This is a genomic window from Rudanella lutea DSM 19387 (genome assembly GCF_000383955.1).
In the GTDB taxonomy this organism is placed as follows: domain Bacteria; phylum Bacteroidota; class Bacteroidia; order Cytophagales; family Spirosomataceae; genus Rudanella; species Rudanella lutea.
In genome coordinates this window covers 159,037-274,379 of sequence record NZ_KB913013.1, presented here as the reverse complement: position 1 = coordinate 274,379, position 115,343 = coordinate 159,037, and the positions used below count along the sequence as shown (strand labels likewise).

Below are 115,343 nucleotides of genomic sequence, written 5' to 3'. Positions count from 1 at the left end.
TTGGTCACCTCAATGACCATTTGCTCGGCATCGATCCGGTAGCAGTTCCGACGACGCTTGGCCGGTACCAGCACCGGAAAACGGGAGTGTTCGAACCCTTCGCGTGAGGCCAGTGTGATTACCCGGCAGGCTTCGATCCCTTTGGGCAACCGATCCATTACGTACACCAGACCATCGAGTTCGACCCGTTGCGCATCGCCTACCGAGCCGTAAATCTCGGGGCGGAGCGTAAGCAGCGCTTGCCGGATTTCTTCGCCCGATACGCCCGACGGTTTGTAAAAACCCCGGTTAAACAGGTGGCGCATAGTGATGTACAGTCGTTCGATGGCTACCCGCGACTCCTGTGCGCGGGTCAGAGGTGGAGAGGGTTCAAGATTCATTCTTTCGATACTAAACGTGGTTTTTGTGGTGGTAAAGCCCCCTTCGGAGCGAAAATATTTTAGCTACTACAACAGTAACCCGCCATTTAGTTCATCCTGTTTGTTAATTTCCTGTTACGCCCATGCCGGTCAACGGCCCGATACCTGTTCAATTCACCACGATCTCAGCCCCAACCCGAAGCTATCCGGGCAATTATTGTGGGCGTTGTTATGCCCGGCGAATCGGAATTTTGACAATTTGGTCTCATTTCAACGTACTTTTACCAGACCAATCCAAATCACTGTGTCGGTAAAATCTTTTTTGACCCCCTCACTCCTTTCAGGCCGTTGGCCGTTCGCCTTTCTGGTAATCAGTTTTTTAGCTGGCAATTCATGGGTACGGGCCCAACAACCGTTTCAGGTTACTACCGAAGCAGGGCAGTATATGTCGTCGGGCACGCAGACTCCTTTCTGGCTTCGTACCAACCAATTTGGCATTGTGCCGCTGCAATCGCCTAACACGACCCTCCGGGCGGGGGCTCACCTGGATTACGACACAACTCGCCTGAACGAACGGCGCATTAGTTTTGGGGGCGGAGTACAGGTTGTGGGCAATACGGCCGCCAACGGCCAGGTGATGCTGCCCGAAGCATTCGTGAAAGCCCGCTTGAGGATTTTCGAACTCTACGCCGGCCGTCGGCGCGAAATTGTGGGTCTGCTCGACTCCACCCTGTCATCCGGCTCTTATTCCTGGTCGGGCAACGCCTTGCCGATTCCTAAAATTCAACTGGAAATCCGCGATTACACCCCGATCAAATTCACCAAGGGCTGGCTCTCGATCAAAGGTAGCTATGCCCACGGCTGGATGGGTGGCCGGTACGTGCGGCACACCATGCTGCACCAGAAAACATTGTACGGCCGACTCGGTAAAGCCGAAAACCGGTTTCATGTGTACGGGGGCGTCAACCACCAGGTAGTCTGGGGTGGCTACAGCGACGAGCTGGTTGGATCGGGGTTGGTAACAAGTCCGTATTTGCCAAACAGTTTCCGGGATTACCTCAGCCTCATTAGTGGATTCCGGGCGGTTAATACCGGCATCATCGACCAAAGCCTCTACACGGATTTCGACCTGACCAACCGGGTAGGTAATCACTTGGGGTCCATCGACATAGCCTTCGATTACACGGGCAACACGCACTCGTTTTACCTGTACCGGCAAAGTGCTTACGAAACGGGCTCGCTCTTTTACGGTACCAGTATTGCCGACGGGCTACTGGGGCTACGGATTCGGGCCAACGACGAGTTAGCCCTCGTGCGGCAGGTGCTGATCGAGTTTTTGAATACCACGAGCCAGGGCGGCCCTGAGTTCGTGATCGACGATCCACAGCGCCGGGGCAAGGTCGACTATTTTAACCATGCCCAATTCCGCGATGGCTGGTCGTATATGTACCGGGCGGTTGGTACGCCATTTATCTCACCTGCTTTAGGGCCCAACGGCGAGTTTCCGTATGGAGGCTTTACCAACAATAACCGGGTTCGGGTCTTTCATTTAGGTCTGGCGGGTTCACTGCCATTTGGTGGTGCAGCCCTCAGCAGCCCCATCACCTACGAGACAAAACTATCCATGAGCCGTAACCTTGGCCGGTACGACGAACCATTCCGCCCGATTCGCAATCAGTTTTCGGGTATTCTGACTATTGCCGCGCCATTGGCTATTCTGGGTGGTATTCAGCTCACAGGCTCGGTAGCACTCGACCGGGGTGCGCTGTACACCAACGCGGTGGGTGGATATTTGGGCATCCGGAAAACCTGGACCAACTCGGTTCGGCGCTCGCAATCGGCATCCAGTACCAACCCGAGCCGTAGCGGTTTTCGGGAGTAAGCCGGCCTACCCGCATGAAGCGTTTCCTGCTTTTACTGCTGTGTTTTGGGGTGCTACAGGGAGCGGTTGGCCAACCGCTCCCTGTAGCACCGGCCGTCTCCGGCGCGCCCGAGCTGAAGCAGGGGCGTCTGGTTGGTGTGGCCATTGGCTCGGCCGTATTTTATACCGCCACCATGATTCTTTTACGAAAAGCGTGGTATAAGAAGCGTGTTCCTTTCCATGCATTCAACGACAACGGCGAATGGCTTCAGATGGACAAGGTGGGCCATGCGGCTACAGCCTACCTCATGAGCCGGGGTGGCTATGAGCTATTTCGCTGGACGGGCCTCAACGACCGGGCCGCGACCCTTACCGGCGGAGCACTCGCCTTATTGTTCCAGACTACCTTAGAGGTTTTTGATGGAACAGCCGAAGGGTGGGGTTTCTCGCGGGGCGATATGGTTGCCAATGTAGCAGGCACCGCTCTGTTCATGAGCCAACAATACGCCTTTGGCAATCAACCCGTTCAGTTAAAATACGGCTGGCGAAAAAGTATTTATGCCCCCTACCGTCCGAATTTACTGGGCAAAACCACGGGCATTCAACTGCTGAAAGATTACAATGCGCAACAGTACTGGCTGTCGCTGAATATTACGAGCGCGTTTCCGGTGGGGCCGCAGTTTCCGCGTTGGCTCAACCTGGCTGTCGGCTACAGCGGCAGTGGTATGACCGGCGGACACACTAACCCGCCTTACACGGGCCCTGATGGCCGGGAGGTAGTTTTTGAGCGCCGACGCCAGTTTTACCTCTCTCCCGACGCTGACCTGTCACGAATTCAGCAGTTCTCCCCCACTGCCCAGCGCTTCATCGGGATGGCCCAATTCTTTAAAATTGCGGCCCCCTCGCTCGAATACAACCGGGTCAATGGGGTCCGGTTCCACCCGTTTTTAGTCAAAAAGGATTAAGCGCTCAGACAAATTGAAACGCTTAATCCTTTTCTGATTGCCTTTCCAGATTGTAAAGATTTAGGCGGCTCGCCAATCAAATTCCTGGTAAAAATCTACCAACAACCCATTGACAACAAATAAGTCATAAGTCAGCGTGAGTCGAAGCCCTATGTGCCAGCAATTATTTAAAGACCAATCACTTGCAAACCCTTTTCCATAACCCACGCTAAATAACAAGCCTACTTAGACCAACCAAAAGTCAAACTACCAAAACGAAAAACCCCTTATTACGGCTGGTTGATCGACGCGGCCGCTGCGGTATCCAAAAACCAATAGAGCTTACCCGCTGGCTTAATTACCTGCGATGGGTACTTGTCCGGGTTGAATTCACCATAGAGAACTTCGCGCAGGGGCTCTGCCTTTTTCTCGCCCGCCACCAGAAACGCCACCGCAGCCGCTTCGTTCACAATGGGGGCCGTCAGCGTCAGTCGGTACATATCCTGAGCCTCCAGAAAGTACGCCCGTGTCCAGTTCGTTTGATCATGCACCACCTCCGTACCCGGAAACAACGACAGGGTATGCCCATCGTCGCCCATGCCCAGCAGCACCAGGTCGAAGGTGTGCGGCCGATTATCAAAGTACCCGTGAAGCAACTGCTCGTAGGCCATCATCGACTGGGCTGGTTCCAGATCAGTCTGCATCACATGAATCTGCTCTGCCGGAATGGGTACATGGTTGAGCAGGGTATCGTAAGCCATGCGGGCATTGTTCCGGTCGTCTTGCAACGAGACATAGCGCTCATCGCCCCAGAACACGTGCCATTTCGACCACGTCAGCGCATCACGATATGGTGCCTGCGCCAGCAGTTGATGCAGGGCCTTGGGGGTGCTTCCACCCGATAGAGCAATACAAAAGCGGTCGGCGTGCCGGAGCACTTCATGTTCATACCGTACGAGCCAGTCGGCCACATCGCGGGCCAATTGCCCGGCATCGGGCGAAATACCTATCTCCATATCTATCGGGTTGTCCAGGTAAAACCATCGTTAGCAAGTAGTTCCCCGGCTGCTTCGGGGCCCCAGGAGCCCGGCGTGTAGGTAGGTAACTCAGCAGTCCGGTTACTTTCCCAATGTTCCAGAATCGGGGTTACGGCCTTCCAGGCAGCCTCTACCTGATCGGCCCGCATAAACAGGGTAGCGTCGCCCGTCATCACATCGAGCAGGAGGGTTTCGTAAGCTTCGGGCTCCTGTCCCTCGTAGGCACTTTTGAAGCTGAACACCATCTCGACCGGATCCAGATCAAGTACCTGACCGGGCTTTTTGGCCTGGAACCGCAACCGAATGTCCATGCAGGGCTGGATGTTTATCATCAGTCGGTTCGATTCCCAACTTTGGGTTACCTCGGCCGGGAACGCCAGCTTGGGTGCCGCTTTGAACTGCACCGTGATTACGGTCATTTTCTCGGCCAGTGCCTTGCCTGTTCGCAGGTAAAACGGCACTCCATACCACCGCCAGTTGTCCACAAAAAACTTCACTGCGGCAAAGGTTTCAGTTTGCGAATCGGGAGCAACGCCTTCCTCCTGTCGGTAGGCCGGCATCGATTTTCCCTTAACTTCACCCGCCCCATATTGCCCACGCACCACCATCTGTGGCACTTCGTCGGGTTTCATCGGGCGAATGGCGTCCAGCACATCGACTTTCTTATTACGTACTTCGTTGGCATCAAACGAGGTAGGCGCTTCCATGGCCACCATGCAGAGCAATTGCAACAGGTGGTTCTGAATCATGTCGCGCAAGGCACCGGAACCCTCGTAGTAACCGCCCCTCCCCTCCAGACCGACCGTTTCGGCGGCTGTAATTTGTATTTCCTCGACGTAGTTCCGGTTAAAAAGCGGTTCAAACAAGGCATTTGCAAAGCGAAGGGCCAGAATATTCTGTACCGTTTCTTTGCCCAGATAATGGTCAATCCGGTAGATCTGCTCTTCGGCAAACAGGCCACCCAGCAGTACATTCAGCTCGTGCGCACTGGCCAGATCGTGCCCAAACGGTTTTTCGACCACCAGTCTCACCCGACCTGATTCATTTGCGAATGGCAATTTGCTCAGATTCGTGGCAATACCGGGCACCAGCTGCGGGGCTACCGCCAGGTAAAACAACACATGCGGAGCCACGCCCCATTCGGCTTGTTTCTGCTCAACAATCTGGGCTATTGATTCGTACGCTTCGGCTTTGCCAGCATCCATTTTGAGGTAGCCGACACGGGCCGAAAACTCATCCCAGGGTCCCTCCCGCCGACGCGAAAACTCTTCTACGCCGGCCAGCAATCGCTCCCGAAAACTGGCATCGGAATACTCGCTGCGGCCAATACCCACCACAGCAAACTGTTCGGGCATGAATCCGTCGATGTACAAATTGAATAGCGCGGGCGTGAGCTTTCGATAGTTGAGATCGCCACTACCGCCGAAAATAAAGACGACCGTAGATGGCGTCCGGTCTTTAGCCGAAGGGAGCATACTAAAAAGACGTTTTTTTGCAAACGGCGCAAGTTAGGCCCGTCTGCATAGAGGAACAACTTTGGTATAGCATTGTTAAACACTGTAAGCGCAGTGGGCAGGCTGTAAACACAAACTACCCACGCGACTTTAGCTTTCTAACCGCTTCGATACCACTCGTTTCCTCTATCACATGACCATCGCCATCGGCTCCGACCACGCCGGCTTCCGCTACAAGGAAGCCATTAAGAATCTTCTTACCGAGTTGGGACATACGCCTATCGACAAGGGCACCTTTTCCGAAGAAACCGTCGATTACCCCCGTTTTATCCGACCCGTTGCCGAGGCCGTTGCCTCAGGTGAAACAGAGCGGGGTATTGTGTTGGGGGGCTCGGGCAATGGCGAAGCCATGATGGCCAACCGAATCAAAGGTGTGCGCTGCGCTCTGTGCTGGAACGAGGAATCGGCACGGCTCGGCCGTCAGCACAACAATGCCAACGTGATTTCGCTGGGGCAGCGAATGATGAGCGAGGAAACGGCTCTCCGAATTGTCCGGGTCTGGCTCGATACCCCCTTTGAGGGTGGGCGGCATCAGGCCCGAATCGATCAGCTGGATGCCTGACAACCGCACGCCCATAGCAAAACAAAACCGGCTCCCCATGATACATAGGGAGCCGGCTAGCAATGAGCGTAGAGCGCTACTTAATTTTTTATCAGGAACGGTGTAATACCGGTCAGCTTCTTGAGGCTATCGGTGCTGGCTACGGCCTCTTCCCGAACAGGCGAGCCGATAGCCGCAACTTTGAACAATTGCCCCCGGCGCGTGGGCTGAATCACATAGGCATCGGCATAGCCTGCCTTTTGGAGCGTTTTCTGGAAACGCACGGCATTTTGCTTGCTCGCAAAACTACCGGCAATCACCGTAAACAATGGCGCTGTTCGTTTTTCCTCAGCTTTGGGAGCCGCCGGTTCGGGTGCACTCTCGGGCAAGGCCTCGGCTACGAATGGATTGGCTTTCTCAACTTCCTTCACCGCTACCGGCTGAACCACCTTTTTAACCTTTGCGGCTACCGGCTTGGCAACAACCGCCGGGGCAGCCGGTTCGGGAGTAACAACCTCGGCAGCAACGGGAGTAGGCGTAGGAGCTGGCGTTGGTTCGGGCAGTGCGGGCGCCGGGGTAGCCATTGCAATGGGGCTCGGCTCTTTGGCAGTCTGCACCATAACCGGTGTTGCTGTTTCGGCTTTCACCTCACGGTGCAGGTTGGCTTTCAGCCACGACGGAATCCGGAACCAATTAGCGGGGTTAAGGCTACTTTCCATCGCCTGCCCTGGCTCAACTACTGTGAGGTAGCTAAGTGCCCCAAAGGTGCATACCAAAGCGGCTGCCGCCACCCAACGCAATAGCGGCCGCGGCCGACTGACGCGCACAAAGGGCGTTTGCTCCAGAACTTCCTCCCGCAACACAGGACCCAACGCCATAGTTTGGGCCACTTCCTCAGCCTCGACTTCCTCGATTTTCAGTACCGATACACGCTCAGCCTGAACGGCCGACATACCGAACGATTCGCCAAAGAAATTGTGCCGTAACTCAGGGTCGAACTGCAACTTGCCCTCCACGTTGGGCGTGAAGAGACCAATGCCTTCGACAGAAAAGCTACCGGCCAACTGCACATGCTGCCGAAGTTCATTTACAAAATCACCGATACGCCGAAGGGCTTCTTCGCGCGTCAGTGATTCGTGCAGCATAATGTAATTGGTCAGAATACCGTCGTCGAGCCGGAGGGCTTCGTTAAATGCCAGACGTTTGCGGGGCGGCAAAAACTGCCCCGTCTCAGCCACGTACGTGGCCCGCTGGTAGTGGGTTAAGAAACCCCCTAACTCCGGCACGACCACACAGTCGTACTGATACAGCAGCTTCTTGAGGTAAGCGCCGACGGACACCATAGTCAGATTCGATTAGGGATACAATCAGAAGGAATATGTAATTCCTCCGAGAAAGTTAAGGCCCTGAACCGGATAATACAAATAGCGCTGGTAATTCTGGCCGACGATGTTATTTAACGAGACAAACGCAGCAAACTGACGACCTAAGAAATAGTCAATTTTTACGTTGGCATCCCAGATGGCTGGAAGCTTGTAGGTGGTGTTTGACACAAAATTGCGTGCCTGTAGCCCCTCGTAAAAGTACAAATCGGCCGTGACGAATAATTTTTTGTTCAGGATATACGAATTCGTCCAGCGACCCGCAATCCGGGGGCGGTGCCAAGCGGCTTCGAGCAGGTCAAGGTCGTAGCGGTAAAAATCGACACGCAAGTTCGAGCGGAACTTGTCGCGCTGACTATACCCAACCTCACCCGTCAGGTTGAGTACCCGAGCTGTACCGGCGTCGTAAAGGGCAAAAAACTTGGTTGTGTCCGGAAAGGTATTGTTGAACGTGTAGAAGTTCCGATACCGGGCATACGACACCTTGCCCTCAAACGAGAACCCTCCGCCTGCCTGCCCTTTTACCCCACCGTAATAATCGCCCAGCTTGATCGTATTCGCCAACGGGATTTGCGGTGATAACCAGCGATTTTCGTTCAGCAACGTGCGCAGCGTATTCCGCTGAATGTCGCCATCGATCCCCGCAAAAAAATGCACATTCCCCACGGGTGCTACGTCAATATCGACAATCGGGAACGCCCGGGTATTGTTAATTTCCAGCCGCCGGTCGGTTTCATTCACGGCATTGACACCGGCCGTAATGGTCAACAGGGGCGTTGCGTATTTAAACGTCGGCTTTACCCGATACAGGTTCCGGTTGTCAACAAACTGATCCGTGCGCTGGGTCACGTAGGCATCGGCCGCCACGAGTGCGAAAACCTTATCTGTGATGCCGAGCGAGCCCTTAAAGTTGGTTCCCCAGTCAAACTCGGCCGCATCGTAGCGGTCGTTGAGCAGGGTGATACCGGTCCGAAGCGAGTAGTCGATCGTGTTGTCAGTATTGGCATTCTCCAGTCCAACCCGGAAGTTGTAGGTATTCAGGCGCTGCCGAATATCGTCGCGGTTGGGCACTTCGGGCCGCCGGCCGTACCCGTAGAAAAAGAAGCCTTCGCGCTGATAGCCCGCATCGGCCTGAAGCTTGATGGCATCGGTCAGGTACTTCCCCGTGATGTTGAAACGAGTGTCGCTCTGCCCCGAGTTCTTCCCATCGACCGGACCAATGCCCGACGACAGGTGCTTCAGCGAGCCTTCGAGCACTACATTCTGAGGGCCCGTGGTCCCGACGAACGCTTCGCCCAGAAACGACCCGTAGTTACCAGCGCCCAACTTTACGTAATTGTTGTATGTGGGCTGTGCCTCGGCCTGTGTGCGCGAAGGCGGTAGCACACCCGGCGTGGTTTTGGGGTCGCCGAGTGTAAGCGGCCGGTCCTGAAAATTATAATTCACCTTCCGCTCCTCAGCCGATTGCTTCAGCGACGGAATCTTGTTGAAGATCCGGTTGGCTGGGGGTAGCTCAATCCGGCGGCTTTTTTCAACCGTGATTTCCTGATTTTCTACTTCGCCCTCCCGCTTGGGCGGATTGGGTCGGGGATTCTGAGCCGAAGCCGCCAACGAAAAACCCAGCAGGGCGAGTGTTAGTATGTAGGGTGAATGCGAGGTCATAAGGTAATGGAAGTAGCCCGGCCTGATGGTTGCTGAGGCATTCGGAGAGGGTCAGGATGTTACCCCGACCCCACTCCTAAACCTATATGGCAAGCCGCACCGGCGGGCGATAAATCAGTTTTTAGACTCCAGAGCGGCCAGTTTTTGCTTGGCCTCAGCCACCACCCGGTCGTCGGATGCGTTTTCGATGATTGAATTGAGCACGGCGCGGGCCTGAGCCAGTTCGTTTAGGCCTACGTTGTTGTCGGCCACCAGAATAAACGCACGGCCTTTCCAATACTCAAACTCGCCAAACGTCTCGTTGAATTTGAGCAGGGTCGCAATGGATTCTTTGTATTTTTTCTGCCGATACAAGGCTTCACCAATAAGGTAATTCGCTTCGGCTCCGTACACGTCTTTAGCCAGGGCAATGGTCTTTTCAAACTCAGCGGTGGCCGCTTTGTAGTCGTTACGGCTCAGGGCAATCTTACCCAGCATAAGCTGAGCCCGGTTCTGAGCACCCGGCAGCACGTTGCCTGCTTCTACCACCTCACGAGCGTAATAGGCCGCCGAGTCGAGCTTAGGCGCAACAAAGTAGGTTTCCATCAGACCAAGCTTGGCCGCCACCTCCTCGTTTTTACCATTGGCCCGATTCAGCACAAACTGGTAGTTGCGTACGGCACGGGCGTAGTTTTTCTGGCTTGTTTCGAGTTCGGCCGCGCGCGTTGCCGCTCGGGTCGCAAACTCCGATTTGCCATCGGTCAGAATGAGGTTATAATACCGTAGTGCATTGGCTACGTCTTTGGTCTGCCGGTACGACTCCCCCACGTAATACCGGGCCTCATTCAGGTTTGGGCTTGCCGGATACTCCTGCATAAAGGCCAGCAACGACTGGATAGCCTGCGCGTATTTTTCGTTGAAATAGATATTTTTGGCGTTGTCGAACTCCACTTTCTCCACGTCGGAGCTACCGGGGTTCGACTTCTTGTACTGACCCAGCACTCCCGAAAACTCCTCGGGCCGACCGGCATCGTTCAAGGCATTTTGCAAGCCCAGCAAAGCCCCCTGCGCCTGATCGGAGCTTCCGTACTCGTTCAGGATTCGCCGGTAATCAGCAATGGCCTGATCGTACGTTTGCAGGTTACTGTAAGCCGTAGCCCGCTTGAGCAGGGCTGAGGGGATCAAATAGCTCTGCGGCCGGTCCTGAATGAGCTTGCTAAAACCGCGAATAGCCACCTGATAGGCACCCTTTTCAAAATCGACATTGGCGGCCTGAAAGAGGGCATCGTCGAGATACCGCGATCCGGGATACTGCCGCTGCAACTTATCAAACTCGGCTTTAGCTTCGGTATCACGGCCTACATAACTCAAAATCAAGCCTTTTTGATACGTAGCATAATCACGATCGCCACGGCCGCGGGCAATCACTTCATCGTACGCCCGCATGGCTTCGTTGTATTGCTTGGTAGCAAAATACCCATCGGCAATACGCACCCGCGCGTCTTCCACTAAGCCTGCATCACCCGCCTGCGCACCCTTGCCAACAAAGTCGCGGAAATAGGTCAATGCTCGGCTGTAATCTTTCTTGTTGTAGTAGGCGTAGCCCAGTGCGTACAGGCTTTTGGCACCCAGTTCGCCCGGTGTGCGCGATAACGACGCGTACATCGGAATAGCCGTATCGTATTGTTTCTGCGCCGAGAACGTTTCGGCTTTCCAGAATTGTGCCGATTGTCGCAACTCGGCATCGGCCTGTACACTCAGTGATTTATCGAAGTTCTGCAAGGCCTGGGCATAGCGTTCGGCATTGTAATCGTTTACGGCCTGATTGTAAGTCAGGCGCTGGTACGTAGCGTTGATTTTGGGCGTCCGGCGCTTCAGCTTTTCGATGTACGCAATGGCAGCCGGGTAGTTGTTGGAAGCAAAATACGCTTCACCCAGCAACTCGTTGGCTTCGTTTTCAAACGGACTGTCGGGGTAACGCTGCAAAAAGGCATTCAGCTCTTTTACGGCATCGGTCCCGTTGTTCAGGTCGAGCTGCACCTTGGCGTGATTAAACTGAGCCTCTTCCTGAATGGGCTTACTGAAAGCCAGCCGCCCGGCCTGATCAAACGCGGTGAGTGCGTAACTCGGATTCTGCGTTTGTAAGTAGCTAATGCCGAGCGTAAAAGCAGCGTACTGCGACACGGTATCTTTACCGGTAGATAAGGGTTTCAGCTGCGTAATGGCTTCGTCATACTTGCCGGTTCGGAACAACGACTGCCCATACCGAAACTTCACCGGACCGGGCACTTTGGCCCCTTTAGCAGCCAGATACTGCTTATAATATGGAATAGCCCGGTCAAACTTACCCTGTTGGTAATATACCTCGGCCGTTACAAGCCCGACATCGCTCAGGTTGGTCCCCCCCCGCCGGAGCAATGGCTCCGTGTACGCCAGCAACTGATCGAACTGCCGTTCGCGGTAGAGCGACTGAGCAATCCAGTTCGGAACTTCGTTCTGATACGTCGGATTCTGCGCAATGCGTTTGAAATCGGCAACAGCCTCGCTGAAGTTATTATTGCGGTAGTTAATCACCCCGGCATAGTACGAAGCCGCCGGAGCATCTTCGGCATCAGGGTCGAGCTTGATCTGGTTCAGCAGCGGCAAGGCCCGATTGACATCCTGCGTATTGAAGTAGGATACGGCCAGCCGGTACTTGTTCTTCGCCATTTGGGGGCCTGAGGCATTCTGCCCAACCGCCTTCTCCAAAAAGTCAATGGCTTTGGTGTAATCTTCACGCTCGTAGTAGTACTGACCCAAGTCACCGTAGAGCTGCCCAGCCTTGGGGTGCTGACTATGATTTTTCACAAACCGGTCTACCAGCACTTCAGAACCCGGCTCGTCGAGATAAAGACTCGACAAAGCAATGTGGTATTCAGCATCCACTACGTTCTGGTCAGCCGCAATGGCTTCCGACGCGTTTTCGCTTACCTTTCGGCGGTCGAGATATTGCCGGAATTCGTAGCGGGCAGCACCGTAATTGCTCTTCTCGAACAACTCGATGCCGTTACGGAAATGATAATCAGATTCAGTATAGCTCAGGGTGCGCTGGCCGGCGGCAGGAAGCGCCAAACCGATCCCCGCGAATACCGTGAGCGCGAGAACACCCGCACGGGGTTGGGAGTAGGACATAGATACCGGAATGGTTGCGTAGGGAGGCAAAGCGTTGTACTTTCGCCAACCATTTTTTGCAAAAAACGAAAGTAGTGCCAAAATCCGTATGAAAAATAATTTGCGGTATTCCTTTTTACTCATGGTATGGGCGGTTTTAGGCTACGGCCCCACCCAGGCCAGCACTTCACCTTCAGACAACGAAGCTCCGCCTTCCCCCCAAATCACCTACACACTTTCAATGCCGCAGCCGGCCAATCACTACTTCGAAGTAGAGATGAAGCTGAGTCAGATTGCCGGCCCTGCTAACCTGAAAAAGAACGGGTACATCGACCTGAAAATGCCCGTCTGGACCCCCGGTTCGTACCTGATTCGCGAATACGCCAAAAACGTGGAAGACTTCCGGGCTACCGTTGGCGGTAAACCTGCGCCCGTTGAAAAAATCCGCAAGAACACCTGGCGTATAAGCACCCGTGATGCGGTTGGCGACGATATAACGGTTCGCTACCGGGTGTACGCCTACGAACTTACCGTCCGAACCAGTTTCCTCGACGACACGCACGGCTACGTGAACGGCGCGAGTATGTTTCTGTTTAACGATGCCCTGAAAGACCAGCCTTCCCGCCTGGTCATTCAGCCCGCCAAGGGGTGGAACAAGGTATCCGTAGCCCTCAAACAGGCGCCCGGTGCGCCGTTTACGTATGAGGTTCCCAACTTCGACCTGCTGGTTGATTCGCCCATCGAAATCGGAAACCACCGCACTTTTACCTTTACAGCCGCGGGCGTACCGCACACCGTCGCTCAGTTTGGCGAGGTCGAGTACAATGAGCAGAAATTAGCCGCCGACTACAAGCGGGTTTGCGAAACAGCTACCTCAATATTCGGCGAGCATCCCTGCACTGATTACACGTTTATTGTTCACCACACCAACGTGGGGGGCGGTGGCCTGGAGCATCAGAATTCAACCAGCCTCCAGACTACCCGCGCGGCCTACGCCACCGAAGCCAGTTACAAGGGGTTTCTGACGTTGGTAGCCCACGAGTACTTCCACCTCTGGAACGTGAAACGGCTGCGGCCTATCGCCCTCGGACCGTTTGATTATGAAAACGAAAACTACACCCGCGCCCTCTGGGAAGCTGAAGGGTTCACGTCGTTTTACGAAGACTATATTCTCCGAATGGCCGGCTTCCATACACCAGAGCAATACCTGTCGGTGGTAGCAGGCGATATCACCGGTATTGAAAATCAACCGGGCAACCGGGTACAGTCGGTAGCTGATGCCAGCTTCGATGCCTGGATTAAGCACTACCGGCCAAATGAAAACTCAAGCAACAGCACCATTTCGTACTACAGCAAAGGCAGCGTACTGGCTTCGCTGCTGAACCTGTCGATTTTGGCAAGCACCAATGGTCAGAAAAGCCTTACAGATGTGATGCGCCTGCTTTACAACCGCTACTACAAGGAACTCAAGCGTGGTTTCCGCGATGAAGAACTGAAGCAGGCGCTGGAGCAGGTAGGCGGCAAAAATCTGGACAGCTTTTTCCAGAAATACGTGTACGGCACCGACGCTATCGATTATGTTCCTTTCTTCGAACCGGTTGGCCTTCGACTGGTTAATGGGTATGCCAATGCACAGGATGCCTATTTGGGCGTAGCTACCGGCCTGAACCCAACCAACGGCCGCCAAACGATTACTTCGGTACGGCGCGGCTCCTCAGCCGAAACCGCCGGTCTGAATGTGGGCGATGAGATTCTGGCTATTGATAGTATTCGGGTCAATGAAGACGTAAACAAACTGATGGCGAGTTACCGACCCGGCAACACGTTTAAAATGATCGTAAACCGGGGGGGAATTCTAAAAGAACTCAGCGTCACGCTTACCCGGCTTCCACTCGTCACGTATCGGCTGGAACCCCTACCCAACCGAACCGAAACGCAGAAATCATTATACAACAAATGGTTACATATTAACTAATCCGAAGCGGGCCGCCTAACCATTGTTAGGCGGCCCGCTTTCTTTGAAAAAGACTATATCAATCTAATCATATTTCATATTAAACCAGTTGAGTATTACTGACATTTTTAATTAAGTATTAATAAATAAGTAATAAAGTCTACTTACTTGCAAACCTGTACCTTACCTGTATTAAAATATCCTCCGAATATCAGAAATTGGGGTTTACACCGTTCTCCTGCTTTGCAAAGACCTTAATGTTTCCATAGATTGCCTCTAAGTAAGTGGATTAAAGTCCTTTTAATACTTTAACCGCATTTTAAGTAATTTTCAATAACCTTAAATGGTATAATATTATTTTTGTACCATTAGTGTAAGTAACCTACCCCATAAAAGAAGTATTTCATGAAACACTCTGTCAAAGACGAGGAGCTGGTACGGCTGTACCTGCACACTCGCCAAAATGCCTATTTTGAGCAGCTCTACAAGCGGTACGTTGGCAAGGTTTACCGTCGCTGTTTTTCCCTCACCAAAAACCCTACTCAAGCCGAAGATTTCACGCACGACATCTTCCTCCGCATCCACTCAGGCCTCAGTCGATTTCAGGAACGTTCGGCATTTGCCACCTGGCTCTACGCCATCTCGTACAACTACTGTATGGATCAGCTTCGGCTCACTAACCGGGCCAACCTGATTGAACTCGACGAATCAGCGCACAACCTGCCCGATACCAACGATACCGAACACCTTGAGCAGCGGCTGCGTCATTTGTCGGTGGTGATGGAAAACATGAGTCTGGAAGAAACGATGCTCATCCGGCTCAAGTACGAAGACGACCTCGATATTAAGGAGATAGCCCGTCAGTACAACCTGAAAGATAGCGCGATCAAAATGCGTCTGAAACGCACCCGCGACAAGATTCGTCGCATGTACTTCGAGTATCACGATTAACCTTATTTTCTCTTTCCATTTGATCTATACCGTTTACATTTCCCTACCGACGCGTTGGTGACCGGACCAACTCGCCAGTTAACAGAACGTCCGTTTACAGAAACCACCTGAGGTCATGTAAACGGACGTTTTTATATGGAAACACCTTCTGTACGACAGGGTCACCCAACACGCCATCATCTGGCTTTAGCTGACACCCTGAGCCAAACGAATTGACGGCGAACGAGTTAAAAATATTCCAGTTCCATTCAGGAGTTTTTGACTGTTTTTTTGCCCAAATGTGTTGTTAAGTTAGTTGCTGCGTTTAAATTTATTGGCAGAATACCCTTTACTCACAACAAAATCATTCTATTCGTTTGGTCGAAAAAGTAATCACCTTAGACAACGTACCACTAATCGAATTTTTGGGCGTTGAGAACACCAATATCAAGCAGGTAGCTGCTGCCTTTCCGATGAGCCGCATTATTTCGCGGGGCAACGAAATTCGGATCAAAGGCACTACGCCCGAAATTACCCGCATTTCCGACGTATTGAACTCACTGCTGGAGCATTTTCAGAAATACGGCAAACTCACGCACGAAAACGTTGAAACGTACCTCAACGGAGCCAATGCCAAGGGCGAAGGCATCTTACCCGTAGATGTTGGCAATGATGAAGACGTGCTGGTGTATGGTACCCGAGGTATTGTGGTGCGAGCGAAAACCGCCAACCAGAAACGACTGGTCGAAGCGGCCAATCACCACGACCTTGTTTTTGCCATTGGGCCAGCCGGTACCGGGAAAACCTATACAGCGGTAGCGATTGCTGTACGGGCGCTGAAAAACAAAGAGGTAAAAAAAATCATCATCACGCGCCCGGCCGTGGAGGCAGGCGAGAACCTCGGTTTTTTGCCCGGCGACCTGAAGGAGAAAATCGACCCGTATCTTCGGCCTATTTACGACGCCCTCGACGATATGATTCCGGCCGAGAAGCTGAAGTATTATACCGAAAACCGGATTATCGAGATTGCTCCCCTCGCTTATATGCGCGGCCGGACGCTCAATAATGCGTTTATTTTGCTCGATGAAGCCCAGAATACGACCCCGATGCAGATGAAAATGTTTCTGACGCGGATGGGCCCTACCTCGAAGGCAATCATCACCGGCGACCGCTCACAGATCGACTTGCCCCAAAAACAGAAGTCAGGTCTGATTGAATCCGTCGATTTACTCCGTAAAATCAAAGGCATTGCATTTGTCGATCTGGATGGTCGGGATGTGGTGCGCCACCGTTTAGTGAAAGAGATTATTGCCGCGTATGAAGAAGCCGGTCAATAGCGTTTTTTTCCGGGTAACAGCCGGCCTGCTTATGCTGGTCGGCTTTGTTATATCCGCACAGGCCCAAACCACCCCCCATGTGCATACCGATCGGTGTGCCACTCCGGCTGTTGAACAACTGCTCCGGTTGCGCAACCCGGCTCGTCAGAAACAGGCCGAAGCCCTCGAGCGGCTCATTCAGCAACAGCAACTTACAAGCAAGGCACGCCAGGCCGACGACAATACGGTGTATCGGATTCCGGTAGTAGTACACGTGATTCACAACAACTCGTCGAATTTTGTGGGCGGTACCAACAACCCGAATATTTCCGACGAGCAGATCCAATCGCAGATTCGGGTACTGAACGAAGACTATCGCCGACAGGCCGGAACAAACGGCTTCAATACCAGCCCCATCGGGTCGGATACCGGCGTTGAGTTTTATCTCGCTACCACCGACCCGCAAGGGCAGCCCTCCAAGGGCATAACCCGGACGTATTACGACAAACAGACTGAGTTCGACGCCTTTTCGTACAGCGATCTCGTCAAGCTCTCCAACATTGTCTATTGGCCCTCCGACCGGTACCTGAATATCTGGGTGACCCGCCTGTCGGGCCTGACGCTGGGGTACGCTCAAATGCCTATGGCTGCCGACACCCTGCAAGGGCTCCCTACCGGTGCCGACGTACCCGACGAGAAAATTGATGGCGTGGTGATTTCGTACGTTGTTTTTGGGGCCAATGCCTGCAATGCTCAGTACCGCTCCTACTGCCAGGGCCGCACCACCACGCACGAGGTAGGTCATTGGCTTGGCCTGTTGCATACCAATGGCGATGTATCCTGTGGTACAGATCATGTCGCTGATACGCCCCCGGTCGAACAGCTTAACCGAGGCACCACCTGCACATCGATGTTTTCGGAGTGCGTGCGCGGTCAGCGAACGCGCAATCTGACCGAAAATTACATGGATTACTCGCCTGATGCGTGCATGAATATGTTCACACTCGGTCAGCGTGCTCGTATGCGAGCCGTGTTGGCGGTTAGTCCCCGTCGGCAGAAACTTATTCAGTCGGTAAACAATCCGTTAGGTGAAAGCGATCAGCTAAGCATAGCAATGGTTCCTAACCCGGCCCAGTTCGAAGCAACCGCCGAAGTGCGTTTCCGGGGGGCCAAATCGCTTACTGTCGAGCTACTCGACCTGAATGGTCGCCTTATTCAAACCCGCAACTATTCCACGACAACAAGCACCCGAGTTTCGCTCACAGTTACAAATCTGCCCAAAGGCATGTATATTGTTCGGGCAACGGCGGGCGACGAAACAACGGCTACCCGATTGCTTGTCCATTGATCGATTATTTTATGATTACTGTCCGTCATATTTCAACCCCTGCCGACCTTGACCAGGCTTTTGCCATTCGTCGGGAGGTATTTGTGGAAGAACAAAATGTACCAACCGAAGAAGAGTATGATGAGTTTGAGACGATAAGCCGCCATTTTCTGGCCAGCTACCAGACTCCGGAAGGGACATTGCTCCCCTGCGGAACCGCCCGTTGGCGCCGTACGGGTAAAGGCATCAAACTCGAGCGTTTCGCCGTTCGTAAAGCGTTTCGCGGAAAAGGCGTTGGCAAGGCCCTTGTCAAAGCTGTGCTGGACGATGTGTTTGGCCTGCAACCCGAGCCCATCGAGTCGATTTACCTGCACGCTCAGGTAACCGCCATGCCGCTTTATGCGGGTTTCGGGTTCAAACCCGTTGGACCAATGTTTGAGGAATGTAATATCCAACATTACCGAATGGTACTCCCCAGCTCTGCGTATTCGCACGAATGAAAAGCGCTCCGTTTCTCCGGTACGCGCTGGCACTGATAGCCGGCATTCTGTGGTACAATTTTTTTCCTGACGCCCACTATTTCGCTATAGCAACCGGATTAGTGGGCGTTTTTTTATACGCGGGTGGCTGGTGGTGGCAAGCCCGGCAGCAGCCTGGTTACCGAAGTATGCTACTCTCGGCCGGCGCGTTGATGCTTGTGATGGTGCTGGGTTGGTTCGTTACCCAACGGCACACGCCCCGCACCAACGCAAACAATCTCGTTCACCTGGCCGATACGCTCCGGGCCTACGAGGGCGTGGTGGACAATCTGCCCGAAGAACGTGCCAAAACCTACCGGGTGGAGTTGTCGGTTCGGCGCGGGCGTACCGACAACACAGGCTGGCAACCGTTGAACGGCCGGGTCATTGTGTACCTTGACAAAACAGACACGCCCCTGCCCCGCTACGGCGAGGTCTGGCTGGTATCGGGCGCACCCCGCCCCATTGATCCGCCCCTCAACCCCGCCGAATTTGATTATAAGACGTACCTCAGCCACAAGGGAATTTACCACCAACAGTACCTTCGCCCTTATCAGCGGCAGCTTCTGGGCTATGCACCAGGCAACCCGATTACGCAACTGGCTACGCGGGTAAACCAGTTTGCTGATAGCGTATTTACGGCCCAAATCGGCTCCAAAACAGAGTACGGCATTGTAAACGCCATGATTCTGGGGGTTCGTGATGACATTGACCCCGACTTATACAAATCATATGCAGCCGCCGGAGCCGTACACGTACTGTCGGTGTCGGGCCTGCATGTAGGTATTCTGTTTGGCCTGATGGTGTATGTACTCGGCTTTTTGCGCAAGAGTCGCCGGGCCAAACTGGTGCTGGGTATCGTGCAGCTGCTGGTGTTGTGGTTTTACGCCCTGGTAACGGGTATGTCGCCCGCAGTGCTCCGGTCGGCGGGTATGTTTTCGGTGCTCATTGTTGCCAATGCCACCGGACGGCAGGCATACATGCCTAATGTACTCGGAGCCTCCGCATTTTTTATTCTTCTGTTCGACCCATACGCTCTGTTTTCCGCAGGGTTTCAATTGTCGTACGTTGCCGTGGCAGGTATCGGAGCCTGGCAAAAGCCGGTTTACGAACTGTTTACCATAAAAAATAGGTTTCTGGATCATATCTGGGAGCTGACGTCTGTGGCGCTGGTGGCGCAGATGGCTACGTTTCCACTGGGGGTGTATTACTTTCATCAGTTCCCAACGTATTTTCTGCTGGCCAACCCCATTGTAATGGATCTGGTAGCGTGTTTGTTACCGTTGGCCATGTTTAGCCTGGCTGTTTGCTGGATTCCTTACCTCCGCGATCTGAGCAGCTACCTCCTCCAAAAACTAACGGGGTTGCTCAATCAGAGCGTTAGCCAAACGAGTCAGTTGCCAGGTGGCCTGTGGGATGGGCTTTGGCTCGACCCGTTCGAACTGATTGTACTCTACGCCCTGCTGATTGCCGGTATCTATGCCTGGCTGCACCGAAAACCACAGTTTGGTCTGACAGCTACCGGGCTCGCTCTCCTGCTGATGAGTCTGTTACTGAACGACGAACTGAACCGGCGCCATCAGCAACGATTAGCGGTTCACTTTTTACCCCACAAAACGGCAGTCAGCCTCACGTCAGGCGGGGAGTCGATATTACTGACCGACCTCGACGTTCAAAACGACCCGCGCTCGTTTGATTTTTACCTTAAAAACACCTTCGGCCAATGGGGTGTACGTAAGCTAAGCGTGACCAATCCGAAGCCGGATAGCACGGCAACGGGGATACCACCCGGCTTTCAGGCTACCAACGATTACGCCCTCTGGGTTTGGCAGGGCAAAACCATTTTGCTCGTCAATCGGCTGCGGGGACGGTCGTACTGGCAATTGCCGGCCGTGGTCGATTACGCCATCATTCGCCGGAATGCCGTACAGCAGTGGTCTGATCTGGATGGGCGGGTAGTGGCTCGTCAGCTCATTTTCGACGACTCCAACAAAACGCCCCTCACCGACCGGTTACTGGCCGAAGCCCGCCCCCGCAACATCCGCTGCTACTCCGTACGGCAACAGGGTGCTTACGTGACCGAATGGTAAACCGACCGGTTGGCCCCAACACTCAATTTTTTGGGCATTTGCCCCGGTTTAGCGGTTAAGTACGAAACACCGCATGACGCTCTGGCCCATGCGTACTCAACTCAACGCTATGAAACTGTTATTTTCGTTACTCTTTCTGGGCTTTTTGCACGGGCCACCCGCTCAGGCACAGGCCAACGCGCCGGCCGACGCCTTACTTGGGCGCTGGTACGTCCCCTCCCGGCAGTCGACGGTCGAATTTTTCAAAAAAGACAATCGGTACTTTGCCCGAATCAGCGAGCTGGGTGGCGGCTGGGAAAAAAACTATGCGCACACCAAAGGCAAAATTCTGCTCACGAACCTACAATTTACCGGCGACGAATGGGCCGGTGGCGAAGTGATTCACCCAGCTTCGGGCCTGCGCTTCGATGCCGCCCTGACGCTCAAAAACCCGAATACCATTCGGGCTATTGCTTACAAAGGGGCTCGTTTTCTGCACCGGGAGTTTATCATGGTTCGGCAAGCTCCGCCATCCGAAAGCCTGACAGGCAAATAGCCTGACTGTATAGTGCACCCAACATGAGCACAGTGTGACAGCTGTGCTCATGTTTTATTCATACCCATCGATAGACCGATCTGAAAAGAGTCTATTAAAAAGTCTCTCCGCCAATTTTCGTTACTCCAGATGACCCTCAACCGGAGCAAGGTCGGAGCGGGTAGTCTGAAGTTCACGCAAACTTATGTTCTCGTAGACGCTTAGGTTGGCATCGCGCACCTGTACCATAATGGGCCGGATTGTGCAGGTTTCTTCATCTTCACAATCGTCGCAGCGGACATAAAAATTTTTAGAAACACAGGGCGTCGGGGCAATCGGCCCGTCGATGATGCGTAAAACCTGGGCCAGATTGATCCGCTCGGGCTCCAGCCGTAACATATACCCTCCCCCCTTTCCTTTCTGACTTTGCAATAATCCATGGTTTCGCAAGTCCAGTAAAATAGATTCCAGAAACCGCTTCGGAATATTCTCCTGTTCCGATAACCAACTGATCATCACCGGACCACGGCCATATTGTTCGGCCAGTTTCCGCAGGGCCTTGAAGGCATATTTCGCTCGTTTTGATATCATAACGCAAAAAAAATTATGGGTGAATGTTTGGAAGCAAGCGCAAAGTAACACTTAATTTGCAAAACCTACTAAATCAATAGATTATAAGTACTAAAAGTCTATCTAACACCGGGAGTATTGGTGCTAAACGATTTGGGAAGGTCAAAACAGACGCAATAGCACACGCAACTAACACCGCATATGACACTCGAACTCGTGGATGAATGGGGCGACATCAGCTCAACAACGGTTAAAGATCGTCGACCAGTTGAACGCGTACAGCCTCTACGCACCGGGGACAAAGCCCCTTTCTTTTCGATTGCTAACCGGGCCGGGTACTGGACAACCCCCGTGCTCCCGTCGACTCCGGCCGAACATATTCTGACGCTGCCCCACCTGCTCGAAGCCGGCACACTGGTAGTTGGGTTTTACTGCCCTTGCTGGGGCCGTTACGCCGAGCCGTTTCTGGACACGCTCATCCGGCTTGCCGAAGCTGTGCATGCCCACGGAGCGCAGTTGGTTGTGTTTTCAAACGAGCATCCACGCTACATGCCCAACAAAGCACAGGAAGCGCCCATGACCATTGTGTTCGACGCTGATAAGTCGGTGGCGCAGCAGTTTGGGGTTTACTCCGAAGCCGACCCTATCTGGGACCGTATTTCGGGCATCTCCGAAGAAGTGTACATCCCGGCCCTGTACGTTGTTGATGCGGGCCGTCAGATCCGGTACCAGTTTCTCGACGAGAATTTTGAGTCGCTCACCCATCAGGCCCAACCGGTAATTGAGGCCATAACGCATACTATCGTCTCATGATCACTACAGCTTCATCGTCGCCCCGCTGGCAAACCGTGTTTCAGGTGGTCGGTTTCGACCGGGTTAGCTTCGTGAGCGATGTGATGGCGGCCCTTCCTGAGGAAAGTCATTATCACATTGCGGGGGTGTCGTTTGAAGCAGATGGCATCCGGGCTACGGGTCGGCTGACCATTCAAACCAGTAACGAGCAGGCACTTACCCAAATCGACAATCGACTTCGGGTGGTGCGGGGGCTGGTCAGTGTCAGTCAGACCACCCACCAAATCCAATAATCGAATACAACCACTAGAGAAAAACACATGAAATCAGGTTTAGCCTCTCTTTTAGTTCTACTTATCCTATTGAGTCAATCCAATAGTTTTGGCCAGAATGCCCCTGTCATAAACGCAACGGTGACCGGCAAAGTCGTTGACAGCCGCACCGGCAAACACCTGATTGGGGCCACGGTATTGATCAAAGGCACCACCAACGGGTCAGCCACCAACCAAAACGGTCAGTTTACACTCATTACGGGTCAGAAGCCCCCCTTCACGGTGGTGGTTTCGTACGTAGGGTACCAAACCCAGGAGTTGATTCTGAACGAAGATACTGGCGAGATTCAATTGACACAGGCCGATAATCAGCTTGCCGACGTGACCATCACCTCACGCCGACGCCAGGAGTCGTCGCAGGAAGTACCCATTCCGATTTCGGTGGTACGGGGGGCTTTGGTCGAAGATGCCGGGGCGTTTAACGTAAACCGACTGAAAGAACTGGTCCCATCGGTTCAACTCTACTCATCAAACCCGCGCAATACTACCCTGAACATCCGGGGCTTAGGCTCTACATTTGGGCTGACCAACGACGGAATTGATCCGGGTGTCGGGTTTTACGTCGATGGTGTGTACTACGCCCGGCCGGCCGTCACGGCCCTCGACTTTGTCGATGTGGAGCAAATTGAAGTATTGCGCGGACCACAGGGTACCCTGTTCGGCAAAAACACAACAGCCGGTGCGTTTAACATTACGACCCGGGCCGCCAGCTTTGTACCGGGTGCCACGTTTGAACTGAGCTATGGCAACTACAATTTTGTGCAGGCCAAAGCCTCGCTGACGGGTCCACTGGGCAAAAAACTGGCCGCTAGGGCCTCGTTTACCGGTACACAGCGGAACGGACTGCTCACCAACATTCGCACCAACCAGTCGGTCAATACGCTCAACAACCTTGGTTTCCGGGGGCAATTACTGTACACGCCCTCCGACAACGTAAAATTGACCCTCATCGGGGATTACACCGACCAGCAACCAAACGGCTATGCGCAGGTGGTAGCGGGCGTGGTTACCACCAAACGCCCGGCTTACCGGCAGTTTAACAACATCATTGCCGATCTGGGCTACAAGCTACCCAGCACCAACCCCTTCGACCGGATTATTGACCACGACACCCCCTCGAAAGCCGACAACCAGATGGGCGGTGTTTCGCTCAATGCCGATATTAAACTGGGCGGTGGTACCCTGACGGCCACCTCGGCCTGGCGGTACTGGATTTGGGGGCCACTCAACGACCGCGACTACATTGGTTTACCTGTGTTCTCGATTTCGGCGGCCAACTCAAAGCACGATCAATGGTCGCAGGAGATTCGGTACGCCGGCGCCCTGTCGAGCCGACTCAACGGGGTATTGGGTATATTTGCCCTGTATCAGGACCTGCAATCGGATCCCGTGCAAACCGAAGAGGCCGGGGCGGCTCAGTGGCGATTTGCCCAAAGCTCAACCAGCCCACTCTGGCGGACACCCGGTTTGTTCGACGGGTTTGGGATTCGGACAACGAACCGACTCCGCAGCACCAGCGCGGCCGTGTTTGGTCAACTCGACTGGGCCATCAACGACCGACTCCACGTATTGCCAGGTATTCGGTACAATTATGACAAGAAGATAGCCAACTACAAACGCGAAACTTACGGCGGCCTGCAAACCACCGACCCGGCCCTGCTCGCCCTCAAAAATGCGGTGTACACCAATCAGGCGTTTGATACCGATGTTGACGAAACAAACATCTCGGGGCAGGCCACAGTCCAGTACAAAGCCAGCCAGCGAATCAATGCTTTTGGCACGTACTCGCTTAGCTATAAGCCGGTGGGTATCAACATTGCGGGTTTACCCACCTCAGGAGGCCGCGTGCTGCTGGAGCTTGCCCGGGTGAAACCTGAGTTTGTGACCCACTATGAACTGGGCCTGAAAACCCGACCAACGCCCAACTCGGTACTGAACGTGGTATTGCACAACTCCGATATCAAAGACTACCAAACACAGGTACAAACCCCCGAGCCGGGCGTAAACCGCGGGTATCTGGCCAATGCCGAACGGGTACGGGTTTGGGGTGTGGAGGTGGATGGAAACCTGCGCCTGGGTAATACTCTGTCGGTGTACGGGTCTGTTGCTTACACCAATGGCAAGTATGTTTCGTTTAAAAACGCGCCTGTGCCGCTCGAAGAAACCGGCGGAGAAGCTGCTTTCAAGGATATATCGGGGGGCGACCTGCCGGGTATTTCGAAATGGGCGGGTTCGCTCGGGGGCGAGGTGAGTGGCAACGGGAAGTTTCTGGCGCAGGACGGCCGCTTCTTTTTTGCCCTCGACAACTACTACCGGTCAGGGTTCTCATCGAGCCCGTCGCCCTCCCAGTTCCTGAACATCGACGGGTACGCTCTGGTCAACGCGCGGGTAGGCTTTCGGGCTTCGAACGGCACATCGGTGTTTATCTGGAGCCGTAACCTACTGAATCAAAACTATTTCGAGCAACTCCTCCCCGCTCCCGGTAACGCCGGCCAGTACGGGGGTGTGCTGGGCGACCCGCGTACATACGGCGTTACGCTACGATACTCGTTTTAAATTGATCCGCCCATAAACAAGCAGCGCCGGCTTCTCAGAAGCCGGCGCTTGCCTATTATTTGTTACACCAAATCGCGCAATACCCTTACTGGTTAAGCGGGGAATCGTCGGGATTTGTCAGGCCGGTGGGGCTGGCAGCCCCGGTTTGGGGGCCAGCTCCCGTTTGTGGGTCGGGCGTGTGCAGCGACGGTGAATCATCGGCGCTATCATCGCCCCCTTCGTTGACCATACGAGTCAGGTTTTCCGTGGCTTCATTGCCCATCATAGTCCGATCGTCCGGAATCTGAAGCGGGCCGCCCGTACTGGCACCCGAGGTTGTCTGACGCCCATTCATCATGGCATCCTGATTGATATTTTCCATACGTTGTTGTTGCGTAAAGTTGGCACCGCCTGGAGCTACCCGACTATCGAATCCTCTAAAAGCGATGGAAGAAAGACACTACCCCCGACAAAATGCCTCCCAAAGGCGGTTGTACAGCATTCGGGCATAAGCACGGATATCAGCCGGGGTTCCGTTGATGGCAAACGGCACAAACATCCGGGCGGCATTGCGGAGCGGTTCCACCCGAATCAGTCGAGCTTCGGCAAGGCGGTTGCCCGACCGCGTAGCGAGTCCAGTGAGTCGTAAACCCGCTTCGGGTAACTCCACCTGATACGATTCGGTCCCGGTAGCCGTGGCCAATCTCCCGGTGAAAGCCTGTAGCTGGTATGCTTCGAACCACGACAAGGGCGGTAAACTCATGCGGGCATCCTGCCGCCGGGCCGATGCTCCTTTCGGACGGCACAAAAACTGAACCGACAGCGGTGGCCGGCCCTGACCCGGCCGGTGCAGCACCAACGTATCCAAGAGTTCGGCCGTTGTTTCTTCAGACGAGAGAAGAAGTTCGATATTCATACCTGTGCGTTCGTTGTTGAGTGTACGTTTATTCTGTTAACCGCCACTAACAACCTTTGTTCATAGAGTTAGTGTACGTAAATCATCTTACGGGTCATCCCTCCGTCGACAATAAAATTCTGACCCGTAACGAAATCATTCTGCGAATCGGTCAGGAACAAAACCATACGGGCAACATCGTCGGGAGTACCTACGCGACCGGCCGGATGCTGGGCATGGTCTTTCTTGCGCAACGTCTGAGACCCGTCCGACACGTCGATCCAGCCGGGGCTGATTGAGTTGACCCGCACGTTGGGGCCGAGCGAAATGGCTAGCGCGTGCGTCAGTGCCACCAGAGCACCCTTGGTAGCCGAGTAGGCAAAGGTATCCGGCTCCGACTGGAAGGCCCGCGTTGAGGCTATGTTGATGATGCTTCCCCGGTGTTTAGCCAGCTCGGCAGCGGCATATTTCGCCCCCAGAAACGCCCCGGTCAGGTTGGTTCCGAGCACGCGGTTCCAGTCGGCAAGTGTCACATCTTCAAGCGGTTTTTCGTCCATCACGCCCGCATTGTTCACCAGCACATCAATCCGCCCAAACCGTTCGAGGGTCTGGGCAATTCCGCGCTGCACATCGGTCTCCGCCGACACATCACACGGATACATCAGATACCGGTCGGCGTCGGCCTTAAGCTGTCGGGGAAGTTTGTCGAGTTCATCGGGGTTTACGTCCCAAATAGCTACCCGGTACTTGTTTTCCAGCAGGATGCGGGCTGTTGCCAGACCAATGCCGTGGGCAGCACCGGTCACAATCGCAACTTTTTCGGTCGATCGGGCCATTTTTAGTTTTTAGTTTGCAGTTTTCGGTCAGGGGCAGCTTACAGGCTTTGCTTTTGGGTGAAATTGCCCCGTTATGCCAACACCAACCCAAATTAGATGGTTAAGTAGGCAGCATCTTTATCCTACGGGAAGCCTTTCGATTCATGGTTTCAATTGCCTACGCTCCACTGTACAAACTTCCTCTTCCTACCGGCCCCCATGGCGAACCCCACCGCTTCCCCATGCTGAAATACGAGCTGATTCCGGAGCAGTTGCTGTACGAGGGAACCTGTACACCCGAACACTTTTTTGTGCCCGGCCCGGTTGACGACCGTTGGGTGCTGGGCGTACACACGCCTGCTTACGTTACCCAACTGAAAACCCTGACAGTGCCCCCCGCTATGGTTCGGCGGATTGGGTTTCCGCTCACGCCTGAATTGATCGAACGGGAGTGGATCATTACGCAGGGCACCATCGACTGTGCGTTGTGGGCGAAGCAACACGGGTGCGCCCTCAATGTAGCCGGTGGTACGCACCATGCCTTTCCGGACAAAGGCGAGGGGTTCTGCCTGCTCAACGATGTGGGCGTAGCCGCTCATTACCTGTTAGAAACCGGACAGGCTCGCCGGATTCTGGTTATCGACCTCGACGTACATCAGGGCAATGGAACAGCCGTGATGTTTGCGCATGAGGAGCGGGTGTTTACGTTCAGCATGCACGGCAAAGACAATTATCCGCTCAAGAAAGAACAGTCGGATCTGGACATTGCGTTGCCCACCGGCACCGGCGACGAGGTGTACCTGAACACCCTGTACGATGCCCTCCCCCGCCTGATTGACCAGCACCAACCCGATTTTCTGTTCTACGTGGCGGGTGTGGATATTATCGGCACCGACCGGCTCGGTAAACTCGCCGTGAGCCGCGAAGGATGCCGTCAGCGCGATGTATTTGTGTTCGACACGGCTATGGGCCGGGGACTACCGATTGTGGTCTCGATGGGGGGCGGCTATTCACCCCGCATCGCCGATATTGTGGAGGCCCACTGCAATACATTTCGGGTAGCCGTGGGGAAGTTTTCGTAACTTTGACCGACGCAAACCGGACGCCCGGTTCGGGGATCTGACCCCCAACTTGTTAGCCCCGACCGCAGCCATCCAGCGCCAACAGTTTTCACAAACAACGTCATCGTACTATGCCAACCTGGTTCCAAGGCACCATCAAATACCAGAAAGAAGAAATCGTAACCGACCGTCAGGGCGATCAGGTTCGGTTAAAAACCATCACGGAAGCCTACCTCGTCGATGCCGTTTCGTACACCGATGCCGAAGCGCGGCTCTATGGGGAGATTCCGGCCAATACACCTGATTTCCAGATTGCCCGCATCTCAAAAATGAAGCTCTCCGATGTGTTTCATATCGAAGACGGGGGCGACACCTGGTACAAGGCAAAAGTGATTTTCTCAACCGAAGACGACAAAGGCCGGGAGAAGAAAATCGTGAACAGTATGCTCATCAACGCCAACACAGTAAAGCAGGCCTACGAGCAACTCGAAGACAGCCTCAAAACGATTTTGATGCCCTACGAGATTACGGACATCAACCGGACGCCGTTGCTCGACATTTTCCCGTACAACGACGAAAACAAAATCCCGGCTAATTTGAAGCCCCTGCACGAGGCCGTCAGAACCGAAGAAGTTTAATCCCCAGCCCCGCCCTGTCGGGGCTTTTTTGTAGTCTATTTACATCGGCCGAAACCCGCTCGGCTACTCATGCGGCCGTCCGGTTGTTCAGGATACCGACTTCCCAACCGGCCGGGCCATTTGCCGGTCCAGATACTTCATAACCGGCGTTGCCAATGCACCGTGTATGCAAATCGACAAGAGCACAATCCAGCCAGTGAGTGCCCAAATGCGTTCGGGGTTGGCAAACGGAGCTTGCTGCAAGGCGTAGGCCACATAGAAAAACGACCCTATCCCCCGGATTCCAAAACTGGCTACCACCCAGCGTTCGAGGCCGTAGGCACCAGCTCGGTGCAGGGTAAGCCACCCGCCCAAGGGCCGAATAACAAACACCAGCAGCACGCCCATCAGCGCATCAATCCACTGCAAACTGTCGAGCAGCCCCAAAGCCAGCGACCCTCCGAACAGCAGGAGTAACAGGGCAATCAGAATCCGCTCGATCTGATCTGAAAAAGCGTGCATGTACTCGTGGTACTCGTGCGTACGTTCATAACTGCGAATGGTGATAGCCGCCACAAAAACAGCCAGAAAGCCGTATCCGTGAAGCATTTCGGTGATGCCGTAGCTGAACAAGGTCACGGCCAGGGCCACAAATCCGTAGGCCGACGTTTTGATGCTTATCCGCTGCGGTAGCCCAAAAATCAGGTACGACAACAGCCGACCCGACAGCCAGCCACCCAGCACACCCATGCCCACCCGATACAACAGATCGTTCCATACCCAGGTGGTTAGTGTCGTAGGCAAGGTGGCCGAGGTAGCCGTAGCCAATCCGATGGCCAGATACACGAACGGAAACGCCAGCCCGTCGTTCAGGCCGGCCTCGGCGGTGAGTGCAAACCGAACGGTATCCTCTTTGCCCTCATTAGGGTCACCAACCTGCACATCGCCCGCTAGTACCGGGTCAGTGGGCGCCAAAGCCGCCCCCAACAAAAGGGCCGTAGCCAATGGCCAGCCGCCCCACCACCAGTTGAGCCCAGCAAATACCAGAATGGTAACGGTCATGGTCAGCCAGACCAGACGAAGCGGTAGTTTCCAGGTTCGCCAGCGGAATCGCCGGTCAATTTTAAGACCAGTACCCATCAGCGCCACAATCACGCAGAGTTCGGTCAGGTGCGTAGCGAGTTCAGGATGGCTTGTGGGCCGGGGGTCGGGCAAGCCAAGCGGAAACTGATAAAATGCCCAGCCCCCAATGATAAACACAATAGGATACGAGAGCGGATAATGTTCCAGTACTGAGGGCAGCCAGGCTACCGCCAGAATAGCGACGCCGAACACCACCAGCACCAAAGTGTATGGTTCCATAACGTTGTAGTATGGCAATGCCGCTTGTTCGGGGAAACAAGCGGCATTGCGTGGGTCAATCGATCACCGTTTACCTACCTACCCGGTATCCCTTCGGTCCGGTCAGGTCGCGAAACGGTGTCCATGCGGCAGTGAATCGGATTACGGCAATTGCCTTTGTGGGTGAGTACGGCATACCCGTGGGTCACCTCCATCCGTAGGTATTCACAGCCTTCAATTGTCACCACCCGGTACGCAGGTGGGTTGCTTCGTTCTTCCTCAATTTGCCGGGCGTGGTTCTCGCCGTACTCCCGGCAGGCTATTGCGCTTAACACAAGCAACAGCCCTACCAAAGGCAGCGCTCCAAACGCGGGTTGTCTGTTTAATTGACTCATACAACGGCCGTTTTGTTTGGTTAATGGAGCGGGCGGCCCTTCACCATCCCTCCTTTGGCATCGTCGATCCCGTGATTAACGATAAACGCCTGACTGTCGATCTGTTCGATCTTGTCTTTCAGGCGAGTCAGCTCCAGACGAGTCACCACCACGTATAGGATATTCGTATCGTTGTGCCGCATACCCCGTTTTCCGTAGCCTTTTTCACCTTTCAGTACCGAAACACCCCGCCCCATTTGTTCGGTAATCATCTGTCGGATGGCCTCGTGTTGGTCCGAAATAATGATAACAGCGGTGTATTCTTCGATACCGTGGAGCAGGAAGTCGATTGTTTTCGACGCGGCCAGGTACGTCAGCATGGCGTACAGGGCGGTTTCGATATTGAGCAACAGGGCAGCTGCGCCAAATACGAGCACGTTGATCACCATAATCACGTCGCCCACCGTGAGCGGAGAGCGTCGGCTAATCCAGATGGCCAACACCTCGGTACCGTCGAGGACGCCCCCACCCCGAATGGCCAGCCCAATGCCCGCACCCAGAAAAAAACCACCAAAAACCGATATTAGCAGCTTATCGGACGTAACGAGCGGATAAGGCACCACCACCAGACAGATGGCCAGCAGCCCAATGGCAATAATAGTTCGAATAGCGAACCCAAGAGAAATCTGCCGGTAGCCCATCCAGATGAAGGGAAGGTTCACCAGCACCACCAACAGGGCCAGTTCTACCCCGGTTGTCACTTCAAGCAGCAGGGCAATTCCCATAGCGCCCCCATCCAGAAAGTCGTTTGGAAGCAGAAACCCTTTGAGCCCCATACCCGCGCAGAGAACGCCGGCACACAGAAAACCCAGATCCTTAAGCAGGCGGAGCCGGGCTTGAGTCGTTGTTTCGATTACGGTTGATGTCATTGTGGACAGTTATAGCTGTTGTGTTCATGTTACACTCGATAGCGTTTGAGGGTCAACAATAAAGCGGGCAACAACACCAGGTTTGTCAGACAAGCCATTAATACCGTTGTAGCAACCAGCACGCCCAAAGCAGCCGTACCACCAAAACTTGAAGCGGCAAACACGGCGAAACCGACGGCCAGAATCAACGCTGTATAAATGAGGCTGATGCCTGTTTCACTAATGGCTGCGCTAATAGCCGCCGGGGGCTCCAGCCCAAGCTGTAACTGCCGCCGGTAGCTCGTCAGGAAGTACACCGTTCCGTCGGAAGCCAACCCAAACGCTATACTAAAAATCAAAATCGTAGATGGTTTGAACGGAATCCCCGCATAGCCCATAATACCGGCCGTCACGACCAGAGGAATCAGGCAGGGTAATTTCGATAAGAGAATAATCGGAACAGACCGGAACAACACCATCCCAACCAGTGCGATCAGAATAATGGCAATCAGCAGGCTCTCGTACAGATTACCCAGCAGGTAGTCATTGCTCTGCAAAAAAACCAGACTGTGGCCCGTCAGGCTCACTTTATAGCCCGTACCGGCAAACACCGAATCGAGCCGGGGGCGCAGGCTACTCAGCACTTCCTGCATCCGGATAGACCCGACATCGGCCATTTGATAACTCACCCGCGTGATTTGCCGCGACGAATCCAGAAACGACTGAGCCAGCGACGAGGTAGCCGAGGCTTTCCCCGTCAGCGGGGCATCGCCGACCATCTTTTTCAGTTCCATAGCCGGAGGCAACACATAGTATTTGGGGTTGCCGCCCCGGTAAGTCTGGTACCCGAACCGGATCGCATCGACCAATGAGCGGGGTTTCGAAAATTCAGGGTAATCGTCCATCACCCGTTCCAGAGCCCGCACTTTGTACAAGGCCCGGCCCGCTTCGGCAAACACCCCGTTGGGCTCACCGGTGTCGATCATCACCTCCAGTGGCAAAGCCCCTTTAAACTGCTGTTCGATAAAGCGCAGGTCGGTGTAGACCGGGTCGTTTTTGGGTAAGTCGTCGACAACGTATCCCTCCACCCGAATCAAAAACATCCCCAGTGAACTGAGTACCGTGATAACCGTAACGAGTCCATATACCAGCCCCCGCCGATTATGCACCCAGTAGTCGACCCGGTTGAGCACCCCACGCCAACGGCCACCTTGCAAGGTTTGCAGCTGACCCGCTTTCGGTACGGGCAGGTAACTGAGCAGAATAGGCACCATGAGCAGGCATACCACGTACACGGCCATCACACAGATAGCCGCCACCACGCCAAACTCCATGAGCAACCGGCTATTGGTGAAGTAAAATACCCCGAACCCGATCGCCGTAGTCACATTGGCCAGTAAAGACGACAAGCCAATCTGCCGGATCATGACTTCCAGAGCCCGCTGCTTATCACTGTGTTCGGCCAGTTCCTCGTGGTATTTGTTAATCAGAAATACGCAGTTCGGCACGCCAATCACAATGAGCAGGGGCGGAATCAGGCCTGTGAGCAAGGTAATTTCATACCCCAGCAACGACAGTGTACCTATGGCCACACATACCCCGATAGCCACCACAGTCATCGACAGCCAGACCACCCGGCCCGACCGGAACAGCAACCAGACCATCAGGCCCGTAAAGACGGCCGCCAGCCCCATAAAGAGTTTCATCTCACCCGACACCTTCTTCATGACTTCGGTCCGAATGGAAGGAAGCCCCGAATAGTGCAGCTCGATGTTATTTTTCTCGGCAAAGGCCTTGCCGTATTCCCGGATGGTCTGCACCAGCTCGATTCGGGCGCGTGAGTTTAGCTTCTGCTCATCAAACGTGATGGCCATCAATGTGGCTTTCGTAGCCGGGTTAATCAGCAGCCCCTCGTAAAAAGGAAGGCTCAGTACCTGCGTTTTCAGACTATCGACTTCGGCTTGTGTCTGCGGCATTCGGGTTACCACCGGCCGGATTCCCCAGGTGCTATCATTGCGCTGCAGGTTAAACATCCGGGCCGAGGACAGCACCTGCCGCACGCCCTGTAGTTTTCCAACCTGCTCGGTCATCTGGTACCAGCCCTGATAGACCGGCAGGTCAAACCAGCGGTCACTTTGCCAGCCAATGACCATCAGGGTGCCATCGGCCCCAAAACGCTCCTTGAAGCGTTCGTACTGATACTGAGTCGAATCAGACAAAGGCAGCACCCGCGCAATTTGATACGACAATTGGAGCCGGGTGCCGAAATAGGCCATTACCCCGGTCAGGACTACCAGAAAACCGAGCCAAACCAGCCGGTACGAAAGAATAGTGCGGGCTATCGCAGACCACATAAACAAACCAGAAAGATAAAGTAAAACACAGGCCCGCCCGGCGGTAGCACCAGCCTCGGCAGGCGATTAAAACGAAGAGAGCGCCTTTCAGGCTGGTGGCTGATTCACACCTGAACCTCCACGCCAAAAACAGGCTATCTTGAGCCAGTCTTTGTCGGTAGGTAGCTACGTGTGCGAACAGAAAACCCGTTGGCAACCCCAAACCCAGAAGACGCTATGGGGCATTGATGGCGATTTGATGCTCGAAGATAAACCGCATGGCCGCCCGGTATCCATAATTCGGCCGGGGCGCATAGGCCCAGTAGAGCAACCGGATAGCGAACGAGACAAAACCAGATGGGGCTGGTAGGGCCAACGGCTCCATCGTACCGGCATATCCCCGAACCGGGAAAACCGGTTGCCCCAGATGCAAGGTGAAGTAGGCGCCGAAATGCTTAAACTCGTCGTCGGGCGAGTCGGGGGCGCAAGCAATGGTAGGCGGCTGAAACGGGCGGGGCTTCACTGACGCGGATTCACCGGCCCACAGCATCGGGTACAAGGTCATGCTCAGACCCAATACCCAACCCATAACCAGTGTTCCAAACCAACGATGGCCCATAAAGTCTTGTCAAAACGGTTCCAGCCAGTAGCAAACGGGACGCGGGGCAGCGCTCCGAACGATATAGAATCCGTTTATTTCGACGGAAAATTTCCGACCAAACAGACCGTCTGCTCCGGTTGCCACCTGCAAAAGTAACGCAAATCGTTCGGGAAACCGGCATTTACCAGCAGATTAGCCGAATTCGGCCCGTGTGTCGCTACCGGATACGTACGCAGCCGTTTTGGGTGGCTGCTGATCCCAACAAAAAGTCCGGCCTGTTGCACGTATGCATGCAACAGGCCGGACTTTCATTTGTATCAAATCGACTATACCGAAAGAATATCTTTCTCTTTAGCCACAAACACATCATCCACGCGGGCTATAAAGGCGTCGGTCAGTTTCTGAACCCTCTCTTCGCCCTGTTTCACGGCATCCTCCGATACGCCTTCTTTCGTCAGCTTTCGGATCGAGTCGTTGGTGTCTTTACGGATGTTCCGCACGTTTACCTTGGCCACCTCAATCTCCTGCTTCACTTTTTTTACCAGGTCACGCCGACGTTCTTCCGTCAGGGGTGGAATACTCAGCCGGATCAGTTCACCATCGTTGGAGGGAGCCAGACCGATGTTTGAGTTGCGAATGGCCTTCTCTACCTCACCGATCATTTTTTTCTCGAACGGCTTAATCACGATCGAGCGCGCATCGGGTGTAGTAATCGAAGCCACGTTGCCAATAGGCGACATAACACCGTAGTATTCCACCTGAATGCCGTCGAGCATGGTTGGACTCGCTTTGCCGGCCCGGATTTTTGTCAATTCAATGGAAAGGTGCTTCAACGCCTTCTCCATTGTGTCTTTGGCATCTTCTAAGAATAGTTCAATCTCTTCCATTGTCAAACATTTACAGTCTCCGATTGGCTGCGTACCGTTTAGCGGGCTCAGTTTTTTTGTCAACGTAGGCCCGGCCCAAACGCCAGCTTTCCGAAACTAAATACCTAAAATCATGCAAACCGCCTTAAAGCTAGTCATTCGAAATAAGCGTTCCTACGTCTTCACCCGACACCAATCGGTTGAGGTTGCCCGGCTTATTCATATCAAAAACGATAATGGGCAGGTTGTTTTCCCGGCACAACGTAAACGCCGTGAGGTCCATGACGTTGAGCTCTTTCTCGTACACATCGCGGAAACTGATGTGGTTGTATCGGGTGGCAGTGGGGTCTTTCACGGGGTCAGCCGTGTACACGCCATCTACTTTGGTGCCTTTGAGCAGCACGTCGGCTTCGATCTCATTGCCCCGCAAAGCGGCCGTTGAGTCGGTGGTGAAGTAAGGGTTACCCGTTCCGGCCCCAAAAATCACGACGCGTTTCTTTTCGAGGTGGCGGATCGCCCGGCGACGAACGTAGGGTTCGCACACCTGTTCCATCTTAATCGCCGACATCACGCGGGTGTACATGCCGTGCTTTTCGAGCGAACTCTGAATGGCCATCGCGTTGATTACCGTGGCGAGCATGCCCATGTAATCGCCCTGCACTCGGTCGATACCAGACCGTTGGCCCGACACCCCCCGGAAAATATTGCCCCCGCCGATCACGATGGCAACCTCGACACCCATTTCGACGACCGAGAGGATTTCCTGACTGTACTGTTCGAGAACAGCCGGATCGATATTGTAACCATTGGGGCCAGCAAGTGCCTCTCCGCTTAGCTTAAGCAGAATTCGTTTGTACTTGAGTTGAGAAGACATGGCCGCAAAAATACGTTAAAATTCAATTAGCACTTGATTCTTTTCGACCCGATCGCCTTTCGCGACCCGAATAGCCCGGATGGTTCCTTCGCCCGGAGACTTAATCAGGTTCTCCATTTTCATGGCCTCCAGAATCAAAACGGCATCGCCCTTTTTTACTACATCGCCCGGTTGCACACTCACGCCCACAATGAGGCCCGGCATAGGCGCTTTAATATCGTTGATTTTGGCTGAGGCCGCCCCGCTCATACCCATCTGTTCGAGCAACTGATCGAACCGGTCTTTGAGCTGCACGGTGTACAGGTGCCCATTGAGGCTCAATTTGACCGTTTTGGCTTCGCTATCCAGCTCAATCAGTTCGGCGGTGTACGACCGGTTCTGGTGCAGAATATGAAACGTGTTGTCGTTGAGCCGGGCCAGATCCCAGGCAAAGGGTTCGTCGTTGACCAGAGGGCCATTGGCCGTAAATTGAATCGAGAAGGGAGCCTCGGCTGCGTCGTTGACGGTGGCTGTAAACATTGGTTCAGGATTTATTCGTCAAATATATACCAAGCAGGCAAACGGCCATACCTGCATATTGCACGGCGTAAATCTGTTCGCCATCCAAAATTCCCCATAGCAAGGCTACAATCGGAATCAGGTATGTAACCGACGCGGCAAATAAAGGCGAGGCCAGTTGCACCACCCGGTTGAACAGAATCGACATGAGCCCTGAACCCAGCACACCCAACGTGGCTAAGGCCAGCAGGGCCAGGCTGTTTTCGGGCCGGCCCGCCCGCGCCCACACGTCGGTAAACAAAAGCGCACCGAGGGCAATGAGCCCGATAAAAAAGAAAATCCAGGCCGTTGAAACTAAAGCAGGCATGTGCCGGATATACCGGCCAATGAGGTTGGTATTGATGCCGTAGCAAACCGTGGCACCGACCACCAGCAAGGCGTAGGCATTGACCGAAAACTCGCCCGTAGCGCTAAAAAAGACGAGGAGTATGGACCCGGCCAGGCCGAGCAAAATACCAACCGTTTGGCGCATCGGCACCCGATTGCCGAAAAACAACGCGCCAATCAGCAGTGTAAACAGCGGGCTGAGGGAGTTCAGCGCCCCCGACAATGAGCTGTTGATATGCGCCCCGGCAATGGCGAACAAATAGGCCGGTAACAAAAACCCTGTGAGCCCAACGGCCAACAGATATGGTCCCTGCCGACGTACTGACGTGCGCACATCGGGTTGCCGAATCTGGTACGCCTGAAACGGCACAAAGAACAGGAACGCCAGAAAAATACGCCCGGCGGCTACCTGTTGCGGGGTGAAGGCATCGAGGCTACGTTTGATAAGGATAAACGAGCTCCCCCAAACCAGGGCCATTGTACACAGGTACACCCAGGCTATGAGGGGGCGCTTTTCGGTCAGTTCGGATACAGGTTTTGCAAGCATGGGGTTGTCAGCGTACGGTTGGGTATGGGGTTTGGAGTTACCCTACCAACTCGCCCAGATAATGCTCCTGCACCTCGCTGAGGATACTGAGCAGTTCATCGTGCGATTCGGCCACAACCAACCGCGACCGGAATGGCTTGAAATTTTCCAACCCTTTGAAGTAACTCGTGTAATGCCGACGCATCTCGAAAATACCCACCTTTTCGCCTTTCCAGCGAATCGAGAAGTCCAGATGCTGCCGGCAAACGGCAACCCGGTCGGCCACGGTTGGCGCGGGCAGATGCTCACCCGTTTGGAGAAAATGCTTTATTTCGTTGAAAATCCACGGGTACCCGATGCTGGCCCGGCCAATCATGATCCCATCCACGCCGTAGCGGTTCCGGTATTCGAGGGCTTTCTCAGGGCTGTCGATATCGCCATTGCCGAAGATCGGAATCTGAATCCGGGGATTTTCCTTGATTTTACCGATGAGTGTCCAGTCGGCTTCTCCCTTGTACATCTGCACGCGGGTACGCCCGTGTACAGTGAGGGCTTTAATGCCAATATCCTGCAAACGTTCGGCCACTTCCTGAATATTCTTGGTCGAATCGTCCCAACCAAGTCGGGTTTTCACCGTAACGGGCAAGTGCGTAGCTTTAACCACCGCTTCGGTCATGCGCACCATCTTCGGAATATCCTGCAACAAAGCCGCCCCGGCACCCCGGCAGGCTACATTCTTCACGGGACAACCGTAATTAATATCGATCAGATCGGGATTGACCCGGGTGGCAATACGGGCACACTCGCCCATGGTTTCCACGTCAGAACCAAAGAGCTGAATCCCCACCGGGCGCTCGTATTCAAAAATATCCAGTTTCTGAACACTCTTGGCGGCATCGCGAATAAGCCCCTCCGACGAAATAAACTCGGTGTACATCAGGTCGGCACCGTTGGCCTTACAAACCGCCCGGAACGGCGGATCGCTGACGTCCTCCATCGGGGCCAACAGCAACGGAAACTCACCCAGCTCTATATTTGCAATCTTTACCATGTCGTTGTTGAAGCTCGTTTCGACCTCGGCCACCAAACGTCCGCCGGTCCTTTGTCCTGTATCTAAGGTCCAGTATCCAACATCCTGTCCAATTTATAAGTTTAGGCAGGAAGCGGAAAGCCCCGTAAATTTACGACGATTATGCTAACAGATTCTACCCCCACGTCGCATTCGGCCGATTGGTCGCCGGGTCGTCGTCCCGAACGGTCGGCTTTATCCAGCCTGTTGTTACTGGTTGGCACCATTCTGCTCGGTTCCACCGTAGGGGCCCTGCTGGCTACGGGTGCCGCTTTTCTGGTCGGTTTGCTATCGGGCCATACGACCACGCCCGACCTGACAGCCCTGCTCACCAGCCCGACTCGTTACCCCGGTGCCTGGAACACCATTATGCTGATTCAGGCCATCAGCCACGTATTTACGTTTCTGGTGCCCGCACTGGTGTACTGGACCCTGTTTGAACACCGGCGCATTGCCGACTTTCAGCTGCGTCCGCTTCACGCCGTGGGTGGGCTTAGCCTCGTAGCTGTTCTGGTGATTGCCTTTATGCCACTCAATGGCCTCATTATCGAATGGAACCAGGCCCTTCAACTACCCGAAACCCTGGCCCCTCTGGAACGCTGGATGCGCGCTAAAGAAGACGAACTGGGGGAACTGACCAAATACCTGACCCGGTTTGATACGCCCGCCCAACTGATTATTGCCCTGCTGGTGATTGCCGTGCTGCCTGCCATCGGCGAAGAGGTTTTGTTTCGGGGGGTGCTGCAACGGCGCTTTATCGACTGGCTGGGGGGCAATCCGCACGTGGGCATCTGGCTGGCGGCTGCTGTGTTCAGCGCCATTCACATGCAGTTTTATGGTTTCTTTCCGCGGTTGCTGCTGGGTGCATTGTTTGGGTATCTGTACGTTTGGTCGGGCAATCTATGGGTCCCTATTTTGGCCCATTTCGTCAATAATGGCTTTACGGTCGTGATGGTGTATCTGCGCCAGCGTCAGGTGGTTTCCCTCGATATTGAAGACACTCAGTCGGTTCCGGTATCAGCGGCCCTGTTTTCCCTGGCACTTTGTCTGGGATTAATGTATTATTTTCGTCAATCCAACCAGTCGGAGATGTTGGATAGTAGACGTTAGATGGTAGCTTCTTCTATTATTTTTTGTCCACCCTTACCTCTGACGCCCCCCAACAATCCATGATCGAAAACTGGGAAAAAGTCCTCAACACGCCCCTGCCCTACCGTGCAGAACTGGCCAAAGCCCTGCTGGCGGAGCACGACATTGAGGCCGTGGTAGTAAATAAAAAGAGTAGTAGTTACCCACCTTTCGGCAGTGTAGATGTGTATGTTCCGACAGAACACGCTATCATTGCCAAATTGTTAGTTTCTGCTGAATTTAACGATTCTCCGCCCGAAGATCTCGAATAAATCCGCTGTGGAGCCGTTTATCACCGTTTTTCTTTTCCGGTATTTGTCGGACATTTCACCCATTTCCGAACAAATAGTTTCAGTAATTTTTCAGTAGGTCGTATCTTGCTATCTGAAGAGGATAGCGATGAAGAAGACCACGTTCGATGTCGAGTTGGCCGACGCCCCTGGCCGTGACGGGCTGTACCGGGTACGAATTCGTATCTACCAGCCCGGCGAAGCGATGGGCCGTACAACCACGGCAATTGCGTTGCCTAAACGGGACTGGAATACGAAGAAGAAATACGGGTTCTGGGTACGTACGTCTCATCCTGATCATGCCAGTCTCAACAGCGACATTGAAGTGGCCCTCAAACGCGTGCGTGAGCAGGTCGAGAGCTGGCAGAGTGAAAACCCAGCCATTACGCCCCGGCAATGCACAGACCGGTTTCGGCAACTGGCGAAACTCCCCGCCGATCAACGGGCAGCCGGGGGCGCTCCCCTACTCGATCTGATGCGACAGGCTGTCCGTAGCCGAGGCACCCAGATTTCCCCCGCTACCCGGCAGAACCGGCTTGACCACATTCGCAACTTCGAAGGGTATCTGAAAACCCGGCCCGAGGGCGTGCAGATGCCCCAGGCGGCTTTGACCCCTGAACTTATACGAGGCTTTCAACGGCATATGACGGCGAGCGGCAACAAACCTTCGTCAGTCAATAATGCTCTGTTTGCCTTTCGGGCTGCCTATCACGATCTACTGGGAGAGCAGGGCGTTGCCAAAAAAGCCCGCATGACGGTCAGCCCCTTCGTCCACGTCGACGCTCTGACGGAGGAAAAACGCACGATCCAGCGACTTCGGGAGAAAGACCTCGACGCCCTGCGCCCCGACGAATGGGTACTCTGGGAGAAAGGAGCCGCCCGCCGGGGCCGTTATCCAGTCGGGCCGGGGCTGATTCCGGCCGTGGAGGGCTGGGCCCGTTGGTGCTATCTGGCCTGTTACTATCAAGCCGGCATGCGGATCGGCGACCTGATCCGGTCGCGGTACGAGTGGTACGAGTGCGACGAAGGCGGCCTCCCCGTTCGGCTGGCATACCAAATGCTTAAAAACGGGAAGTGGATTCGGATTCCGCTATCAAAAACCGCGCAGGCTCACCTGGCTGTTATCTGGCGCAAAGGAGCAAACCCTACCGAGTACCTGTTGCCCTTTCTCGACCCGCAAGCCCCCTACGCCAAGGCCCGCACCCGCCAGCAGATCCGGGCCCTGCCCGAAGCCTTGGCCGACCAGTTGACCAACACCGTCCGGACCATTGCCAGCAACCTCAACCAGAAGCTACACGACATCGGCTGGAAGGAGCTGGGCTTACCCGAAGACGTGCGGCTGAAGATGCACTCCGCCCGGCACTCACTGGCCGATAAGGTACGCCGGGCCATGAAAGTCGACAAACGCATCGGACCCACCGACGCCCGCGACCTGCTGGGCCACTCGACGTTTAAAACGACCGAGGGCTATTTCGACGATCTGGATCAGGAGAGTCTGGACAGCGCAGCGTCGGCCGTGTATGAAGATTGATCAGGCTATCTGTAGTGGCATCTCATCGTATGTCCGCCCATTCAACAAACGTCCGCTGGCTTTTTTATTCGTCCCTCCCCACTGCTTAAAGAAAAAGGCTACTCCTGCAACTTCGCACTGCTGTTGAATGTCTTCCACCCATTCTGTTTGCATAAGTCGAGGTTTACGTCCAGACTCTCCTCCTACAATTACCCAATCAATACCCTCTAAATTCAGGTTTGGTAATGGACCAATTAACGGCTCTAAGGAGAGGAACTTAATCTCAGCACCAGAATTTCGTAGATGGTCAATACGGTGAATAACGCGCTCATCCTCTACTGAAACCCCCATCCAAATATTAGGTGTCCAACTTAACAGTGTAGAATATTCTTCAAGTTGCTCGGCTCGTTTTGTTAATACTTGAAAAGTATGCTGGGGGCACTCATTCATGGTTTTAAACACCCGCTGGATGAACGTTAGTGGAACGTCAATGTGGAACAGATCACTCATCGAATTAACGAAAACCGTCTTTGGAGACTTCCACTTGAACGGAGTTTCTAACTCGCTTTCGTGTGTAACTACCTCCTTAAACCCACGGGAGTATTTAAGCTGCCCCATGGCTTTAAGCCGACGAGTCATTACCTCAGCGTAACAGAACTTACACCCTGCTGAAACCTTATCGCAACCCGTCGTCGGGTTCCATGTCATTTCAGTCCACTCTATACTTGATTGTGCCATAGTTATGGGAAAGACAATAGGCAGTCGTCTGTAATTAATACGCTGACTTTGTGTTGTTTACCATCAGTAAAGATAGCTGTTACCTTCTTTTCTTCCTCCATTTTCCTTAGAGTTTTTGCGTAATGCGAGGCACAAAATTTTTTACCCGGATGGTGTTCATCAAATAATCTTCGAGCTGTTATTGTACGCCCTTTGTATGCCCTCTCTAGTTGTTGTGATAATGCCAATACATTTAAATCTCCAAAAAGGGATAGAGAAGCAGAGCTTCCTTGAACTTTAGCGTCAAAGGTGTAAACCCCATCTTTTTCGAGACAGGCACCTATGTTATCAAAATCGTAAAAGATTTGCTTAACTAGCTCATAGCCTCGCTTATGCTTACAAAAGTGAATGATAAAATGGCTTGTGGCTTCGCTATCTTCCTCCCTAAACTTAAAGGCACAATGATAGAGATTGGGAGTTACACGTTTAAATTCATCAGCTAGGTTATCCATGATCAGATTTAACCGATCATAAACAGTCGCTTTGTATTTTTTATCTTTTCGAAGGTAGTCAATTGTCGTCGGGAAAATACTTTCCATCAACTCGTCAAACTTATCGTTTTCTATAGCAGCGTTTATCCGTTTAATATTAACGAATAGAAATATCTCGTTACCCCAATTCTCAAGAAATGTCGCAAGTGTTTTAGTGTCGATTCCTTTATAACCCCAAGGATCAAAAAAGAGCAACGTTGGTGAATAATTGATTTTTTCAGGCTTACGAGATAAATACTTTTGGATTGCTTCATCTTCCCCAACGGTTCGACTAGCAAAGCGTGGCTTATGCCTAAACGAACCCTCTGGAAATTGTGCTAAAAAATTTTTTTTCAGCTCTTCTGCATACGTTTTATCATTGAAAGCCAAAAGCACATTATCCCGTAACCTTACATCTTCATAGCAAGCCTTAGCTATAAGTAATGGAGTAGAAGGATTATCGTCTCCATATTTCCCCGGCCCTGAAAATAAGTCCAAATAAACAATTCGTCGATGTTCCTTGGGACTCTTCATCAGAATACGACAGTACTGAGGAAAATACTCTGCTACAATTTTTGCTTTGATTCTTGAGGATGCACTCTGGATTTTGAAGAAATCGTCGTTATTTTTCATTCGATCTAAAAGAGGAGTTCTTATCAATGGAATTGAGAGCTTTCAGGATAGATGTATAAACTCAAGGTGCCATTCGTTTGAAATGGTAAACATGATAAACGCGCCGACCAGCAGGCCCACCGGGCTGTTCTTCATTGATAAAGTTTACCATCTCCCAGCCCTGTTGGCCCAAGCGGTTAAGCTCATATTCTTCCTGTGAGGGCCCGTGACCAGCCCGTAATTCATAGCCCCAGATCTTGTATTGCCACCGAACGGCCGGAGCAGCCTGGGGCTCAACCTTTGCGTATGCATAGAAAGCCAGACCAGCGATCAGTATAAGCGCGAGAACAATCTTCGTGTTCATGTGTTTTTGGGCACAAAAACGCGAATAAACAAAACGGTTACAACGGGAAAATTCCCGTATTTATCACCGGAAAATCACGGAGTGTACATATCACTTTTAGTCCAGAAACCACTAATTCGCTTATATTGCTTCGTCGCAACACTCCCTTCTACTATGAATGAGTCACTACCTTTTGAAAAAGCTTACAACTTCAATCATATCATCCAGTACTCAATACACGATCAAGTCGGTAAACACATCGGGAACGGTACATACTTTCAAAGAACCGGCAAAGTTGAAGTGTACGATCTAAACGATGCGCTCATTGGTACAGGAGAAAAAATTGGCGAGGGGCCGGGCGCGAGTATTCGGATATTTGATCGAGACAACAAGCTAATTCAAGTCTGCGGTGATGCAAGTAGATCCCCCTTGCACTTTGTCAGTTGGGATGATGAAAGCGATAACTCCCTTGCGATCTGGCATGAAAAGTAGAGGTTACTTTCACCTGAGGTAACAGTGTATGCGCTGCACTTACAGCTGGAAATGGTGGCCCACCATTTCCAGTGACCCAATGACTTTGTAATCTATTCAATCTGGGCAGGATAACGTAATGAAAACAAAGCCCTTCCGAGACCTCTCGATCTGGGGTCAGCTCTGGCGCACCCTGCAATGGCTAATCCTGTTAGGAGCCCTGCTGTACCTCAATATCTATGTTTGGTACCGGTGGCTTACCGAACCGAATACGTAAGCTTTTGTGCAGCTACCGCATCAGCTATCAAACGAGCTACACGGTCTAACTCAAGGAACACGATACGATGAACCGTCATATTGGTATTCCGGTATTCGGCTGGAATAGGAGTCCCAGAGGTCGTTACCCCAGCGTACGAAAAGGACATATGTGGCTGAATAGTAGCGCTCATTCGGATGGTATTATTCTTCACAAAAGCCTTAATTACCATACCATGCTGGGGGTTATTTGGAGCTGACCGCTCATCGGTAACAATTGAGCCAAATTCACGATCAGCTTTTACGGTGTACCCTTCTTCGGTCAGAATCTGACCTACAGTCGTAAATAGATTGTCGGCACCACTAATCAAGGTAATTGTATTAGCACCCTTAAATGGCTCAGAGTCGCCCGCAGGCCGAACCCGCTCACGGCTTTGATTTGGATCAGGGTAGGTCGGATCTTGTGCAACCGACGCGTCGATGATACCAAAAACCAGAAAGAGAATGAGTAGCTCTTTTAACATAGAGATCAATCAAGTATTTTAAAATCTACATTACGCTTTCCATTTACGCTCCACAGATACGATATTATAAATCTCATATACCTCTGACAAGCGAACTTCAAAATCAGGGTAGGCCTCTTTATCAGGGTTGGTTGAAGCACAGGTAATGATTCCCTCTTCTACGTTGTGGGCCGTGATACGCTTAATGATTACCCCGTCTTGATGCACGATCAGGTAATCCTTGAAGCGGTGCAAATGAAACTTCGTGTTCCAAAGGGTTTTGTCTATACTCCGCCCCACCACAATATCTCCAGCACAAATCGCATCGCGTCGGTCGCTATCCATACTGTCGCCCACCACCTCAAAAGCCCGGTATTTACCAGTATGGCGTTTGGCAACTACAATTGAATGTTTCGGCAATTCTTCAATAAATTCTGGGTCTTTCCAACCAGCCAGATAGCCAGCCTGGGCAAACTCGTCAACGAGGGGTATGGTCATTAACACCCGGCCATCGCTCAGGTCTCTGAATTCACTTCCAGCCCAATTGTAAAACACGTCATCCTCATTGACGACTTCCAGTGGCTTTGCCTCCCCTTTCAGAAGTTGTGAAGTAGTCAGGGTCTCAGCGTCAAAGCCTTCTCCGTCTTTAAGCAGCTCAAACGGCACCTTAAGTACTTTTGCCATTTTAAACAGCGACCCATCCGTGAGAGTCCGGGTCCCATTAAGCATTTTAGACACACTTTGCTCAGCAATATCCAGCTGCTTTGAAAACTCCCGGTTCGTAAAGCCATTTTTTGACATTAATAGCCTTACCCTTTCTCTTGCTTCCACCTGATCTTCAATAATTTCCATAATGTTAAGCATATTAGTCAAAAAATATCAATCAAAATGATTGACAATGTTAGACATATTTGCTTAACTTTGTCATACAATTTTAGACGAACGACCAACGCACTCCATAAACGGTCAAAAACGAACGCCTAACGAACGCAAAATAAGCAATTCCTATGATTCTCACACAGGACCAGCAGAAGAAATTGAGTAACCGTATTACGGCCTTATCTGACTTTGGCGGGCTCCAGAAGGTCGCGGAGGTGGCTGGCTGCTCCAAGCGAACCATACAAAAAGCCATGTGGGGCGGAAATGTCAAACTCGAAACAGCCGAGGCTATTGAGAAAGCTCTGAAAGAAGTCGAGTCCGAGTACACCAAACGGAAGCGTCAACTCGAAAAAGCCCTCGCCTGATGAGCCAGCCATCTCCCAACCCCTTCGATGCCCTCACGCAGCTACCGCAGCTGGTAGCCACGCTGGCGGGCCTGATCGACACCTACGCCGGGCGGCTGACCGAGGCCGAGGCCCGCAGGCCGATGAACCGCCAGGAGGTTCTCCAGTACCTGCGCGTGTCTGACCGCCAGCTGCTCGAATACCGCCGTCGGGGTCTGCCCTGCTACGGCTCCGGTAAGAGCATTCTGTTTCTCAAAAATGAAGTCGATGCGTGGCTGGCCCAGCGCCGGGTCAATCGCCACACCCGATAAAAGAAAACCCCGGCTATTGCAGTAGCCAGGGCCTATAGTTCACTCAAAAACCATTTTAACACCGCAAAGCTATGGAAGCCAATCCAACCAAGCAAGTACCCGCCACGCTGCCCCTCAGCATGCCTATCGGCGAGATGACACCCGAACAAGCCGGTTACACGGCCCTGCACCTGCTGGCCTACATGAACAAAAGCGGGCTCACGGCCGCAGCCGGGTTTCTGCCCGAATACGCCGATGCCGAGGGCTACGACACGGCCGCCCTGACCGCGATGGCCGCTAAACTCCGCTACTTCGCCGAAACGCTCGAAAAGAGTGCCAAGGGCAAAGCCACCGCTGAGGTGATGATCTACGGCCGCGATGGTGTCACCCGCCACGGGGTAAAGCTGGTCGCGTCCGAGTACGTCCGCTACGACTATGCCAACAACGCCCACTGGAATGAATTGAACGAGGTTGTTGGCAATGCCACCGCAGCCCGCAAAGTTCATGAACGCTACCTCGACACCTGCCCTCATGAAGGCCGGGTACGGGTAGACGAACAAACCGGGGAGGCCGTACGCGATTACCCACCCGTGCGCATCGCTCAGGACATCATCAAAGCCACCATCCTGTAAGACCTGTAAGATGTTCACGCCCACCCCGTTCGCCATCGCACACGCCCCGGAGCCCGGCCTGATGCTCGTAGAAGCGGCCCCTCAGCACGAGGGGCCCGCTCTCCCCCTCGACTGTCGGCAGACCTACAAAGCCCTGCTCGACAAGCTGACCCGCACCCAGACCCAGATCGACAGTGTCGACTACAGCGAATTCACAGGCCTGATGATTCAATTCTCAATATACGGTGATTGGTGGGGTGCGTTCCCCTGTACACTACTTAGCATTGACCAAAGTAGCGGCCGGGTTCGCCTGTTTGTAACAGTCCAAGACCTGATGAAACATCACGCATTCTGGAACGAGATGGGACTATGAACTACCACCAGCCCGGTCAGGACCGCCCCCAAGGCTGGGGCGCCGACCTGCTTCACCTGCTTATTCTGCTCATTCTGCTGGTTGCGCTGGGCTACACCGTCAAACGGTATCAGGCCGTTGTCGGCGACCCCAACCAGCTGCGTACCCCTACCCTCATGCACCCCGTTAAAAACCCCAGCCATGCCCGACCGTAACGATCTGCTCGACCTCATCGGCACCAACGTCGAGATAACCCTTCAGGTCACCAACAAAAACATCATGGCCCCGACCGACTGCGATCTGACGGGTCGTCAGGCTCCCCTCTTTCAGCCGTGGCATACCCAGCCCTTTCGGCGGCAGGTATCGGGCCGTCTGGCCGGGCTCACCGAACGCTACGCGCTGCTGGAGCATGCCGGCGAGCGGGCCATCCTCACCGAGCCGACCGCCAAACAGACCACCCGGTTGAAGGGGTTTCGGCCCGCGACCGATGCCGTCCAGTACATTCCGCTCACCGCTATTCTCTCAGCTCAGAAATGGAACTCACAATAGATTTCGCGTCCGAGCAGGACAAAAAGCAGCTCTGGCGGGTACTGAAAACCCGCAAGCCCCGGCGCTACCGCATCCAGATTGTCGAAGAGCGGGCCCGCCGGTCTAACCCGCAAAACGCCTACTACTGGGGCGTGGTACTGGCCACCCTGGCAACGCATACGGGCTTTACGGATGACGAGCTGCACGAATACTTCAAAGTGAAGTTTCTGGCGTGCGAAAAAACGCTGACCCACACGGGCGAGGTAGTCAGGCTGCCCGGCTCTACGGCCACCCTCGACACAGCGGGCTTTAGCACCTACCTCGATCAGATCATTGATTTCGCCATCGCCGAACTGGACTGCTTCATCCCATTGCCCGATCAAACCATTGTCCAATCACTTTAATCCCCCCTAATCGCTTATGACAAAAGACTTTCTGGAGCGTCGCACGCTCCCCATCCCCCTCACCGAGGAACAGATTGAGGCCTACCGCGCCCGCAACGCCGAGATCGACATTCTCCAGCAGGAAGCCGCCGAACGGCTCGACCGGGCCAAAGCCGCTCACAAAGCTGACACCGAACCGCTAAAGGCAGAGAAGAAAGTGAAGCTGGCTGCCCTGCGCTCAGGCACCGAGTACCGCGAGGTCGAGTGCTGGGAGAACGTCAACGAAGAAGAGGGCACACTCGAATACCTCGACGCCGAGGGTGTGCTGATCTACAGCCGGAAGCTCACCCCGACCGAGCGAATCCAGTACAAAATTCAGTTTCAACGCGATTCCCAGTTCCGATAAACCATGTACAACGACCAAACGACCATCCGCGTCGAATCCTGCGAGGGCAACGAACTAATTATCCGCCACGGCGAGGCCGAAACCATCCACGAGCCCAAGCCGATGGGTTTGTCGGGTAACTTCAACGCCCCGGCCGAGTTTGTCCGCAAACGCTCCATCCCTGATGGGGTTGTGCTCGACATCTACCCCAATTCAGCCTGTCATGTGCTGTTCAACAAGAAGGCCCTCAGCATTACGCTGGTGGCCGGTGAGCAGAACCGCGACACAATCACCATTACCGGTAGGCTCAAGAAGCACCCGTTCCTCGATTCGCTGGGCCTCAACGAAAAGGCCTGGAACAAAGACGCCCTGCTCAAAACCATCCGGTTTAAGGGTAATTTCTTTGCCGACCGGGGCGTACATCGCGAGCTGGTGACCCGCTTGCAACGCTTCGAGGTAAAGACCAGCTCCGAGCATCAGGACGTCAACGACCGCCTTGGCAACATCGAAAAGCGTAATGCCGCCAAAGCCAGCTCCGAACTGGCCGGGATGACTATCGCCTTGTACTGCCCGCTTTTTGAGGGTGGCCAACCTGCCAGCATCACCTTTACGATTGAGCTGGAACCCAACAACGGTACCGTAACCCTCTACCTCATCGCCGAGGAGTTTGAGGAGCTGTGGGATACAGCCGTAGCAGCGCAGTTCGACGCCCAGCGGCCCGTTTTCGAGCCCTTCGTGATCATCGATCAGGATTAAGGATAGTGTCTTCGTTTGGGGGCATTAGCCTGAGCGGAACGGGCGGAGGTTACTCGACGAAAAGCCCCTCGTGGTCGTGAGCCGGTGTAGTGCCAATTCCGCAAAGTGGTCATCACCCAAGCCTACCGTAGAGCGCATACTACGTCTTAGCTCAATCCCCAAACGAAGACACCATTACCGCACATTTACCTTCTGACAACTCCCATGAATCTACAATTGCAAACATTCGCCTTAGCCGATCTTCTGCACTTTGAAAACCATCAGGAAAACAAGCAACAGTCGGTTTACTACGAAGGCGTTACCGAAGCGTTCGGCGACGCTGTCATGGCCATTCTCTACGCCTGCCATGATGCAGCCCCGGACGACTCGGAAACGATTGACTTTCTACTGAACGTGCGCAACCGCATCGATGCCGAACTCGGCCCTTTCACCCTGCCCCAAACCATGTACGTAGCCCATCTGATTGCGGGGTTCATAGCCTTTGGTGTAGGTCTGGATTCTGGCCGCCAAGAGGGCTTTGCGAAAGGATTCGAAGCGGGCGCGGCTAAGGTGGTTAACCTCATCAATGCCGGGCGTGCACCCCTGGCCGTCAAGTCTGGCAAAGCCAAGCCTGTTGCCGAGGCATAAGCGGCTACGCACGCAACACAACTCTTCAATCCAATGAACCTCTTCGACCTGTCAAAACACTACTGGAAACTGCACGAGCAGCAGGCGTTTATGCCCACCGATACGCATCTGTATTGGTGCCTGATCAACGTCTTCAATGCCCGTGGCAATAAAGGCACGTGGCCTGAATCCGTGACGCTCACCGACGGCATGTTTTCAGGCATGGCAGGTCTGAATCGCAAAACGCTTTGGGCATCGCGGGAGCGGCTCGAAGCGCGTGGCCTGATCGTCGTTTCGAGTTGCGGAATGGGTAAGCGAAACGGGGTTGAATACCGCTTAACCTGTCCGAAAGCCTGTCCAAAAAACGGACAAGTAAACGGACAGGTTTACGCCCAACCTGTCCAACAACCTGTCCAAAAAACGGACAAGTTATCGGACAACTCGCTTATATATATAGAATCCAGACTAGAGACTCCAGACGAAGGGAACGACGTCGACGACGCGCACGAAGCCGACGTCTTCATTCCGGCTGCTGTTCTTGCCCACCGGCAAACCGCTTTCGAGGAAAGAAAAAAAACAAAAGCCCCCCCCGATTCCGCGCGCCCCCCCCAACCCGATCCGGCCGAGGGGCTTGCGGGCTACCGGGCCCGCATCACCGCCGACCGCACCTGGCTCGAAGCCGCCCAACTGGGATTCAAGATTTCGTCCGAACGTCTGAGCGAACTACTGGACGGATTCACCATCGAGCAGATGGGCTTCGAGAAAATCCATGCCGACTACGCCGATTACCGCAAACACGCCCATTTCTGGATTCGCAAAAAACTCGACCATGCGACACACCCCCAGCCTAACACCCGCCGAAACGGCCGCCAGCAACGCCCCGGCGAAAACCTCGGAGAGTTCAGCCGTGAAGTTGATGAACTCCTTGCAAACTGGGACAATTGACGCCATGTCCCTCTGCAAAGACCTGCCCGAACCCCTTCACCTGATGGTGATGAAAGTACAGCAGGATGCCACCATCGCCGTGGCCGCCACGGCCCCCCACACCCGCGATCTGATCCGCAAAGTGGGACGCCCGACGGCCATGAAGCTCGTTTGTGCCGTGCTCAAAATGGCCAGCCTGAGCATGAACCTCTCGCAGCCCATCACCCCCTATCAGGTGTTTGAGCTGGCGCAACTGTTTCTCGACAAGTACCCCACCGATAGCGTGATGGACCTCATCATGTGCCTCAAGCTCCTCAAATCCGGTTCGCTCTGCAACGAAGACGGGGAGGTCGTTCGGGTGTACAACCGCTTCGATGTGCAGACCGTCATGGAGTGGATGGCCGCCTACGGACTGCAAAAGGCCCAATGGCTCGAAGAGCAGCACCGCCGGGAAGCGGGTGCTCACAAAGAAGCCGCCAAAGGGCTCTTTCTGAACGCCGATCAACTGACCGACGAAGCCCGCGAAGTGGTTGAGGCCGTCAAAGCCAAGCTGATCCGCCCTACCCCACCGCTGGAGACCTTCACCGATGTGGACTATTTCGCCACGCTCGAAGCCCAGCTGCCCCGAATGCCCGAAGCCCCGATGCGCGCCCTGCTGGCCGAAGCCCGGCGCAAAGGCGACCGCATCGTCGAACAGATGGTCGAGGATGAAATTCAATCCCGACGCACAACGTATTCAGAAGTAGCACCGCTATGATCGAGTACACACTATACACCCATAACCAGGGGTGCGGCTACGTGGCAACTGACCCCGACGAATACCGTACCCTACCTGGATTCCGGCCTGAGTCAGTACAAGTCGGTGATGAAGTATTGACTCCGGGCGTCGCGACGGATTGTAGCGGATTCTTCTGTCGGAAATTGCTCTATCTGGGCCTGATTGAAGAGAACGGAATGCTGTTTTTGATTGGGGTACTTAACCCCCTGTTTCCAGAGTGTATGTATCAGCTGGTGCATCGTATCGAGCAAAACCGCATCTATGAGAATTTCGGAGACCGGCACGGCCGTGATTTTTTCTACAAAGACGGGAGATGGAAATAACCCATGCCATACGATGAAACCAAAATCCATCCCGGTACCGGCCGCAACCGGCTGCTTCTACGAGTTGCCTGACGACACGAATACCGCCCAGATGAAGCAGTACAGCCGATGGGCCAAAAACACCACCACCAACTACGTCAGCACCCGTGGTCGGCGGCTATTTTTCGAGTTCAAAACGGCTCGTGACCGCGATAGTTTTCTATCGACACTCGAACGTTCACTAGTCGAATCGGGGGTAAATGTCCAACGAGTGCAGTTAGAGATTCCGAAACGATGAACGAAACACCTACATGCGGATGGTGCGGCTCCACGAAGCCCCCAGTAGAGTGCCCGATCACGGGCTGGGATGTGTGCCCCGATTGCGGAGGGAACTAAGAAGCAATGTAGCTCAACTCCATTAAAAATACCTTGGAGAAGGTCGTAACCAAGAACCGAAATGGCTCTACCCATAAACAGGGCGAATCAATCTTATTCTGGCTCGACCTGCCCACTAACCGAATGGCGGACCATGAGCCATCTACATTCTAATCGCATAATAAGCGAATACTAAAGTTTGGATGTGTTTGGTTACGGGTGAAGAAACCGCCATTTTCGTAATGTTATGATTTTACGATACCTACTTTACACTGACCCTTCCCGAGAACAGACCATTCAGATCGGTGAAGATATACCCAACCAAGACCAACCCCATACACCCTACGGGGGCGAGATTGTCGTTGAGGGGCAGACTTACATCATCGCCAATATTCCTTATGTGAAGATGATACCTCACCCGGTTTATCCTGATTCACATGCTGGTATCTTACAGATATTTTTGGCTCGGCCGGAGCAATGGCCCGATTTTCCGATGTCAGAAGCCGTTAAGCTAATTCATGAAAACAACTTGAAGAAGCGACAAAATTGATATTTGCTTGCTGCCTTGCGACGCTTTTAGACAGAACGCATAATAAACCGTACACAAACACCCCTATATTCTGCCACGATTAACTCTATAAAGAAACCCGCCCCTCAAAAAAGGGCGGGTTTACTAAACGTTAGTTAATATAAAATCAATTACAAATATATCCAAGCTAAACTGATTGATGACCATTACTTACTTAACCGACTTTAATCACTCTGACTCCATTCTCCGAATATTAAGGACAAGTCCCTTCTCATAATTGAATCTGAGTACACTATGGGTTTAAAGCTAAAACTAAGGTTTAGCATGAACAGACAGAAGTATAATTTAACGGCTTGCTTTGCGTGATGGCCAAAACAAAAAACCCCGACCTCAAAGAAGTCGGGATTTATCCCTTTTTTCATTTTAACTTATCCTTATTGCCACAAAGGCAACCCATCATACAGGGTAGCCTAGTCAAGTTTCTGAATCATTCGGAGGGTAAAGCTGATACTTTCCAGTAGTTGGTCAGAGCCAGCATCACCCGCTCCCACTCCTCCAGCGTCTCGGGTTTCTGTAGATAAGAGTTAACCCGTTGGTGATACGATGCCTGTACTGTTTGATGATCATCCCGAAATGACAGCGCAACGATGGGCATTAGCCGGGTATTCGGATAACTCCGTATCAAATCTACCAGCGAAAGGCCATTCAACTCGCCCTCCAGCATCAAGTCCAGTAGCAGAAGGTTGTAATAAGGCTTGACAGCCCTCTCCAGATGGGTCACTAATTCCTCCCGGCTCCCCGCTACATCAAGAATCGTAGCTGGATCAACTTTTTGCAGGGTGTACCTAACGACATGCACCGTATCAACGTCGTCATCTACCAACAGAATACGCAGTTGGGGCTTCGTAGCCATATGTTTACTTACAATCGATCTGGAAAGAGAATCACCAGTAGTTCACCTGCTTGTAATGAAGAAATCCGTCTTCACAGCCGATGACGGATTTGCTCACATTAGCACTTAAAGGTTAAACACCAATGAATGGTAGCCGTAAAACTACGAACAGTTACTCAATATTTACTACTGAGTAAGTAGAATTAATTTATTGGCCAATAATCAACTTTTTATCTGTAGATATGGCCAACATTTAACAAAAACCTAATTTCTATACATCCAAGCCCCTATACTTTTGCGTAAGTTTGAAACTACTTTATGCGCAAGTACGACATTTACTGTGCTGCCGGACGATCCTACTGGGGGTGTGCCAATGAGGTGGATGGCAAGTTTGAGATTCTTTGTGAGGAAGGCCTCTTTGCATACGCCGAGCTGACGGGAGAGCACCTGTGTGTGTATAAGGATAACGAACTGGTACAGTATTCGATCGAATACCGAGCAGAACACCGTATGGATTTTTTCAATCTGGATGGCGTGCTTGTTGCCTACTGGCTCCCCCGGCTCAACGTGGGGGAGGACGGAGCCGAACCAAGTAGTTTGCTTACACTAACCCATAATAAAAACGCTTACATCCCACGACTCCTTCCACCTTAGAAACCTCTTCCGTCAGCAAAAAGAGAGCGCCCTGATAGGCGCTCTCTTACTTTATCCGTTTTATTCATCCGGTACCACAGTCAATGCGCTGGATCACGTTCACCTTGTTTCGAAAAACTGGTGCCAGTGCTTAAACAAACCCGTCCAAAGCCTGATGCCCCTGATGTCAGGTTTTCTGTTTCAACTCTTCTTCTGCAAACACCCCCATCAGTTAAGGTGACACGCTACCTGCCCACACACAAAAAACGCCCGGCTCAATATGACCGGGCGTTTCCATTACCTTCCTACTGTACGTTCATTCTACTCCATTGTCTCTTCTTGTCGGCTGGCTGTACTACTCTTGTCTACTTTCTGACGATCTAAATCCGGCTGAACCAGCTGGCGGCAAACACCTCCTGCGAGGGGGCATTACGCATGATGTTCAGGTAGCGTTCGCCTTGCAACGCCCTCACCACTTGAAGGAGTAGGGCCGGCCGTGGGTGCTCGTTGGTGCGCTTGAGGGTCATAGCCCCCACAATACCATCGACGGCGATGTCAGCATAGGCCCGGCCGTTCTGATTAGTGAGGTTTACCGCTTCCTGCCACATCCGGGCCGCCCGGCCCACGCCCATGTTTACGCCGATATCGAACAGCTTTTCAGCCAGCAACTGATCACTCACCTGATCCAGCCGGTTCACGTCCCAGTAGTTGGCTTTGTAGAACGTTCGGACATTCGCTTGCAGGTCGGCATTGGCCGATAAAATGCGATTGAGCTGATCAGTCCCGGATGCGTTACGTTTGGCGGCATCGACCACGTGCCACCCCTTCCAGTTGGGGTTGTGGTTGCGGGCAATACCCTTATACGTCTCCCCGCCCGTATCACTGGGGTGGTTGGCGTACCCGCCTTCATGCGCCATCGTGATGGCATAAGCTTTATCGAAATTAGCCATGGTGGTAAGGGGTTTCATGTTACAGGGCTCCCATTCGTTTTAACTCCTTCCGTATCGCTCGTTTACGCCCCCAGCCCAAAAAACGTTTGGTCAGAGCCTCCGTTTTCAGCCAGCCGACGAGAGCCTCGTGTCGGCTTCGCACTTCCCCGGACTGCCGCAGCGCAGCCGCAATCCGGTTATCCGACAGCCGCTCCAGTTCCGCAATCCGACTGTCCTTCGCCGTCAGTAAGCGCCTGCCCACGGCACGGGTGGAGTCCAGGACATGCACGGCACGGGCATGTCGGCGTTTCCATTCGGTGCAGTCCTGCCCCATCACCTGCATCGCCATCAGCAGGGCTATTCCCATCAGGGCCGTACGCGTTCCAGTTCGTTCCATGTTCGTTCATCGTCTTGTTCGCCTTGTGATTTGGGTACCCGTACCGGCTCAACCGGCACGGCTTCGGGTTTAGGGGCAATCGGGCTTTTCACCCGGCCCAGATACACCGTCACGCCATACACCACCAGCAGAATACCCAGCAGGTAGGGCGCATACCGAATGGAGCGCAGCCACGCACTCCGCTGGCCGGTTGAGCCGGTACGTACGGCCAGATACCCCTGCAAAACCGTCCAGCTGCTTCGTACCAGCACGTACCCCAGCCAGCACAGCACCGACACCTCCAGCAGCACGGGTACGTACGTGAAGGCCAGAAACAGGGCTAAGTAGATCAGAACCGGCGGAATCAGCCGCAGGGCCTGCGTGCCTATCTTCCCCGACATTTGGGCCACCTCCGTATAGGTGGCTACGATACTGAGCAGCGCAAGCCCAGCAATGAAAAACGCAAGCATATCTTATGGATTGTTAGGTGGTTTACTCTCGTCCTTAGCGTCCAGCTTGGCATCAATCATGTCCATGATCCGGCCACTAACCCGCTCCCGGTTGCGGGCAACGAGATCCAGTGCCCAGTTGCCTGAGTAGCCGCATATCGGAGCCAAACCATACAGAATGATCGTATTTGGCTCTTTCCAGCCTATAACAATCAGCAGCAGGGCAGCCCCACCCACCGCACCCGTAAACCATTCGGTGACGGCCCGGCCGGGGCTAACCGCTTCTTCCCGAAACCCGCGCGCGGTGGTACCGGCAATGATGCCCAGCGCGTACCAGAGTTCGGGCGGTACGGCCGCTAACTGTTTGAGTAATTCGTTCATTGTGATTCGAATATGGTCGGGAGCAATCGACCGAGTGGGATAATTCGACTATAAGGCAGCGAGTAGTCAACTGGCCACCATGTTGTTAGCACGATGGCCAGTTATCTGATTAAGGCCGAAAAGAAACACCGTCCAGGCTGATCCAGTCGCCGGGGTCAATTCCCTTGACGACTACCTCACCCCCATCGGTGATGTGAATGGCTCCGAACTTCTCGCCCCGGTTGACGGGCAGAAACCGCAGTGAGCTCGGCCGGTAGCCAACGGGTAGCGTGAATGCTGTCGTGTTGCTGCTGCCCCCGACCATCATACCTTCGAGGTTGATCCGCCCGCTGCTATCAAGCCAGTAACCCACTGTTTTCAGTCCAGAGAATTGCCCCCAGCTATTAACAAATGACACCCCCCGGCTCAATTCGCGCACAGCATCGCTCGTGATTGTACAGTTGCCGTTAAGGTCCTGCGTGAACGTGTACAGCCCGGAACCCGTCAGCGTGGCCGTGCTGCCCGATACCGTACAGAGCGCCGTTCGGGATGTCAGTACGGCGCCGGTTACTGCTACCAACACCGAGGCCCCGGCTGTTAGCTGCTCCACCTCAATTGTCGTCGACTGGCCACGCCAGAGCGGGGGCAGCGTCACAGCTGGTACATAGCCCGTTCTCACCCGGATCAGCTGCGAATTACCCACATGGGTATAGGCCGCATCGCCGTTCTGCAAGACAATCGACTGCGGGGTTAGGCTGGATTTCTGCCGGTAGGTGTTCCCCAGGTTGGTTGTATCGGTCAGAGGAAAAAATGTGCGGTTCTCGCCCCCCTTCAGATCACCCGATGTAGAGCAGACAACCTCATTCTGGCTCACGTTCGCGCCCGCGATTTCCAGATAGTGATACTGAGTATAGTCAGGGTTCGCGATCAGGCTGTTGTCGAGACGCGATGTACGTACGCCCTTCACGGCGATGTTCACCCGGTTGTGGGCGATGGTATTGCCGACTGCCTGCACATTCACGCAGTTCTCCAGATGCAGGCCTACCGTGTAGCCCGTACCCCGATAGTTCTGATTGAACCCATTGGGGCCGATAGTCGCCCAAATCTGATTCCCCACCACGCCTGTACTGTAGCGCAGGTTAATGAGCGATATGCCGTAGATATGGTTGTGGTTGACTGTATTGCTGTAGATGCCACCATGGTCGGTATTTTCGCCCAGTGTATAACCGTCGATAGCCGTCGAGGGACTTTCTACACCAATAGAGCCCTCCACCAGAATACCTCCCTGGTTATTCACCAGTGTGTTATTCACCATGCGTACATTGCCCGAGGCCGCATAAATACCCGGTCCGGCGCAGTCATACACATCGTTGTTGTCCACCGTCACGTACTCGGCCCATCGCTGCAATACAATGCCTGGGCCTTCGCACCCACGCACCACGCAACGGCTCACCCGGTTGGAGGTAAACAGGGTTTCTTTGCCCACTGAGTTCAGCACGATCCCCCGCCCGAAACCACGAACCCCTATGTTTTCAATGCGGGTGTAGAAATTCGTTTCCCCGACGATTGCCGTATGCAACCCAGCGCCTTCAAAGCCCAGATCACTAATCTCGGCCGATTGATGCCCCGTCAGATTCAATGCGGCCCAGTCGCCCCGGCTTACGATCACCGACCCCTCCCGGCTAATACCGCGAATCCGCAGGCCATTGCCCGAGGGGGGCGTCAGGGGGGCGTCGATCTCCAACCGGGGGATATTCACCAGCAGCGATTTCTCTCCGGACTCGAAAAAGTCCGCAATTGCCCGCGTCCAGCTGGAGCCAGCCCGTTTGAACGCACTCAGCGTGTACTCTGTACCGAGCGGAGTGGTACCGGTCAGCATCCAGCGTTGGGTCGGTTTGTTGCGCACGGCAAACACGCGCAGATCATCGGGAGGTACACTACTGGAAGTTCGGGCATAGATCAGGCCCTCGGGCGTTTGGATAAAGTCGGCGGCTCCCAGATAGCTGCCGATCCGGTCACGGCTCACGGGCACCGTATCACCGGGCACTAATTGTTTCACTAAGCGCCGAATAAAGCGCAGCATATTTAAATCCAGATCAGGAATCGTTGTGGCCATGGTTACGGGTTATTTTTTCCGAAGTAGGTTAATTGAAGCAGGTTGGTGCCTGTACCCGGATTGGCGGGAAAACCGAGCGTCATAGCGCTGATAATCCCCGTCCAGCCGGTTCGGCCCGTCATCACGATTGGCACCGTATGAAAGGCTCCGTCGTTGGGCACCGTGAAATCGTAGTATTGCCCTGCGATAAGTGCTGGACCCTCTTTCTGGGAGGGTTTTTGCCAGGCCACCCGCAACGTCGACGAGGTAGAATTGTTCTTCACCCGGATATACAGAGTAGGCATGGCCGAGGCCGAAAACGGAAACTGCGGCATTTTCAGCGTTAGTCCCTCATTGCTCGTTCGACGTTCAACCGTCAGTGCATTACCCGTATTCTCCAGCGACAGGATACCGTTCAGGCAGGCCCAGTTATGCCGCCTGCCGGTCGAGAAATCATAGTTGGGAACCCCATCAATGCCGAGCGCCGTAAAGTAGGCCGCAGCGTAGGCCCGAGCCTCGGCCACCGTACCCGTGAATACATCGTAGGTCATGTACTCCACGCCGGTCGGGTCGATGTTCTTTTGAACCGTATTGGCCAGGTACGTGGAGCGATCCGCAAACTCACCCGTTCCCTCCAGCCCATCAGTGCCGCCCATGATCATACCGATCCGGGGGCCGATGTAGAACACGCCCTCGTCGGTATCGCCCGTCAGGCCAAACCAGCCCTCAGCCAGTAACTCATCACGCAGGCCTCGCCAGTTGGCCGTGCCGTACGCCAGCGGACGCAGATCCACATTCTGAACCCCTGATTCATTGGCGTACCGTGCCCGCCAAACAACCCCATTATTCGAATACAGTACCGGGTGTTCCTGTGTGCCAACGGTCGGGAATCGTTTCAAACTGCCATCGGCTTCCCGCTCGGGCACCTGATCATTCGCCCGGTTCCAGGTAATTTTCTTCCAATGCCGGATAGCCTGCGGGTGGACCGGCCTCGCCCATTTTTCGTAGACGAACCCCGTCAGGTAGTTGCGGACAGGGAAATTACGAGCTCGTGTTTTGAGGTAATGGGTTCCGGTGTTATTGTCGAACCCATAGGCCAAAATGTCGCTGCCATTGTGCGCCCAGTCACCGCCCTCAATGGGGTTATAGGGAAACCCTTTCCAGTATTCAGGCTTCTCGAATCCGGGGGGCGAATACGGGTCAGGTCCACCATAATAGGTGTCCTGATGCTGCCGACCGGCATCAAAATTATTCACGAAGTTGCCCCCACCATTGCGACTCACGTGGCAGAGTGCCCCGCCAAATTGTGCCCCGTTGTGTGTGATCCACCACTCGTTCCGAATCTGAGTACCCTGAATCACAATCTTACCCGTAGAGGGTACGGTTGTGTTGGTTGTAATCGGCGTGTAGGCGAATCCAAACGGCGTGCTGGGTGTCGTTGTTGCCGTCGTTGCCGATAGTGTCTGGGTCAGTCGGGCCGGCTCCAGACACACCTCAACAATCGTCGTATTGTAGCCGGTTATTTTTAGGCCTGTAACCTCCACATCAGCGGCCAGTGTCGGCACGTCGGCCTTGCGTACGAGTAGGTCGAACGTGGTCACGTCGGCCGCTTCCTGTCCCCAATTGGTGCCGATGATCAGCGCCCAGACGGCCCCATTTTTAACCACCGTGCGCATCCCAACAATCGCTTTGGTGCGCCGATCAGAGGGATTATCCCGAAATACAATATCCCGGATGTTTCGTTTGTAATACCCACTGCCCGCCATCACGGCCGATGTACCCCAGCCCGATCCGGTTAGTCCCGGATATTTGATGTATAGGTCATGAGGATAGTAGCGGGTGGCAGCACTTGTCAGGTACTCGGCGTACTTTCCAATGGCTGAGAATCCGGCATCGTAAGCCTCGCGGTCAGCATGGGGGCGATTGTACACGTAATCCGGGTTGCCGGGCGAAACGGTCGACACATTGCCACCGGTCGGATATTTTCGGTGTGTACGCCATACGGTCAACCGGTCGTTTTTCGACTGCCCCAGAAAGCCTGTCCACGCTGCGACGGCATAATGGTGCCAGGGTGGACATACAGCCTCGTCGGAAAGAATACCCGCAAACTTACCCGTTACCGGTTGCCCGGCTTTGGGATCGCCAACGGGGTAAAATGTATTCTCTTTCCAATACCCATTCTCGTCCCGGTAATGCGTCTGGAGGGTGTAGGGCTTGCCGATCTTTTGCCGGTTGATGTAGTCAAATGCCACCATCATGGCATCGTACCGGTTGAGATCGGGTTTCAATTTCGGCCATACAGCCGTGTACGAAGTTGGCCCCGAGGCCGCCAGCGCATCGAAATCCGCTGCGGGTAGCCGGTGCGAACCGGGGTAGATGTAATTATTAATCCAATCCTGAGCCTGCCAGAATTTCTTGCCCGAGGGTACGACGGTTAGCCCACCCGCCGTCAGCGCCGGTTGATTGGCTGTCGTGGTAAAGAAGAAATTGCCAGCTGCCGTACCAGCAGCAAACGAAGGGTAATCGTTGCTCTCATCGAACACCGGGCTACGTTGATAATACACGTTTGCTCCGTCGCCATTGGCAACCTGCGCATTAGGCACGAGCGCCTTCAGCCACAATGTTATGGCTACATGTCGGTTGGTAAACCGCATGGCCTCCTCAGCGTGAAAAAAACTCTGCCCCTCGGCCCATACCTGTCCGAGTGTCATCGTTTGCCCCTTCCGAGCACCCTCCTGCTCAATAACAATTGTTTGGGTTAGGGGTCCGTAGCCTGAAATTACAGCGGCCTCCGAGGTTGGGAATAAGGGGTAGCACGTTTCGAAGTTGGTCACGACAAACGCCACATTCTTATTGATCCCCATGCTGGTCGTCGCCAGTTTGTTGAGCACCTGCTGCGTAGTTGCCAGAAAGAAAGGCCGTGACCCCTCCAGCTCCTGCAAGGCCCCACCCGATAGCTCGAAATTGACCCTCCGCCAAACTGACGCATCTGATTCCTCAGCGGGCAGTACGCCCTGATGGCTGAAATAGTCCTGACGGCGGAGCAGCCGCCCCAGCGAGATGTCAGTACGCCGTAGGTAATCCAGAAAAGAGAGGTTTGGTAGGTTGAACCGGCCGTTGCGCTCGGGGTTATACGCACCCGGCACAAGGGTATAGTTCACATCTACCGGCTTGGGGATTGCCACCCGCGAGGGCGTCAGGCTCGCTGCCCGCAACGTGGCTACGGGCGTCGTTACAAAAACGTCTGAGCCAATGCCGCTTTCCAGTTTCCCGATCAGCTCACCCGTCCGTTTGTTTCGTTCGAGAGAGTAGCGCAGGCCTGGGGTAATCTGCCCCTGAGCCAATAATGGCAACAGTGCCAGCAACAGGGGCAACAGTGCCAGCAGGATAAGTACGATTCGTTTTTTCATGGTGAGTTAGTTGGTTATGCCCGCTTCAATCACTTCGGTTTCGTCCGCATCGAGCAGCACGAACGTGGCCTCGGTTACCGTTCCTCCACCGATGGTGGTCTGGTAGCGTTGGGTGTAGCCCGCTTCGTCGGTGTTGTTGCTGTCGAGTCGACGGTGGATCTCTGTCCACTCTGGCAGCAGGTTGGGGATGCGGATGTAGAAAATGAGGGTACCCGTACGGCCCGAGGTGCGGCCGAAATTGATCCCCCCCACTTCGTAGGCTCCGGGCTCGCCAGATACTGCCACACAGTTGAACGGGGTAATGCCATTCGATTCGAACCCGGCGATTGTAGAGCCAAACTGCGGACTGTACACAATCGATGTGCCCCCGATGACCACCTTGCACCAGGCTACCTGATAGCTGTCATCATTCACGAATACCCCGGCTGTATTGACCGATCCGGTCTGAATCCGCAGCGAGGCCGTCACGGTCGTCTGTCCGGTACTGGGGGGCGTCCAGCGCCCCGCGCTGACGGTATCCAGCTGCTTCACTTCCAGAATCAACTCTTGCCCAGCCAGCGATGGGGGAATAATGAACGTAGAGGATGTGCGCCACTGCGGGTCGATCTGCTCAATCCGGAAAGCCACACCCTGTCCTGCCAGCTCGTTTTCGTAGCGCAAAAGCAGAGTGTTGCCAAACTGAAGAGTCGGCGCTAACTGCCGGATGTAGCTGACCGGTGCGGCCGGTGCAACATCAAACACAATCACGCCCGGTGTGATCCCGCCACGTCCGTCAGAGGCCAGTATCTGAGCTTGTACCCCCACCGCGGCTGTAGTGGGCACGCCCGTGACATTCCCCGTTGCCGGATCAACCGACAGCCCGGCCGGTATTCCAATGCCCGAGTAGGTGAGCACGTCGTTGTCGGGGTCGCTGAATCGGCCCGGAATGAGCTGAAATACGAACGGCACGCCCACCTGCGCCGATTGCCGCTCAATACTGCCGTTGAGTTGCGGGGGTCGGTTACCCTCCTGATTAGCCGATGCTGTCCACGATAAAGGCTTAGCCTCAACACCTGACTGACGGGCCTGCAACAGGAAGGTGACTCCGGTTCGCTGGTACGATGGAATGTTGAAATTGGCCGACAGCCCCCAATCACGCAGGCCATTAATGAAATACTCAATCGGAGTGCCGTTGCCGCCCTGCGTGTTGATCGTCAGATCACCCGTAGCCGGATTGTACGACGGCTGCGTAATAACCAGGGCTGTATTCGCAGGAATAGCACTAAAGCTAAACACCACATCGGCTGTTTTCGGGGTGGCAGAATTGTCCGTAGCCCGAACCCGAACCGTACTAATTCCGGCTGTAGTCGGTGTGCCTGAGATCGTTCGGGTAGTAGTATTGAAGGCCAGTCCAGCCGGTAATGACCCCACAACCGAATAGCTGACACTATCGCCGTTGGGGTCGGTCGCAGCGGGGAGCTGATAACTGTACGCCACGCCTACGGTTGCCGTCTGGGCACCGATAGCGGGCCATACGGGCGCACCGTTATCCTGCGCCAGATACGCCTGATACGCCTGATGAAATTGCTCCATGCTGACCGCTTCGGCCCGCCCCGTGACAGCGTTTCGGCCAATCAGAGCGAACTGGGAGCCAGCCGGTAGCAGGCGTTGGAGAAACAGCTCTTCGAGCGTGAGTTGATTTGCCATGATGGGCAGGTGATAGGTGATACGGAAAAAGCCGCGGTGTACGCCCCAGTTGAATGGGTCCGGGTTTGCCGTGGTGAATCGGGGTGACCCCTCGGGCGTAATGATCGGCGTGAGCATGGGGATGCGGGGCCGCTGATTGCTCATCACCCGAACCGAATAGGTGGCAAAATTTTCGGTTGGGATGTGCAGCAAAACCAGCAGCGAGCCATCCAGAAACTCGCGGCAAACGATGTGAACCGGTGAGGTATCGAGTTCGGCTCCTCCTGAGTCCATCATCACGAAAAAGCCCTCACGCCGGTAAATGCGTAGCTTCATGTACACCTTGCCGTACACCTCCCAACGTCCACCTTCCAGCTCCACCAAGGTGTGATCGTCCGAGGAGGGGCCGGATGCTGGGATCGTCACCAGCGTAAGGTATCGGGGTGGCCGGATGGTTGTGGCTGGGTCATAATTCCATCGACCATGAACCCACCCGTCTGCCTCCAAGCCCTCCACTCGGGGCGTCAATACACCCCCGAGCGAGGGCGTCTCTAAATCCTCATCTTCCAGGAGCTGCTCAAAATAGTCCTCAAAGTCAGTCAGATCACCTGTCAGGGAAGTATTGGTACCGTTAGCAGCTCCGAGATATGTACCCGCATCCCAGCCCGTCACGCTTTTCTGGTGCAGGGTCAGGCCCACCCGGTCGATGTAGGTGTCGCCTACCACGCCCAGATCGGGGCTCGGTTTACCGAAGCCGATGTGTAGCTTTCCTCCACGAATACCAAGCGGCCGCCCGACGCCCCATGCCCCGTCGACGCGCGGACCAAATATCACGTCAGGTTGCAGGCCCGTGGGGTCGTATTGCAGATAAATAGACCCCTCCTGCCCAACAGCTGAATCAGGTGGAGTTATGCCCGACAGTACCAGTCCACCCGAACCGACGCCTGCCTGAATCTGGAAATCATAGTACTGATCCTCGCTCCAGTCTTCGTTCTCGAAACGGTAGAAACCGCGAACGAGCGTACCCAGCTGAAACGGATTACCTTCGGCGTCGACGGAAAATTCAGGGTCGTACTGCTCAGCGCCCAGCGACCCCAGCGACCCGTCGACCGATAGGGCATAGATTACATCAGGCCCGAGTGGCCATGTCCATTGAATCGTTGGGTTCATGGGAAATTCTGTAGGGGTGGGAAATTGATTACCTTATTATCGAGTTTCACCAGCCCCTGACCGCCCGTAGGTCCGGCCTGTGGCTGGTTGGGGTACTTCACAATACCCACCGCCGAAAACAGTTTTTTGAGTACAGATGAAATGATTTTGCCGCCCGTGCTACCGCTCCCACCACGCGGGGTGTAGTTGGGGGGAATAGGCACAGGCTGTGTAGTATCAGCGGGCTCGACGATAGGCACGAGAACACCGTCCGGAGTTTCATAGCTACCGCGAAACGTTTCATCAATGAGTGAAATTGGTAGCTCATGCAGAATCACACGATTCAGCCGCATCCGCACATCCCAGGTCCACCGGGTTGGTATTCCCGCGTATGGCGGATTCATGTCAGCGACACTATACACTGACAGCGGCCCGGGTTCTCGTTGAGCAGGATTGGTCAGGTGTACCCCGCCGGTCATTCGCCGGGTCTTGGGCGACAGCCAACGCAGTAGGCTCCAGCCAGTCAGTTTCTGAAACCGGTCGAGTCGGCCGTTCAGTAACCACCGCTTAGTCGGTGTACCGTTCAGCCTGAGCATAGCCCCGTAGCGGAGCGCCTGCGGTGATGTAGTAGAGAGGGCAATCTGATCGCCGAGCACCATAGACAGCTCCTCCCGCCGTAGCCGGTCATTACTACCTGCATTGGCCCGCACCGTCCAGCTCTCACCCTTTAGCGGGATTACCGTCCCATCATTCAACGATATACGAATGTCCCGGTAGGTGATTGACCGAACCCCGTTACCCAGCGAGGGTACAATAGGTTCGGCCGCAAAAAGATCAATACGAAGGGTATAGTTACCCGTACCTGGTACCGGCGAGGAGGTCAGGTCAAACGTTTCGCCCTTTGTGGGCCGGGCTTCCGTATTGCCGTTATTCTGCCACGTATTGACGAAAACAAGGGTCAGCGAACGAGCACCGATATAAGTCCGCCAGTTACCGTCCGATTGCAACCAGTACACCGTACCGTCGCTCATCGCTGCCGATATAGCCACTTTGGCCCCGGCCGTGAAGAAGTTGACGAACACGCCCGACAGCTTCAGGGTATGCACATCCGATTGAATATAGATTGCCCCGTTGCCTCTCCCCTGTGAAACGGCCGGCCGGGAACCACGAATCATGCTGATACTCTGCCGCAGGCTTGCAATTACCTCAAACTCGCCCGGTTGAGCTGGCAACAATTCCCCCGCGGAGGACTGCCCAAATACCCGGACCCGAAACGAGTTATCAGCTTCTCCGTCACCCTCAAACTGCACCGTTTTACCCGGCAACTGGTTAACTGTCCAGTTAGCGCCCTGTGATGAAAAATCGCCATTGCGTACCAGGTTGGTGGGATTACCGTAATCATAATTGAGGATGACGGTTTTTTTTTGCGCTACGATACCGACCGATGTACTGGGCTCCCAACGCATGTCGCCCGTTCCGCCCGACTGGTAATTGTTAGGCTCAAGCACCAGCGCCGGAATGGCGACAATGGATGCGCTGTACTCGTGCCACTTCTGGGGCGAGGTTTGTGCGTCGAGCGAGAGGAAACACCAGACACCCCGTTGCTGCACCAGCACAGCGCCGAAATCCGTACACAGATTATCGAGTACCGTCTTACATGATTCGTAGGTACCGTCAGTACGCAGCCACCGGCGCGGGTCAATTTTGACGTATTGCAACGGATCAACCGTATCAGCCGGGTAGTCAGTACCATTCACGAGTATCGACTCCTCGTACCGACCCGTCCAGCTCCGTAGCGGTAAGGGGTAGCCTACCCATTCCAGACAATTGTAAAGTAATTCATGGGCCGTTATTGGCTCAGGATATGCCACCCGGCTCGGGTACCGATAGAGCGGGAAATCCTGCAATGAACCCAGACCGCAAGCGGCCGTCAAGGTCATAGCGTAGGGGGCCTCCTGATAGGGCTCTGTTGCATCGAACGGGTTGAGCCAACCCGAGGATATTGTCACAAACGAGTTATTCTGCTGCGCCTGCAACACAACCAGCAGATCGCGGTCATTATCGGCGTAGAATGACGCCAGATCGACCGTTTGGCAGATTACGCCGATACGAATCAGCTTGGCTTTTACGCCGATTAGCTTATCCTCAGTTTCTTCAATCCACGGCTCCCTACCAGCCGTCAGTTCGGTAACAGTACCCGAGTACCCTCTCCGGAAAAACTGAACGCGATACAACTGCCCCAGATCGGCCACGTCAGACGTCAGCGGACGTGCCCGGAACAGCATAGTATATTGTTGTCCGTAGCCCGCTATCATCCGTATATGTCGTTTTGGGTTTCGTCAACCTGTTGCAGCATCCACTTCATTTCATGCGCATTAGCCCTCACCTCAACTGGTGCAATGCGTACATCGACACTTTTGCGCCCAGGTTCTGCCGTCCCGTTGTGCATCATGCCGTAATCGACCAGCTCCCGACGAAACACCGACCCCATCAACTTCTCAGGCGTCGCGATTTCCTTATTCCGCTGCGCCCCTGGGTACTCACCGAAAATACCGATGCTGGTCGAGTCGAACACCCCACCCGATGCGTATTTAGGCAAGCCGCTACTCATACCCGACTGCATCGAGCTTTGCATCGATGCCTCCAGCATGGCGCCCAGTGCTGTCAGGGCAATACCGGCCACGATAGCCCCGGCGGGGTTAGCCAAAAACGCCTTGGCAGCAATACCCGCCGTACCAAAAGCAATCATGGCTTTACCCATCTGCTTGGCCATCTGCCCAAATAGCCTCCCGATCATAGCAGGCAGTTCTTCCAGCGAACGAACTCCCATAAGCATACCGCCCAGCAGCTCCCCAAAGCCAGCCATGGCATCGGCGGCCGTTGTTTGCAGGATTCCCGATAGATTTTGCTGGAGTGCTTCGCCTGAGTTGGTTACCACCTCATTGGCTTTCCGCATGGCATCCTCAATGCTGCCACCACCCGCAATCACCGCATCGTAAATCTGATCAAACCGGGCCTTAACTATTTCCGCATCTTCGGCCATGAATGAGCGGTCAATGACCCGGTACGACTGCGCCTTTTGCGCTTCTACTTCTCGCCATTGCCGCAGGTGTTCTGCGCTGAGGTCGGGTTTTACGTTATTACGAAACTCCTCAGCGGTCGGCATCTTGGGCATCGTCCCAATCGGCCGTGTTTGACCCATTGACGTATCGCCGGGCCGGAAGTTGGCACCACCCGCCTGACCACGAAAACCGAGTAGTTCAGTAGCCACCCCGTCAGGCCGAATAGTGATTTCTAGTTCAGCCCCCCGATTCTCGAAGTTTTGCCAGCTCTCATCGATCTCCTTGATTTGGGTATCAACGGCCGAGAAAGCCCGTTGCAACAGTTGCAACTCGGCCATGATCTTCGGGTCTTTTGAACCCGTCGACTGTATGTCATTAGTACGGCCCTCTAACCGGTTTCGCTCGGTGACTAATCCCTCATAACCAGATTTAGGAACATAGACGGCTTTATCAGCCGCCTTATTACCACCACCTGTTTTAGCGTTTTTTAAGCGTGCAGCATTAATAGCCTCCTGTTTACGAAGCTGATCATCTTCCCACTGTAAGTCATTCAGTTTTTGACCTAATGACTTATCATATTCCTCTAGCTCAATAGCCCGCTTTTCGCTGGCCTTACTATACGGAGCTTTAGCAATGCGACTTACTTCCCCCTGAGCGGTTTCCATATCATCGCGGAGGTTTTTAAGCTCAACTGCTCGTTGCTGAGGGGTCATCTGCCGAAAATCAGACAAGGCCCTATCTCGCTCTTTCTGGTTATACCCCTCAACAGCTCCGTCGCGCATCAATTGCCCGATTGAGGTACGCCCGGCGAAGAGGTCAGTGAGATCCTTCCAGTCGGTTGAGCGTACCAGATTGCGAATCGTACCAGCCATGTTCGCGAACCCGGTCAGTACCGAGCCGAAAAAGGAATCGACACCCACTTTATTATCGAACTCCTTCAGCAATAGCTGCACCTCGGTTGTCAGGCGCGATAGGCCGCCCGACATCCCCTTGAGGTTATTCTGCGCCGAGGCCCCATAGGTTTTCTCTAGCTGCTCAGCCAGTTTGGGCAAGGCCACCGCCGACAACACCTGCCCCTGTTCGAGCATCTTGTTGAGCTTCTGCTCCGAAACGCCGAGACCCTGGGCCATGAGCCGAAACGCTCCCGGCAGCCGCTCACCCAGTTGGCCGCGTAATTCTTCGGCTGAGACGTTGCCTTTCGACATCATCTGCTGCAGGGCCATCAGCGAACCTTCCGTCTGCTCTGAAGTAAGGCCGAGCGCAGCCGATGCCTTTGCTACTGCCGTAAAGATTTTCTCCGTCTGCGCCCCCTCAATGGCCGTACCGTTGGAAGCGGCCTTAAGGCTTATATAAGCCTTAGTCAGCGATTGATATTCGAGCCCAAGCCCCTGGGCGGTACTCTGTAAGAACGCCTGAGACCGGTTAAAGTCGGCGGTCGACGAGGAAACCGCCTGCAGACTGCGATCCAGTCGGTTCAGGTCGCTGATAATCGTCAGACCCCGCTTAGCCAGCTCCAGCGCTGAATACAGGCCACCAATACCGGCAATGAGTCCACCAAGCGAGCCCATAGGCGCACCGAATCCGGCAGTGAGTTGTGAACCCATATTGCGGGCGTCTCGGCCGACCCGGTTCATGTTGCCCGACAACTGGCCGAGCGCCCGACTGCCGGTCTGCTGCATCCGGCCTGCCCACCCAGACAGGTTTTGCGAGGCCCGGTTAAGACCCTGCGCAAAGGGCCGGTCGTCGAGTCCTAATGCTACTGATAGACTGCGGGCATCCATAGCTAATTACGTTGTCGTGTTGGTATATGCCAGCCCGGCTGCAAACTGCCGGAGGGCTTCTCGTTTTTCCTCAGGCGTCATGTCCTGACGTGATTTGGCCCGCTTTACCGACGGACTTTCCTCACCGGGCAGGCTCATGTACTGCTCGGGTTTTATGCGTCGCTTGCGGTCCTGATTGTAGATTTCAGTTGCCAGAATCCGGACCCCTTTCATCATCGACACCCAGTCCTCGTGTGCGACCTCCTGCCGGGCGATGATATAGGCGATAGCCTGCCCGTAGCCCATTGTGTAGAATTGATCCGGCAGCAGGCCCACCCGAAATGCCTTCTCCTCTAATTCTCCCCAGCTGGGCCAGACTGGGGTTCGGCGTTTGGGTCTGGCTCCGTTTCTTGGGTAGGCTCTGGATTGGCAGCTAATGCCGCTTCCATTTCCAGCCGGATGCGCCGGGCCTCCTCCGTTGTTTTCCGATACAGCGATCCCACAAAGGCGTCGAAAATCTCTACGCCCTGCCCTGGTGTTCCTGCGTCGATGATTTCCACAATCTGCCACTCAGTATAGGTAGCGGCCTTGTTCTGAGTCTTCGCGTAGCCCTCCAATCCCGCACGTACCAGTTCAATCATGTACTCATCGGGGTGGAGTGCCGACACAAACCGCATGATTTGGGCGGGGTCGGTGGAGAGGTTAAAAGCCCGCGCAAAATGCCGGATTGCTAATACGTTGTAGGCGAGGGTATGCGACCCGGCCTGTACGATGTTGTTCATAGTGAGATACGAAAAAGGGTTTCCGGCAAATCCGTACGAATCAGCCAAAAACCCCCGGTTTAGAACGAATTAGGCCGTCAGGTTGCCCTCTACTGGCTGCGTGGTGATTGACAGACCCAGTGAAGCCCGGTAAGCGTTTTCCATTTCGGCGGTCGTCTCGCACGAGGTCAAAAAACCCTTGAAGGTCACGCCAATATCCTGCGTGGCATCAATGCGGATACGCCAGTTCTTGATCTCACGCGACAGTAGCATGGCCCGCAGAGCCGAGTAGTTGATTTTGCCCGCCGAGGTAGCCCGGTCAACCAGTACCTCGAACGTGTTTTCCCCCGACTTCAGGCCCGGAATCTCTTCACGCCAGCCGCCATTGTCTTTGCTGGTTACGTCGATTTTGTCCACGTTCAGCCGCTCAGTCTGGCTCGTTTCTTCGGACACCAGCAGCCAGGTACCGGGCGTTACCGATTCAACTTCAAGTCGGACAAGGGTACCATTTAATTTCTCTGCCATGATTATACTTGGTTAAGTGTGTGACTCACAGTAATGATTTTTCGGACTACCGTATCAGTGTCCGACAGTTGCGGCATATCACGCGTACCCACTACCTGCACCCGAACTACATTGAATCCCGCGACCGATAGTCCCGTTTTGCCCGGTGACGGCGTAATGAGTGCCGTAGCCAGGTTAGCAATGTCCGTTGCCGGTTTTTTGCTGACAGGTCCCGTAAACCGGGTTACCACATCAAGCGTAATCTCTCCGGTCTGACCGAAACTGTCTTTTGTCCCGGCCGGCACGCTCACCCACGGCCCCAGAATGATGTAGGGTGCTACGGCGTTGTCGGGAGCCTGTAAGCTGTAGAGGACTACCGACTTTCCGTTGTAGGTCAACCCGCCCAGTAGGGTCGCGTAGGCAGCAGCGAGGGCAAAACCAGCGTCGGTCATAGTCGGGAGAGTAGGCGCTTCAGGTCGTTGTAGTAGATTTCGCGGTGCTTAAGAAAGGCGGGTATCAGGTGGGGCCGGGCAGGTAGATTGATTTGCCGACCTCCTGCACCCCGAAACTGAGAGGCCAGATCATCGAATCCGGGCGGCACATTTACCAGGCCACCCGTACCAAATTCGAGGTAGGGGGAGTAAGCCATCGAAAAACTCACCTTCGCCCCCATGCCGTTATTCGTGGGCTCGTAGCTGCCCGATTGCCGGTGTTTACCCGTGTCGACGGGCGCATTTAGCACGGCCTCCGCTTCAATGTTGCGCCCCGCCCGCTCAGCCAGATTAGCCGCTTCCTGTCGAAGGGTACGGCCCGCCCCACGAAACGAACGAAGCACATTGTCCAGTCCATTCAGGCGCATCATGGTGTCAGCGATTGGGTTTCAAGGGTCTGCTGCCGACGGTCGTCACTCAGCAGCGGTGGCGCAATTAGCCCCAGCCGCTCACCCCGGTAAATAATCACATCGCCCACATGCAACTGAATCGTAGCCGGTACATACCCCGTAAACGAGTAGCGAGGATTCAGATAGGGCTTAAAGCCCTCGGCGGTCATCGTGCCGTTTCGGCGTTTCACCGAAAACAGACCCGAAAACACCGCGACATCAGCACCCGTCAGAAAGCCCCCGGCTCCATCGGGCACCGTACCTGCCCGCACAATCTGTATCGGTTCGGTTAGCTTGCCCATGTGACGGTTCGGTAGGCCCGCGCGAGTGTTTTCCACTCACGGGGTATATTATCGAAGAGCGAACCGGCCAGTAAACAAATAGCCTCGGCCAGATCACCCGGCAGCGTCGTGTAACCAGTGGTTACAGTCAGCTTCAACTCCGAACCAACGGGCATATCTGGAATGTAGCCACCTGCATACGGCGCGAGGTCTGTCAGCGTCACCCCGTCCAGTTCGGCCCCGGTAACGGCCACAAAGGGAACCACCGGAATCCGCCAGGCTATGGGAGTCGACACAACCAGTACCGCCGTCGAGGGGATCAGCGTCGCCCCCGTCCAGCTACTCACCCGGTTAATGGCTGCGGTGAGGCAAGCTTTTAACCGGGTGTCGTGCTGGTTGAAGTCAATCGAAAGCAAACCCTTCAGCGACGGTAGCAGCGTCGTAGCCATAGCATCCGCTGTGCTGGTGGGCGTTATGGTTAGCTGCTGAGTCATGCGAACGGTTATTCTTAGGCTTTTTTACGCTTTTCGGGCTTCTCTTCGACAGTGGCCTTTTCAGGCTCCGGTGCAGGTTCACCTTTTTCAGGTTCGGTCTCTGGCTCCGGCGCAGGTTCCTCATCCGGCTCCGATTCTCCATCCGGTTCCGATTCTCCATCCGGTTCTGGCTCCTCATCTGGTTCAGTTTCCGGTTCTGGCTCCTCATCCGGCTCAGGAATCTCTTCCTCTGCCAGATAAGCAACACCGTCGGCGATGTAGCTGTCAGCGATCCAGTCAGGCACCGTCACCGTTGTGTTTTCGGGCACTCCCGTCTGTTCGAGAGTGCCCGTTGTGGTGATCGTCTTCATGAGCGATTAGGCCAGCAGCGCCGTGATACCAGCCGCGAAGGTGCCTTTTACAAACGCCTTCGTGCTGGGCCCTTTGATGTAGTGAACCCCGCGCATGGTTCCCGTGATGGTTTTGAAGCCCTTCACGGCATCGTCCTCGTTCTGGTCGTAGATGTTCAACTCAATCCCTTCGCGCACTTTGAAGATCGACTGCGTGAAATCACCCACTAAGAAGCTACCCTGCGTTACCCCTACATTCTGCACAATTGGCAGGCCCGAAATACGGCGTCCGTTCATGTCCCAGAATGGCGGCATCACGTACACGTCGTTAGCGTCTTTCTTGAGGTTGAGCGCCAGCAAATCGGTCGGGTGCATGACGATGTACGTAGGCGTAAACAGGTTGTTGTACACCTGCGTAGCCGCTGCGGCCAGTACATCGAAGTAGCTGGCATCGGCAACAGCCAGCAAACCGGCTGGCTTGGCAAACGCCGTTGCATACTCCAGAATGCCCTTCAGGTTGGGCGAGGTGCCGTCACCCTTAAACACCTGCTCGTCAGCCTTCAACTCAAGCGAGGTGATGATTTCGCTTTGAATCTCACCCATCAGGTAGTCGATGTCGTTGAGGTTCTTACGAGACAACTTGGCAAACACCGTGATGAACTCGGCCGAACGGCTGAACTCCTGATAGCTGGTCGAGATTTGGGCGTACTTGGTACCCTCTGCCGTCGTGGCTGCGCCACCCTGCCGGTCAACGCGCTCCACCCAAGAGGCCGTATCACTTTCACCGAGCGAGGCTACTGTGATCAGATCGGTAATGAACGGCTGCCGGTCTGGAGCCTTGGCTACGCCCGGATCACGCGACCAAACCGGAATCCGTGAGCCAGAGGCTACAGTATTCGAGGAGGTCATGTTGACAGCTGCCTTGATTTCCAGATTCACCGAAGTGTTTTTCTGCAACAGCTGGCTCTTTACCGCCGTTTTGCCGTCAGCGGTCGTGGCATTCAACTGCTCCTCGATCTGCTGCTTAAACGACTTAGTGCGCGTAGAGCCATCCGACTCTTTCAGGCGTTTAGCCTCAAGTTGCAGATCGTCGAGACCCTTCTGGAGCTGCTCGAACCTATCCTTGTATTCACCTTTAAGGGCTTCGATGTCATCTTTGCTAGCCTTTTTGTTATCGGCCTCTTTCAGTTCATCCACCCAGCCCTTTACGGTATCCTTCATCTTATCAATGCCTTCTTTGACGCCTTTTTCAACGTCTTCAAGTGAGGTATTGAACCAACGCGCCGTACGCTCATAGAGCGGATTTGTGTTGCTCGCCATAAGAGCCATCGACAGGGCAAATGACGGATTACCCTTCCGGGCGGATAGGCTCAGAAAAAGAGCAAAGACCGCCAACATCATCATGCAGAGTTGCAGATTCATGGTTGTGATTAAAAAGAAAATTGAGATTTAAGCCGCTGGGCAAGGGCCTGCAAATCGGACGAATCCGGCTGAGTGGTAATTTCCGGCTCAGTGGTTTTCAGAGATTTGAGAACACTCTGCATTTGGGCAAACTGGGACTCTAACTGAATAAAGCATTCATCAGTGAAGGTGCCCGTTTTGAGGGCCTTTGTGAGAGAGACAAACTGCTCTTCGAGGTCTCGGTATGATTTGACCTCCACCGTCGGCGTATCGGGATTGGCCCCCCAAAGCACCGTCGACCCCTCAAAGAGTTTAACTTCGGCGATCTCGAAGTAACGCCCACCAATGGACGTGGTACGCGAATCGCCCTTGACGGTGCGAAATCCGACCGAGTGCTGATTCACCAGCCCCATGTCATACATTTTCAGGACATCCAGCGCGTGCGAGGTATCGAGAAACGTAGTGATACCCTTGAGTCCGGTCGTGTCAACCTCCAGATCGGGTTTACCCAGGCAGAACTCGGGCTGTGAACGGTGGTTGGAAAGATGCCAGATTAAGTCAGAACCCTTGCGGCCACGTTCCTTAATCGTTTTGGTGAATGCCGAGGGCAACATCAAATCGCCATCGGAGTCGACGTTGCCGAACTTGGAGAAGTAAACGACGACCTGCCGCTTTTGCGTGTCGACATCGACGGCCCCGCCCGATATAGATTTAAATTTCACCGTGTGCCCTGATTTGGTTGCGGTGAAACTAAAAAGCCCCTTGGGGAAAGGGGCTAAAATTCGACTCTTCGGCAATTGGCGAAGGGGCTATTCACGAAGCGCGGGCTGGCCTTCCGGAAACACCTTAGCCAACTCCGGTTTTACCTCCCGTACACGATCACCTACCTGATCGGGCTGCACGGTGTCATGCTTGCGTCTTCCCGTGAAGATGTCATCGGGTATGCGCTTTGGGTACGCTGCACAGGTGAACCGCTTCCCATAGTGAACGCATTTAAAACAATACATCGATGTCATAATGCCAGGGAGCAAACGCTACACATCACGCTTAAGCACAAACGTACCGACCTGATCCGGCTGAACGGTACGATGTTCCTCTTCGCCAAACTCGTACTTCTCAGGAACTCCATTCGGATAAGCCCGGCACACAAGACGCTTCTTTTTAACGCCCGAGTGCTCACATTGAAAGCAGGGAGGAATCCGTTGTCCCATGTCTTTTAGTGGCTTTTCCATTATGGTAAAGATACTATTTTTTTGAGTAGTAACCGCTCCAGCGCCGAGAGCTTTTCGACCCTGTTAGGCAAATAGTGATAGGCTACGAATGCCTCAGCTAAGGACTCATGCTGATCCAGTCGGGCATACTTGGAGATGGCATCCTGTTTTTCCTCTTCTGATAGCTTCTTACTCAGGCTACGCACCCAATTTGCATTAATTCGCTCGTAGCTGATATCTGAATCCAGAAATGTAGACAGGTGGAGCAAGTGACCATACTCATGCACTACGGCGGACTCCACACTTCCCCGGAAGAAAAAGCCTACTTTCTCCATTCTGGCTGCGTATTCCTCGGTTTGACGAGCTTTACGCGGACTCCACAGGTTACCATTTATGAGCAGCTGTACCTGATTGGTGGTTTCATACATCAAGCCGGTCGAAAAGGTAGTATCCCTCTGCATATCAAACCGAATCGCTATACTGTCATAACTCTTGCCGTATTTCACTTTCAGAGCATAGAGCTGGTTGTTGATCCGATTAGCCACTTTAGGGGCAATCCCTGTATAATCTACTTCTCCGCCAATGTGCTGCTCAGCCCACGTAGCCGCTTCATCGGTAGTTTTAGCCTCACTAAACGGGACACCTTTCCGCTTCTTGATAATATCGCGAGTGATCGGCTTTGTTGGCCCGGCTATTATGTCTTCGTCATCCCCCAACGCCATCGGCCGCGCGTAGGGCGTTCCAGCAGGTACGTACAACACCCGGCACCGGCAATTCACGCAGTTGGCCGCTCCGCCGGCCGGATCGCCGGGGTAACGCATCCGCACCCCTCCGACCGTAAACAGGGCCTCTTTGGGAATCGCAGGTTTGCCGATCATAGCCCGATGGGCGTCGCGTGTGCGTGGGTCGGCAGTAGCCACCCACCGCTTCGCCAAATCAAGCCCCGTCGATGCGGCCCCGGCTTCGTGGCCCGCGTTGGCAGCCCGCGTGGTTTCGGTACGGGCAATGGTTATGCTACGCCGTTCGCCCCGCTTCCCCCCGATGGCCGTGCGGATGCGCCGGGCCGTGGCTCGGATGTCGAGCCGTTCGGCGTTGGCTCCGACGAGCGCCTGACGGATGGCGGTACGGGTCGTGTTGCTGATCTGGGTCACCCGGGCGGCCGTATCGGGCTGCATGAGCATCGACTCCACCCGGCCCTGCCATACCCGCGAGAAAAACCCTACCTGCATCGACTCAGGTATGGGCGTTCCTTGGTCGGCAACCATCTGCCGAATCCGCTCAAACTCCCCCGTCGCGGCCGAGGGAAACACCTGCCGGTATATGCGACCGAGCATCGCCCGTACGTCCATGGCAGGCACCAACCGTTCCAGGTTGTTTAGCGTGGCCATGATGCCGTTCTCTTCCAGATAGGCAATCACCGCTTCACGAACCCGGCGGAGCCATAGACGCACGTAACCCGTCGACCGGCGCTCCATAGTCAGGAGCCACCGAACATACTGGCGCGATTCGCGGTCGTTTTGGGCGGGGGTCATTAATCGGGCAATTGTTCAAGCGTACAGATTTCGCCGTCGGCCTCGATGAGTCGAAACTTCTGCCCTTTCTTAGCAGCATCGTGGAGGAGCTGGAATACGTCGGCATGAAATCGCATTCCCAGAATGGTGTACACACGGGTAACCGGATCGTAGTTGGGCTCAGAGTGAGCCGGTACAGGCTTAGGGGTTTCCATACGGATAGCGAAGTTTAGAGGTGAGATGAAACTGTTTGCAGTGCTGGCAGAAGTACACCCGTTTGGGACATTCTGCCTTGGCGCGTCGGCGAATCCGGTGGAGTTCCCGGGCCGCCTGCCGATAGGTCGGATACTCGGTTTTCGTGCACATGGCTATGCCTCTTCTTCGTACACGTCCTCTTCCTCAGTATCCGGCTCATTACCCGATGGCGGGTCAGTTGGCACGAAGTCGGTCACCGGGGTACGGCCTGCGGGCACCATCGGCACGTTCATCATGGGGTGGTCGTGAGGCTCGTACCCGAACGCTTCGAGTCGCTGGTTTTCAGTCAGCGCGAGGTGATCCAAATACTTTGCTTTGCGCTCGTTATCCTCCTGCAACTCGGGGTAGTAATCCAGATCGGGTTCGAGGTGATACTGTTCCCGTTCGGTATTATACGAGGCCACGAAGAACTGATTCAGGTAGTCGTAAATCAAAGCCTGATCGGGCAACACCCCGTCGGTAAGTGACGACTTCCGGGCCTCGGCCAGATTGTTGAACGTGCTCTGCTTGCCCGAACTATGCACTTCTTTGCGGGTATGATACACCGCGCAAACTTTCTCCAGCATCGCGTCGTACGATTCGATAATGTTCAGGTCGACCAGCGTACTCCCCACGTCGATACTGCCCAACTCCATTGAGTTCGCAATAACTTTCCCGTACCCGCCCGAAAGTTTTGCGTCGAGATGCTCCTGCACCTCTTTTACCTGCTTTACGTCCAGATCGTCGATGTTTCCACCCTTGGGAAACACCAGCTTACGCGCTCCCCGGTTCTGGAAGGCCTCGGCCTCGGCGGCATTGGCCTCCGCGTGCTTCGTCAGTACAGACTTACGCAGGGGTTCCAGGCGCGAAAGGCCCCAGTGCCATTGGGCGTTGATTTCGGCGAGTGGGTTGAATGACTTCAACATCATCACCCGGTCGGCCGGTATTGCTTCTCTCAAGCCCAGCGCCCGAAACACCGTCGGCCCCGACATCAGCCCCATGCCCTCGACCATCATGCCCAGCTCCGGTAGCCGCCAAAGCTCTCGAACCTGACCCTTATTGACTCCGGTATCGAGCTTGTTCCCGTACACGAACACCGTACCCACCACATCCAGCATTGTGGCGAGTGCATACATCAACTGGACACGGGTCTGCATGGGGTTCGGCCGCTCCAGCACATCGAGAATATAGTGCCGGTCGACGGGTTCCAGGGCAGCCTCACGAGCCGCTTTGCGGGCAATTCCCAGAATACGGTCGTTGGGTTGTTCCAGACACTTACGCGACAATTCCCGGTACTGGCGAAACTTCACCTTGTCCTTCACCTGAAATAGCATTGGCGGAGCGGCCGCAATCTTCTGGCTTTTCCAGTCCTGCACCGAGAAAATCATATCGTCCTCGGTATAGGCCCGAACGTAGGTAGCTACATCGGCCGGCAATACCTGCACCTGCCGACCGGTCCAAATAAAATTGAGCCGCCCACTACGCAGAGCGGGCAAGGTGCCGGGCATCAGGGCCGTGGCCAGTTTAGTACGCAGTTCCTTTAGCATTATGCGACGGCCCACTGTCGGGCGGGTTTAAGTTCGAAAAACTCACGCATGGCGATCATGTCCATGTAATCGGGCGACTCACCGCCCAGCTTCACCTTCATTTCATCTTTGGGGAGTAGCCGCAGTTTCCCGTCCGAGTCGGCCTTGTATCGTTTGATAGCCTTGCGTTCGTGGAGAATGCGTTGACGGTGGGTCATCTTCTTGTCGTACATCGAATGACCGACCTCGGCCGCGATAGCCACCTCACCCCGACCTACCCGGCCGCCCATTCGGTAGAAACACTGAGCCTTCAGATTCTCGTAGTTCTCTTTCTGCTTCTGCCCTGAATCGGCTTTGGCTTCCATCGCAGCAGCCCCACCATGGAACGGCTGGGCTCCCTTGATAAAGCCATCGATAAAGCCCCCCACGCCGTCGGCATCGAAGACAATATGCCGGTTCTGCACCTGGTGGACCTTGGCCATGCGTTCAATCAGTTCGACTACCTCACGCCCATCTGATTTGGGCATAACAGACACCTCCTGCAACTTAAAGCCATGCCAGGCACCGACTACGAATTTATTGGAACCCTTCAGGGCGATGTCGGCCGTGATATAGCGGCCACTTTCATTGACCGCCTTCACATTGTCGAAGCAGCCGTTGAGGGCGTAGTAGTCGAAGATGTCCAGATCGGAAATGACTACCTTCCAGTTACCTGCCAGTAATGCCAGTTTCGTTTCTTCGTCCTGCGCGTTGAGGTTGGCCAGATAGCCGGGGTCTTTTTGGAGCAGCTCCTTGTTGTCGTAGATGCGGCCAGAAATGAACGTGACCGACTTGACAAACTCCTCGGCCGCGATACCGGACTCTGTGACCAATGGCTCCAGAGCGAACCATGCCTTCTCAATCACCTCATCCTTGGAGTCGCCCCAGATAAAATCATCACCGTGCCGGGTAAAGTAGCGGAGCACACCGTCGCGCTCTGGAATCGGAAAACCCGTTTCCTCGTCGATCCACCAGCTGATAAACCGGGCCACCCACGATTCGGGGTCGGGATTACACGTTGCCCGGACATAAGGCCGAACTCCGCAGGTAGAGCGGTTTCGGCTGAGCATGTAGAAAAACTGCTTTTCGGTGAAGTGGGTCAACTCATCAAACATCAACAGGGCGATTTGGGCACCCTGCCAATTGTAGATGTCGGACTCATGCTGGAGGTGGGAGAAGTTGACCCGCGCTCCCTTGGGGAAGGTCCATTCGAGTGTCGTCTCCTTGGGGTTTCCCGCAGCGAATCGGTACAACTGCTGGGAGGTGTCCCACAAACCACCCTCGGCCCGGATCTGGGGCGAGGTACGCCGGAAGCATACTGCCCCAAAATCAGGATTGTTCACATGCCGCAGCGGCTCGAGTAACAGGGAGAAGGTTTTTCCGACGCCGGCCGCAGCCCCACCAATGACGATGTCGGCCGGGCTGGCCAGTGCCCGCATCTGATAACCGGCCTGTGGGCAGATCGTCTTAGCGGCCATTGTCAGGAAGTTGAAAAATGGTTACGTTGACCCCATTACCACCCTGCGGATTGATCTTACCCTGGGCTTCGAGAATCTTAACCACCGCATCTTTGGCGTCGTGCAGCTCGATGCTAATACCACGAGGCCCCTGGGTTATTTTCTTGATCAGATGCAGATTGGCGCGGGCTTCTTCACTTGTGAGGTCTAATGCGCCATCCTCTGTAACAAACGGGCTCATGTCGGCCCTTGCCCAGTCGGTGAGTCGCGAAATGCCCTCCTCAACCGGCATCTGCCGTGCTTCCAGCAGCGGGGCCAATGCCTCTTTGATGTGAGGTTTAGTCAGGTTCTCGTACGCCGTTTCTTTGGCCGTAGCTTCTGAATAACCAGCCTCCCGGGCGGCCCGTGCACCATTGAGGTGCAGGGCGTACCGCTCCACGAACTTCCTTTCTTTCGGGGTAAGTTTTTTGGGGGCTGGGGTGTTCGATGGCTCATTCATAGCGAAAGGCCGAAATGAACACCGCCAGCACGACACCATCCGCTTATTTCGACTCTTCGGCGGCTACTGGCGACAGAGTGGCCCCACGGCATCGACTAACTCGGTAACCGTATACCCAATGCGCCGACGGGCCACGGGCAACACTACCCCACCCCTCAGCCGGAGACGATAGCACTTGGTGTTCTCCGGCCGCTGCTCGAAGGCGTCGACATGCTGGGGGTTAACGAGGTAGCTTTTGTGGGGACGGAGGAAGCCGGGCAGTTGCTGGGCGAAGCCGGCCAGTGGAGTCGCGCACAGGATGGGCCGAATAAAGGGCCGGGCGTATACGTAACAGTAATTACCCTCAGCACGCAGATAGGTGATCTCCTGAACCACAACAGGCCCGTACGAGGGCACGTGAAGCATGCCCGGTTGAAGGTTTTTCATGTCTATGCTGGTAGTAATAGTGAAATTCCGCTCCGGTGATGTAATTTCGCCGTATGCGGTTGCTGGCTACTGTAAATTTAAACTTTTTCAGTAACCCTTCACTAATACAGGCAATAAAAGAAGTTAACAAACTGAAAATCAGTACATAGTGTTATATTTCAAGCTTTTATTGCCAAATTGATTTTAGACAATGAGACAACGTTTGGCTGAAATGTCGAACCTTCGGCAGCGGATTATAGCCGCCGTGCTGGGGGTTCCGATTATTCTGCTGGCGATTTGGTACGACGACTGGAGCTTTGCGCTGCTGTTTATCGTGATCAGCGCCCTGACCCAATTAGAGTTTTACCGGCTGCTCGGCCTTGATGGAAATCAGCCGCTAACGGCTTATGGTACGGCGGTGGGCTGCTTTATCTGCCTGCTGGCCTATCTTATCGAAACCGACATTATTGATTTTGACAATTACTTCCTGATCTGCCCGGCGGCTTCGATGATCTTTCTGATCAAGCTCTACAAAAAGAAAGACATGAAGCCCTTCAGCAATATCGGCTTTACGTTTCTGGGTATCATTTATGTAGCTGTGCCGTTTGCCTTGCTGATTGTGATGGCCTTACGGGGAGGCACTTATCACCCTACGCTGGTTGTGGGGTGCCTGCTGCTGATGTGGGCCAGCGACATTGGGGCTTATTTTGCCGGTACCAAGTTTGGCCGACGAAAGCTCTTTGAACGGGTATCACCCAAAAAATCGTGGGAAGGCAGCGTGGGCGGAGCCTTGGCGTCAGCTGGGGTGGCCCTGGGCCTGGCCATTTATGCGCCCGTACTACAACCCTGGCAGTGGTACAGTGTGGGGGCTATTATTGTCGTAACGGGCACCTACGGCGACCTGGTTGAGTCGCTGTTTAAGCGCAGCATTGCCATCAAAGACTCCGGCACGAGTATTCCTGGGCATGGCGGTTTCCTCGACCGGTTCGACGGGCTCTTGCTGGCGGCTCCGTTCATTATCACGTTTTTGAAGCTTTTTGCGTAAATATAATGCGTCGTTTGCTATTTTAACACGCCCCACAAAGAGACAAAATGACGATTAAACAAATAGAAAATACTTGGCGACTAAATTTTAAAAAGTCCCCTCTAATTACTGACGGGTATTTCAACCCATCTATTGCCCGACAACTCTATTATGGACCTGACGAAGATAGCGACTTACCATTCAAAGAAGGCTTTCTAGATTTTAATGATAACTACGACATTTCTGATATAGAAAAAAATATTGACTCATTATTACAATATCTTCATTTCATAGGAATAACCATTTCAAAAAAATCAATATCAGATGGCATAGCAAGGGGGACAACTTCATATCCCAATATCTTAAAAAAGGCTTTCTATATTTTTAAACATTTAGCTGATTATGACGAAGAACTTAATATTGACGACCCATTTCACGACAATATGGGCGACTTGGTTTTCTTTTTAAGAATTGAAGAAGGCGACAATGAACAACCTAAACAACTGACCTTATTTGATGAGTTGGAGTTGCCCGATTTCTATAATAAATACATTGAACTTCCTGCTGGATATGAGAATGATAAAAAAGCCCAAAAGCTTTTTCATTTAATTGAAAATTCTGGCAAGTCAATATTTTTAACTGGTAAAGCAGGCACTGGTAAATCAACTTTCATTCATTACTTTACTAAGCAAACTGAAAAGAGTGTACTATTAGTTGCATTTACTGGAATAGCTGCAATTAATATTGGTGGCCAAACAATACATTCATTTTTTCGATTTCCTTTAAAGCCGCTTCTTCCTAACGACCCTGACATAACCATTTTCAAACCTTTTTTTCAAAAAAGGAAAATATTGGAACAAACAGACACCATCATAATTGATGAAGTTTCAATGTTGCGTTCTGACATTTTAGAAGGCTTAGACTATTCACTAAGAATAAATGGTGGAAATCCAAATAAAATTTTCGGTGGTAAACAATTAATTTTAGTTGGAGATATTTTTCAATTACCTCCTGTTATTGATAATGCGGATGAAGTTGAAAGTGAACTTTTCAAAATTATCTATGACAGCGAATATTTCTTTGATAGCGTAGCGTATAAACAACTTAACCCTGAAACATTTGAGTTTAACAAGGTTCATAGACAATCAAACGAAGAGTTTATAAGTCTGCTCAACAAAGTAAGAGATTGTTCAATTGATAATAATGGCATTGACGAACTAAACAAAAGATACAATCCCAGTTTTACGCCTAAACCAGAAGAATTTGTTATCACATTAACAACCAACAATTACTTAGCAAAGTCAGAGAATGTCACAAAGTTAAATAGCTTACCCTACAAAAGTCATTTCTTCAAAGCAAATATTACAGGCGATTTCAAGGAAGATAAATATCCGACTGACCCTGTATTAGAGTTAAGAAGAAACTCACAAATAATGCTTGTGAAAAATGATAGCGCTGATAAGGGAAGGCGTTGGGTTAACGGAACAATTGCAAAAATTGAGTTCATAGATGACGATAAAATCGAAATTCGATTAAAAAACGGTTCAGTTCACACATTGGTAAAAGAAACGTGGGAAAATAGGGAATATCAATGGGACAAAAAAAAAGGTCGCATAACTTCAAAAGTTGTTGGGACATTTGAGCAATATCCGATTAAACTTGCTTGGGCTATTACCATTCACAAAAGCCAAGGCTTAACATTTGACAATGTTATTGTTGATTTGGGTTCAGGAGCATTCGTTAACGGCCAACTTTATACAGCATTAAGTCGGTGTCGGACACTTGAAGGCTTGACATTAAAAAGACGTATCCAAAAAAAGGACATAATAGAAGACAAGAGACTAATTGACTTTTACAACAATAAAATCAGAAATTCATCCATTAAATTGGAAAACGAAGAAGGTGATTTGGTGGACATCGTCAAAAATTTGAATTGGGTGTTCCTTTTAGATAAATTCGAATTCTATAATCAATTATTTTCCACCCATTATCATTTTACTGAAAATGAATTAATAAAACTTCACTCTATTCTATCTATAGGCAGACCATATTTAACAATAGATAGTGGTGCGATTCATTGCCCTACGACATTTGGTCTAATTTATAATAATAAGATAAAGTGGATTAACCATCTTAAAAATTTATATTATCAAGAGCCACGATTATTATATGCTGGGGGAAGTACAGATGAATATAGCTACAACATAGAGTTTGATAAGTTGCCGCTTAGCATTAATGATGAATTCGAGGACATAAAATCCATCGCCCGAAACCAAATATTATCAGGCTACGAATATTCAGATAAAGAAGGGTATTATGACCATTTGCCAGATGAACTTGATAGCTCAGATAAGTACTACAATGAAATTTTGACTAAAACTAAATTTAGTGATTTTGAACTTTATAATATTGTGGCAAATAATGTTTTTGAATTCACTGGTAATGCACATTTTTATTCAGCTTCGATTGAATTGCTAAAAAACGCAATACCAGATTTTTCAGTTATTAATTACTATGACAAATATAAAAACAGCACACAACAGGCGTTTGGCGGCAATGGAGGGTGACGTGGTTAATTGAACATTCTACCTCGCATCAGTCTTTGTGGAGTATTGACAGTTTAGTGCTCCGAAATCCGCCACTGCGCCAAGCGCCAAGCGCCAAAACGTCGTTTGCCCGCTCAACCGGCGGCATTAGTGTTCTTAACAATCCTTAAAATCGCCCTTGGCCAAACGTTACTGTCCGAATAGTCGTTTACTTTGTACAAATACTTTGCCTGCTGATGAAAAAGTCGCTTACGTTACTCGTGCTTACTATCGTATTCCTGTCGGTTGCGGGATTGTTCTCGCTCGCCCAGGCACAGGGACAAGAGCGTCAGGTAACGTTTACGGGCTTTATCACGGGTGGTAAGAACAACGAACCACTCCCGCAGGCTTACGTGTACATTCCGAAAGCAGGTCGGGGGGTGCTGTCGGCCAACAACGGTTACTTTGCGCTTCCGGTGTTTCCGGGCGATAGTATCATTTTCAGCTACGTTGGCTTTAAACCGCAGTACCACATTATTCCCCGCCGACTCACCGACGTGACCTACTCGGCTGTGGTGGCGCTTCAGGAAGATGTAAAAACACTGGCCGAAGTAAAGGTCTACCCCTACGCCACCGAACAACTGTTTAAGGAAGCGTTTGTGACCATGAAATTGCCCGATCAGAAAGAGCGCGACAATCTGGCCAAGAATACCGACCCGATGTATATGATGCGGATGTCGGCCATTACGCCCATGGGGGCCATGGCTAACCATCAGTATTTCATGAATCAGCAGATTTTCGGGCGCGAGGCCCTGGCCAACCGGGGGCAGGCAACCACCTTCAATTTTACCAACCCCTTCGCCTGGGCAAACTTCATCCGCTCGGTGAAACGGGGTGACCTGAAGTCAAAAGAATACCGCGACATTCTGAATCAGGCTCCCGCCGACAACATCCGGCGCGAAGATATGTTGCGGGGCAACTAAACCACCGAAGTCGTTTTTGGTTAATCAAAAACAAGCTGGCTGAGAACTCCACGGAGCGCTCAACCTGGCTTTTGGATACTCAACCGAAAACGATTCGTATGCCACTGACCGAGAAAGTTGCTGTTGTGGCCGGAGGAGCTGGCGGTGTCGGCGAAGGCATCGTCCGGTCGTTGCTTGAGCACGGAGCTACCGTGGTTGTGCCCGTTCGTACCCCTTCAAAAATTGTACATCTCACCGATTACGTGGCCGACGTGCAGCGCGGGGAGCTTATCACACTCCATGCAAACATCGGCACGGAAAACGGTGCCCGGGAGCTGAGTGATTTTCTGACGCAGAAGTTTCGGGGTGGTATCGACGTGGCGGTGGCCACGCTGGGTGGTTGGTGGCAGGGGCTTCCGCTCACCTCCATCGACCTCAACACCTGGAACCGGGTGCTGGCCAGTAACTTAACGACTCATTTTCTGGCTATTCGTACGCTGGTACCCTGCCTCATTCCGAACCGGGGCATGTATATTCACGTGAACGGTTTTAGTGCCGAACAGGCGTACCCGCACGCGGCCCCGGTTGCCATGAGTGCAGCCGCGCAGAAATCGCTGATGATGACCCTGTCTGAAGAAGTAAAGCCGCTGGGTCTCAAAGTGTATGAACTTATTCTGGGGCCGGTACAAACCCGCGAACGAATGAAACATCATCAGGGTCACAAAGTCGATGGCCTCCCCGATTGGTTCTACCCCGAAGATGTCGGCGACTATATAACCAACCTCATCAGTGGCCGCAACGACAAAGCCGACGAGCTGATTCACAGGCTACTTTCAAAATGAATAATGTGTAATGCGTAATGGATAATGGGCTGGCGCACCAGGGTTTTGCTGGCGTCAGCCCATTATTCATTACACATTATTCATTACGCATTAATAGTTGGCGTATCCAACTCAGCCAGAGACGCCATAATCTCCTCTTGGGTTACTTCGTGCTCGACAAGTTTACCCGCCAGATACTGTTCGTACGAGGCCATGTCGAAGTGACCGTGACCGCACAGGTTAAACAAAATTGTTGGGCTGGTGCCTTCTTCGTTGGCCCGCTGTGCTTCGCGAATAACGGTCGCAATGGCGTGCGTAGCCTCCGGCGCGGGAATAATACCCTCAGCACGGGCAAACTTAATGCCGGCATCGAAGCATTCGAGCTGTTTAAACGCTTGTGCTTCAATTAATCCATCGTTGAGCAACTGGCTCACAATGGCCCCCGCTCCATGGTAACGCAGGCCTCCGGCATGGATAGGTGCCGGAATAAAATTATGGCCCAGTGTGTACATAGGCAGCAACGGCGTCATGCCGACGGTATCGCCCAGATCGTACCGGAATACACCCCGCGTCAGCTTGGGGCACGATGCCGGCTCGGCCGCAATACACCGGATCGATTTGCCCTCTTCGAGGTTATAGCGCAGGAAGGGGAATGCAATACCGGCAAAATTGGAGCCTCCGCCGAAGGGTGCCACCACAATATCGGGGAAGTCGCCCGCCTTTTCGAGTTGTGTAATGGCTTCCAGGCCAATTACGGTCTGGTGCATCAGCACATGATTCAGCACCGAACCAAGTGCATACTTGGTATCGTCGGCCTGCATGGCGAGTTCTACGGCTTCGGAAATAGCGATACCAAGGCTACCGGGCGAGTTAGGGTCTTGCGCCAGAATAGACCGGCCGGCCTGGGTCCGCTCTGATGGAGAAGGGTACACATTGGCCCCCCAGGTATTCATCATAATTTTGCGATACGGCTTGCCTTCATAGCTGGCCCGCACCATATACACGTCGCACTCGATCCCGAACAGCTGACAGGCGAAGCTGAGTGCACTTCCCCACTGCCCGGCCCCCGTTTCGGTGGTGATGCGTTTTACGCCTTCCTGCTTGTTGTAGTAAGCCTGTGGCACAGCCGTATTGGGCTTGTGCGAACCTGCCGGGCTAACGCCTTCGTATTTATAGTAAATTTTGGCCTGGGTGCCCAGCATTTTCTCCAGACCCGTAGCCCGAAACATGGGCGTTGGCCGCCAGATTTTGTACACCTCCCGCACTTCGTCGGGAATACCAACCCACTTATCGGCCGTAACCTCCTGCTTGATCAACTCCATCGGGAACAACGGAGCCAACATCTCAGGGCCAATAGGCTCGTGCGTACCAGGATGAAGCGGTGGCAGAGGCTTATTGGGCATATCGGCCACAATGTTGTACCAGCTTTCGGGGATTTCGTCTTCGGTGAGCGTGATTTTCTTTTGCATTCGGTTTTACTGTTTAGGGAAATTGACACACAAGATACCCGGTTTTTTGGCACCGGCCTCTGCCTGGATCAGAAGATTTTTTTAGATTGAAAAACGGGTAAACGGATCATTTCAGTACGGCCACTTACTACATCTGGAATCTTGCCAAACAGGGCTATTTGCCACCTGCTTACCTTTTTAACCCCGTGCGGAGTAACCAAAGCGAGACGAGCGGAGTTAGATACACAAACTGTTTACTCAACAAAATGAGAATCGTACACTTTTTACTCGCAGGCTCCCTGTCTGTACTGGTTATGGCCTGTGGCCAGAAAGAAAAAGGCAATCAACCCTCTGATGCCGACAATGCCCAGCTACCGGCTACGCCGGAACTACCCGCACCGGGCGAATCCAACAAACGTTTCAGTAATGTGATTGGCTGGCCCGAAGGCAAGACACCAACAGCGCCCGCCGGCTTCACCGTGACCGAGTTTGCCCGCGACTTGGTTAATCCGCGCTGGATGTACGTAGCCCCCAACGGGGATGTGCTGGTTGCCGAGGCCAATACCGAGAAAAAAGGGGCCAAACGGGCCACCGCCGTCGTTACGGGGCAGAACAAATCACAGCGGTTCGACGAAAGCGCCAACCGGATCACCTTACTCCGCGATACGAATGGAGATGGCAAACCCGATCTCCGCCAAACGTTTGTCGAGAATCTGAACCAGCCCTTTGGCATGCTTATCCAGGGCGACTATTTCTACGTGGCTAATACCGACGGCATCCTGCGGTTTCCGTACAAAACCGGGCAAACCAGCCTGAGTGGCACCGGTACCAAAATTAAGGAGCTACCAGCGGGTGGTTACAACAACCACTGGACACGCAACCTGCTCGGCAGCCCCGACGGCAAGAAAATTTACGTGAGCGTAGGCTCAGGCAGCAACGTGGGCGAAAACGGGATGGAACACGAAGTAAAACGGGCCGCTATCTGGGAAATCAACCCCGACGGATCGGGTGAGCGCATGTACGCCGAGGGGCTGCGCAACCCCGTAGGCATGGCCTGGTACCCCGGTAGCCAAACTTTGTACACAGCCGTGAATGAGCGCGATGAACTGGGCGATGAATTGGTACCCGATTACCTCACGAGCGTGAAAGAAGGTGGTTTTTACGGGTGGCCTTATGCATACTACAATCAGATTGAAGATCCCCGCCGAAAAGGCGAGCGTCCCGATTTAGTCAAAAAAACCATTGTGCCTGACGTGGCTCTGGGTGCGCATACGGCTTCGCTTGGGCTGGCTTTTTACGACAAAACCAAGTTCCCTCAGAAATACCACAATGGGGCTTTCATTGGGCAACATGGTTCCTGGAACCGCGCTGAGTTTTCGGGGTATAAAGTCGTGTTTGTACCGTTCAGCAACGGCAAACCATCGGGCAACCCAGAGGATTTTCTGACCGGATTCATCGCCAATGATAAGGATGTGTACGGCCGCCCGGTTGGTGTAACCACCCTACCCGACGGGTCGGTTCTGGTTGCCGATGATGCCGGGAACCGAATCTGGCGGGTGGCTGCCCAGTAACCTCATTCACACAAAAAAAGCCCACTGATTGCTCAGTGGGCTTTTTTTGTGTGAATTCCAAGCTACTTGAATGTACCTACTTCTTCAACAGGGTTTCGGTCGCCGGTATCGCGGCCATCCGGTTGTGGGAGGGGGCGGTTATCATCACCCAGTCCGGCATGCCCGTCCTGCGGGTTTCCATCCTTCCGGCGCGACAGATACGTATAGATTGCCGGTACCACATACAAGGTCAGGATAAGCGAAAACAGGAGCCCGCCCACAATCACGATACCAAGCGGAACCCGGCTTTTGCTGGCCGCACCCAACGCCAGCGCCAGAGGCAGTGCCCCAAAAGCGGCTACCAGCGTCGTCATCAGAATGGGCCGGAGACGCATGGCGGCCGACTCAACGGCGGCTTCAAACTTATTCTTACCGGTTAGCCGCTGCTCGTTCGCAAACTCCACGATCAAAATACCGTTTTTAGTCACAAGACCCACGAGCATGATGATACCGATCTGGCTGAAAATGTTCAGCGTTTGGCCGAACAACCACAGCGACAACACCGCCCCGGCGATAGCCAGTGGTACGGTAATCATGATAATGAACGGATCGACAAAACTATCGAACTGAGCGGCCAGAATCAGATAGACCAGAATCAAAGCCAGACCAAACGCAAACAAGGTATTCGACGAACTTTCGGCGTAATCACGTGAAGCCCCCGACAGAGCCGTCTGGAATGTGTTGTCGAGCACTCGGGCCGCAATAGCGTTCATGGCCGCTACCCCATCGCCGATGGTTTTGCCCGGCGCCAGACCCGCCGACACCGTTGCGGACTTGAATCGGTTGTAATGGTACACCTGCGGGGGACTCGACCGCTCTTCAAACCGAACGAGGTTATCAAGCTGAATGAGCTGACCCGTATTGTTGCGCACGTAAAACGAAGCCAAATCCACGGGTTCGTCGCGGTCTTCGCGGTCTACCTGCCCAATTACCTGGTACTGTTTACCATTCATGAGCATGTACGCCAACCGGCGATTACTTAGGGCCAATTGCAGGGTATTCGAGACGTCGAGTACCGACAGGCCCAGACTCGTTGCTTTTTCGCGGTCAATACTAATGTTCAGCTCAGGCTTGTTGAATTTCAAATCGACGTCGACATTTTGGAAGGTCGGGTCTTTACGTGCTTCTTCAAGGAAAACGGGTAGTTTTTCGCGCAGCTTATCAAAGTTCAGATTCTGCAACACAAACTGAACCGGCTGACCGCCCCCGCGCCCTACCTGAATGGTCTGTTCCTGCACCGGGAACATACGAGCATCGCTGAAATTCCGCAAGTTGGCCGTCAGGTAATCGGCGATCTGTTGTTGCGACCTGTTCCGATCCTGCGGGTCTTTCATGTTCACAAACACAAACCCGCTGTTGACGGCCCCCGCGCCTGAGAAGCCCGGCGCAACAACGCTAAAGGTCAATGTCGTTTCGGGAACCGAATCGAGCACAAACTGCGTAAGCCGGTCGGTAATCGTGGCCATAGACTCAAAGCTTGTTCCTTCGGGCGCAGTAATGGGTATCCGAAGCCGCCCCCGATCTTCGAGCGGAGCCAGTTCTGATTTGAGCAGGGTCCCGATTCCGAAAATGAGCGCCAAACAGGCGGCAATCATTACCAATGACCAGGCCCGTGCACGCATGAACGCTTCGAGCGAGCTTCGGTAACTCCGGTCGAGCCACTGGAAAAAGGGCTCGGTCTTTTTGTAGAACCAGCTCCCCTTGCCGTGGTCTTTGCTCGTGAGCTTCACGCTCAATACCGGGGTCAGCGTAAGCGATACAAAGGCTGAAATAATTACGGCACCCGCCACCACAATCCCGAACTCCCGGAACAGACGACCCACAAACCCTTCGAGGAAAATGATGGGCAGAAACACCACAGCGAGCGTAATGGACGTAGCAATAACAGCGAAGAAAATCTCATCAGAACCTTCTCGGGCGGCCCGTTTGGGGTCCATCCCCTGCTCTACTTTTTTAAAGATATTCTCCGTAACCACAATCCCGTCGTCGACCACCAGGCCCGTTGCCAATACAATACCTAACAGTGTTAACACATTGATACTGAAGTCAGCGACATACATGATAAAGAATGCGCCAATCAACGATACCGGGATGTCGATCAGGGGCCGGAAGGCGATCAGCCAGTCGCGGAAAAAGAAATAAATAACCAGTACAACCAGAATAAAGGAGATGATCAGGGTTTCCTGCACCTCCAGAATAGCTTTCCGGATAAATGTACTCCGGTCGATGCCGACATTCACTTCAATATCGGGTGGCAGCTCTTTTTTGAGGTCTTCGAATCGTTTATAAAACTCGTCGGCGATCTCGACGTAGTTGGCGCCCGGTTGTGGAATCAACACCAGAATAACCCCCTGCCGACCGTTCTGCTTCGACTGGGTTTCTTCGTTTTCGGGGCCCAGCACCGCGTAGCCAATGTCTTTAAACCGAACAATCTGGCCTGCGGTCTGCTGCACGATGAGGTCGTTGAAGTCCTGCTCAGTGGTCAGTCGGCCCACCGATTTCACCGTCAACTCCGTGTTGTTTCCGTAGATTTTACCACCGGGTAGCTCTACATTCTGGCGGGTGAGCGCTTGTTGAATATCCTGTACAGTCAGGCGGTACGCAGCCAGTTTGATCGGGTCGATCCACAACCGCATAGCAAAGCGCTTCAGACCGTAGATGTTTACCTGACTCACACCGGGAATCGTTTGCAGACGCTCCTGCAACACGTTTTCGGCGTAGTCGGAGAGCTGCATGATGTTGCGCGTCGAACTCTGGACCGGCATAAACACGATGGGGTCGGAGTTGGCATCGGCTTTGGTGACTACCGGTGGTGCGTCAATATCCTGCGGAAGCTGCCGCTGAGCCTGTGCCACTTTGTCGCGCACGTCGTTGGCCGCCCGTTCCAGATCCGCGTTGAGGTCAAACTCGACCGTGATGGTACTGGCACCGAGTGCACTATTCGACGAGATCGTCCGAATACCCTCAATGCTATTGAGCGATTTTTCGATGGGCTCGGTAATCTGCGACTCGATGATTTCGGGGTTAGCCCCGGTATAATTGGTGCGCACCGTGATTACGGGCGGGTCGATGGCCGGGTACTCCCGCACGCCCAGAAACCGGTAACCGATCAGGCCAAACAACACGATCACGATGGACATAACCATCGCGAACACGGGCCGATTTAGCGAAAGCGAAGAAAGACTCATAACGTGTGTTTTATCGATCGTGACGGCTGTTGGGATGCCACTTCATGAGATTAAAGTTTGGCTTGAGCATCGGTGGCGGGCACCCCGGTTGTCGGGTTCAGAGGCACCTTGGGCAGACCGGCTACCTTCGCAACCTTCACAGGGCCGTCGGGTTTTAAAAATAACAGACCCGTTGTGGCAACCGTATCGCCCTGGCTGAGCCCCGAGAGAATCTGAATTGCACTGGCTGTACGAATCCCCGTGGTCACATCCTGAAAAATGGCTTTGCCGTTACGCACGACAACCACCTGCTTGCCCCGCGTTTGCGGAATTACGGCCTGCGTAGGCACCACCAGGCCACTTTCGTTCTGAATCGCCAGCGTCACTTTGGCAAACGTACCAGGCCGTAGCCGGGCCCCGTTGTTGTTGACCCGGGCACGCACCCGCAGGTTACGGGTTTCTTCTTCAACCGACGGCTCGGTAGCGTAAACCGTACCGTTAAAACGCTGCTGGAGTCCATCGACCGTAAAGGTGACCCCACTCCCATTCTTTAAACTTGGGCCGTACTTTTCGGGGATCGAGAAATCCAATTTGAGCGAACTAGTTTGCTGGAGCCGGGCAATAAGCGTTTGGGGCGTCACGTAGGCGCCGGGGCTTACATTACGTAGCCCGATCACGCCCGAAAACGGAGCCCGAATTTCGGTTCGGCGCAGGTTAGCTTTTACAAGTTCAATGTCGGCGAGAGCACTTTTGAGGTTGGTCACCACAATGTCGTATTCCTGCTGGCTGATTCCACCCCGTTGCAGGAGTTGCTTGTTCCGCTCTTCGGTTCGCTGGGCGTTTTCCTGCTGCACATACAGGCGCTGCAGCTGAGCCCGCAAATCGGCATCGTACAATTTTACCAGCAGGCTGCCCTGCGAGACGGGCTGACCCTCCCGAATCGACAACTGCGTGATTCGGCCCGCTACTTCGGGGTAAATATCAATCTGTTCGGCGGCCAACAACGATCCGCTGGCTACTACCTCTTCTTTCAACGCCTGCGAAACCACCACAAAGCCGGTGACGCTGGTGGGCCGGTTACCACCACCTGGGCCGCCGGGACCACCTGGGCCACCACCGCCGGGGCCACCCGGGCCACGACCACCTCCCCCGGCCGATGCGGCTGCCGGGTCTTCTTTCTTCGACTTTCCAAACTTATTGTACGCGACGACTCCGCCGACAATTAACACAACAAGACCAATAGCTATCCAGCGTTTCACAGAGCTACAGAAAATAACGTATCCTTTTATAAACAACTACCAGCCTGCACAAATGTTGGTCGGCCGGTTACCTATTCTTGCTACCGCCCACACAGGGCAGCGTACTCATTTAAAAGCTGACGGGAGAGCCGGTCGATGTCGTACTTCTCAGTCACTAACCGGCGGGCGTTTTGCCGTACCGTGTCCCGGCGCGACTCATCTGATAAAAGCACGCGCAGCCCCGACAATACCCCTTCCGGCGTTAATTCGATTAACTGGGCCGCATCGTATTCCCGAATGGCCTCGCCAAAGCCCACGCGGTCAGAGAGTAAGCTCGGCGTACCCGCAGCCATTGCTTCCAAACAGGCCATTGAAAACCCTTCAGAATACGACGGCAGGGTAAACAGGGTGGCATCGGCAAGGGCGGCTTTTTTCAGATCTCCCTTAATCATGCCCACCATTCGGATTCGGTCGTCGAGCCCATATTGCCCGATAAACTGCCGGGCCGTTTGTGCGTACCCATCGTCGGGTCCGGCGAGTACCAGCACCGCATCGTCGTTCTGTTGGGCGTACTGCCTGAAAGCCGGCAACAATATGTCGAGGCCTTTCTTGGCGTTAAGCCGACTCATAAACAAAACGATTTTCTGCTCTTTTTTAATGTTAAATTCATGACGAAATGTATCCTTAGCAGGCATTTCGGCAAAGTCTCTGACCTTAACCCCATTGGGAATCAGCACGATATTTGGGTGAGCAATACCGAGATATTGGTGTACATCCTCACGTTCTTCCTCGGTAATGACGTGAATTAAGTCGGCCTGTTGCAGGAATCGTTTCTGGGCGAGGGTATCCACCAGCTGCTTTTTCCAGCGGCTTTGTGCGTAAGCCCAGCGGTCGAGTACGCCGTGTACCGTAACCACTTTGACAACGCCGGGGCTGTCGATCATAAACGGGGCCAGTGCGCCCCAGTGCCAGAGTCCGTGGCAATGCACCACATCGTACTCGCGGATGTGGGCCCGCAGGTAGCTAAACAAGGGCCACGAAAATTCACGAAACACACGGCTAATAGGTGCGGTTCGCTTAAACCGCACCAGCCGCCCCCCTTCCGGCACCGGATACGGGGTTTCCCCCTCAGAGTAAGGACTCAGAATATCGACCTGATGCCCCTCGGCTAAAGCGACCTCGGTATGATCGTAGATTACCTTCGGGGGACCACCGATCTCCCACGAATACGCACAGATATGGGCTATTTTCATTCAATGACCAAGTCTTAAAAATCCGGCCAGCATCTCGTCGGCCACCGCCCCGACCGACCAGGGCTTAATCATCTCTTCGGAGATCGCCCCCATCCGGGCCCGATCAGCATCGGATAGCTGCATGAGTTTCACCATCAGTCCGGTGAGCTGATCGGACTGATCGGGGTCGAACAAGAACCCATTCTCCCCATCTCGCACCAGATCACCCACACAGCCGCACCGATTCGACACCAGCACGGGCATACCACAAACCATGGCTTCGTTGACAACCAGTCCCCATGGTTCGGAGCGACTGGGCAACACCAGCACATCGGCCAGGGCAAGCGTTTGGGGCACCTCGTACCAGGGCGCTGCGGGCAAAAACCGCACCTGTCCGGTAATCCCGAGGTTCTGGGCTTGTTGTTCCAGAGCAGCTTGAAGCGGCCCGTCGCCCAGAAAAACAAGCCCCCAGCTACGATCGTCTACTTGTCGGCGGGCCTGAGCAAACGCATTAAGGAGGGCCGGCAGGTTTTTAGGCTCAATGAGCCTCCCCACAAAGACAAAGTTTCGGGAGGGCAAGCCCATCTGCGTCAACTTAGCGGAGCGGTTGGGGCAAATCTCGTTGAACACGCGCAGAAGAACATCGTTGTCAACGGCAGTTTTACGGAGCAGAATTTTACGGGCGGTTACCCCGAGTTGCATGAGGTACTCGGCCTGCAGGGAACCAAAGCAGAAAAAGCCATCGCAAAGCCGCAGAATGGCTCGTTTCAGGGCTTCTTTAGGTCCACCCCGCCCATGGTCGGCAGCCGTACTTTCCATTTGCATCACCACGGGTACACCCGTCAGTTTGGCATAGGCCAGCAGCGCCAGCTGGGCCGGATCGTAGTAGCCCGTGAGATACAGCACATCGGGCCGAAACTGCCGCATCCGGCTCAGCAACGCCCGGGTACGTTCACCAACCGACACCTCTTCCACAAACCGGTCAAATAGCAGTTCGTAGTCGTACCGATACACGGGCGCATGGGCAGCCGTGGTCTCCCACCCCGCCCGCGACCGTTCGTTTCGGGCAATCTGTAAGACCTTTATCTGGACATTGGCTGAGGCCGACCGCGCATGGAGCGCCTGAAATACAGCGGCTTTATAATGAGCCCAAAGAATGTTGTGAACAATCAGAACTTTCATGCGGCCGTTTCGGATGCCGATGGTTCTGAGACGACGTCGGTTTCGGCCGACAAGGCGTGGACAGCGCTGGGACCGGCCGGGTTAGGGACCGCATACCCATCGTAATCGTACGCCGGTGGGTTCGTCCAGAGTCGGATAGGGAACAAATGCTCGACCCCCACAAACCGGATCATCAACGCCAGCGGGTGCCAGAACGAGATCTCGTTGGGTCGACCATTGGTAAACATCTGGACGAAGATAAGCATGTAAAAATAGGCCAGACAGGTAGTGAGCGGGTTAGGGTTGGTGCGCATGGCCTGGAGGCAGTTGTAAAAAATGAGCAGGTTTAGCCCACCAAACAGCACCAATCCGGCGATTCCATGATTGATCCAGGCTTCGAGTACAGGGATGTCCAGGTACAGAAATTTGTATCCGTTTCCGAAAACCAGCATCTCCATGTGACCAATTAACACGTTGCCCAGAAAGCCCGTGCTGACGGTCCGGTTTGCCGATGAGGCATCGAAACTGGCCGCGTAGCCCGCCTTTGTTTTCAACCCAAGCAGAGCCAGGATATTTTCGGTATTCCGCTCGATAAAGCCCATGACATACCCGTACAGCAGGTTGTAAATGTCATTGTATCGTTGGAGGAACGCCATTAATCCCACGATAAAAATACCGATCGTGATAAGTGGTAATGGCTTGAAAAGGCCCCGAACAGCTGTTTTGATCTGTGCCGGACGGACATTGTAGAACATAAACAGGGCAATCACCAGCACCAGAGCCACAATACTCGAGCGCGTTTGGGTCATGACCAGAATAGCCGCACTCACAGCCCCCGTAAACAAGGCAAAAATCCGAAACAGCAGTCCTGTACGGGCATCAAACGCCCATACGCCACAAGCAACCACCCCCAACAGGGCGTTTCGGGCAAATACGTGCGGGTTACCCGACCGTTCGCCTGCTTCGCCCGCTGTACCAAAATTGATAGCTGCCCGCTGACCGAGAGCCCAGGTTGGGTCGGTAATCATGGCGTAAATCAGCCCCAGATTTGACACCAGTGTAAAAACGACAATGACCGGCACGGCCACTTCGATAATATCGTTGGGCACACAAACCACCAGAAACAGGAAAATAAACGCGAACAGAAAGTACATACTATCTGTCCCCAGCGCACTGAAACCGGGCTCTCCAACGAAATAAATCATGTAGAAGACCATCAGCAACAGGCAGGCGATGGCCATGTAGAAAGCCAGCAGGTTGGGTTTGTAGAGCTTCCGGAAAATGGAGAAAGGCACCATCAGGACAAACCCCAGGGCCAGAAAGCCAGCCGTAAAGGCCGAACTACCGGGAGCCAGCCCCATAGTTTCTTTCAAAAAAAAGATCAGCGGGTATCCGTCAACCACCATGCAGATGCCCACCACAATCCGCATGTAATCTACTTTTCTGAGTAACTGCAGCATGAAATCGTTATCCGTTGTCCGTCAATTCTTGCCGACCCCGGCCTGACCATAGCCAGTACCCGAGCAGCCCTTGCCCGACGACTTATTTTCTGAGTGACAGCCGGTGGCGAACGTAGGTAAAGTTGCCCCGGAATACAAAGTACAGCAATTTTCGGATGCGACAGTACCGCACCCAGAAGCTTTCGCCCCAACGGCTCTTAAGGGCCGGTGCGAATTTCTGCCGTATCCGGGCGTGTTCCTGAACACCAACCGTGGCAATATTCGAAGATTTGGCGTCGGGCTGCACCCGAAAACCACCCCAAAACCCGTCGACATGCCGGAACCGCACCCCCGGCTGTACGCCCAAACGGGCCACAATTTCGTAATCGATGACAAACCGGAGACTTTCGTCGAGCAGGCCAAACCGATCGAGCAGATCCCGGCGTACAAAAAACGACTGGTTAAAAACCTGCATTCCCTCGTAAATATGGCATTCGGCACAAAACGGGGGTACCCGCATCTCTTCAGTTATCGCGTCGTTTTCGTCGATAATGTACATATCACCGAAAAACACACCGGCTGTTGGGTCTTGTTGCCAGGCTTTAGCCACGCGCCAGAACGCATCGGGGGCAAACACATCGTCGGAGTTCTGAAACGCTACCAGGTCACCCGTTGCCCGCCGAAATCCTTTATTGATGGCATCGGTTTGCCCACGGTCACGTTCGCTTACCCAACCCGCCAGGTAAGGTTCGTATTTCTTGATTATCTCTACACTCCCATCTGTTGACCCACCGTCCATGATAAAGTATTCCAGGTTGGGATACCCCTGATTCAGGACGCTCAGAATGGTTCGCTCCAGGTATTCGACCTGATTATACGAGGGCGTCACAACGGTCAGTTTGGGTAGTTTCGCGGCCTCCTGACGAGGGGGAGCGCCCGTGGCTCCCAGTTCGGTCGTCACAAAGGAACGTAGCGAACGAGTTGATGAATCGTGCACAGACAAATAGCTCAGATTGAATCGTAGTAATGTGCAAAAATAGGGCACAAACCTATCGGGCCGTACTTAAGGGACCAATTCGCGGTAAACCTGCAGGGTCTGATGGGCGGTTTTCTCGCAGGAAAAGAGTTTAAGGCGCTCTGTGCCCATTGCTGTAAGTTCGGCCCGGCGAGCGTCGTTGAAAACCAGCCCCTCTACAGCCGCCAGCATCGACTCCTCGCTTTCGGGATCGAAATAAACGGCGGCTTCGCCCGCTACTTCGGGCAATGAGCTTCGGTCGCTCAGGAGCACAGGGCACTTACCGCTGAAAGCCTCCAGAACCGGAATCCCGAACCCTTCGTTAAGCGACGGAAATACAAACGCCCGGGCGTGCTGGTACAAATGCAAAAGCGAGGCATCGGTGATACCGTGCTGATGCACCTGCCCCGACAGTCCGGCCGCAGCAAACAGGGCCTGTTCGCCAGGCGTAAAGCTGCCCCCACCCGCGCACACCAGGTGCAGTTCGGGGTGGCGTTTCAGCAAAGGCGCAATGGCCTTAAAAAATAAGTCAAAATTCTTGTAGAACGGGCGTTTGCCTACGTAAAGCAGGTACTCGTACGGCAGTGGCTGAAGCCCTGTGGTATCGGCCTCACCGAGCGTCGTACCCAGATGCACCACATCGACCCGGTCGGGGCCAATGCCAAAAAATCGCTCAATCTCCTGCCGTGAAAACTCCGACACAGCAATGATTCGATCGGCCCGGTTGAGCAAGACTTTTTTCAGTTCAGGCAGGTGCTGCCCCACGTCGGGAAACTGATCGGCATAGCGTTCGCTGGTGGCATCGTGAAACGTGATCACAAACGGTTTTTTGCCGATGTAATCCAGAAAATAACGATGGTAGTACGTCGGGTGAAACACATCGAACCGCCCGGCCCGCAAGTGCCGGATGCTGTTCATCCGGTTTAAAACCGAGGCTACCTGATTGGCCCGTTGGTTGTGTGCCAACGGTTTAAATGTAAAGTGATTCGCGAAAGGGCGATTGGCCAGATACTCGCTATTCGACAACAACAGCGAAAGGTCAAACCTCACCCCGTCTTCCTGGCTCAGGCAGCGCAAAAGATCGTAAAAATACCGAGCCACCCCGCCGTACGTGTGCCCGGTAAAGGCCTGATGGTCATACAGTATATTCATGTTGGGCAATTGGGTGGGAGTTTGCTGAGCCCAGGCATGGGCGTCGGGCTACGTTTATTTCCAAACGGGCAATGGCATCGTATTTATCTGCTGGGCCAGACTGCGCAGAGCCTTCACCGCCCCCCGGCGCCAGCCAAAGACCACCGGCTTCTCGGGTTGGCGGCCATAGGCAGGCCGCCGATCAAAAGCGGGCTGAGCGAGTCGTTGTACGGCCGCGCGATAATCGGCCAGAAGCCGTTGCAGCGCGGAATCACGAGTGGGGTCAACGCGAGTTTGGTACGCAAAGAAACCCTCGCTCCGATCGTAGAGCCCTTTGAAGTTGACCCACAGTGGTTGTTCGGGTTTATCCTTTGCTGCCGCCCACTCATGCCAGTTCCAGAGCCCCCGGTGCCAGTCGATGTTTTTAGCAATCAGAACTCCCTCGAAAAAAGCGGGGACGTGCATGAGCCAGATCTGATCGAGACACAGGCTTTCGCAGAAATCGATCTGGGCCCTCGTCTGCACCCGGTCTTCCCACCAGGCGAGCATCCGATCGGTTTCGGCCGACCGGCGTAGGGCCAGAAAATCGGCATTGTACAGCCCAATATTTTGCATATACTTCTCGTCGGGCAGGGCGCCATCAGCTGGCGCTTTCTGCATAAACGGGGTAAGCAGTATCGAGGCCGCGTGCAACTGCTCCAGTACAGGCGTCAGTGGCGCGTAGAGAGCCGAGTTGGGGTCGAGGTAGATCAGGTGTTGTGCCTCCGGAAACTGCGCATACACGGCCCGTAAAAACGTGGGTTTCAGTGCCCCCGCCAACTCGGTGGGTGAGTAGCTATCCGATACTGTTTTGAGCGCATCGGGCGTTAGTACCGACGCAACCGGCAATACCCGATACGGCAGGCTAATTCCGTCTATACCCTGTTCGGCGTCGGCCAGACCGATAACAAACGTAGCATTGGGGTGCAGCCTGTCGACCGATTGGCCCAGCGCGAGCGCCTGCGGGAGTTGTCGGACGGTGCAGACTGTCAGAAATAATAAATCAGACACTAACCAGTTTGTAGTTTACGAGTGACAGGCATGGAGTAATCCCGGCCTATTCGGATTATTCAAGCATATCGCCGACGGCCGCCAGATACGGGCTATACCAATCGGCCGACGGGTCGGCGTAGCGGTGATAATTCCCTTTCTGCAAATCGTTCAGAACAGGCCAAAGCCGCCGGAGCCGATTGTCGGGCAAGGTACTGCGCATGGTATAATGGGCCAGTTTACGGTCCAGTTGCTGCATACCATCCAGAGTTGGGTCTACGCGTTCGCGAAGGTAGTGCCTTATACGCAGCAATTTGTCACGCATCTTCGCCAACGGCTCTAATTTTAAGGAGCGGTCCCGGCTAAACCGGTCGCTCAACCGAATCCGGGGGCCAGGTGGTTCGCCCCGCACGCCTACCTGCTGTTGCGCGTGCGTGCGGTACAGCTGCAGTGGCTTGTCGACAAACTGAATCACATTCATCGACGCCCCAACGAGCGAAATCCAGCCATCATAGATGTACGAGGGAATATCGGTGGGAATAGGCAGCAAGCGGTTCATAAACGTCCGCCGAATCACGGTAGCACACCCCATCATGCGGTTCCCATCGAGCAGAACCTCCATAGCGAGGCCCTCTTTCCAACGCTGTTGCTGAAGGTCGTCGAGCCGTACCTGCGTCCAGAAGAGCCGATCGAGGTTTTGCAGGGCATCGTCGGCCATGTAGGCATTGCAAAAGGCAATCTGTACGTCAGGATTCGACCCCATGAAATCGGTCATAGTCTGAAGTTTTTCCGGAAACCAGTAATCGTCCTGGTCACAGATAAATACCAGATCGCCCGTACAGCGGCTCAGGGCCTGCTCAAAATTTTTGTTGAATCCCAATTGCGCATCGTTTCGCACCGGCACAACGGTAAACGGGGCCTGTGCAGCAAGTTCTTGCACCAATGCCCAAGTACCGTCGGTTGAGCGGTCGTCACAAACGACAATTTCGTCGGGTTGTCGGGTTTGTTTCAGCAGGCTATCCCACTGTTCTCGCAGGTGGGCTTCACCATTGTATGTACATAACGCAATCGAGATCTTCGGTACAGGCATATGCATCATTACGCGTAGCTCAAATTTGGTAGCCCAACCGGGCAAAAAGCGGCCGCCAGTAATCAGTGCCATGAATATCCCAGGCATGGCACCCAAACGGCAGTTGCCCGCCATTGTAATCACGAACGGCCCGCTCGGGGTAAAACTCTACGGCAAAACGTAACCCGGTGCGAAAGTCAGGAATACGCAGGTGCGGCCAGTACCGATTTACTTCGATGCTGAAAAACACATCTTCGTTGTACTGATGCAGCGTTTGGGCCTCATATTCCTGAATAGTACGCTCAAACCGTTGCAGGCAGGCGTGCATGGCCTTGACCCGGCGCAACGAAAAACCACCATTACCGACTTCATTCAGGGTAATGATCTCACGGGGAGTTATGCCATCCGCTTTTTTCAGGTTCAACCAGGTCGCTATTTGCTTCTTGGCATCGAAAATAAACTCATCTAACCGACCCGAAAAATCAATATCCCGGAGCCAGGGGGCACCAATATAATCATAATTTCGACGGCACCAATCCGGTAGCTCATCCCGAAAAACAAAGGCATCCAACTGATGAATCAGGATGTACTCGTATTCAAAGAAGGCCTCGTAGAACTGTTTCGACAACATGAGTTGGTTATACGACTGCACGCTTTCGAAAAACGAGTCGGCAAACCGCCGAACCTCCACCTGCGGGAATTGCCCGGTAATGGCCGATACATCGAGTGCCTGCGGGCACACGAGCACAATCGGGTAATGCCCCAGCACCCGGGTACACTGCGTCAGGGCAATATGTTCGTAGGGGCTCAGTTGCGGCTTGTACACCGGTACAACCACGCCCACCAGGTTGCCTGTCGGGGCTTTTTTTGTCATACGTACCGGGCTTGGGTTAAGTGTTGCTGAACGGCCCCCTGCACCCATTCAAACGGGAGTTCGGAACACGGAGAGCCAAGCTTATTCAGGATAGTAACCCCCTCACCCCGCTTATACCGACCCGAATAGGGCAGATACTCAACGTAATCGAACAGTTTACCCAGCAAAATAACCCCATCCGTACCCATGGCGTTGGCGAAGTGTGCCGGGCCGCTGTCGATACCAATAAACAAGCGAGCCTTGCCAATTACCTCGGCGGTTTGCAACATGCTCAGTTGGCCGCATAAGTCAATAAACCGGGGATTGCTGTTGTGCACAACCGGTTTCAGGCCTACTTCGACCACCGGATAAGGATACGTTTCGAGGAGCCAGTTTACCAGCCGATCCCACGCATGCGGGGGCCAATCGCGTGGGGTGTAGCTCGACTGACAGTGAATCACCACCGCATTATCGGGTAGGTTCAGGGCAGCTACCCGCCGGACATCGGCCTCCGGTATGTACATCCGGGGCTCATCTGTGATGGCTGGTAAGCCAGCCGCCCGCGAGAAAACATCCAGCAGGTCGCCGTGGAAGTAATAGTTGGCGTAATCAATACCGAGCGAGTCGGCAATCGGATTGACGGGGTCTTCCTTACAGTATTTACACTTCCGGTGCGACAGGTGTAGGTTATACACCGTATCGAACACACCCGTACCAAGCAGGCGAGTCCGTTCGCCGGGACAAAGCTCCAGCACGTAACTGTCGATGTTTGGGTTGTGCAGTATCAGATCCAGATACGGCTTACGCACAAACCAGACGATATGAGCGTTTGGGTGCCGCCGACGCACTTCGCGACCAACGGGCTCACAAGCGACAATATCCCCCATTTGTTCGGACAGCACAATGGCTACCAGCGGGCGTTGACCGATGCGGATTTTACGCCAGCGCAACAGACAATACTTGTACGCAACCGACAGGTATTTGTGGGCGATATGACTGTACTTGTGGTACCGATGCGTCCAGAGTTGCTTAAAACGAGGCCAGGTGGTCATGGCTACTTCCTTTCTTCGAGTAGTGCGATCAGTTTATGAATTGGCGCATTCAACAGCCGTCTGACTCGCTTGTAACGCATCACTTTAGGCGGTTTTATATACACACATGGGTATTTGCGGTACCGGTCGTTATGGTTAGCCAGCAAACTCGTCCGGTATATTTCGAACAGCGGCCGCATATCGGAGCGCTGCCGCTCGGGCGCGTCACCCACAAATGTGTACCGGGTCTGGTATTTCGAAATTTCGTCGGGTTTGTACGGATCGTACCCACTGAAATGGAAAAACTGGAGGGGCTCGTCGCCGTTAATCATCCATGTTTCGCCCGACAGACTCGCCTGCCGTTCGTGCAGGTTCCAGTAGGCCACATTATAGCCCCGATGCTTTTCAATCCAGACGTTCTGATGGTACACCGGTGCAAAATTAACCCAATGCTGATCGACAAACAGGCCCGCGCAGAGGTCGATACGACACTCGTACACAAGCCGTTCTTTCCACCAATTCACAAACGTACGGGCTTCGGTGCTGTTATTGAGCCCAATAAAGCCAAGGTTGAAAATCCCCGTGCCGAGGTGATGCTGCTCGTTGGGGCGCTCCCAGTCGGGGGTAGGCGCACAAGTATGGGGGGTGAGCACCATACTGTAGGTATCCAGATGGTTTTCGAGCCGGGTTAGGGGCTGAAACACGATAATGTCCGGGTCGAAATAGATCACTTTGTCGTACTGGGGCGACGACTCGTAAAAGTAATCGATGAAAAACGGCTTCACGGCCGTATTCAACTCGGTAATATCATACCGGTCGCACATGGCTTCAAAATCAGGAATCCCGATTTTAGCCACTTCGATCATCGGAAAGTCGGGGATCAGGTCGGCCGAGAGGTTAGCCGCAGCCAAATCATCGACCAGCCCAATGATATACGTCCAGTCCGGATTGGTACGTCGTAACGAATCGCCCAGGGTACGCGCCTGGGCCAGATAATTGACGGAGCAAATGGTAAATGCGAGGGTCATGAAAAGAGGTCTGAATTCGCAAACGAAGTTGAGCCGGCGGTCGGGTTAACCCTCATTCCGTTGGATGCTCTTTTCGGCGGTCGGTTGGTGTGTTTTTATACGAAAAATATTGTTTCAGCGAGTTTATCGGCTTCTCAAACGCATACCATGATACGCTGGCTACTGCAATGAGCACCGCCAAACTGAAGGCCCGATGCCCCCAATACCCCAAATCAGGTACATGCCCGCGTAGCAGCCGGTTCATCACCCGCAACACAAACGGCACAATATAACCCGGAACAATCATATGGAATACATACAGGCCATAGCTGATTCGGCCAATGTACTGTAAGGCACCGTTATCGAGCACACGACCCGCGCCCCCTTTGAACCCAAAACTCGCTCCCACTACCAGGTAGAGGGCCAATATCGAAATTACAAACCGTTCGAACAGCACCACCAGGATATGGTCGTCGGGCAGGAACAGCAAAACCCCCATGAGCGCCAGCGCTATCCCGGCCGCACCGTTCAGCATCGACCGAAACCGGGGGATCTGATCGGGCACCTGTACGGTAACCCAGGCCCAAAGCGCTCCCAAACCGAACGAGTCCAGGTTGGCAGGGGTCAGTACCCCGTCCAGGTCGCCCTGACTGTAGCCATACGCCCGAAACAGAATCCCGGTCAGAACCATACCCGCTATAACGCTAACCAGCCGCCGGGATGGTAACAACAGCACCACCCAGGGCCACACCAGATACAACTGTTCTTCAACGCCCAGCGTCCAGAACGGCGACAGCAGGTCGGCCCAGTTGCCGGTTTGGTGAAGCAGAATATTGTAGCCGTAGAGGTAAAAGTACAACGGGCGCTCGTTGATATCGGAGGCTTCGGGAATGAGGAGCCAAACGGCCGTTATGACCAGGTAATACAACGGGAAAATTCGTAGCGCCCGCCGAATAAAGAAGTTCCGATACGTATTGCCCAGCGTACTCGCCCCGGCCTGAATGGAGGCCCGGTTGGCGAGCAGAATCCGCGTAATAAGAAACCCACTGATCACGAAAAACACCATAACCCCAATAGTGCCGTTGGGCAACCAGTTGATACCGACGCCGGTAGGGAACCAATGGTAAATAATTACCAACGCCACCGCAAACGTGCGGAGAGCGTCGAGTTGGGGCATATGTCCGAGATTTTTCAACGGGCGCGTAGTCGACTTGGGGTTATAACGGGTGATTTCGGCTTTTTCGGGATAGGCTTACGGGTTCAATAGCTTTGTGAATAGATTGAGCAGCACACTAACGCCTTGCTCGGCGGGGTGCCGTTCGAGTACTTTTTCGCGTAGCCGCTGCCCTAACTGTCGGGCCTGCTCGGGTGCTTCGGCCAGGGTAACAATGGCGCGGGCCATGGCATCAACATGCAGGTAGGGTACTATCACACCCGCATCCGTCTCGACCAGTTCGGGCGAGCCACCGGCTCCCGCAAAACATATCACGGGGACTTCACACAAGCCCGCTTCGAGCACGACCAGCGGGTACGGGTCCTCGCGCGAGGTGAGTGCAAACATATTGAAGCGGCTCATGTACATCAGCACATCGGGGGTGGGCTCCAGAAAATGCACCCGCTCCGTGAGCCAGGCTTTTTGCACATCAAGCCATAGTTCGTCGCGGTACGGGCCTTTAGGCACCCCTACCCACACGAAATAGATGGGCGCGGCCGGGGCCATATTAGCTACCAAACGGGCCAGCAAAACAAACAAATCGTTGCCTTTACGCCATTCGGCATTGCCACAACCGCCCACCAGAATAGCGTCGGGCGGAATACCCAACTGCCGAACCAACCCGGCTCCGTCGGCTTCGCGCGCCCGGTCGACGTTCTGAACCAACCGGGGCGTATCGATCAGCGTAAACAGGGTAATCCGGGCCGGATCGAACCCGTGCGCTTCCATGTAATAATTAGCCGTTGCTTTCGATACAGCCAGCATATGCGTGGTCCGATCGAGCAAATAACGAAGCTCATCGGGGCGGGTGTACATCTGCACCGACATGGCCAGCTCGTGCACAAACGTAACCACCGGCACCTTAGGCGATAGGTTCAATTGACCGAACCAGCGGGCACTTGTTACAGTATTAACCAGCACCAGATCCACGCCATCAAGGTTAAGCTCCTGCCGGAGGGTAGCCTGCCGGGTAGCCTGCTGCTTGCGGTAGCGACTTTCCCAAACTCCCAGTTTGCCCAGTACCTTGTCGGCTACCGGCCCGACAACGTGGGCGGGCTCTGCGGGCCAGATGGTCACGGGTGCCAACGCCTGGTAATCGGCCAGCAACGGCCCTCCCTCACCCAGCAGCAAGCGCATCGTTACGTTTTGTGCCCGCAGCAGTCGCATGAGTTGCAGCAGTACCAGCTGTGCGCCGGCCCGGTTGGCATCGTGTCCTATTAACAGTAGGTTCATAGCAGTGAACAACGAACAGTGAACAACGAACAGCGATACGTTGAAGCAGTATTTTGTTGCTACTGTTCGTTGTCCACTGTTCGTTGCTCACTGACTAATACGTTTCGTAGCTTGGTTTGGGGAGTTTTTTGGGCGGGTTGCCAATGTAGACACCCCACGGCTCGGAGTCTTTGTAAAGCGCCGATGCCATACCGAGCAGCGTGCCCTCGGCGACGTTGAGGTAGTCGCGGATGGTGCTGTTGACGCCAAAAAAGCTGTACGATCCAATATGGCAGTGACCCGACATAACCACGTGCGAGGTAAAAAAGACGTGATCGTCGATCCGGCCGTGGTGCCCGATGTGATTACCACTCCAAAGTACTACATTGTTGCCAATGGTGGTAAACGGCTGAATGGTGTTGTCTTCCAGAATGAAGCAGTTCTCGCCGATTTCGTTGCCAAAGTGCGTTGCTTTGGAACTGATATACGAAATAAACGGGTATCCTTTTGCTTTGGCTTCCAGATACACACGCTCCCGATTTTTGTTCATGCCGCGCCCGGTCATGGGCGCGAAGAAATGATATTCGCCCGGCGTAAATACCGTTTCTACCTCTTCGAAAGCTACCACCGGAAGCCCCCGAAACTCCGTACCGTTCATATATTCCCGGTTGACGGTAAACGCAACCACCTCGTGCTCGGAGTCGTGCGTCAGGTAGAAGTGGGCCAGTTCGGCCGTATCCAGAATTCCAAAGATGACTACTTTTGCCATACGTTTTTGAGCGAATTAGCGGTTGAGCAGACCGTCGGGCGGCCTATTCTATTCTTCATTTCAAGCCTTATGTGCAATGGACACACCCGGCCTGCCTGTTACTTATACCAGTTCGAACAGACCGAACATAGCCCGGACATCGTTGACGTCGTTGACCATCACAATATCCAGAATTGACAGCCAAGGTACGAACTCTGGCGCTTGCTGCGTGTATTCTACCCGTTTTGACTTAATAAAGCTCAGTTGGACACCGGCTTGGGCAAATCGCTCCCGATCATACAACTCCTGCCCACCAATCGGATTGATGTAATGAGTGGCTCCCTCCTGTCCACAAATATCCAGAATCCGCTCCTGCGCTTTCAGGTGGCCATTTTCGTAGATCGTCGACGACGGAATCAGCGCGGTTGTAATATCAAGGTAGGTCGTTAGTTCGGTGAAACTGTGAAAGATGTAGTCGGCGATATTGTCGGCCTCAAAATTCACAATTCGCTCCAGCATCGGCATCACGACTTCGTAATGCGAGGCTTTCCGGTAGCCCTGTTCTACTGTTTTGAGCAATTTACCGCGCCATTTTGGGTCACTGCTGAGGGCAATTTCCCGGATGGTTTTGTTTTGACTGGCCCCCTGCAACGGCACCGTGAACAAGTGTTCTTTACCCCCAAGTAGCATTCGGTTACGGTTTACCCAACCCCGGTTGATAAAGGCGACGTCATCATAAAACACAAACTTATCAACCGTATTCATCAGTTGTAAATACCCGATGTACGGCAAGAAGTAGGGTTGCATGATGGCAAGAGTCATAGAATGCTGAGTTTTGGGTTTATCGTTAGCAGGTCTGGTTGATTCGGCATCAACGGGGAGCTACCTACTCGAAACTACTTCAATTTTCGCAGGTAATAATCTTCGCCCGGCACCACAACGTTATGCGTCATGGTGGTATCGGTGCCCAGACGGATATCGCCCGGTTGGGGCTTTATCACGCTACTGGCAAAAAAGAGGTAACCCGCTTCTTTCGGAATAGGCTGCACCCCGCGTTCAAACGGATTGATCGGAATGAGCCGCCGTTGGAGTCGGGGGCCGTAGAGCGGGTACTCATAATCATCGTTGATGGTACCCAACGCTACGGTTGCCGTGTCGGGCACCATATCGTCGAAGCGCTTATAAGGCACATAAATATCAGGCCGCCCGATGGTCATCACCCGAACACGGTCGGCTTCAAATGCCGACGGAAACTCGCGCCAGGCAAACGGCAACGCCCGAATGTTGAGAAACACGCAAAGCAGAGCCGAAAGGCAACCGAGCAGGACAACCCCACCCACATAGGCTTTACCCAGCAGTCGGCCCGGCACATCGACCCGAATATTGGGAGCCAGAAACAGCAACGACATGAAGGTGACCCCAAACAAGCCCGTTTCGATAAAATAACGCCCTTTGAAGGGATCATACGGAGCAGAATATGACAGGGCAATAAAATGCAGCAGCAAGGCAGCCCCCAGAAACAGGTGCGGAATGGACCGTACGATCGACAGTCCTACCAGCAAAATGAGAGGAAAAATGAGGGCAAACCCAATGACACCCCAATACGGGTTGGCATTGTAGAACACAAACCGGCGGTCGAACGCAAAGGGCTGAATGGAGAAATCAGTCACCTCGTCGAGACGGAGGTTGAGTTTGTCTTCAAGGTACACCAACGGCATACGCATCACCTGATTCGCCTTAAAGCCCAGATCGGTATTCCGAATACCGTCCAGATTGATATGGTCGTACCCGTACCGGATTACGTTGCGCGTTCCCTGAACGATCAGGTTTTTGGTTGAGCCCGCGCGCTCCACCGACTGATGCTTGAGCGCCGTTGGTGGTCCAATCGGATGCCCAAAGACCTGAATATTTTTCAAATAACCGGTGGGCAGGGTCCAGATCGAAACCGCTACCAGAATGGCTACCCCCAGGCGCATCACACGCCCAAAGAATATCCCGAAGGACGGAGCCCAGAATACCGTGTAAATCATGATAATAAACACCGAGGGCAACAGAAGCAGGAACGTAATTTTGTGCCCCAGCGCCAGCGCAAACGCCATAGCAGCCAGCCACAGATACCGATTTTCGCGCTCACCGACTCCCTCTGTGACCTGTGCAACTGAAGCCCGACCATCCGTGGCCCGACCTTGCGAGGCCCGACCTTCCGTGGCCCGATACGAAAACAGGGCGTAGAGCAACACGCTGAGGTAAGCCGTCAGCACAATGTCTGTTTCGGTGGTGATGGCCTGCATCAGAAAATCAGGCAGCAGCGCGTAAGCAATGGCGCAGAAAATGCTCGCCGACAGTGAGGGGGCCTGCCCGCGCAGTTGGGCCAGTCGCTGCACAATACCAAACACAGCCACAATGGCCGTCCAATAGCTGAGATGGTGAATCAGCTTGAACGCATTTTCGAACCGGCCGGTAATCAGGAATGAATAAATCTGAATGGTACAGACGCTCTTGGGGTACGTGTCTATATTCCAGTTTGTACCACCGAAGTGCCGCATGGTTCCGCGTTGAATATACTGCATCACGCGGTTGAGGTGTCCGGTCATGCTATCCCATTCGTTGGGCACCGTAAATAGTACCAACAGCAGATTGGTCACCGCAATGATCGCCAGCGTCCCGAAAATGGCCGAGAAAACTACCTTCGGAAAGGTACTCAGCCCCCGGAACCACTCAGTGAGCAGGTCCCAGCGGTCGGCCAGCAGTTGCCGCACCGAAAACCGAAGAGGCCGGTTTGGGTCTTGCGACCGAATCAGCACACGGAGTACATATGCCAGAATCGTGGCCGTGATAAATACCGAAACACCCCAGGCAGTTGCATTGCCTGTGAGGTACAAGGCCGACAGAATCCAGCCCGCCGGAATCACGCTCCCCGTAAACAGCAGAAACGATACCAGCCACCATTCGCTCAGCGACCGCCGGGCAATACCCGACGCCAACCGGCCGATGTAGCCAATAAAAAGCAGGAATAAAACGTAATGCAATACCAGCAGCGACCCGTCGATCAGGTTAAACAGCAACACCATAGATTGTCCGTAGTTCGTTACACATTTTCGTTGATAATCCGACTTACCCGCTCGACCTCTGCCTCGGGCAAGGCCGGATGAAATGGCAACGATAACACCCGCAACGAATAGTCTTCTGACACGGGGCAGGCCTGCCGACTGGTAGCCGGCAAAAAGTCCAGGGTATTGAGCGACGGGTAAAAGTACCGCCGGGGAATGATGTCATCGGCTTTGAGAGCCGCCATTACCCGCAACAGTACCGTTTCTGACTCAAATACAACGGGGTAGTACGCGTAATTGTAGTCGACATCGGGGCTGATGGATGGCCGCCGAATCCGGTCAAAGTTAAGCCGGGCGTCGTACCAGGAAGCCACTTGCTTGCGGTCGGCGATAAGGTCGGCTACTTTGGGGAGCATGACCAGGCCCATTGCCGCATGAAACTCCGAATTTTTGGCGTTGATACCGATACTGAAGTAGTCGTCGTTGCGGTGACCGAAGCTGCGAAAGTTGTACAGCTTTTGTTCCATGACGGGGTCGTGGCACACAATGCAGCCCCCCTCAATGGTATGAAACACCTTGGTAGCGTGGAAACTACAGGTGCTCAGATCGCCATAACTCAGAATCGAACGTCCTTTGTAACTTGCCCCGAAGGTATGAGCAGCATCGTAAATTACCTTTAGGTTATACTTGGCGGCAATAGCGCCAATCCGCTCGATCTGACAAGCATTTCCGTACACGTGCGTAGCCAGAATAGCCTGCGTATTCTCGGTAATCAGCGGCTCAATGGCCTCCGGGTCGATGTTAAAATCGTCGGGGCTAATGTCAGCAAATACGGGTGTACAGTTTTCCCACAAAATGGCGTTGGTGGTAGCCACGTATGAAAACGGTGTGGTAATCACCTCCTTGGTAATACCCAGCGCTTTCAGAGCCATCTGAAGAACAACCGTTCCATTGGTTGTAAACTTCAGGTGTTCTACGCCCAAATACGCCTGCAACTGTTTCTCCAGATCTTTGACCAGCGGTCCATCGTTTGTCAACTGACCCGATGCCCAGATCCGCTTTAGCTGCTCGTAATACTCTTCTGGTTCGGGCAGGTATGACTTAGTGACATATAGCATAAACAGGCATTTGCCCGATTGGGCAAACCAAAAAGGCTAAAATTAAGAGGTTCGAAGTGTATGATCTTCTACGTAGACAGGCAATCCCGTCAGAAGGTGTCATTGCCCTCGTAAAAAAGGCAACATTAACCCTGATTACAACCCATACACAACTTACTTAACCGGCTCTGCAACGAGCGAGTCCATGTGAAACTGAAACTGTGGTCGCACATAACCCGGCCACTTGCCGTACCAGGCAACGCCCTCCCGGTAATCCTCCACGTCGAACGTGAGGCCTTCCTCCATGTGATAGAGGGGAGTCACAGTATCTTTCACAATCATCATCGAGATCGTGTACGACCCGTCGTTGAGGAAATACCCCGGAATGGTACACTCGCCCGTAACCAGTCCTTTGCCGTAGGGCTGCGACTTCGACCCCACATTAAAGATACACTCACCCGTAAGTGAATTAAGGTGCATGCTGAGGTTGAGGTTGGCGCTGTCCATCATATTCCAGAACTCGAACCGCACGCGCATAGGCGTGCGTACGTCGATGTGCGTCAGCTTGTCCTGGTATTCCGGAATCAGCTCTATGCGTTTGATTCGCACCTGATCGTTGCCGGGTGCTTCTTCGGGCGTGTCCCAGCTCCGGCACAACCGCGTACGCGATACTTTGCTCAGGTAGGTAGCAATTACAGCGTTGGTTTCGCCGTTTTCGAGCAATTGACCTTTCTCAAAGTACAGCGTTTTATTACAGAGTGCCTGCACCGCCGTCAGGTTATGACTTACAAACAAGATGGTACGTCCGCTCGCCGAGTTGTCGCGCATTTTACCCAGACTTTTCTTCTGGAATTCGGCGTCGCCTACGGCCAGAACTTCATCCACGATCATGATTTCGGGATCGAGGTGAGCCGAAATGGCAAACCCCAGTCGCACGTACATACCCGATGAATACCGCTTTACGGGCGTATCGAGAAACTTCTCAACCCCGGCAAAATCGACAATAGCGTCGAACTGCCGCCGGATTTCGTTCCGCGACATACCCAGCAGAGAGCCGTTCAGGAAAATGTTTTCGCGGCCCGTCAGCTCGGGGTGAAAACCCGTACCCACTTCGAGCAACGAGGCTACCCGTCCCCGAATCTTCACCGAGCCCGTTGTGGGTTCGATAATTCGGCTCAGGATTTTGAGCAGAGTTGATTTACCAGCCCCGTTGTGCCCCACAATCCCTACCCGGTCGCCTTGCTCAATGTTGAAATTCACATCGCGCAGGGCCCAGAACTCCTCATGCGTAACCTCTTCGTCGTCGGGACGTTTTTTCCCAAACCAGCTTCGCAAATTCTCACTCACCATGTCACGGAGGGTGGTTCCACCTTTACCCCGCTTGTGGTCAATGATGTAATGCTTACTTATATTTTCGACCGTAATAACAGACATCTTCGCTTGATTAATGACGCGTAATGGATGGTTCGTAGCAAAACTGCGGTCCGACACCGCCGGGACTCTACGCCCTGCCCGGCTTAAATATCATCCACAAAACTATTCTCCCGCTTGCGAAAGAAATACACCGATAACAGCAAACAGATCAGCACAATAGCCACCGAGTACATCAGACTCTGCGGATTGAAATAGGCTTTTCCGCCCAGCAACGACCAGCGGAATCCGTCGATAATGCCAACCATCGGGTTGAGCATGTAAATCGAGTACCAGCGCTCACCCGCTACCAACCGGCTGCTGTAGGCAATGGGGCAGGCATAAAAACCAACCTGCACAATAAACGGAATCAACTGCCCTATGTCGCGGAACCGCACGTTGACCACGGCGAAAAACAATCCGAAGGCAAACGAGGCCAGCACTGCCAAAATCATAAACAGAGGTACAAACAGCAAATGCCAGTCGGGCATAAACCGGTACCAGGCCGCCAAAATAATAAACAGCCCGAGCGAAACCAGAAAGTCGATAAAACTAACGGCAATAGAGCTAAGCGGCATAATGAGCCGCGGAAAATACACCTTCGTAACCAGATTGGAGTTAAGCGTAACGCTATTGCTCACCTGGGTAAACGCCGTCGAGAAAAACGTCCAGATGGTAATTCCGCCCAACACCATCAGGGGGTACGGTACGCCGGGATCTCCCTGAAGCTTAGCCACCTTACTGAACACAAACACCATAATGAGCATAGTGGTCAGCGGTCGAATCAGACCCCAGGCAGCACCCAGAGCCGTTTGCTTGTATCGAACCGATACGTCGCGCATCGACAGAATGTAGAGCAACTCCCGGTTGCGCCACAAATCACGCCAGTAATGCCGCTCCGAACGGCCCGCTTTAATTTCAACTTCCTGAACTTTCATGGTATTTCAGTTTCCAGCTTCCAGTTTGTAGTGGCCGTTTTGAACCAGCCCCGACGCCAACACGGTTGCGCCTACTCTTAACCGTAAACCGTAAACTCTAAAATTATCCTTCCTGCATCACCGAACGGTACGTTTCACGAACGAACACAATCAGCAAGCTAATAATTAAACCTAACACAATACCGGCCTGCATCGCAATGGATGTCCGAATTTCTTTATACAACGGCAACGATACCGGTTCAATCTCGGTAAAGAGCGGAGCTTCCTTAATGAGCGACAGGCGCATGTTATCCTGCTGCTGGAGAGCTGCAAAATATTGCTGGCTCAGGAAGGTTGAATTACGGGTCAGGCGGGTTTCCTGAATCTGTGCCTGAGCCGCTACTACCTGCTGATTCTGATCAATCTGCCGGGCCAGCTGCCGCTCAGTACCGGTCATTACCCGGTACAGTGAGTCGGTACGCTCTTTGAGCAACGTGTACATCTCCCGCGTTTTCTTAGTCTGCTTTTCCCGGTAGTCTTCCTCAATCGTTTTGAGGTGAGTTTCTACAAACACCTTCGTCAGCGCTTCGTCTTCCATAGCAGCCGTAAGCCGCATAAACGAAGACTTACGCTCAGGCTGAGAGACCGCCATTTCCGTAGCAATACGGGCGTAGACCTGCGACATGGCCAGAATCTCCTGCTTATTGTATTCCTCCGGCTTCTTGGCCCGATCAAACGTGAGCGTACGG

At 53.7% G+C, this 115,343-nt stretch carries 115 protein-coding genes (2 of these 115 only partly in view); 41 read left to right on the top strand and 74 right to left on the bottom strand.

Annotated features, from left to right (window positions below; genetic code table 11):
- Positions 1–380 carry the beginning of a DUF6909 family protein gene (locus RUDLU_RS0101320; RefSeq protein WP_019986535.1) on the bottom strand. It extends 1,321 nt beyond the left edge of the window, so 380 of the gene's 1,701 nt are visible here — the first part of the coding sequence; its start codon is at positions 378–380; its stop codon lies off the left edge, out of view.
- Between the two features lie 301 nt (positions 381–681).
- On the opposite strand from RUDLU_RS0101320, the gene RUDLU_RS0101315 reads away from it, so the two are divergent.
- Both RUDLU_RS0101315 and RUDLU_RS0101310 read left to right on the top strand, forming a co-directional pair.
- Positions 682–2,241, top strand: a complete 1,560-nt coding sequence (locus RUDLU_RS0101315; protein WP_245581610.1) for a capsule assembly Wzi family protein — start codon at positions 682–684, stop codon at positions 2,239–2,241.
- A 14-nt stretch (positions 2,242–2,255) separates the two neighbouring features.
- Positions 2,256–3,185: a DUF2279 domain-containing protein gene (locus RUDLU_RS0101310; protein ID WP_019986533.1), complete on the top strand. Its 930-nt coding sequence runs from the start codon at positions 2,256–2,258 to the stop codon at positions 3,183–3,185.
- Positions 3,186–3,454: 269 nt separating this feature from the next.
- Here the strand turns inward: RUDLU_RS0101310 and pgl are convergent, their stop codons facing one another.
- Together pgl and zwf are read right to left on the bottom strand one after the other, a co-directional pair.
- Positions 3,455–4,180: a 6-phosphogluconolactonase gene (pgl, locus tag RUDLU_RS0101305; RefSeq protein WP_019986532.1), complete on the bottom strand. Its 726-nt coding sequence runs from the start codon at positions 4,178–4,180 to the stop codon at positions 3,455–3,457.
- Between the two features lie 2 nt (positions 4,181–4,182).
- On the bottom strand, positions 4,183–5,676 hold the full coding sequence (zwf, locus tag RUDLU_RS0101300) for a glucose-6-phosphate dehydrogenase (protein ID WP_019986531.1): 1,494 nt from the start codon (positions 5,674–5,676) through the stop codon (positions 4,183–4,185).
- Between the two features lie 172 nt (positions 5,677–5,848).
- Between zwf and rpiB the strand changes: the two genes are divergently transcribed.
- Positions 5,849–6,277, top strand: coding sequence for a ribose 5-phosphate isomerase B (gene rpiB, locus RUDLU_RS0101295; RefSeq protein ID WP_019986530.1), 429 nt, complete (start codon positions 5,849–5,851; stop codon positions 6,275–6,277).
- Positions 6,278–6,357: 80 nt separating this feature from the next.
- Here the strand turns inward: rpiB and RUDLU_RS30400 are convergent, their stop codons facing one another.
- The 3 genes from RUDLU_RS30400 to RUDLU_RS0101280 form a co-directional block, all read right to left on the bottom strand.
- Complete coding sequence (locus tag RUDLU_RS30400; protein ID WP_019986529.1) at positions 6,358–7,599, bottom strand: HU domain-containing protein; 1,242 nt, start codon at positions 7,597–7,599, stop codon at positions 6,358–6,360.
- A 24-nt stretch (positions 7,600–7,623) separates the two neighbouring features.
- Positions 7,624–9,300, bottom strand: a complete 1,677-nt coding sequence (locus tag RUDLU_RS0101285; RefSeq protein ID WP_019986528.1) for a TonB-dependent receptor — start codon at positions 9,298–9,300, stop codon at positions 7,624–7,626.
- A 114-nt stretch (positions 9,301–9,414) separates the two neighbouring features.
- Entirely contained in the window at positions 9,415–12,450 is a 3,036-nt protein-coding gene (locus tag RUDLU_RS0101280) for a tetratricopeptide repeat protein (RefSeq protein ID WP_044129739.1), read from the bottom strand.
- Between the two features lie 88 nt (positions 12,451–12,538).
- Here RUDLU_RS0101280 and RUDLU_RS0101275 point away from each other — a divergent pair, with 88 nt between their 5' ends.
- From RUDLU_RS0101275 to RUDLU_RS0101245, 7 genes are all read left to right on the top strand, one after another.
- The gene (locus tag RUDLU_RS0101275) at positions 12,539–14,404 is read left to right on the top strand and encodes a M61 family metallopeptidase (protein ID WP_027302652.1); all 1,866 of its coding nucleotides are present in this window, start codon (positions 12,539–12,541) and stop codon (positions 14,402–14,404) included.
- Between the two features lie 384 nt (positions 14,405–14,788).
- The gene (locus RUDLU_RS0101270) at positions 14,789–15,334 is read left to right on the top strand and encodes an RNA polymerase sigma factor (protein ID WP_019986525.1); all 546 of its coding nucleotides are present in this window, start codon (positions 14,789–14,791) and stop codon (positions 15,332–15,334) included.
- A gap of 356 nt (positions 15,335–15,690) precedes the next feature.
- On the top strand, positions 15,691–16,650 hold the full coding sequence (locus RUDLU_RS0101265) for a PhoH family protein (RefSeq protein ID WP_019986524.1): 960 nt from the start codon (positions 15,691–15,693) through the stop codon (positions 16,648–16,650).
- Entirely contained in the window at positions 16,631–17,977 is a 1,347-nt protein-coding gene (locus tag RUDLU_RS0101260; protein WP_019986523.1) for a M43 family zinc metalloprotease, read from the top strand. Before RUDLU_RS0101265 ends, RUDLU_RS0101260 begins: the two co-directional genes overlap by 20 nt.
- Before the next feature lie 11 nt (positions 17,978–17,988).
- On the top strand, positions 17,989–18,456 hold the full coding sequence (locus RUDLU_RS0101255; protein WP_044129738.1) for a GNAT family N-acetyltransferase: 468 nt from the start codon (positions 17,989–17,991) through the stop codon (positions 18,454–18,456).
- Positions 18,453–20,564, top strand: a complete 2,112-nt coding sequence (locus tag RUDLU_RS0101250; RefSeq protein ID WP_019986521.1) for a ComEC/Rec2 family competence protein — start codon at positions 18,453–18,455, stop codon at positions 20,562–20,564. The genes RUDLU_RS0101255 and RUDLU_RS0101250 overlap by 4 nt, the downstream gene beginning before the upstream one ends.
- A 109-nt stretch (positions 20,565–20,673) precedes the next feature.
- Positions 20,674–21,099 carry a DUF2147 domain-containing protein gene (locus RUDLU_RS0101245; protein ID WP_169578019.1) on the top strand — a complete coding sequence of 142 codons (426 nt, stop codon included), beginning with the start codon at positions 20,674–20,676 and terminating at the stop codon, positions 21,097–21,099.
- A gap of 120 nt (positions 21,100–21,219) precedes the next feature.
- On the opposite strand, the gene RUDLU_RS0101240 is transcribed toward RUDLU_RS0101245, so the two are convergent.
- Complete coding sequence (locus RUDLU_RS0101240) at positions 21,220–21,669, bottom strand: RrF2 family transcriptional regulator (protein WP_019986519.1); 450 nt, start codon at positions 21,667–21,669, stop codon at positions 21,220–21,222.
- Positions 21,670–21,849: 180 nt separating this feature from the next.
- On the opposite strand from RUDLU_RS0101240, the gene RUDLU_RS0101235 reads away from it, so the two are divergent.
- The 3 genes from RUDLU_RS0101235 to RUDLU_RS0101225 are packed head-to-tail and all read left to right on the top strand — an operon-like array spanning position 21,850 to position 25,328.
- Complete coding sequence (locus RUDLU_RS0101235) at positions 21,850–22,461, top strand: redoxin domain-containing protein (RefSeq protein WP_019986518.1); 612 nt, start codon at positions 21,850–21,852, stop codon at positions 22,459–22,461.
- Positions 22,458–22,733: an ACT domain-containing protein gene (locus tag RUDLU_RS0101230; protein WP_019986517.1), complete on the top strand. Its 276-nt coding sequence runs from the start codon at positions 22,458–22,460 to the stop codon at positions 22,731–22,733. Before RUDLU_RS0101235 ends, RUDLU_RS0101230 begins: the two co-directional genes overlap by 4 nt.
- Before the next feature lie 27 nt (positions 22,734–22,760).
- Positions 22,761–25,328 carry a TonB-dependent receptor gene (locus tag RUDLU_RS0101225; protein ID WP_027302650.1) on the top strand — a complete coding sequence of 856 codons (2,568 nt, stop codon included), beginning with the start codon at positions 22,761–22,763 and terminating at the stop codon, positions 25,326–25,328.
- An 85-nt stretch (positions 25,329–25,413) separates the two neighbouring features.
- Here the strand turns inward: RUDLU_RS0101225 and RUDLU_RS26755 are convergent, their stop codons facing one another.
- The 3 genes from RUDLU_RS26755 to RUDLU_RS0101210 form a co-directional block, all read right to left on the bottom strand.
- The gene (locus tag RUDLU_RS26755) at positions 25,414–25,689 is read right to left on the bottom strand and encodes a hypothetical protein (RefSeq protein WP_019986515.1); all 276 of its coding nucleotides are present in this window, start codon (positions 25,687–25,689) and stop codon (positions 25,414–25,416) included.
- A gap of 78 nt (positions 25,690–25,767) precedes the next feature.
- Entirely contained in the window at positions 25,768–26,223 is a 456-nt protein-coding gene (locus tag RUDLU_RS0101215) for a hypothetical protein (RefSeq protein WP_019986514.1), read from the bottom strand.
- Between the two features lie 68 nt (positions 26,224–26,291).
- Positions 26,292–27,038 carry an SDR family oxidoreductase gene (locus tag RUDLU_RS0101210; protein WP_019986513.1) on the bottom strand — a complete coding sequence of 249 codons (747 nt, stop codon included), beginning with the start codon at positions 27,036–27,038 and terminating at the stop codon, positions 26,292–26,294.
- A gap of 143 nt (positions 27,039–27,181) precedes the next feature.
- On the opposite strand from RUDLU_RS0101210, the gene RUDLU_RS0101205 reads away from it, so the two are divergent.
- A complete protein-coding gene (locus RUDLU_RS0101205) occupies positions 27,182–28,099 on the top strand; it encodes a histone deacetylase family protein (RefSeq protein WP_027302649.1) in 918 nt (305 codons plus the stop codon).
- Positions 28,100–28,209: 110 nt separating this feature from the next.
- Positions 28,210–28,716, top strand: a complete 507-nt coding sequence (locus tag RUDLU_RS0101200; protein ID WP_019986511.1) for a DUF4494 domain-containing protein — start codon at positions 28,210–28,212, stop codon at positions 28,714–28,716.
- A gap of 87 nt (positions 28,717–28,803) precedes the next feature.
- Here RUDLU_RS0101200 and RUDLU_RS0101195 read toward each other — a convergent pair whose 3' ends face one another.
- The 10 genes from RUDLU_RS0101195 to dusB form a co-directional block, all read right to left on the bottom strand.
- Positions 28,804–30,057, bottom strand: a complete 1,254-nt coding sequence (locus RUDLU_RS0101195; RefSeq protein WP_019986510.1) for a cation:proton antiporter — start codon at positions 30,055–30,057, stop codon at positions 28,804–28,806.
- 74 nt (positions 30,058–30,131) lie between these two features.
- Positions 30,132–30,431 carry a hypothetical protein gene (locus RUDLU_RS29555; RefSeq protein WP_044129269.1) on the bottom strand — a complete coding sequence of 100 codons (300 nt, stop codon included), beginning with the start codon at positions 30,429–30,431 and terminating at the stop codon, positions 30,132–30,134.
- A 20-nt stretch (positions 30,432–30,451) separates the two neighbouring features.
- Positions 30,452–31,339, bottom strand: a complete 888-nt coding sequence (locus RUDLU_RS0101185; protein WP_019986509.1) for a YitT family protein — start codon at positions 31,337–31,339, stop codon at positions 30,452–30,454.
- A 29-nt stretch (positions 31,340–31,368) separates the two neighbouring features.
- Positions 31,369–33,672, bottom strand: a complete 2,304-nt coding sequence (locus RUDLU_RS0101180) for an efflux RND transporter permease subunit (protein WP_019986508.1) — start codon at positions 33,670–33,672, stop codon at positions 31,369–31,371.
- A 214-nt stretch (positions 33,673–33,886) separates the two neighbouring features.
- Positions 33,887–34,270, bottom strand: coding sequence for a hypothetical protein (locus RUDLU_RS0101175; RefSeq protein ID WP_019986507.1), 384 nt, complete (start codon positions 34,268–34,270; stop codon positions 33,887–33,889).
- A gap of 308 nt (positions 34,271–34,578) precedes the next feature.
- Entirely contained in the window at positions 34,579–35,139 is a 561-nt protein-coding gene (frr, locus tag RUDLU_RS0101170; RefSeq protein ID WP_019986506.1) for a ribosome recycling factor, read from the bottom strand.
- A gap of 130 nt (positions 35,140–35,269) precedes the next feature.
- Positions 35,270–35,992 carry a UMP kinase gene (gene pyrH / locus RUDLU_RS0101165; RefSeq protein ID WP_019986505.1) on the bottom strand — a complete coding sequence of 241 codons (723 nt, stop codon included), beginning with the start codon at positions 35,990–35,992 and terminating at the stop codon, positions 35,270–35,272.
- 15 nt (positions 35,993–36,007) lie between these two features.
- Positions 36,008–36,511 carry an acyl-CoA carboxylase biotin carboxyl carrier protein subunit gene (locus tag RUDLU_RS0101160; RefSeq protein WP_019986504.1) on the bottom strand — a complete coding sequence of 168 codons (504 nt, stop codon included), beginning with the start codon at positions 36,509–36,511 and terminating at the stop codon, positions 36,008–36,010.
- Positions 36,512–36,515: 4 nt separating this feature from the next.
- Positions 36,516–37,424, bottom strand: a complete 909-nt coding sequence (locus RUDLU_RS0101155) for a DMT family transporter (protein ID WP_019986503.1) — start codon at positions 37,422–37,424, stop codon at positions 36,516–36,518.
- A 37-nt stretch (positions 37,425–37,461) separates the two neighbouring features.
- Positions 37,462–38,454 (bottom strand): tRNA dihydrouridine synthase DusB, encoded by a 993-nt coding sequence (gene dusB, locus RUDLU_RS0101150; RefSeq protein WP_027302647.1) that lies wholly within the window; start codon positions 38,452–38,454, stop codon positions 37,462–37,464.
- Between the two features lie 141 nt (positions 38,455–38,595).
- On the opposite strand from dusB, the gene RUDLU_RS0101145 reads away from it, so the two are divergent.
- From RUDLU_RS0101145 to RUDLU_RS0101135, 3 genes are all read left to right on the top strand, one after another.
- The gene (locus RUDLU_RS0101145) at positions 38,596–39,582 is read left to right on the top strand and encodes a CPBP family intramembrane glutamic endopeptidase (protein ID WP_019986501.1); all 987 of its coding nucleotides are present in this window, start codon (positions 38,596–38,598) and stop codon (positions 39,580–39,582) included.
- A gap of 59 nt (positions 39,583–39,641) precedes the next feature.
- Positions 39,642–39,872 carry a putative signal transducing protein gene (locus RUDLU_RS0101140; RefSeq protein WP_019986500.1) on the top strand — a complete coding sequence of 77 codons (231 nt, stop codon included), beginning with the start codon at positions 39,642–39,644 and terminating at the stop codon, positions 39,870–39,872.
- A gap of 127 nt (positions 39,873–39,999) precedes the next feature.
- Positions 40,000–41,421: a tyrosine-type recombinase/integrase gene (locus RUDLU_RS0101135; RefSeq protein WP_019986499.1), complete on the top strand. Its 1,422-nt coding sequence runs from the start codon at positions 40,000–40,002 to the stop codon at positions 41,419–41,421.
- Here the strand turns inward: RUDLU_RS0101135 and RUDLU_RS0101130 are convergent, their stop codons facing one another.
- From RUDLU_RS0101130 to RUDLU_RS0101120, 3 genes are all read right to left on the bottom strand, one after another.
- Positions 41,422–42,138, bottom strand: coding sequence for a DUF5131 family protein (locus tag RUDLU_RS0101130; protein WP_027302646.1), 717 nt, complete (start codon positions 42,136–42,138; stop codon positions 41,422–41,424). It abuts the gene before it with no gap.
- A gap of 2 nt (positions 42,139–42,140) precedes the next feature.
- Positions 42,141–43,280: a three-Cys-motif partner protein TcmP gene (gene tcmP, locus RUDLU_RS0101125; protein WP_019986497.1), complete on the bottom strand. Its 1,140-nt coding sequence runs from the start codon at positions 43,278–43,280 to the stop codon at positions 42,141–42,143.
- Between the two features lie 61 nt (positions 43,281–43,341).
- Positions 43,342–43,623, bottom strand: a complete 282-nt coding sequence (locus tag RUDLU_RS0101120) for a DUF4177 domain-containing protein (RefSeq protein ID WP_019986496.1) — start codon at positions 43,621–43,623, stop codon at positions 43,342–43,344.
- Between the two features lie 153 nt (positions 43,624–43,776).
- Here RUDLU_RS0101120 and RUDLU_RS0101115 point away from each other — a divergent pair, with 153 nt between their 5' ends.
- Positions 43,777–44,094 (top strand): hypothetical protein, encoded by a 318-nt coding sequence (locus RUDLU_RS0101115; RefSeq protein WP_019986495.1) that lies wholly within the window; start codon positions 43,777–43,779, stop codon positions 44,092–44,094.
- Positions 44,095–44,212: 118 nt separating this feature from the next.
- Positions 44,213–44,350 carry a hypothetical protein gene (locus tag RUDLU_RS29550; RefSeq protein WP_019986494.1) on the top strand — a complete coding sequence of 46 codons (138 nt, stop codon included), beginning with the start codon at positions 44,213–44,215 and terminating at the stop codon, positions 44,348–44,350.
- Here the strand turns inward: RUDLU_RS29550 and RUDLU_RS0101105 are convergent.
- On the bottom strand, positions 44,331–44,852 hold the full coding sequence (locus RUDLU_RS0101105; protein WP_019986493.1) for a hypothetical protein: 522 nt from the start codon (positions 44,850–44,852) through the stop codon (positions 44,331–44,333). The genes RUDLU_RS29550 and RUDLU_RS0101105 overlap by 20 nt on opposite strands.
- A gap of 30 nt (positions 44,853–44,882) precedes the next feature.
- Positions 44,883–45,683, bottom strand: a complete 801-nt coding sequence (locus tag RUDLU_RS28580; protein ID WP_169578018.1) for a LexA family transcriptional regulator — start codon at positions 45,681–45,683, stop codon at positions 44,883–44,885.
- A 155-nt stretch (positions 45,684–45,838) separates the two neighbouring features.
- On the opposite strand from RUDLU_RS28580, the gene RUDLU_RS0101095 reads away from it, so the two are divergent.
- The 15 genes from RUDLU_RS0101095 (at position 45,839) to RUDLU_RS0101025 (ending at position 52,894) form a co-directional block, all read left to right on the top strand.
- Complete coding sequence (locus tag RUDLU_RS0101095; RefSeq protein WP_019986491.1) at positions 45,839–46,075, top strand: hypothetical protein; 237 nt, start codon at positions 45,839–45,841, stop codon at positions 46,073–46,075.
- Entirely contained in the window at positions 46,075–46,365 is a 291-nt protein-coding gene (locus RUDLU_RS0101090; protein WP_019986490.1) for a helix-turn-helix domain-containing protein, read from the top strand. The genes RUDLU_RS0101095 and RUDLU_RS0101090 overlap by 1 nt, the downstream gene beginning before the upstream one ends.
- Positions 46,366–46,436: 71 nt before the next feature.
- The gene (locus RUDLU_RS0101085) at positions 46,437–46,976 is read left to right on the top strand and encodes a hypothetical protein (RefSeq protein ID WP_019986489.1); all 540 of its coding nucleotides are present in this window, start codon (positions 46,437–46,439) and stop codon (positions 46,974–46,976) included.
- A 10-nt stretch (positions 46,977–46,986) separates the two neighbouring features.
- On the top strand, positions 46,987–47,328 hold the full coding sequence (locus RUDLU_RS0101080; protein ID WP_019986488.1) for a hypothetical protein: 342 nt from the start codon (positions 46,987–46,989) through the stop codon (positions 47,326–47,328).
- On the top strand, positions 47,325–47,522 hold the full coding sequence (locus RUDLU_RS0101075) for a hypothetical protein (RefSeq protein WP_019986487.1): 198 nt from the start codon (positions 47,325–47,327) through the stop codon (positions 47,520–47,522). The genes RUDLU_RS0101080 and RUDLU_RS0101075 overlap by 4 nt, the downstream gene beginning before the upstream one ends.
- Positions 47,509–47,856 (top strand): hypothetical protein, encoded by a 348-nt coding sequence (locus RUDLU_RS0101070; RefSeq protein ID WP_019986486.1) that lies wholly within the window; start codon positions 47,509–47,511, stop codon positions 47,854–47,856. Before RUDLU_RS0101075 ends, RUDLU_RS0101070 begins: the two co-directional genes overlap by 14 nt.
- Entirely contained in the window at positions 47,841–48,239 is a 399-nt protein-coding gene (locus tag RUDLU_RS0101065) for a NinB/YbcN family protein (RefSeq protein WP_019986485.1), read from the top strand. Before RUDLU_RS0101070 ends, RUDLU_RS0101065 begins: the two co-directional genes overlap by 16 nt.
- Positions 48,240–48,255: 16 nt before the next feature.
- Positions 48,256–48,624 (top strand): hypothetical protein, encoded by a 369-nt coding sequence (locus RUDLU_RS0101060; RefSeq protein WP_019986484.1) that lies wholly within the window; start codon positions 48,256–48,258, stop codon positions 48,622–48,624.
- Between the two features lie 3 nt (positions 48,625–48,627).
- Entirely contained in the window at positions 48,628–49,359 is a 732-nt protein-coding gene (locus RUDLU_RS0101055) for a hypothetical protein (RefSeq protein WP_019986483.1), read from the top strand.
- A 204-nt stretch (positions 49,360–49,563) separates the two neighbouring features.
- Entirely contained in the window at positions 49,564–49,986 is a 423-nt protein-coding gene (locus RUDLU_RS0101050) for a hypothetical protein (protein ID WP_019986482.1), read from the top strand.
- Positions 49,987–50,019: 33 nt separating this feature from the next.
- Positions 50,020–50,910: a hypothetical protein gene (locus RUDLU_RS0101045; protein ID WP_019986481.1), complete on the top strand. Its 891-nt coding sequence runs from the start codon at positions 50,020–50,022 to the stop codon at positions 50,908–50,910.
- 4 nt (positions 50,911–50,914) lie between these two features.
- Complete coding sequence (locus RUDLU_RS0101040) at positions 50,915–51,646, top strand: hypothetical protein (RefSeq protein WP_019986480.1); 732 nt, start codon at positions 50,915–50,917, stop codon at positions 51,644–51,646.
- On the top strand, positions 51,643–51,990 hold the full coding sequence (locus tag RUDLU_RS0101035) for a hypothetical protein (RefSeq protein ID WP_019986479.1): 348 nt from the start codon (positions 51,643–51,645) through the stop codon (positions 51,988–51,990). Before RUDLU_RS0101040 ends, RUDLU_RS0101035 begins: the two co-directional genes overlap by 4 nt.
- A gap of 13 nt (positions 51,991–52,003) precedes the next feature.
- Positions 52,004–52,267 carry a hypothetical protein gene (locus RUDLU_RS0101030; protein ID WP_019986478.1) on the top strand — a complete coding sequence of 88 codons (264 nt, stop codon included), beginning with the start codon at positions 52,004–52,006 and terminating at the stop codon, positions 52,265–52,267.
- 324 nt (positions 52,268–52,591) lie between these two features.
- The gene (locus tag RUDLU_RS0101025; protein WP_019986477.1) at positions 52,592–52,894 is read left to right on the top strand and encodes a hypothetical protein; all 303 of its coding nucleotides are present in this window, start codon (positions 52,592–52,594) and stop codon (positions 52,892–52,894) included.
- A 466-nt stretch (positions 52,895–53,360) separates the two neighbouring features.
- Here RUDLU_RS0101025 and RUDLU_RS0101015 read toward each other — a convergent pair whose 3' ends face one another.
- Positions 53,361–53,786, bottom strand: coding sequence for a response regulator (locus tag RUDLU_RS0101015; protein ID WP_019986475.1), 426 nt, complete (start codon positions 53,784–53,786; stop codon positions 53,361–53,363).
- Between the two features lie 297 nt (positions 53,787–54,083).
- Between RUDLU_RS0101015 and RUDLU_RS0101010 the strand changes: the two genes are divergently transcribed.
- Positions 54,084–54,419, top strand: a complete 336-nt coding sequence (locus RUDLU_RS0101010) for a hypothetical protein (protein WP_019986474.1) — start codon at positions 54,084–54,086, stop codon at positions 54,417–54,419.
- Between the two features lie 359 nt (positions 54,420–54,778).
- Here RUDLU_RS0101010 and RUDLU_RS0101005 read toward each other — a convergent pair whose 3' ends face one another.
- The 26 genes from RUDLU_RS0101005 to RUDLU_RS0100880 all read right to left on the bottom strand — a co-directional run bounded on the left by RUDLU_RS0101005 (position 54,779) and on the right by RUDLU_RS0100880 (position 81,206).
- A complete protein-coding gene (locus RUDLU_RS0101005; protein WP_044129734.1) occupies positions 54,779–55,348 on the bottom strand; it encodes a glycoside hydrolase family 108 protein in 570 nt (189 codons plus the stop codon).
- A gap of 19 nt (positions 55,349–55,367) precedes the next feature.
- On the bottom strand, positions 55,368–55,724 hold the full coding sequence (locus RUDLU_RS0101000; protein ID WP_157580066.1) for a hypothetical protein: 357 nt from the start codon (positions 55,722–55,724) through the stop codon (positions 55,368–55,370).
- Positions 55,694–56,173: a hypothetical protein gene (locus RUDLU_RS0100995; protein WP_019986471.1), complete on the bottom strand. Its 480-nt coding sequence runs from the start codon at positions 56,171–56,173 to the stop codon at positions 55,694–55,696. The genes RUDLU_RS0101000 and RUDLU_RS0100995 overlap by 31 nt, the downstream gene beginning before the upstream one ends.
- Before the next feature lie 3 nt (positions 56,174–56,176).
- Positions 56,177–56,533 carry a hypothetical protein gene (locus RUDLU_RS0100990; protein ID WP_019986470.1) on the bottom strand — a complete coding sequence of 119 codons (357 nt, stop codon included), beginning with the start codon at positions 56,531–56,533 and terminating at the stop codon, positions 56,177–56,179.
- 109 nt (positions 56,534–56,642) lie between these two features.
- Complete coding sequence (locus tag RUDLU_RS0100985) at positions 56,643–58,628, bottom strand: right-handed parallel beta-helix repeat-containing protein (RefSeq protein ID WP_019986469.1); 1,986 nt, start codon at positions 58,626–58,628, stop codon at positions 56,643–56,645.
- Positions 58,629–58,630: 2 nt separating this feature from the next.
- Positions 58,631–62,017: a hypothetical protein gene (locus RUDLU_RS0100980; protein WP_019986468.1), complete on the bottom strand. Its 3,387-nt coding sequence runs from the start codon at positions 62,015–62,017 to the stop codon at positions 58,631–58,633.
- A gap of 6 nt (positions 62,018–62,023) precedes the next feature.
- Complete coding sequence (locus tag RUDLU_RS0100975; protein WP_019986467.1) at positions 62,024–64,852, bottom strand: putative Ig domain-containing protein; 2,829 nt, start codon at positions 64,850–64,852, stop codon at positions 62,024–62,026.
- Complete coding sequence (locus tag RUDLU_RS0100970; protein ID WP_027302645.1) at positions 64,849–67,116, bottom strand: hypothetical protein; 2,268 nt, start codon at positions 67,114–67,116, stop codon at positions 64,849–64,851. Before RUDLU_RS0100970 ends, RUDLU_RS0100975 begins: the two co-directional genes overlap by 4 nt.
- Positions 67,117–67,142: 26 nt before the next feature.
- Positions 67,143–69,674 (bottom strand): tape measure protein, encoded by a 2,532-nt coding sequence (locus tag RUDLU_RS0100965; RefSeq protein ID WP_019986465.1) that lies wholly within the window; start codon positions 69,672–69,674, stop codon positions 67,143–67,145.
- A gap of 6 nt (positions 69,675–69,680) precedes the next feature.
- The gene (locus tag RUDLU_RS0100960) at positions 69,681–69,959 is read right to left on the bottom strand and encodes a hypothetical protein (protein ID WP_019986464.1); all 279 of its coding nucleotides are present in this window, start codon (positions 69,957–69,959) and stop codon (positions 69,681–69,683) included.
- A gap of 47 nt (positions 69,960–70,006) precedes the next feature.
- The gene (locus RUDLU_RS0100955) at positions 70,007–70,435 is read right to left on the bottom strand and encodes a hypothetical protein (RefSeq protein ID WP_157580065.1); all 429 of its coding nucleotides are present in this window, start codon (positions 70,433–70,435) and stop codon (positions 70,007–70,009) included.
- A gap of 69 nt (positions 70,436–70,504) precedes the next feature.
- The gene (locus tag RUDLU_RS0100950; RefSeq protein ID WP_019986462.1) at positions 70,505–70,939 is read right to left on the bottom strand and encodes a phage tail tube protein; all 435 of its coding nucleotides are present in this window, start codon (positions 70,937–70,939) and stop codon (positions 70,505–70,507) included.
- Between the two features lie 2 nt (positions 70,940–70,941).
- Positions 70,942–71,370, bottom strand: a complete 429-nt coding sequence (locus RUDLU_RS0100945; RefSeq protein ID WP_019986461.1) for a DUF3168 domain-containing protein — start codon at positions 71,368–71,370, stop codon at positions 70,942–70,944.
- A complete protein-coding gene (locus tag RUDLU_RS0100940; protein WP_157580064.1) occupies positions 71,367–71,780 on the bottom strand; it encodes an HK97-gp10 family putative phage morphogenesis protein in 414 nt (137 codons plus the stop codon). The genes RUDLU_RS0100945 and RUDLU_RS0100940 overlap by 4 nt, the downstream gene beginning before the upstream one ends.
- Positions 71,777–72,100, bottom strand: a complete 324-nt coding sequence (locus tag RUDLU_RS0100935) for a hypothetical protein (RefSeq protein ID WP_019986459.1) — start codon at positions 72,098–72,100, stop codon at positions 71,777–71,779. Before RUDLU_RS0100935 ends, RUDLU_RS0100940 begins: the two co-directional genes overlap by 4 nt.
- Positions 72,088–72,573 carry a hypothetical protein gene (locus RUDLU_RS0100930; RefSeq protein WP_019986458.1) on the bottom strand — a complete coding sequence of 162 codons (486 nt, stop codon included), beginning with the start codon at positions 72,571–72,573 and terminating at the stop codon, positions 72,088–72,090. The genes RUDLU_RS0100935 and RUDLU_RS0100930 overlap by 13 nt, the downstream gene beginning before the upstream one ends.
- Before the next feature lie 14 nt (positions 72,574–72,587).
- Complete coding sequence (locus RUDLU_RS29545; RefSeq protein WP_019986457.1) at positions 72,588–72,923, bottom strand: hypothetical protein; 336 nt, start codon at positions 72,921–72,923, stop codon at positions 72,588–72,590.
- A 6-nt stretch (positions 72,924–72,929) separates the two neighbouring features.
- Positions 72,930–74,324, bottom strand: coding sequence for a phage major capsid protein (locus tag RUDLU_RS0100920; protein ID WP_019986456.1), 1,395 nt, complete (start codon positions 74,322–74,324; stop codon positions 72,930–72,932).
- Between the two features lie 8 nt (positions 74,325–74,332).
- Positions 74,333–75,100, bottom strand: coding sequence for an HK97 family phage prohead protease (locus tag RUDLU_RS0100915; protein WP_083940501.1), 768 nt, complete (start codon positions 75,098–75,100; stop codon positions 74,333–74,335).
- 237 nt (positions 75,101–75,337) lie between these two features.
- On the bottom strand, positions 75,338–75,535 hold the full coding sequence (locus tag RUDLU_RS29540; RefSeq protein ID WP_152124750.1) for a hypothetical protein: 198 nt from the start codon (positions 75,533–75,535) through the stop codon (positions 75,338–75,340).
- Positions 75,535–77,046 carry a phage minor head protein gene (locus RUDLU_RS28575; protein ID WP_019986453.1) on the bottom strand — a complete coding sequence of 504 codons (1,512 nt, stop codon included), beginning with the start codon at positions 77,044–77,046 and terminating at the stop codon, positions 75,535–75,537. The genes RUDLU_RS29540 and RUDLU_RS28575 overlap by 1 nt, the downstream gene beginning before the upstream one ends.
- The gene (locus tag RUDLU_RS0100900) at positions 77,046–77,240 is read right to left on the bottom strand and encodes a hypothetical protein (RefSeq protein ID WP_019986452.1); all 195 of its coding nucleotides are present in this window, start codon (positions 77,238–77,240) and stop codon (positions 77,046–77,048) included. The genes RUDLU_RS28575 and RUDLU_RS0100900 overlap by 1 nt, the downstream gene beginning before the upstream one ends.
- A 153-nt stretch (positions 77,241–77,393) precedes the next feature.
- Positions 77,394–78,821 carry a phage portal protein gene (locus tag RUDLU_RS0100895; RefSeq protein ID WP_157580063.1) on the bottom strand — a complete coding sequence of 476 codons (1,428 nt, stop codon included), beginning with the start codon at positions 78,819–78,821 and terminating at the stop codon, positions 77,394–77,396.
- Positions 78,806–80,302, bottom strand: a complete 1,497-nt coding sequence (locus RUDLU_RS28570; RefSeq protein WP_019986450.1) for a terminase large subunit domain-containing protein — start codon at positions 80,300–80,302, stop codon at positions 78,806–78,808. Before RUDLU_RS28570 ends, RUDLU_RS0100895 begins: the two co-directional genes overlap by 16 nt.
- Positions 80,292–80,780 (bottom strand): terminase small subunit, encoded by a 489-nt coding sequence (locus RUDLU_RS28565; protein ID WP_169578017.1) that lies wholly within the window; start codon positions 80,778–80,780, stop codon positions 80,292–80,294. Before RUDLU_RS28565 ends, RUDLU_RS28570 begins: the two co-directional genes overlap by 11 nt.
- 63 nt (positions 80,781–80,843) lie before the next feature.
- Positions 80,844–81,206: a LytR/AlgR family response regulator transcription factor gene (locus RUDLU_RS0100880; protein WP_027302642.1), complete on the bottom strand. Its 363-nt coding sequence runs from the start codon at positions 81,204–81,206 to the stop codon at positions 80,844–80,846.
- A gap of 190 nt (positions 81,207–81,396) precedes the next feature.
- On the opposite strand from RUDLU_RS0100880, the gene RUDLU_RS0100875 reads away from it, so the two are divergent.
- From RUDLU_RS0100875 to RUDLU_RS0100860, 4 genes are all read left to right on the top strand, one after another.
- A complete protein-coding gene (locus RUDLU_RS0100875) occupies positions 81,397–82,230 on the top strand; it encodes a phosphatidate cytidylyltransferase (RefSeq protein ID WP_027302641.1) in 834 nt (277 codons plus the stop codon).
- Positions 82,231–82,277: 47 nt separating this feature from the next.
- Entirely contained in the window at positions 82,278–84,776 is a 2,499-nt protein-coding gene (locus RUDLU_RS28560) for an ATP-dependent DNA helicase (RefSeq protein WP_019986446.1), read from the top strand.
- Positions 84,777–84,991: 215 nt separating this feature from the next.
- Positions 84,992–85,717, top strand: a complete 726-nt coding sequence (locus RUDLU_RS0100865) for a carboxypeptidase-like regulatory domain-containing protein (RefSeq protein ID WP_019986445.1) — start codon at positions 84,992–84,994, stop codon at positions 85,715–85,717.
- A 98-nt stretch (positions 85,718–85,815) separates the two neighbouring features.
- Positions 85,816–86,538 (top strand): SDR family oxidoreductase, encoded by a 723-nt coding sequence (locus tag RUDLU_RS0100860; protein ID WP_019986444.1) that lies wholly within the window; start codon positions 85,816–85,818, stop codon positions 86,536–86,538.
- An 83-nt stretch (positions 86,539–86,621) separates the two neighbouring features.
- Here the strand turns inward: RUDLU_RS0100860 and RUDLU_RS0100855 are convergent, their stop codons facing one another.
- Positions 86,622–87,986, bottom strand: a complete 1,365-nt coding sequence (locus tag RUDLU_RS0100855; protein ID WP_019986443.1) for a TrpB-like pyridoxal phosphate-dependent enzyme — start codon at positions 87,984–87,986, stop codon at positions 86,622–86,624.
- Between the two features lie 245 nt (positions 87,987–88,231).
- Between RUDLU_RS0100855 and RUDLU_RS0100850 the strand changes: the two genes are divergently transcribed.
- Complete coding sequence (locus RUDLU_RS0100850; RefSeq protein WP_027302640.1) at positions 88,232–89,536, top strand: PQQ-dependent sugar dehydrogenase; 1,305 nt, start codon at positions 88,232–88,234, stop codon at positions 89,534–89,536.
- Between the two features lie 62 nt (positions 89,537–89,598).
- On the opposite strand, the gene RUDLU_RS26715 is transcribed toward RUDLU_RS0100850, so the two are convergent.
- From RUDLU_RS26715 to RUDLU_RS0100745, 21 genes are all read right to left on the bottom strand, one after another.
- Complete coding sequence (locus RUDLU_RS26715; protein ID WP_044129267.1) at positions 89,599–92,763, bottom strand: efflux RND transporter permease subunit; 3,165 nt, start codon at positions 92,761–92,763, stop codon at positions 89,599–89,601.
- A 50-nt stretch (positions 92,764–92,813) separates the two neighbouring features.
- Entirely contained in the window at positions 92,814–94,001 is a 1,188-nt protein-coding gene (locus RUDLU_RS0100840) for an efflux RND transporter periplasmic adaptor subunit (protein ID WP_019986440.1), read from the bottom strand.
- Positions 94,002–94,081: 80 nt separating this feature from the next.
- Entirely contained in the window at positions 94,082–95,233 is a 1,152-nt protein-coding gene (locus RUDLU_RS0100835) for a glycosyltransferase (protein ID WP_019986439.1), read from the bottom strand.
- Complete coding sequence (locus RUDLU_RS0100830) at positions 95,234–96,394, bottom strand: glycosyltransferase (RefSeq protein WP_019986438.1); 1,161 nt, start codon at positions 96,392–96,394, stop codon at positions 95,234–95,236.
- A complete protein-coding gene (locus tag RUDLU_RS26710; protein WP_019986437.1) occupies positions 96,391–97,833 on the bottom strand; it encodes an O-antigen ligase family protein in 1,443 nt (480 codons plus the stop codon). Before RUDLU_RS26710 ends, RUDLU_RS0100830 begins: the two co-directional genes overlap by 4 nt.
- 82 nt (positions 97,834–97,915) lie before the next feature.
- The gene (locus tag RUDLU_RS0100820; protein WP_245581609.1) at positions 97,916–98,809 is read right to left on the bottom strand and encodes a glycosyltransferase family 2 protein; all 894 of its coding nucleotides are present in this window, start codon (positions 98,807–98,809) and stop codon (positions 97,916–97,918) included.
- Positions 98,810–98,875: 66 nt separating this feature from the next.
- A complete protein-coding gene (locus RUDLU_RS0100815; RefSeq protein ID WP_019986435.1) occupies positions 98,876–99,979 on the bottom strand; it encodes a glycosyltransferase family 4 protein in 1,104 nt (367 codons plus the stop codon).
- A gap of 54 nt (positions 99,980–100,033) precedes the next feature.
- A complete protein-coding gene (locus RUDLU_RS0100810; protein ID WP_019986434.1) occupies positions 100,034–101,008 on the bottom strand; it encodes a hypothetical protein in 975 nt (324 codons plus the stop codon).
- A 55-nt stretch (positions 101,009–101,063) separates the two neighbouring features.
- Complete coding sequence (locus tag RUDLU_RS0100805; protein WP_245581608.1) at positions 101,064–102,149, bottom strand: glycosyltransferase family 2 protein; 1,086 nt, start codon at positions 102,147–102,149, stop codon at positions 101,064–101,066.
- Positions 102,097–102,930 (bottom strand): DUF5672 family protein, encoded by an 834-nt coding sequence (locus RUDLU_RS0100800; protein WP_019986432.1) that lies wholly within the window; start codon positions 102,928–102,930, stop codon positions 102,097–102,099. Before RUDLU_RS0100800 ends, RUDLU_RS0100805 begins: the two co-directional genes overlap by 53 nt.
- Positions 102,927–103,961, bottom strand: coding sequence for a glycosyltransferase family 9 protein (locus tag RUDLU_RS0100795; protein WP_019986431.1), 1,035 nt, complete (start codon positions 103,959–103,961; stop codon positions 102,927–102,929). The genes RUDLU_RS0100800 and RUDLU_RS0100795 overlap by 4 nt, the downstream gene beginning before the upstream one ends.
- 2 nt (positions 103,962–103,963) lie before the next feature.
- A complete protein-coding gene (locus RUDLU_RS0100790; RefSeq protein ID WP_019986430.1) occupies positions 103,964–104,968 on the bottom strand; it encodes a glycosyltransferase family protein in 1,005 nt (334 codons plus the stop codon).
- 52 nt (positions 104,969–105,020) lie between these two features.
- Positions 105,021–106,124: an acyltransferase family protein gene (locus RUDLU_RS0100785; RefSeq protein ID WP_019986429.1), complete on the bottom strand. Its 1,104-nt coding sequence runs from the start codon at positions 106,122–106,124 to the stop codon at positions 105,021–105,023.
- A gap of 75 nt (positions 106,125–106,199) precedes the next feature.
- Entirely contained in the window at positions 106,200–107,393 is a 1,194-nt protein-coding gene (locus RUDLU_RS0100780; RefSeq protein ID WP_019986428.1) for a glycosyltransferase family 4 protein, read from the bottom strand.
- Positions 107,394–107,487: 94 nt separating this feature from the next.
- Positions 107,488–108,141, bottom strand: coding sequence for an acetyltransferase (locus RUDLU_RS0100775; RefSeq protein ID WP_019986427.1), 654 nt, complete (start codon positions 108,139–108,141; stop codon positions 107,488–107,490).
- Positions 108,142–108,243: 102 nt separating this feature from the next.
- On the bottom strand, positions 108,244–108,942 hold the full coding sequence (locus tag RUDLU_RS0100770) for a WbqC family protein (RefSeq protein WP_019986426.1): 699 nt from the start codon (positions 108,940–108,942) through the stop codon (positions 108,244–108,246).
- Between the two features lie 74 nt (positions 108,943–109,016).
- Complete coding sequence (locus tag RUDLU_RS0100765; protein ID WP_019986425.1) at positions 109,017–111,191, bottom strand: protein O-mannosyl-transferase family; 2,175 nt, start codon at positions 111,189–111,191, stop codon at positions 109,017–109,019.
- A 17-nt stretch (positions 111,192–111,208) separates the two neighbouring features.
- On the bottom strand, positions 111,209–112,288 hold the full coding sequence (locus RUDLU_RS0100760) for a DegT/DnrJ/EryC1/StrS family aminotransferase (protein ID WP_019986424.1): 1,080 nt from the start codon (positions 112,286–112,288) through the stop codon (positions 111,209–111,211).
- Positions 112,289–112,441: 153 nt separating this feature from the next.
- Positions 112,442–113,701, bottom strand: coding sequence for an ABC transporter ATP-binding protein (locus tag RUDLU_RS0100755; protein ID WP_019986423.1), 1,260 nt, complete (start codon positions 113,699–113,701; stop codon positions 112,442–112,444).
- Between the two features lie 83 nt (positions 113,702–113,784).
- Positions 113,785–114,615, bottom strand: coding sequence for an ABC transporter permease (locus RUDLU_RS0100750; protein WP_019986422.1), 831 nt, complete (start codon positions 114,613–114,615; stop codon positions 113,785–113,787).
- A 103-nt stretch (positions 114,616–114,718) separates the two neighbouring features.
- Positions 114,719–115,343, bottom strand: partial view of a hypothetical protein gene (locus tag RUDLU_RS0100745; protein ID WP_019986421.1) — the 3' portion only. Its footprint extends 497 nt past the window's final position; only the last 625 of its 1,122 coding nucleotides appear in the window; its start codon lies beyond the right edge, outside the window; its stop codon occupies positions 114,719–114,721.

Coding starts and splice junctions, on each gene's coding strand:
- RUDLU_RS0101310 (WP_019986533.1), top strand. CDS start 2,256: ATGAAGCGTTTCCTGCTTTTACTGCTGTGTTTTGGGGTGCTACAGGGA.
- pgl (WP_019986532.1), bottom strand. CDS start 4,180: ATGGAGATAGGTATTTCGCCCGATGCCGGGCAATTGGCCCGCGATGTG.
- zwf (WP_019986531.1), bottom strand. CDS start 5,676: ATGCTCCCTTCGGCTAAAGACCGGACGCCATCTACGGTCGTCTTTATT.
- rpiB (WP_019986530.1), top strand. CDS start 5,849: ATGACCATCGCCATCGGCTCCGACCACGCCGGCTTCCGCTACAAGGAA.
- RUDLU_RS30400 (WP_019986529.1), bottom strand. CDS start 7,599: ATGGTGTCCGTCGGCGCTTACCTCAAGAAGCTGCTGTATCAGTACGAC.
- RUDLU_RS0101285 (WP_019986528.1), bottom strand. CDS start 9,300: ATGACCTCGCATTCACCCTACATACTAACACTCGCCCTGCTGGGTTTT.
- RUDLU_RS0101280 (WP_044129739.1), bottom strand. CDS start 12,450: ATGTCCTACTCCCAACCCCGTGCGGGTGTTCTCGCGCTCACGGTATTC.
- RUDLU_RS0101275 (WP_027302652.1), top strand. CDS start 12,539: ATGAAAAATAATTTGCGGTATTCCTTTTTACTCATGGTATGGGCGGTT.
- RUDLU_RS0101270 (WP_019986525.1), top strand. CDS start 14,789: ATGAAACACTCTGTCAAAGACGAGGAGCTGGTACGGCTGTACCTGCAC.
- RUDLU_RS0101260 (WP_019986523.1), top strand. CDS start 16,631: ATGAAGAAGCCGGTCAATAGCGTTTTTTTCCGGGTAACAGCCGGCCTG.
- RUDLU_RS0101255 (WP_044129738.1), top strand. CDS start 17,989: ATGATTACTGTCCGTCATATTTCAACCCCTGCCGACCTTGACCAGGCT.
- RUDLU_RS0101250 (WP_019986521.1), top strand. CDS start 18,453: ATGAAAAGCGCTCCGTTTCTCCGGTACGCGCTGGCACTGATAGCCGGC.
- RUDLU_RS0101245 (WP_169578019.1), top strand. CDS start 20,674: ATGAAACTGTTATTTTCGTTACTCTTTCTGGGCTTTTTGCACGGGCCA.
- RUDLU_RS0101240 (WP_019986519.1), bottom strand. CDS start 21,669: ATGATATCAAAACGAGCGAAATATGCCTTCAAGGCCCTGCGGAAACTG.
- RUDLU_RS0101235 (WP_019986518.1), top strand. CDS start 21,850: ATGACACTCGAACTCGTGGATGAATGGGGCGACATCAGCTCAACAACG.
- RUDLU_RS0101230 (WP_019986517.1), top strand. CDS start 22,458: ATGATCACTACAGCTTCATCGTCGCCCCGCTGGCAAACCGTGTTTCAG.
- RUDLU_RS0101225 (WP_027302650.1), top strand. CDS start 22,761: ATGAAATCAGGTTTAGCCTCTCTTTTAGTTCTACTTATCCTATTGAGT.
- RUDLU_RS26755 (WP_019986515.1), bottom strand. CDS start 25,689: ATGGAAAATATCAATCAGGATGCCATGATGAATGGGCGTCAGACAACC.
- RUDLU_RS0101215 (WP_019986514.1), bottom strand. CDS start 26,223: ATGAATATCGAACTTCTTCTCTCGTCTGAAGAAACAACGGCCGAACTC.
- RUDLU_RS0101210 (WP_019986513.1), bottom strand. CDS start 27,038: ATGGCCCGATCGACCGAAAAAGTTGCGATTGTGACCGGTGCTGCCCAC.
- RUDLU_RS0101205 (WP_027302649.1), top strand. CDS start 27,182: ATGGTTTCAATTGCCTACGCTCCACTGTACAAACTTCCTCTTCCTACC.
- RUDLU_RS0101200 (WP_019986511.1), top strand. CDS start 28,210: ATGCCAACCTGGTTCCAAGGCACCATCAAATACCAGAAAGAAGAAATC.
- RUDLU_RS0101195 (WP_019986510.1), bottom strand. CDS start 30,057: ATGGAACCATACACTTTGGTGCTGGTGGTGTTCGGCGTCGCTATTCTG.
- RUDLU_RS29555 (WP_044129269.1), bottom strand. CDS start 30,431: ATGAGTCAATTAAACAGACAACCCGCGTTTGGAGCGCTGCCTTTGGTA.
- RUDLU_RS0101185 (WP_019986509.1), bottom strand. CDS start 31,339: ATGACATCAACCGTAATCGAAACAACGACTCAAGCCCGGCTCCGCCTG.
- RUDLU_RS0101180 (WP_019986508.1), bottom strand. CDS start 33,672: ATGTGGTCTGCGATAGCCCGCACTATTCTTTCGTACCGGCTGGTTTGG.
- RUDLU_RS0101175 (WP_019986507.1), bottom strand. CDS start 34,270: ATGGGCCATCGTTGGTTTGGAACACTGGTTATGGGTTGGGTATTGGGT.
- frr (WP_019986506.1), bottom strand. CDS start 35,139: ATGGAAGAGATTGAACTATTCTTAGAAGATGCCAAAGACACAATGGAG.
- pyrH (WP_019986505.1), bottom strand. CDS start 35,992: ATGTCTTCTCAACTCAAGTACAAACGAATTCTGCTTAAGCTAAGCGGA.
- RUDLU_RS0101160 (WP_019986504.1), bottom strand. CDS start 36,511: ATGTTTACAGCCACCGTCAACGACGCAGCCGAGGCTCCCTTCTCGATT.
- RUDLU_RS0101155 (WP_019986503.1), bottom strand. CDS start 37,424: ATGCTTGCAAAACCTGTATCCGAACTGACCGAAAAGCGCCCCCTCATA.
- dusB (WP_027302647.1), bottom strand. CDS start 38,454: ATGGTAAAGATTGCAAATATAGAGCTGGGTGAGTTTCCGTTGCTGTTG.
- RUDLU_RS0101145 (WP_019986501.1), top strand. CDS start 38,596: ATGCTAACAGATTCTACCCCCACGTCGCATTCGGCCGATTGGTCGCCG.
- RUDLU_RS0101140 (WP_019986500.1), top strand. CDS start 39,642: ATGATCGAAAACTGGGAAAAAGTCCTCAACACGCCCCTGCCCTACCGT.
- RUDLU_RS0101135 (WP_019986499.1), top strand. CDS start 40,000: ATGAAGAAGACCACGTTCGATGTCGAGTTGGCCGACGCCCCTGGCCGT.
- RUDLU_RS0101130 (WP_027302646.1), bottom strand. CDS start 42,138: ATGGCACAATCAAGTATAGAGTGGACTGAAATGACATGGAACCCGACG.
- tcmP (WP_019986497.1), bottom strand. CDS start 43,280: ATGAAAAATAACGACGATTTCTTCAAAATCCAGAGTGCATCCTCAAGA.
- RUDLU_RS0101120 (WP_019986496.1), bottom strand. CDS start 43,623: ATGAACACGAAGATTGTTCTCGCGCTTATACTGATCGCTGGTCTGGCT.
- RUDLU_RS0101115 (WP_019986495.1), top strand. CDS start 43,777: ATGAATGAGTCACTACCTTTTGAAAAAGCTTACAACTTCAATCATATC.
- RUDLU_RS29550 (WP_019986494.1), top strand. CDS start 44,213: ATGAAAACAAAGCCCTTCCGAGACCTCTCGATCTGGGGTCAGCTCTGG.
- RUDLU_RS0101105 (WP_019986493.1), bottom strand. CDS start 44,852: ATGTTAAAAGAGCTACTCATTCTCTTTCTGGTTTTTGGTATCATCGAC.
- RUDLU_RS28580 (WP_169578018.1), bottom strand. CDS start 45,683: ATGGAAATTATTGAAGATCAGGTGGAAGCAAGAGAAAGGGTAAGGCTA.
- RUDLU_RS0101095 (WP_019986491.1), top strand. CDS start 45,839: ATGATTCTCACACAGGACCAGCAGAAGAAATTGAGTAACCGTATTACG.
- RUDLU_RS0101090 (WP_019986490.1), top strand. CDS start 46,075: ATGAGCCAGCCATCTCCCAACCCCTTCGATGCCCTCACGCAGCTACCG.
- RUDLU_RS0101085 (WP_019986489.1), top strand. CDS start 46,437: ATGGAAGCCAATCCAACCAAGCAAGTACCCGCCACGCTGCCCCTCAGC.
- RUDLU_RS0101080 (WP_019986488.1), top strand. CDS start 46,987: ATGTTCACGCCCACCCCGTTCGCCATCGCACACGCCCCGGAGCCCGGC.
- RUDLU_RS0101075 (WP_019986487.1), top strand. CDS start 47,325: ATGAACTACCACCAGCCCGGTCAGGACCGCCCCCAAGGCTGGGGCGCC.
- RUDLU_RS0101070 (WP_019986486.1), top strand. CDS start 47,509: ATGCCCGACCGTAACGATCTGCTCGACCTCATCGGCACCAACGTCGAG.
- RUDLU_RS0101065 (WP_019986485.1), top strand. CDS start 47,841: ATGGAACTCACAATAGATTTCGCGTCCGAGCAGGACAAAAAGCAGCTC.
- RUDLU_RS0101060 (WP_019986484.1), top strand. CDS start 48,256: ATGACAAAAGACTTTCTGGAGCGTCGCACGCTCCCCATCCCCCTCACC.
- RUDLU_RS0101055 (WP_019986483.1), top strand. CDS start 48,628: ATGTACAACGACCAAACGACCATCCGCGTCGAATCCTGCGAGGGCAAC.
- RUDLU_RS0101050 (WP_019986482.1), top strand. CDS start 49,564: ATGAATCTACAATTGCAAACATTCGCCTTAGCCGATCTTCTGCACTTT.
- RUDLU_RS0101045 (WP_019986481.1), top strand. CDS start 50,020: ATGAACCTCTTCGACCTGTCAAAACACTACTGGAAACTGCACGAGCAG.
- RUDLU_RS0101040 (WP_019986480.1), top strand. CDS start 50,915: ATGTCCCTCTGCAAAGACCTGCCCGAACCCCTTCACCTGATGGTGATG.
- RUDLU_RS0101035 (WP_019986479.1), top strand. CDS start 51,643: ATGATCGAGTACACACTATACACCCATAACCAGGGGTGCGGCTACGTG.
- RUDLU_RS0101030 (WP_019986478.1), top strand. CDS start 52,004: ATGAAACCAAAATCCATCCCGGTACCGGCCGCAACCGGCTGCTTCTAC.
- RUDLU_RS0101025 (WP_019986477.1), top strand. CDS start 52,592: ATGATTTTACGATACCTACTTTACACTGACCCTTCCCGAGAACAGACC.
- RUDLU_RS0101015 (WP_019986475.1), bottom strand. CDS start 53,786: ATGGCTACGAAGCCCCAACTGCGTATTCTGTTGGTAGATGACGACGTT.
- RUDLU_RS0101010 (WP_019986474.1), top strand. CDS start 54,084: ATGCGCAAGTACGACATTTACTGTGCTGCCGGACGATCCTACTGGGGG.
- RUDLU_RS0101005 (WP_044129734.1), bottom strand. CDS start 55,348: ATGGCTAATTTCGATAAAGCTTATGCCATCACGATGGCGCATGAAGGC.
- RUDLU_RS0101000 (WP_157580066.1), bottom strand. CDS start 55,724: ATGGAACGAACTGGAACGCGTACGGCCCTGATGGGAATAGCCCTGCTG.
- RUDLU_RS0100995 (WP_019986471.1), bottom strand. CDS start 56,173: ATGCTTGCGTTTTTCATTGCTGGGCTTGCGCTGCTCAGTATCGTAGCC.
- RUDLU_RS0100990 (WP_019986470.1), bottom strand. CDS start 56,533: ATGAACGAATTACTCAAACAGTTAGCGGCCGTACCGCCCGAACTCTGG.
- RUDLU_RS0100985 (WP_019986469.1), bottom strand. CDS start 58,628: ATGGCCACAACGATTCCTGATCTGGATTTAAATATGCTGCGCTTTATT.
- RUDLU_RS0100980 (WP_019986468.1), bottom strand. CDS start 62,017: ATGAAAAAACGAATCGTACTTATCCTGCTGGCACTGTTGCCCCTGTTG.
- RUDLU_RS0100975 (WP_019986467.1), bottom strand. CDS start 64,852: ATGAACCCAACGATTCAATGGACATGGCCACTCGGGCCTGATGTAATC.
- RUDLU_RS0100970 (WP_027302645.1), bottom strand. CDS start 67,116: ATGCTGTTCCGGGCACGTCCGCTGACGTCTGACGTGGCCGATCTGGGG.
- RUDLU_RS0100965 (WP_019986465.1), bottom strand. CDS start 69,674: ATGGATGCCCGCAGTCTATCAGTAGCATTAGGACTCGACGACCGGCCC.
- RUDLU_RS0100960 (WP_019986464.1), bottom strand. CDS start 69,959: ATGGGCTACGGGCAGGCTATCGCCTATATCATCGCCCGGCAGGAGGTC.
- RUDLU_RS0100955 (WP_157580065.1), bottom strand. CDS start 70,435: ATGAACAACATCGTACAGGCCGGGTCGCATACCCTCGCCTACAACGTA.
- RUDLU_RS0100950 (WP_019986462.1), bottom strand. CDS start 70,939: ATGGCAGAGAAATTAAATGGTACCCTTGTCCGACTTGAAGTTGAATCG.
- RUDLU_RS0100945 (WP_019986461.1), bottom strand. CDS start 71,370: ATGACCGACGCTGGTTTTGCCCTCGCTGCTGCCTACGCGACCCTACTG.
- RUDLU_RS0100940 (WP_157580064.1), bottom strand. CDS start 71,780: ATGATGCGCCTGAATGGACTGGACAATGTGCTTCGTTCGTTTCGTGGG.
- RUDLU_RS0100935 (WP_019986459.1), bottom strand. CDS start 72,100: ATGGGCAAGCTAACCGAACCGATACAGATTGTGCGGGCAGGTACGGTG.
- RUDLU_RS0100930 (WP_019986458.1), bottom strand. CDS start 72,573: ATGACTCAGCAGCTAACCATAACGCCCACCAGCACAGCGGATGCTATG.
- RUDLU_RS29545 (WP_019986457.1), bottom strand. CDS start 72,923: ATGAAGACGATCACCACAACGGGCACTCTCGAACAGACGGGAGTGCCC.
- RUDLU_RS0100920 (WP_019986456.1), bottom strand. CDS start 74,324: ATGAATCTGCAACTCTGCATGATGATGTTGGCGGTCTTTGCTCTTTTT.
- RUDLU_RS29540 (WP_152124750.1), bottom strand. CDS start 75,535: ATGGAAAAGCCACTAAAAGACATGGGACAACGGATTCCTCCCTGCTTT.
- RUDLU_RS28575 (WP_019986453.1), bottom strand. CDS start 77,046: ATGACCCCCGCCCAAAACGACCGCGAATCGCGCCAGTATGTTCGGTGG.
- RUDLU_RS0100900 (WP_019986452.1), bottom strand. CDS start 77,240: ATGGAAACCCCTAAGCCTGTACCGGCTCACTCTGAGCCCAACTACGAT.
- RUDLU_RS28570 (WP_019986450.1), bottom strand. CDS start 80,302: ATGGCCGCTAAGACGATCTGCCCACAGGCCGGTTATCAGATGCGGGCA.
- RUDLU_RS28565 (WP_169578017.1), bottom strand. CDS start 80,780: ATGAATGAGCCATCGAACACCCCAGCCCCCAAAAAACTTACCCCGAAA.
- RUDLU_RS0100880 (WP_027302642.1), bottom strand. CDS start 81,206: ATGAAAAACCTTCAACCGGGCATGCTTCACGTGCCCTCGTACGGGCCT.
- RUDLU_RS0100875 (WP_027302641.1), top strand. CDS start 81,397: ATGAGACAACGTTTGGCTGAAATGTCGAACCTTCGGCAGCGGATTATA.
- RUDLU_RS28560 (WP_019986446.1), top strand. CDS start 82,278: ATGACGATTAAACAAATAGAAAATACTTGGCGACTAAATTTTAAAAAG.
- RUDLU_RS0100865 (WP_019986445.1), top strand. CDS start 84,992: ATGAAAAAGTCGCTTACGTTACTCGTGCTTACTATCGTATTCCTGTCG.
- RUDLU_RS0100860 (WP_019986444.1), top strand. CDS start 85,816: ATGCCACTGACCGAGAAAGTTGCTGTTGTGGCCGGAGGAGCTGGCGGT.
- RUDLU_RS0100855 (WP_019986443.1), bottom strand. CDS start 87,986: ATGCAAAAGAAAATCACGCTCACCGAAGACGAAATCCCCGAAAGCTGG.
- RUDLU_RS0100850 (WP_027302640.1), top strand. CDS start 88,232: ATGAGAATCGTACACTTTTTACTCGCAGGCTCCCTGTCTGTACTGGTT.
- RUDLU_RS26715 (WP_044129267.1), bottom strand. CDS start 92,763: ATGAGTCTTTCTTCGCTTTCGCTAAATCGGCCCGTGTTCGCGATGGTT.
- RUDLU_RS0100835 (WP_019986439.1), bottom strand. CDS start 95,233: ATGAAAATAGCCCATATCTGTGCGTATTCGTGGGAGATCGGTGGTCCC.
- RUDLU_RS0100830 (WP_019986438.1), bottom strand. CDS start 96,394: ATGAAAGTTCTGATTGTTCACAACATTCTTTGGGCTCATTATAAAGCC.
- RUDLU_RS26710 (WP_019986437.1), bottom strand. CDS start 97,833: ATGCTGCAGTTACTCAGAAAAGTAGATTACATGCGGATTGTGGTGGGC.
- RUDLU_RS0100815 (WP_019986435.1), bottom strand. CDS start 99,979: ATGAATATACTGTATGACCATCAGGCCTTTACCGGGCACACGTACGGC.
- RUDLU_RS0100805 (WP_245581608.1), bottom strand. CDS start 102,149: ATGGCACTGATTACTGGCGGCCGCTTTTTGCCCGGTTGGGCTACCAAA.
- RUDLU_RS0100800 (WP_019986432.1), bottom strand. CDS start 102,930: ATGACAAAAAAAGCCCCGACAGGCAACCTGGTGGGCGTGGTTGTACCG.
- RUDLU_RS0100795 (WP_019986431.1), bottom strand. CDS start 103,961: ATGACCACCTGGCCTCGTTTTAAGCAACTCTGGACGCATCGGTACCAC.
- RUDLU_RS0100790 (WP_019986430.1), bottom strand. CDS start 104,968: ATGACCCTCGCATTTACCATTTGCTCCGTCAATTATCTGGCCCAGGCG.
- RUDLU_RS0100785 (WP_019986429.1), bottom strand. CDS start 106,124: ATGCCCCAACTCGACGCTCTCCGCACGTTTGCGGTGGCGTTGGTAATT.
- RUDLU_RS0100780 (WP_019986428.1), bottom strand. CDS start 107,393: ATGAACCTACTGTTAATAGGACACGATGCCAACCGGGCCGGCGCACAG.
- RUDLU_RS0100775 (WP_019986427.1), bottom strand. CDS start 108,141: ATGGCAAAAGTAGTCATCTTTGGAATTCTGGATACGGCCGAACTGGCC.
- RUDLU_RS0100770 (WP_019986426.1), bottom strand. CDS start 108,942: ATGACTCTTGCCATCATGCAACCCTACTTCTTGCCGTACATCGGGTAT.
- RUDLU_RS0100765 (WP_019986425.1), bottom strand. CDS start 111,191: ATGGTGTTGCTGTTTAACCTGATCGACGGGTCGCTGCTGGTATTGCAT.
- RUDLU_RS0100760 (WP_019986424.1), bottom strand. CDS start 112,288: ATGCTATATGTCACTAAGTCATACCTGCCCGAACCAGAAGAGTATTAC.
- RUDLU_RS0100755 (WP_019986423.1), bottom strand. CDS start 113,701: ATGTCTGTTATTACGGTCGAAAATATAAGTAAGCATTACATCATTGAC.
- RUDLU_RS0100750 (WP_019986422.1), bottom strand. CDS start 114,615: ATGAAAGTTCAGGAAGTTGAAATTAAAGCGGGCCGTTCGGAGCGGCAT.